The organism is Streptococcus henryi DSM 19005 (genome assembly GCF_000376985.1).
Taxonomy (GTDB): Bacteria; Bacillota; Bacilli; order Lactobacillales; family Streptococcaceae; genus Streptococcus; species Streptococcus henryi.
The window spans coordinates 1-115,343 of the sequence record NZ_AQYA01000036.1 but is presented as its reverse complement, the minus strand read 5'-3'; the positions used below and the strand labels follow the sequence as shown (position 1 = coordinate 115,343).

Here is a 115,343-nt window from a genome sequence, read left to right as displayed (position 1 = left end):
TTTTACCATGAGATTGATTTCATGCACCGCAAGTGGCCTGAGGTTAAGAAATACCTAGTCTATTTCCAAAACTTTACTAATACACACGATAAGGTTGAAGTGCTTCGTGAGCGCTATGAACAGGCCATCAATGAACCTGGTGTGGTGGGGATTAATATTGGGACAAGACCAGACTGTCTGCCTGATGAAACCATCCTTTACCTAGCGGAGCTTAGTGAACGCATGCATGTCACCTTGGAGTTAGGTCTTCAGACCACTTATGAGGAAACGTCAGCCCTTATCAATAGAGCCCACAGCTATGAACTCTATGTGGAGACGGTTAAACGTGTGAGAGAGCTGGCGCCTAAGGTGGAAATTGTCTCTCACCTCATCAATGGTTTGCCAGGTGAGACCCATGAGATGATGCTGGAAAATGTGCGTCGTTGCGTGACTGACAATGATATTGATGGCATCAAGCTTCATCTCTTGCATCTCATGACCAATACGCGCATGCAACGCGACTACCACGAAGGAAGACTCCAGTTGCTTAGTCAGGAAGAATACGTCTCAATCATTTGCGACCAGCTGGAAATCATCCCTAAACACATGGTCATCCACCGTATCACAGGAGATGCCCCACGTGACATGCTGATTGGTCCCATGTGGAGCCTAAATAAATGGGAAGTCCTCAATGCCATCGATAAAGAGATGGAGAGAAGAGGGAGCACACAAGGGTGTAAGGTGGAGGTGACAGCATGATCAAACGTCCCATTCACCTTTCTCATGATTTTTTGGCGGAGGTTTTAGATGACAATAGCATAGCGGTTGATGCCACTATGGGAAATGGTAATGATACAGCCTTTCTAGCTGGGTTGGCTCAGAAAGTCTACGCTTTTGATGTGCAGGAACAGGCAATTAAAAAGACTTCTGAGCGTTTAGCTCAGCTTGGTCTGGACAATGCTCAACTTATTTTAGATGGGCACCAAAACCTTGATAAGTATGTTGAAGAATCAATACGCGCAGCTATTTTCAACCTAGGTTATTTACCATCAGCTGATAAAACGGTTATCACCAAGCCAGATACAACACTGCAAGCCATTGAGAAGATTCTTGAGCGTTTGGAAAGCGGTGGTCGTCTTTCTATCATGATTTACTACGGTCATGCGGGCGGCGATATGGAAAAAGATGCGGTCTTAGATTTTATCAAGGACCTGCCACAGGAAAACTTTGCCACCATGCTTTACCAGCCCCTAAATCAAATTAATACACCACCATTTTTAGTAATGGTTGAAAAGTTGAAAGAAAACTAAGAATACAAAAGAAACCACTGCCTAAGTTGTACTCACTTCAAATGAATACCGACAGTGGTTTTTATATTGTAATTCTTCTTATTCTATTTCAGGCTTTATAAAGAAGCGATCGTCATCAATTGGAATTATACTAACTTTATTATCAAAAAAATCTGCCAGTGTTTTTTCAGAAATAATATCTTGTTTCTCACCTTGTGCAACAATCTCTCCTTTTTTGAGGAGGATGATGTATTTCATGCTCGCTGTGATTTCTTCGGCATGGTGAGTGACGTAAAGAACAGTAGGTGCATTTTCAAGATCTGATATTCTGTCAATTTGTCTAAGTAGTTTTTCTCGGGCAAAAAGATCGAGTCCAACTGTTGCCTCATCCAAAATAAGGATTTCTGGATTCTCCATGAGGCTACGGGCAATTAGGACCAATTGTTTTTCCCCTTGAGAGAGGTCATAGAGACGGCGTCCCAGCAAGTGTTGACCATCTAAGGAAATCAACATTTGACGAGCTTCTTCCAATTCCTTTTCTCCGTATTCCTTGTAGAGGATACTAGATTTGTATTTTCCAGTGAGAACTGCATGTTCCGCTCCCATTTGTAGAGATAAGCGGTCAGTGATAAAACCAGAAACAATACCAATTTTTTGACGAATTTCAGTAATATCTGTTGCTCCAAATTCTTGTCCCAAAACACTGATTTTTCCGCTTGTTGGGAAAAATTCAGCCATAATGAGTTTGAGTAAGGTCGTCTTTCCAGAACCATTTAGGCCTAGGATAGCCCAAGTTTGCCCCTTTTCAACTTTCCAATTAATATCTTTTAGCAAATCTTTACCGTGTTTGCGTAAACCAACATTTGTCATTGAAATAACTGTCATTGTTTCTCCGTTCTATATTGATAATGAAACCATTATAACATTTATTCAGAATGTTTAGAAAATAAAATCACTTGATAGCCACTAGTAACTAAGATTTTGGATTAAAAGTAGCAGTTTTCTCTAGAAATATTTCTTACTGCAAATTATAAAAAGTATGCTATAATAAAGCTATTATCTTTTTTTAGGAGTTATTAAAAAATGGAAGACCCCGGTAGTCAGAATCTACTGTTACAATTTGCTTTATTATTTATTTTAACCTTACTTAATGCTTTTTTCTCAGCATCTGAGATGGCTTTGGTGTCTCTCAATCGTTCGCGTGTGGAGCAAAAGGCTGAAGAAGGTGAGAAAAAATTTATCAGACTATTATCTGTTTTAGAAAATCCCAATAATTTCTTATCTACTATCCAAGTTGGTATCACCTTTATTAGTCTCTTGCAGGGGGCAAGTTTGTCAGCTTCACTTGGTGCAGTTATCGCTTCTTGGTTTGGCGGCTTTGCTTGGGCTCAGACTGCAGGTAGCGTTATTTCTCTTATTTTTTTGACTTATATTTCCATCGTTTTAGGTGAGCTTTACCCTAAACGTATTGCAATGAATTTAAAGGAAAACCTAGCAGTTGTTTCTGCCCCCATTATCATTGTTATTGGTAAGATTGTTAGTCCCTTTGTTTGGTTGCTGTCTGCCTCAACAAATCTTTTGTCGCGTATCACCCCTATGAAATTTGACGATGCCGATGAAAAGATGACGCGTGATGAGATTGAGTACATGCTGACTAATAGTGAAGAAACTTTGGACGCTGAAGAAATTGAGATGCTTCAAGGAATTTTCTCCCTTGATGAAATGTTGGCGCGTGAGGTCATGGTACCTCGTACAGATGCTTTCATGATTGATATCAACGATGACATTCTTGAGAGTATAGAAGAAATTCTTAAGCAAAATTTTTCTCGTATTCCTGTTTATGATGATGACAGAGATAAAATTGTTGGTATTCTTCACACTAAGCGTCTTTTAGATGCAGGTTTTCGTGATGGATTTGATAATATTGTCCTTCGTAAAATTTTACAAGAACCCTTGTTTGTTCCAGAGACTATTTTTGTGGATGACCTCCTACGTCAATTGCGTAATACCCAAAATCAAATGGCTATCCTCTTGGACGAGTATGGTGGTGTAGCAGGGCTTGTAACTCTTGAAGACCTTTTGGAAGAAATTGTCGGTGAAATTGACGATGAGACTGATAAGGCAGAACAATTTGTTCGTGAAATAGCAGAGCAGACTTACATTGTTTTAGGAACCATGACCCTAAACGAATTCAATGATTATTTTGAAACTGAACTCGAGAGTGATGACGTTGACACTATTGCTGGCTTCTACTTAACAGGAGTCGGCAGTATACCTAGCCAAGATGTCAAGGAAAGCTTTGCTATTGACACCAAAGATAAGCATATTGAGTTAATCAATGATAAGGTCAAGGATGGCCGAGTCACTAAACTAAAAGTTATTTTTTCTGATATAGAACAGAGTATTGAAGAAGACTAGTCAAAACCTAGTCTTTTTCTTTTTAAAAATGGTATAATGAAAACAAGAAAAACGGTTACAAAGGGATGGAAGAAATGACAGAAATTGATTATAAAAAAGTAACAGGTATGGTGCATTCAACAGAAAGCTTCGGTTCAGTCGATGGGCCAGGTATTCGTTTTGTCATTTTTATGCAAGGCTGTAAGTTACGCTGTCAGTATTGCCATAATCCTGACACTTGGGAAATGGAGAGTAATAAGTCGACAGAACGAACAGTTGAAGATGTTCTAAATGAAGCTTTGCGCTATAAACATTTCTGGGGAAAAAATGGTGGTATTACTGTTTCAGGTGGAGAGGCAATGTTGCAGATTGATTTTGTAACTGCGCTTTTTACAGAAGCTAAAAAATTAGGTATCCATACGACACTTGATACTTGTGGTTTTGCTTATCGTCCAACCCCAGAGTACCATGAAATCGTTGATAAACTTCTGGCTGTGACTGACTTAGTCTTACTTGATCTTAAGGAAATCAATCCTGAGCAACACAAGATTGTGACTCGTCAGCCAAATACAAATATTTTGCTTTTTGCTAAGTATCTATCTGATAAGCAGGTTCCAGTTTGGATTCGTCATGTCCTAGTACCTGGATTGACTGATATTGACGACCACTTGATTGAACTTGGTAAATTTGTTTCTGAATTGAAGAACGTTGATAAATTTGAAATCTTGCCTTACCATACACTAGGTGAGTTTAAGTGGCGTGAACTTGGTATTCCATATCCATTGGAAGGAGTTAAACCACCAACAAAGGCGCGTGTTCAAAATGCAAAATCTCTCATGAAAACAGAATCCTATACCAAATATTTAGAACGTATCCATGGATAATTATCTTTAAAACTAGCTATGCTAGTTTTTTTCTTTCACTTCCTTTAGCTAAGATGATTGTCAGAAAATATAGTTGATTTTTGTTAAAAGACTTGACTTAGACCCAGTCTAAGGTGTTAGGATAGGGAGGAGGAGGGTGATTTATGACAACCATAAAACAAGTTTCAAATGATTTGGATTTATCGGCACATGCCATACGCTTTTATGAAAAAGAAGGAATGGTTTCTATTCCGAGAAATGAACATGGGGTACGAATTTTTGATGAACAAAGTATTGATCGTTTGAAAGCTATTGCCCACTATCGTCGTGTTGGCATGTCTCTTCAGGATATTAAATCTATCCTAGCAGAATTTCATAATCATGTTTTGTCTACTCAATTACTAGAAAAAACAAAATGTGATTTAGAAGAACAGATTGCTAATTTGCAAGAAACACATGCCTACCTAGTTGAAAAAATTAAAATTCATAGGAAATTAGCTGAGCTTGAAAATCAAGGTTTAGATGAACAAGAGCGTACAGAGGCCTATTATGATATTAGAAGACAAGAGAATAAGCAGTAAGGCATTAGATTTTTAGATCAAAACAATTACAAAACCTACTTAATCATTTTTTAGGCACTTTCATAATGATTTAGAGAGACTAAATGGCATGACCTTAATTTTGAATAATGGAGTTTAAAAAGCATGATATAGCAGGGAATGCTTAAAAACAAAGCTATCTTGTTCAGGAGCTTTGCTATCTTCCTTAAAATTTGCTAAAATAGAGTGAAAATAACTTAAGAGGTAATGAACATGTCTAAATTTTTAGTTTTTGGTCACCAAAATCCTGATACAGATGCTATCGCATCATCATACGGTTGGGCTTATCTTGAGCGTACTGCTTGGGGTCGCGATGCTGAAGCTGTAGCTCTTGGAACACCAAACGAAGAAACAGCTTTTGTTTTGGACTATTTTGGAGTTGAAGCACCACGTGTTGTTGAATCAGCTAAAGCAGAAGGTGTTAGCCAAGTTATCTTGACTGACCACAATGAATTCCAACAATCTATCTCAGATATCCGCGATGTTGAAGTAGTAGCTGTTATTGACCACCACCGTGTGGCTAACTTTGAAACAGCTAATCCACTTTACATGCGTTTGGAACCGGTTGGCTCAGCATCTTCAATCGTTTACCGTGCATCAAAAGAAGCTGGTGTTGAACTTCCAAAAGAAGTTGCAGGACTGCTCTTGTCAGGTTTGATTTCAGATACACTTTTGCTTAAATCACCAACAACTGCAGCATCTGATCCACAAGTTGCCAAAGAACTGGCTGAAATCGCTGGTGTTAGCTTGGAAGAATACGGTCTTGAAATACTTAAAGCAGGAACAAATCTTGCAAGCAAATCAGCTGAAGAGTTGATCGACATCGATGCTAAAACATTTGAATTGAACGGAAACAAGGTTCGCGTTGCTCAAGTTAACACAGTTGATATCAACGAAGTATTGGCTCGTCAAGCAGATATCGAAGCAGCAATGACAGCTTCAAATGCAGCAAATGGCTACTCAGACTTCGTGCTTATGATTACTGACATCCTTAACTCTAACTCAGAAATCTTGGCGCTTGGTAACAATATGGATAAAGTTGAATCAGCCTTCAACTTCAAACTTGAAAACAACCACGCCTTCCTTGAAGGAGCTGTTTCACGTAAGAAACAAGTTGTCCCACAATTGACTGACAGCTTTAACGCATAAAAAACTATTAATATGGGAGTGGGACAGAACTCGACAAACCTAAAAAGAGTTCGTAGTCCCACCCCCGCAAGGACTAGTAGGATAATTCGAGCTTTGAAAAAGCGAAGTATTATCCACTAGGCTACTGCGTCTTAGTCATATTCCGAACTTTATTACAGAGGCTTGGGCTTTTTGCCCAGCTCCTTTTTTTATAAGGAAATACTATCAAGAATCTGCACTTATTCTCAAAAAATCAGAAAAGACGAGCTGACAAAGGTAAATCTGGAGCATCAACAATTTATCATTTTGACTTTTAAAGAGTAGTCATAAAACCGGCATGAGTACCTACCATAGAATGGGGTATACTTTTAGGAATGTAAAATATATGGAATTTACTGAATACTAAGTTATGTCTCAAATATTTCCTGAAATTTTTTCATTTAAAAACATTTATTTTAGGAAAATGTAAGCGTTTTTATGATATAATAGTTTCATGGTAAAGATAAAACGAAAAGTACTTAGTAGATTTCCTTTTTTAAGGATCTAAAGAAAATGCCAAATGGTGGAGATCAAATTATACAATATCAGGTGGTAAGAAGAATGAGAAAACTGGAATGCTTAATAGGAGGTCTTGGGTTTGGGTAGCCCTAGTAAAAATACCTATACTCGTTTAAAATCAAAATGCTAAATGATGATATGGAAATGCCTTAATTTAGTTTAGCTTGTATCTTTTCATCTGCTTCATTCTTGATTTTTTTGGGTATTTAATTCCAGATTTTTAGTAAAAAGTACTTTCTGTTCTATATATTAATTGAGTAAATCAATAAGGGGGAACTTTATGGTAACACGCCAACATTTTTCAGTAGAAGCATTGCGCAAAGATACAAGTTATTTTTCGCCTTTAAAAACAACAGTTGAATCAGCCTTTTATGAGAATCATGTCCAGTTAGTCAAAAATATGGAAGAAGCCTATCATTTGGCTTACAATGCTCCAAATACAATTGTTCTTGATATGGCAGTTGCTCATGCTAATGACTTAGGATTGCCAGAAGATGCCCGTGTTTTACTTTCGAATTCTGGTGCAATCGTTGGACGTACAGCCAAAGCTCGTCGTATCTATGGTAAAGACAAGGCCGAGGATGCAAAACTGTTGCCTATTGTGCGCGATGCTATTTTTAAGTCTCGTCACCGCCAATTTCTAAAGGCAGATGCCGTTGTTGGTCTTGATGAAGACTTTATGCTTAGGGCGCACTTAATGTTACCAGAAGACGATGTCAATAATCTCTATTCTTGGTTGATGAATTTCCAAATTTTGGATGAGACATTTAAGGGTCGTTTGAGTCAATCAAAACGTTATGAAGCAACAGATATCTATATTTTCTCAGATCCAACATGGACTCACCCAGATTATCCAGATGGACTAGCTTATTTTGATACCAATCATAATTGTGCTGTTATCTTAGGAATGTATTATTTTGGAGAGCTGAAAAAATCAACCTTAACTCTTGCTTGGGGAACTGCAGCACGTAATGGCTATGTTTCATGTCACGGTGGTTTGAAAATTTTCCGTAAAGATGGTCAAGAACCACACGTTGCCAGCTTCTTTGGCTTGTCTGGATCAGGAAAATCCACTCTGACTCATGCTAAACATGATGGTAAATATGAAATCAATGTTCTTCATGATGATGCCTTTATCATCTCAGCAACCGATGGCTCTTCAATCGCACTTGAACCAGCCTACTTTGATAAAACCAGTGATTATCCTGCAGGACATCCTGAGCAAGATTACTTTGTCACAGTTCAAAACTGCGGTGTAGCACTAGATACCGAAGATAAGCTCCGTCTTGTTACTGAAGACGTCCGAAATGGTAATGGCCGTACTGTTAAATCACGTTATGCTACACCAAACCGTGTTGATAAAATTGAAGATCCTATTCATTCTATTTTCTGGATTATGAAAGATGATTCTCTGCCACCATTGGTGAAAATTGATACACCAGCTATGGCAGCTACAATGGGATGTACATTGATGACTATGCGTTCAAGTGCTGAAAACACTTCTGACAGTCTAAACAGCCTAATCATCGAACCATATGCAAACCCATTCCGAGTTTATCCGCTTGATGAAGATTATAGAAAATTTGAAAATCTTTTTGAATCTGGCGTAGATTGCTATATTATCAATACAGGATCATACCTAGGTAAGAAAATTCCAAAAGAATTGACTCTTTCCCTTGTTGAACACGTTGTTGATAATAAAGGTGATTTCAAACAATTTGGACCACTTACTGGTTTCAGCTATGTTGAATGTGAAGGATATGAAGTACCTGAATTTGATACTGACTATCGTAAAATGATTAAAGAGCGTATGCAAATTCGACTTAACTTCCTACTCAACCATAACCATGACAATCAAGAAAATGCCCTTCCTGCAGAAGCAATCACTCGAATGGAAGAACTCTTCAATGACTTAGGATAGTACTCCAATAGATAGTAAAAGCTCAGTTTTCCCAATGAGAATTCTGAGTTTTTACTGCTTTTTGAAGTTACTTTTTATTTTGTGCTATAATAGCATCATGATTAAAATATTCAATCCAAATAAACTAACGCGCCAGCCATTTTTTCAAGAGCTGATTAACTATTTATATAGTCATGATGATGTTACTCTTCGCCAGATAAAGCGTGACTTTCCCCACGTGACTAAGATAGACCGTGACATTGAAGATTACGTTCAAGCGGGTTATATTGTTCGGCAAGATAAACGCTATAGCCTTGACTTGCCACTTTTGGAAATAGCAGAGCCTGTAAATCTAGATGATATGATTTTTGTTGATACAGAAAGTCAAGCCTATGAAGATTTGCTAGCGCTGGAATTCCAAACGGAGCTGGCTAACGCTACTAATCAGGCAAGACTTATTGAGAAGACTGACTTCAGCCGAAATAAGCTGACACTATCTAACTATTTCTATAAGTTAAAAACAGCGCAGCCATTATCCCAAGAACAAGAAAAACTCTATGAGATATTAGGTGATGTTAATCCAGAGTATGCACTAAAATATATGACGACAACACTTTTGAAATTTTGTCGCAAGGATAGCATTAAACAAAAGCGTAAAGATATTTTTGTTGATAGTTTACTGATACTTGGCTATTTAAAAGAAACGGACCAACAGACTTATAAACTTAAATTAAGTCTAGATCCTGAAACCTTTGTTTTTGTAGCGGAGCTATAGTCAATTAACTTAGCTTTGATAGGTAGTTACTATTGGTTTGCTATACTTAAGTACTTGTTCTTAGTCTGAAAACTCTTCGTTGGCCGATATATTGACAGGAACATCAAAGATTGATTTCATAGAATATATGGTTAGAAGTAGCAGTCACTAACTATCATAAAGCCGCAGGGCGTTATGACTAGAAGGAGAGTGTTTTTATGATAGACAAACTAGAGTTTACTTGCCCTGGTTTTTTTGAAGGCGGTGAATTTCCAGTGAAACATACTGGGAGAGGAGAAGATTTGTCACCAGAATTTTATCTTCACAATCTGTCCCCTAATGCAAAAACTGTGACGATTATCATGGAAGATATCTCTCATCCTTTAACCAAACACTTTACACATTGGTTGATTTGGAACATACCAGCTTCAACTCATATTGAGGGGGCACTCTCAAAAGGATATGTGGTACCGCAAGTTAAAGATGCTCGGCAGGGAATTGCTTACGGCTGGCATGGATATGCTGGGCCAAATCCTCCCTTCGGTCAAAATCATTCTTACCGTTTTACCATCTATGTTTTAGATACTTCATTGGAACTTGGAAAATGGACACGCAGACCGCAATTGCTTGGAGAAATGGCAAATCATATCCTACAAAAAGGTCAACTAACTGCAACTTTTGGTAGTCCCAAAATCTGGCAGCCTCTTTTAGATCCCTCTCTAGGATAATGCATGTCCCAAGAAAAATTAAAAAACCTGTGTCTCATAGAGCCTGATTAAGATAATCAGTAAATGAGATACAGGTTTAAGCATATATAATTATTTTTTACTTGAGAGAAGAGCTTTAAAGCTCCTATTTTTAACAATAAATAGGAATTTTGTCATTAGCGGTTGCTTGTAAACTCTTCCCTTTTTGATATACTGTGGATATATATAAAGAGTGAGGTTTTTATGATTGATAGAAATATTAAGTTATTAAGAAGGAGATATGAACTTTCTCAAGAAAAGTTAGCGGAAAAAATTGGAGTATCTAGGCAAACCGTCGCAAAATGGGAGTCTGGTAGCAGTCTGCCTGATGTCCTGGCATGTGCTAAATTGGCGGAATTATTTGATCTTAGTATCGAGGACTTATTAAACTTAGATGCCGAACTTTTAGCTTTCCCTCAAGAAAAAGGGAAATACATCTTTGGCAGTATACAAGTTCAAGAAGGCGGGCGCATAGATCTACCTTATAGGGCTAGGAAACTATTTTCTATCGAAGTTGGAGATGAATTACTGTTGGTCGGCGATGTAGACAGAGGGCTAGCCTTACTAGATCTTAATTTCTTCTTGGAGGGTTATCAGGCTCTTGAAAAAAATAAAAAGGATATAAAGAACAAATGAAAAAGAAGGGAATAAAGAAAAGAGTGTTTATTATTTTAAGCCTTATTTTACTCAGCCTAGGCTTAGGTCTGGCTCTTTATGCCCATCGAAATATGACCTATGACCAAAAAGAGGCCAAACTGATCGAAAAAGCCCAATTCCAAGAAAAACAAGTGACTTTGCCAGACCATTCTATTTTAAATTACGGTGAGGGGCCAGATAATGGAGAGGTTTTAGTCTTGCTGCATGGACAGCAAGTATCTTGGGAAGACTATGCAAAGGTGCTAGGAGAACTATCACAGCGTTACCATATTTATGCTGTTGATTATTATGGTCACGGAGGATCCAGCAAGTCCCCTGAAAAATACTCAGCAAAGGCAATCGGACAGGATTTAATCTGTTTATCCAAAACGTCATTGGAGAAGCCGTTCTTATTTCCGGACATTCATCGGGAGGACTCTTGGCCACTTGGATTGCAGCCAATGCCCCTGAAGAGGTTAAAGGCCTCCTGATTGAGGATGCTCCCTTCTTTGCCACAGAACCAGGAAGGGCAGAATTTACATTTGCCTGGTTAGGCTTTAAAGACATGGCTGATTTTTTAGCTAGTGGCCAAAGCAACTTTACTCGATATTCTTTAGAACATACCTATCTGGCAGAACTCTTTGGCAGCCAGACCAATTTTGATAAAATTGTTAAAAATCCAGCTCTTAAGTTTATGGAAAAACATCCTCAGCAAATCCCTAGGATCTGGCTTTACCCACCTGAATTAAAAGTGAATCAAATTTATGATTTAACAGCCAATCTGCAAGATGGGACTGGTGACTATGATTTACGATTTGGACTGGCCTTTTATGATTTTTCATGGTTTAGGGATTTTCCCCAAGAAGAAACCCTAAAGCAAGTTCAATGCCCTTCCATCCTGTTACATGTTGCTAAACCAGCTAATTTTCAAGACTATTATGACGAGAAAGGCATTCTTCTCAGTGCTATGGATGCCGAGGATGCCAAACGTGTTGACACCTTATTGAGCGACAACACTTTGATTGACAATGTAGATAGTGGTCATGATATTCATGTCGAGCAACCCTATATTTTTATTAAAGCAGTAGATGACCTAGCTAAAAAAGCAAAATAAAGAAAACGATCCACTGCACCATGATTCGCTTTCTTATTTTCAAGCTCATGAAAAAAGGTCCCTCGGACTTTTACTCTTTCCTAATTTCTAGAGAGCAAGAGCCGTTTTTAGTTTCAAAAGTCAGTACAAGTCTATTGATACTCAAATAATTTCAAAATCAGACGAAGAAGTGAGACGAAGGCAGTACTAGGGTCGGGCTAGTCGAAACTGATGATGTATCATTTTGATTTTCAAAAAGTAAGACTTCCATTTTTAGTCATTCAACTATATTAGGATAAAATAACTAATCAATAGTGGTCATCAGATAGAGGAAATATGGTGCGCCAATCATAGAGACTATGATACCAGTTGGAATACCTGTTCCAACAAGTAAAATTCGTCCAATAGTATCGGCAAGTAGTAGAATAATCATACCAACCAACATAGAGGCAGGTAGACTGATGCGATGGTCATTTCCTAAAAATCTTCTGGTAATGTGACCAGAAACAAGTCCCACAAAGGTGATATTTCCAACTAAGACTACACTGAGTGAAGCAAGTGCAGTTGACAGAATCAGCGTATACAGTCGCTCTCTTTGCAGATTGAGTCCCAAAGCAAGTGCAGTTTGTTCATTGAGATTCATGATGTTTAGAGAATGACTTCGACTATAAGTGAGTATCCAAATAAGAAGAAGTAGTGGGCTAAAGATGGCTAAAGTTGTCCAATCACCACCATTAACTTTACCGCTCAGCCATTCTACAATATAAGACATTTTAAAATCGTTTATTTTACTGATTAGGGACACCATTACGCCTGATAGCATGCTGGACATCCCAACACCAGTGATAATGAGACGAGTGGGACTGATATTATTATTTTTTTTACGTGACATGAAGTAGACGATAAATATGGTTAGAATACCGCCAATCATAGCAAAGAGTGGCATGAGGGCAATTGTCATTGGATTGGTCATATCTAAGAATCCTACCATGATAGTGATGACAAGACCTGCACCGGTATTAATCCCAAGAATCCCTGAATCTGCTAAAGGATTTTTGGTCAGTGTCTGCAACAACATTCCTGATAGAGCTAGCGAAGCTCCTCCAAGCATGCAGGCAATAATCCGAGGCAGACGAATTTTCGTAATTATGAAAATCATGGAAGAACTTGATTTTCCAACTAAGACTTCAATAACATCAATTAAGGAATATTTAGCATAGCCCATTGAGAGGGACAAGATAAAAACTAGAAGTAAGAGGATAATCAAAATTATAATACTAAAGCTCTGTTTATTCTTTTTCATTATAGATTTTTCCCCCTTCTAATCAACCAAAGGAAGCAAGGTAAACCGATAATACTAATAATAGCATTGATTGGTGTTTCTGTCGGAGGATTAATGATTCGGCTAAATAGGTCAACCCAAAGCATAAAAGTTGCACCAGCGAATGCAGCAAGTGGTAATAGTTTTCTGTAATCTTTACCAACAAATAGGGCGATAAAATGTGGAATGATTAATCCGATGAAGGAAACTGTACCGACAATAGCAACCGATGCAGCAGATAGAAGGAGAACAATTGCTAATAAGCTTATGGTCATAGCCAGAGTTCGCTGTCCTAGAGCTTTTGAAATGGTTTCATCTAAACTTAGGATAGTTAGTTGATGGGCAAATAGCTGAGCTAAAAGGAGACCTAATAATATAAAAGGCGTGACAATGCTTAACATTCGCCAATTAATTTGTGATAATCCACCCGCTTGCCAGCCAATGACTTGTGTTGAAAGATTAAAATAAAGAGTGACAGCCTGACCGATAGCAGAGAAAAGTGTAGCAATCATAGCTCCGGCTAAAATAAGTCGCAGTTGATTATAACCTTTTCGTGGGCGGTAGGATAGTGTAAAAATAAGCAGGGCAGCAACTGTTGATCCCAACAGACAGACTAGAATAATTAGGCTGTAGTGCATGCTTCCGATAAAAGCTTGAGCAAGGATTAGTGCTAAGCCAGCACCAGCATTTATTCCCAGCAAACCCGGATCAGCTATGGGATTTCGTGTCACACCCTGCATGATAGCACCAGCCTGTGCCATACCAGCTCCTACAAGAATAGCTGCAATAGTTCTTGGAAATCTCAAGTCGAAAATAACATCTTGAAGTTTTGAATTTCTTAATGGATGCCTAAGGACTTCAATCAAGTCTTGGTGACTGTAAGAAATCGCTCCAAATCGCAATCCCAAATACCAGCCAATTAGAAATAAAAATAAAATAGTGAAAAAAACAAGCCAAATGTGGTTTGGCTTATTTTTTTGACTAGGAAGTTTAGCTTCTCTATACATGCTTAACACTTTCTGTCATTAATTATTGGCTTCCTTTACGGCTTTGACAAAGGCCTCAAGTTGCATATCAAGTGACATTGGATCTGAGAAGTAAAAGAGGTTATAGTCAACTTCTAGAACATGGCCTGCTTGAACTGCAGGAATATTTTTCCAGACATCACTTTCTTTTAGAGATGAAGCTGCTTCTTTAGTTCCACTATTAACATTAACAACAGCGTAGTCACCGATGTAGTCGCCGATAACTTCTTGAGAAATACCGAACCAGCCGTCTTTATTAATAACATCTTCTTGAACTTTTTGAGGTGCGGCATATCCGAGGGATTGATAAATCAATTCACCCCCGCGTCCCCAATTATCACCATAAAGATAAATGTTCTTTTCATAGAAATCCATGACAGTGAAGCTAGTGTCATTTGTCAGCACATTGCTCAAATCTTTTTTGGCTTCAGCCACCTTTTCATCCCATTGGTTTAACCAGGCAGTAGCTTGTTCTTCCTTATTGAAGACTTGACCAAGATTGGTCAACATTTGCAAATAGTCACTAGAAGCATATTCAATAACAAGGGTTGGTGCGATTTCTTTAAGCTGATCAATGTTTTCATCTGTTGAAAAAACAATAATAAGATCTGGTTCCTGAGCCACAATAGCTTCAGTATCACTTGACGTTAACTGTGTAGCATTCTCAAGATCTTGCCCAAAAGCTGGGCTATCTTTTTCTAAATCAAGTGAGTAAGTGGCAGGAACGATTCCTAGTTCTAAAAGGTATCCAGTATAAGAATAGGCAAAGTTGACAACTTTTTTAGGATTTTGAGGAATATCACCATAGTAGGTGAATCCTTGAATTTCTGGCATTTTGGAAATAGCAGAGCTAGATTTTTTTTCGCTATTTTGTGACGAAGAGTTACCGCAAGCAACAAGGGCAAAAACGGCAAAAAGTGCAAGTAATGTCGTTAAAGTCTTTTTCATGTGTATTACTCCATAATCTATGTAGACTTAACCAACTGATAGGTTAAGAGAATTGGTCGTTTGTGGATAGGATCTTCAATGATTTGAGCATCGATATTAAATATATCTCGTAAAACTTCTGCAGTCATTACATTTTCAACAGATCCTTTATATTTGATAACACCTTGTTTCATAGCAATCAGGTCATCTGAAAAACGTGCAGATAAGTTCAAATCATGAAGAACCATGACAATAGTTTTGTTTGTCTCACGATTTAAAGTTTGTAAGAGCTCCAAAACTTCGAGTTGGTGATTCATATCTAAGTAAGTAGTGGGTTCATCTAAGAAGATTGTATCGGTATCTTGCGCCAAGGCCATGGCAATCCAGACACGCTGACGTTGTCCACCAGATAAAGAATCGACTTCCATATTCGCATATTCAGTAACTTTGGTTACTTCCATAGCCCAATGGATTTTATTACGGTCTTCAGCTGTTAAGCTTCCCAAATATTTTTGATGGGGAAATCGTCCGTAAGAAACCAACTCGTAGACTGAAATACCTTCAACAGCATCTAAAACTTGCGGAAGTAAAGCGATTTTTTTAGCCACTTCTTTGGTTGGAAGACTGGCAATTGCTTGACCATCAATGTAGATTTGCCCCGATTTAAGTGCCTGTATTCGTGTCAAAGCTTTCAAGAGTGTTGATTTTCCACATCCATTTGCCCCAATGATAGTTGTTATTTTTCCATCGAGTATGGTTGATGACAAGTTTTCAATCACTGTCTTCTTATCGTATGCTACTGAGATATTTTCAGCTATAATTTCTGACATTTTTAACCTCCTTTCCGAAAAAAGTCATTACATTATAGCATATAAAAAAGGCTATAGAAAGCCTTTTTTATAATATTTTTAGAAAATTTTGAATTGCTTGGCACTTAATTAGAATGGTTCAAAAGAGTAGCTAAAATCATTCTAATTAAGCCAAATTTTGGATGTTTAGAGGTATTTTTTAGCAACTTCTAAATCACCATCATAGTCAGCTCGATTTCCTTCAATAATTTGATAAGCATCGGCACCTTTACCTGCGATGACGACTGCATCATTTTTGTTTTTGGTCAATTGCAGAGCAGCTTTTATAGCTTCTTCTCGGTCGATGATGATTGGAACAGGGCGCGTGATATGACTAGCAATCTCCTCAGAAATGACTTGAGGGTCTTCGAAGTTAGGATCATCAGCTGTCAAAATAACTTCCAAATCAGGATGAGCATTTATAACAGCACCAAAATCAGCTCGGCGACTTTCACCTTTATTGCCTGGAGCCCCTAGGATAAGAATGATTTTACCTCTTTGATGTTCTTCAACAACTGATAGGAGCTTCTCAAGGCTGTCACCATTGTGGGCATAATCGACAAAGACTTTAGCGCCATTTGCTTGAGTCAAAACTTCCATACGACCAGGAACCGATGTTTCAGCGATACCTTTCTCAATATCAGCAGGACTAGTTCCTAAACGGAGGCAGGCAAGGCCAGCAGCGACAGCATTTTCCTGATTGAAAGAGCCAATAAGTTGGATATCATAATGACCTGATAGTTTTCCAGTCACATCAAAGTCGAAAGCTCTGCTATTTTCAATAGTATTTGCGGACTTGGGTCCGTAAAAATCATGTGGAAGGTCAGCAACTTGTTCAGCTAGCACATTAAAATAATCCATGCCAGCATTGATGACGACAGCCTTGCTGTTGGCCATGAGCAGGCGCTTGTGGTAGAAGTAATCCTCGAATGTCGGATGCTCGATTGGGCCGATATGGTCAGGGCTGATGTTGAGGAAGATGCCCACATCAAAGGTCAAACCATAAACGCGATCAACCAAATAAGCCTGACTGGATACTTCCATAATCAGATGGGTCATACCATTGTCAACTGCCTGAGCCATCATGGCAAAGAGGTCTAAACTTTCAGGTGTTGTCAGCTGAGATTTAAAGAAAGTTTTGCCATCTAAGGTTGTATTCATAGTAGAAAACATAGCTGGTCTGGCACTTTGCTTGAGAATATTATAGGCAAAGTAGGCAGCTGTTGTTTTCCCTTTGGTTCCTGTAAAGGCTATCAGTTTGAGTTTTTTTTCAGGATGGCCATAGAATTCCATAGCAACAAGACTCATAGCCTTCTTGATGTCAGTTACAAGGATAGCAGGGATGCCCACTTCATAGTCAACTTGACTAACATAGAAGGCTAATCCTTGTGCGACGGCAGCTTCTAGGTATTCTTTCTTAAAACTAGCACCTTTGGCAAAGAAAAGTGTTTGGTCATCCACATGACGGCTATCAAAACTGATTTTGCTGAAAAGTGGATTATCTTGCCATCTTAAGCTATATCTATTGTCTGAGATAATCTCACGAAAATTATTATCTTTTTTTAAAATATCAAGAGTTTGTTCAAGTGTAATCATACCTCTTATTTTAGACTTAATGCTAGCGTTTTACAAGTCTCAAGCAAAAGTTTATAATAAAAAGTATCAAACCTTTGGAAAGATTATTATGACAGAAGAAAAATCGCAATTAACTCAGCAACAGCAGATGGTCCGCGGGACAGCTTGGTTGACCGCATCAAATTTTATTAGCCGTTTGTTGGGTGCTTTTTATATTATTCCTTGGTATGCTTGGATGGGAAGCCATGCAGAACAGGCAAATGCTCTTTTTGGGATGGGCTACAATGTCTACGCTATTTTCCTTCTCATTTCAACAGCAGGAATTCCAGTAGCCATTGCTAAACAAGTCTCTAAATATAACACTATCGGTCAGGGTGAAACAAGTTTCTATCTTCTTCGTAAGGTCCTCAGTGTCATGCTGGGGTTAGGTTTCGTTTTTGCCTTAATCATGTATGCTGGCTCTCCTGCCTTAGCTGCTTGGAGTGGCGGTGGGCAAGACTTAGTTAGAGTTATGAAGAGTCTATCATGGGCAGTCTTGATTTTCCCAGCTATGTCAGTTTTACGAGGTTTTTTCCAAGGTTTCAATAACCTGAAACCTTATGCTATGAGTCAAATAGCAGAGCAGGTCATTCGTGTTATCTGGATGCTTTTGACAGCCTTTTTCATTATGAAGATGGGTTCAGGTGACTATATCACTGCCGTTATTCAATCTACCTTCGCAGCCTTTATCGGAATGATTGCCAGTGTGGGTGTGCTTGTTTTTTATCTGTGGCGAGAAGGCAAACTAATGGCTATCTTTGCCAAGAAACCTGAAACGGTGGATTTGAATACTACAAATCTCTTAATTGAAACATTTAAGGAAGCTATTCCATTTATCATTACTGGGTCAGCTATCCAGCTCTTCCAGTTGGTGGATCAGTGGTCTTTCATTAATACCATGACAATGTTTACGGATTACAGCAACACACAGCTTCAAGTACTCTACGCTTACTTCTCAAGTAATCCAAATAAAATCACCATGATTTTAATTTCCATTGCTACAGCAATAGCAGGTGCGGGTATTCCGCTTTTAACAGAAAACTTTGTCAACAGTGATAAGAAAGCAGCGGCGCATTTGATCATTCATAATATTCAAATGTTGCTTATGGTATTGACCCCAGCACTCTTAGGATCAATTATTCTGGCTAAACCGCTCTATACACTGTTTTATGGCACACCTAGCACGACAGCCTTGGGTCTCTTTATCGCTTCATTGATTCAGGTGATTTTCCTTTCGTTATATAGCCTATTGGGTCCAATGCTTCAGGCACTTTTTGAAAATCGCAAAGCCATTCTCTATTTTGTCTATGGTATGGTGATTAAGATTGTACTTCAAATTCCAAGTATTTATCTTTTCCATGCCTACGGTCCATTAGTATCAACTACAATCGGATTAACTGTGCCAATTTACCTCATGTATAAACAAATTCATGCGGTCACACGATTTAATCGCAGAGCAGTTCTTAAAGGAAGTCTCCTTATTGCTATCTTATCAGTAATTATGGGGTTAGTTGTTACCCTTGGTTATTACGGGCTAAACTTTGTTATTAGTCCAGATACGCGTTTATCAAGTGTTCTTTATCTCCTTATTTTGGGAGCTTTGGGAATCGCAGTCTATGGATTCCTTGCTTTAGTAACTAAACTTTTAGATAAATTGATTGGTCAAAGAGCAGAGACACTTAGACAAAAGCTTCACTTGCAATAAATCATAAAATTCTCCAGATATTCTGGAGTTTTTTTGTAAAATAGCAGAGCGATTAAGCATTATAGTTATTTTTTATAGCTGATTATCAGGAAATGAAATAACCAAAAATGTCAATAATCACAAAAATCCATGTTAGAATAGTAATATCCTACTAGAAGAGAGAACGTATATGACAAAAAAACTAGGACTTGAGACTATCCTCGCTCATGCGGGTATTAAATCAGATAAAACTACAGGTGCCTTAGCTGCGCCCATTCATTTTTCAACAACTTACCAGCATCCAGAATTTGGACAATCAACTGGTTTTGATTATACACGTACTAAAAATCCAACTCGAGCAACGCTGGAAAAAACTTTGGCAGCCATTGAAAAAGCAGATTATGCTATTGCAACATCATCAGGGATGTCAGCGATTGTTTTAGCTTTAGAAATTTTCCCTATTGGAGCCAAAGTAGTAGCTGCGCGTGATTTATATGGCGGGTCTTTCCGTTGGTTTAATGATAAGGAAAAAGAAGGACGATTCAGTTTCACTTATGCAAATTCAGAGGAAGAAATGATTGCAGCAATTTCAGATGATACTGATATTGTCTATATTGAGACACCAACAAATCCTCTTATGATTGAGTTTGATATTGAAAAAATTGCGATTGTAGCTCATGAGTATGGCGCTAAAGTTGTTGTGGATAATACTTTTTATAGTCCTATTTATCAAAATCCTATCCCACTTGGAGCAGATATTGTTGTTCATTCAGCAACCAAATACCTCTCTGGACATAATGATGTTTTGGCGGGTGTGGTTGTTACCAATGACCAAGCTACGTATGATAAACTCTTCTACAATCTAAATACAACTGGCCCAACTCTATCACCATTTGATTCCTACCTTCTAATGAGAGGGTTGAAAACTCTCAAGTTGCGCATGGACAAGTCTACACAAAATGCTCAAGCTGTGGTTGAATTCTTACAATCATCACCACAAGTTAAAGAAGTCTTGTATACTGGGAAAGGTGGCATGATTTCCTTCAAAGTAGCTAACCAGGAAAAGATTCCCACTATCATAAATAGCCTGGAGCTTATTACTTTTGCAGAAAGTCTAGGTGGGGTTGAAAGTTTGATTACATATCCAACAACACAAACCCACGCTGATATTCCAGCTGATGTTAGGGCTTCTTATGGTTTAACAGACGACTTGCTCCGCTTGTCAATTGGTATCGAGGATGTTGAGGATTTAATTGCTGACTTAAAGACTGCCTTGGAGGCTTAATATGGGGAAATATGATTTTACGACAAGGCCTAATCGCCTAGAACAATTCACTTACAAATGGCAGACTTCTGAACAGGATCCAGACTTGTTGCAAATGTGGGTGGCTGATATGGACTTCGAGCCTATCCCTGAAATCAAAGAGGCTATCCTAGCCTATGCTCAAGAACATGTTTTTGGTTATAATTACTTCAGTGATAGCCTTTATCAGTCTGTTATTGACTGGGAAAAGAATGAACATGGCTATGAGATTAAGAAAGAAGACATCTCCTTCATCGATGGTGTGGTCCCTGCTATTTCAGTGGCTATCCAGTCCTTTACTGAAAAAGGCGATGCCGTCCTTATTAATTCTCCCGTCTATTATCCCTTTGCGCGAACAATCAAGCTTAATGATAGAAAACTCGTTGAGAATTCTCTCCAGATTGTTAATGGACGTTTTGAGATTGACTTTAAGCAGCTAGAAAAGGATATCATTGACAATGAAGTCAAACTTTATCTTCTTTGCAGCCCCCACAATCCAGGTGGTCGTGTTTGGTCTCCCGATGATTTGGTGGCAATAGCAGAGCTTTGTCAAAAGTATGGTGTGATTCTGGTTTCAGATGAAATTCATCAAGATTTAGCACTTTTTGGCAATAAACATCACTCTCTAAATACCTTAAATGAGGCTTATAAAGACTTTACCATTATCCTTGGTTCAGCCACAAAAACCTTTAATATTGCAGGTACAAAGAACAGCTTTGCTATTATCCAAAATGAAAAACTTCGTAGAAAATTCAAACGAACACAATTGGCAAATAATCAACACGAAGTGCCAACTATCGGGATGATTACGACAGAAGCTGCATTTACTTATGGTAAACCTTGGCTAGAAGAGTTGAAAGCTGTCATTGAAGCAAATATCAATTACGTGGTTGACTATTTAACAGAAAACACAAAAATCAAGGTTATGAAGCCAGAAGGGACCTATTTGGTTTGGTTAGATTTCTCAGCCTATAATATCAAACAGCCTGAGCTTGACGAAAAACTTCAAAAAGAGGGAAAAGTCGTGCTTAACGATGGTGCTCATTTTGGAAAAGAGGGTAAGAACTTTGCCCGCCTCAATGTAGCCACACCCTTTGAAACCGTTAAAGAAGCTTGTCAGCGCATTGCTAGCGTATTTGGTAAATAAAAAAATGCAGTTTAGTCTTGAGCAAAGTCTCAAAATTGATTAAACTGCATTTTTAGTATTTACGATTATTTTTTAAAGTCATAGATTGATAAATCTAACTTATTTGAACTATCAGGGTCATCGGTGAATACTTTAAAGTCTTGTTTGCCAGAAGTATTGAATCTTGCGATCGTATAAGTGGAACCGTTTGGAAAAAAGAATTCGACGCTTCGATTATCTGTAACAACAGTAATAGAAATATGTTTTTGGTTCAAATAACCACTGTTTGCTGTAAAGCCTTCTTGTTTACCAAAGAGTCCGTTATTATAGATATTCGTTTCAGATTTTTCTTTATCTAAACCGTTTAAAAGTTCACTTGCATATGACTTAACCAGATATTGTCCGGTATTTGGATTATAGGAGAAAAGAATACTGTCCGAACCCTGCCAAATAGCGATGGCAATATCACCAGAATAGTTATCACTTGTACTTGAAAATTCTAAACGGTAAAGGGCTGAGCTACTCTGATTTGGAATATCATAAAGTCCAAAAAGATTTTTATCAACTATCTTATCTTCCCATAAAATACGGTCTTTGCTTACAGGATTATTTTTAGTGATATTTAGATGCTCTTGTCTTAGTTTAAGTTGACTCTCATCGTAATGTAACTTTTGTTCAAGCGACAAATCTTGATTCAATGTAAGGATTCGCGGACTAGAATAAAAACCGATACGCTCCATATGCGAACTCTCAGCTTGTTGATCAGAATGTATACCATTTGTGAAATAGTTCCAATTGCCAACCCATCCAAGAGTTAATAAATTACCATTGCTATCTTCAATTTGTGAGCTTCCTGAAAAATTAGCACCATAATAGTCTGACCCCTGATCCAGTCGTTTAACATCTGTTTCATCAATAAAGAGTCCCTTATCGTCAAGGTGTCCAACAATGTAGTAAGTTCCCGTTGTTTCGCCTTTTTCAGAATCTTTTGCTCCGAAGAATAACACTTGCTTTTCTTGGTTATCAGGTGTGGTCATTGTTTTAATGACTGGACACTCAACAGGCGCATTTCCTGACCAATTTCGTCCTTTGAAGAATGTTTCGCTTAGGATTTTGGAACCACTAGTATCCGAGGGAGACCAGGATAAGCCATCTTCGGATTGGTAGACACCAATTACATCACCCTCAGCTACGTACATAAATAGTTTATGATTATATTCAAAAACATAAGGATCTCTGAAATCAGACTTATTGTAGGAGTTATTGGTGGTCAAGATAGGTTTTCCGTCGTTTAATGGGTGCTTGAAGGTCTTTCCATTGTCATCTGAATAGGCAAGATAAATATTTTGGCTGCTGTCAGATTTATTAAGTCCAGTAAAATAGGCTAAAGGCGCCTCTTCAGGGATATCAGAAATCCATCCGGTATTTTTAATAATACTACCTGTCCAAGCTGATTTCCATCCCTCTTTTTTGTCACCTCCATTGGCAGCAATAGCAGAGCTCTGTTTACTATAAGTGATAAAGTCCTTGGTACTCGTATGTACCCAGTCTTGTCCACTTTCTCCAAAAGGATTAGTAGCACCATCAGCAGAATGTAAGAAATAAATATCATATGACTTATCTGCTTCATTCCAAATGATGGTCTGTAAGTCATTGGACCAACCATCCTCAGTAGATAAATGGGTACTTTGAATATTATTATTAATAGAAAAATTAAGAAATGATTTAGAAATAAACAAAGAACAAAACACGAATATAAGTGCTGTAATAATTAAAAAATATAAGAGTTTTTTTCTCAAAAACGGCCACCTCCTGACTTTTATTTTAACAGAAAAGCAACTAAAAACGAACTATAAAAAAATTAAAACGTATTCATTTATAAAATATCATATAAAATCAAACATTTTTCTGAAAAAAGTGTTATGCTAATATCGAAAAAATTAAGGAAATATTAAGAGGGATGTTGTAATGGAAACAAAATCGACTTATTCACGAGTAGCTCGTGCCAAAGCACAAGAAAAAAGACAGCTACGTTATAGTATTCGTAAGGTATCAACAATTGGTGCTACCTCGGCACTAATTGGAGCAGTGTCATTTTTAGGTGGAGGTCTTGTAAGTGCCGATACAACTCAGACAAGTGATGTTGCGCCATCAGCTCAAGTTACTGAAGTAAACACGAGTGATGCAACTTCCGTAGAATCATCGACTGAAGCAATCGCACAATCTGAAGAGGACACTGTCGCTACAGACTCAGCTTCTGTTGAAGACAATACTAGTGAAGTAAATGCAGATTCTAGTTCTGAAATTCAAGAAAATGCAACTGAAGTAACTAATGACGTAAGTACCCCTGAGGAAACAGCTGACACAGCAACAACAGCTATAAGCTCAGCAGATGTTTCAAATGAAACTGCCGCTCCACAAGTTACTGATAATAAAGATTATTCAAGTTTTTCAACAACTAACTATGTTGCTGACACTGGTTTAACTGAACTTGCTAATGAACTAGCAAAAGATGCAGGCATTAATGTAGCTGAATTGACTAGTGAGCAAGTTGCTGCACTTAACAAGCTTTATGTAAAAGAAGCTGAAACTGGTTCTCAAATGACCTATAAGGATTTTGCAAATATTGCAGATACCTTAATTTCACAAGATCCCCAATACGCTATTCCTTATTTTAAAGCGTCTGTTATTGAAAATATGAATGCTGCCACAACAAAAGATGCTCAAACTGGAGAAGTTGCAGATCTTGATGTTTGGGATTCATGGCCTGTTCAAGATATTGACACTGGTTATGTTAGCAATTGGAATGGTTACCAATTGGTTGTTGCCATGATGGGTGTTCCAAATACAAACGATAATCACCTTTACCTCCTTTATAATAACTATGGAGATAATGAACTTCAAAATTGGAAAAATGCAGGTTCAATCTTTGGTTATGATTTGGATACAGTAACACAGCAATGGTCAGGATCAGCCATTGTGAATAGTGATGGAACTGTTCAACTTTTCTATACAAATGTTGATACTTCAGATGACAATTCGAACAACCAGATGTTAGCTAGCGCTACCCTAAATTTAGCTATTGAAGATGGAAAAGTTGTGTTAAAATCCGTTGATAATCAGAAAGTTTTAACACCTACTGGTGGTGATGGCTACTATTATCAATCATATGCACAATGGCGTTCAACATTTACAGGTGCTGACAATATTGCTATGCGAGATCCCCATGTTGTTCAAGATGAGGACGGTGTTCGTTACCTAGTCTTTGAAGCAAGTACGGGGACTCAAAATTATCAAGATGAAAATCAAATTTATAATGTCAAAAATTACGGTGGAGATGCTAAGTTTATTTTATCAAGCTTGTTTGACATAATTGATAATGAAGATATGTACACACGTGCAACTTTTTCAAATGCTGCCATTGGTATCGTCCAATTAGGGGGCGATGAAAAGACACCTACAATTGAAAAATACATGACTCCATTGGTATCTTCAACAATGGTTAGTGACGAAATTGAACGTCCAGATGTAGTAAAATTAGGTGATAAATATTACCTCTTTGCTGCTTCAAGACTAAACCATGGAAGTAACAACTACGCTTGGCAAGAAGCTAATAAAGTTGTTGGTGATAATGTTGTTATGTTAGGATGGGTCTCAGATTCACTAACAGAAGGTTATAAACCTCTTAATGACTCGAGTGTGGTTTTGACAGCCTCAGTACCTGCTGACTGGAGAACGGCTACCTATTCATATTATGCAGTTCCTTTTGAAGGTTCAGGTGATACTCTCCTCATCACATCATACATGACAAACCGTAATTCAGTTGCTGGAGTGGGTAATAACTCAACTTGGGGACCTAGTTTCTTGATTCAAATTTTGCCAGATGGTACAACAAGAGTTCTTGATAAAATGACAAATCAAGGTGACTGGATTTGGGATGAGTCTAGTGAAACGGATTATACGAAAGGTAATCGTGAAACAGCTCATTTACCTGGAGAAGATGATGGTATCGTAGAAGGTAATCCTGGTGGTTACAATTTGGTTCCACATACACCTGTAACCCCAGAAACACCGGAAACTCCAGAGACTCCTGAAACTCCAGAGACTCCAACAACACCGGAGAAACCAACAACACCTGGCAATGATGTTCCAATAACTCCAACTTCAAGAACACGAGTTCCTAATGGAGGTAAAGGCAAAACTGATTCGCCTAGTTTACCTTCAACTGGTGAAACAAGTGACAGTGCTGTTGTAGCTTTAGGATTTGCAATTATGGCGACAATGACTTCATATGTAGCTTACTCTGGCTATAAACGTAAAAAATCATAATAAAAAGAAACGTTTGTCAAATTTGGCAAGCGTTTTTATCTTTTTTTTGGTATAATAACTGAGGACTTGTGTGGATTCTTAGAATGTTTAAAATAGAAAGTGGATTAATTGTTATCCTTTCATTTTGCACAAGATAAAACATATGGTACTTACTTATCATAATGGCCACACTAACAAAAATTATTAAAGGAAAATGAACCATGGGAAAATTTCAAGTTATTTCACATCCGCTTATTCAGCACAAATTGTCAATTTTGCGTCGTACAACAACATCGACTAAAGACTTTCGCGAATTAGTAAATGAAATTGCAATGTTGATGGGTTACGAGGTGTCTCGCGACCTACCACTAGAAGATGTTGAAATCGAAACACCAATCACAAAAACTGTCCAAAAACAATTGGCAGGTAAAAAATTAGCTATTGTTCCAATTCTTCGAGCAGGTATTGGTATGGTTGATGGACTTCTCAGCTTAGTACCGGCAGCAAAAGTTGGTCATATCGGTATGTACCGTGATGAAGAAACATTACAGCCAGTTGAATATTTGGTGAAATTACCTGAAGATATTGACCACCGCCAAATTTTCCTAGTAGATCCGATGCTTGCTACAGGAGGTTCTGCAGTTTTGGCTGTTGATTCGTTGAAAAAACGCGGTGCAGCTAATATTAAATTTGTCTGCCTCGTTGCAGCTCCAGAAGGGGTTAAAGCTCTCCAAGATGCTCACCCTGATATTGATATTTACACCGCAGCTCTTGATGAAAAATTAAACGAAAATGGCTATATCGTCCCAGGACTCGGTGACGCAGGTGACCGCTTGTTTGGTACTAAATAAAGATGAAAAGGGAAAATTTCGGTTTTCCCCTTTTTAGCACTCAATAGTTTTAAGTGCTAAAATTTGAAGTTTTTTATTTGACCTTTTCTGACTAAAAGCATATAATAGCTTCAAGAAAACATTAGAAAGAGGAAAAAATATGATTCCTGTAGTTATCGAACAAACGAGTCGTGGCGAACGCTCATACGATATTTATTCTCGCCTTTTGAAAGACCGTATTATCATGTTGACTGGACCAGTTGAAGATAATATGGCTAACTCTATCATTGCTCAGCTATTATTCTTGGATGCCCAAGACAATACAAAAGATATCTATCTTTATGTCAATACACCTGGAGGATCTGTATCAGCAGGTTTGGCTATCGTTGATACCATGAACTTCATTAAATCAGATGTTCAAACTATCGTCATGGGTATGGCTGCATCAATGGGGACAATTATTGCATCATCAGGTGCTAAAGGTAAACGTTTCATGCTGCCACATGCTGAATACATGATTCACCAGCCAATGGGTGGTACTGGCGGCGGTACTCAACAAACTGACATGGCAATTGCTGCAGAACATTTGCTAAAAACACGTAAAACTTTGGAGCAAATCTTGGCAGACAATTCTGGTAAAACTGTTCGCCAAATCCATAAGGATGCTGAACGTGATTACTGGATGAGTGCACAAGAAACACTTGATTATGGTTTCATTGATGAAATCATGACTAACAATGATTTGAAATAAAAGTTAGGCAAGAAGATCTTCGGATCTTCTTTTTTCATAGATTAAAGTATGTTATAATAATGGTATGTTATCTATCAATCAAGAATTAGTTGCTATTGATGAAGCAATTGATGAGGTTGCTCAAAGCTTCTTGAATCTATCACTAGTAGCTGAGTATAAGGAGAAGAAATCAGATTTTCTATCTGATTTAGAGCTCCAAGAGCGTATTAATGAATTTCAAGTGCTAAAAGAGGACTATGATTCGATTAAAGCATTTGCCCCTTACAGATCTGACATTTCGCAACTTAGGCGTCAGCTTTTCTCTCGAAAAAGAGAGATAGATTTGAATCCAAAAGTTATTGCTTATAGACAGGCAGAAGTAGCTCTTCAAGAAGTTTTAGCGAAACTCACAAGTAGCCTGACAGAGGTGATTTCGACGTCGATATTTGTAGATACAGGTCTTCCTTTAGCTTCTCATAAGCCTATACATGGAAAAGGTCGGGGTGGAAATATAAGAGAGAAGGAATCCGATGTTTGAGAGAACTAGCCGACAAGGTCTTGTCGTTTATCTATACTACAACCGTGATGCGCGTAAGGTTTCCAAATATGGGGACGTGCATTACCATTCTCGTCGATTAAGATATCTATTGCTTTATCTAAATCAGGAAGAAGTTGAGGAAACAATGGCAGAGCTATCGCAACAAAAATTTGTAAAAGAAGTCAAACCATCTTACTTTGACGAAATTGACACAGATTTTGTTGGAAGCCTTTACCGCGAAGAAAGTTTAGAAAAAGTCAATTAAATACCTTGACAATTTTCAGATAATTCAGTATTCTTATTAACATATCATTAAAGAAAGCTTAAGGAGAAACAATATGAAGAAAAAATTTGCTTTGACAGCAGTGGCTTTTCTAAGCGCAGCTGTGCTTGCAGCATGTGGAGCGGCACCAAGTTCAACAACAGATGCTACAGGTAATGAAATTGGTGAAACACTTAAAATTGGCTACAACTTGGAATTGTCAGGAGCAGTAGCTGCCTACGGTAACCAAGAGAAAAACGGAGCTGACCTTGCTGTTGAAGAAATCAATGCAGCAGGTGGCGTTGATGGAAAAAAAATTGAAGTTGTCTCAAAAGATAACAAATCTGATAACTCTGAAGCTGCAACACTTTCAACAAGTCTTGCTACTGAAGATAAAGTTAGTTTGATTCTTGGTCCTGCAACTTCAGGTGCGGTAGCCTCTGCATCACCAAATGCAACAAAGGCTGGTGTTCCGCTTTTGACACCTTCAGGTACTCAGGATGACTTGACATCAAAAGATGGAAAAGTTGAAGACTTTGTCTTCCGTACAACTTTCCAAGATAGCTATCAAGGTCAAGTTATTGCCCAATACGCAACTGAGAACTTGTCATCTAAAAAGGCATTTGTCTATTATGACGCATCAAGTGATTATGCAAAAGGTCTTTACAAAGCCTTCAAGGAAGCCTACAAAGGTGAAGTAATTGAAGAAACTTACCAATCTGGTGATAAAGACTTCCAGGCTGCTTTGACAAAGGTTAAATCTAAAGATTTTGATACAGTAGTCCTTCTTGGTTATTACACTGAAACTGGTTTGATTACAAAACAAGCTCGTGAAATTGGTATTGAAAATCCAATCTTGGGTCCTGATGGTTTCTCAGATTCTAAATTCGTTGAAGCTGCTGGTGCTGGTAATGCAACAAATGTCTTCTACGTAGCAGGTTATTCAACAAGTGTAAAACTTTCTGAAGCTAAATCTGAAAACTTTATTAAAGCATACACAGATAAATTTGGTGAAGAGCCAAATATGTTTGCAGCCCTTGCTTATGATTCAATCTATATGGCTGCGGAAGCTGCAAAAGGTGCCAAAGATTCTAAAGAGTTGGCTGCTAACTTAGCATCACTTAAAGATTTTGATGGTGTCACTGGTCAAATGACTATTGATGAGGACCATAACCCAGTTAAATCAGCAATCATGGTTGAATTGGAAAATGGTGTACAAAAATCAGCAACAGCTGTTGAAGTAAAATAGAATTAAAAAGGTCTGGGGAGCATTCCACTTCCCAGTTCTTATTGTGTTTAGAAAGTTTGGTGAAATTATGCTCCAACAACTTGTTAACGGCTTGATTTTGGGAAGCGTCTATGCACTGCTTGCCCTTGGATATACTATGGTTTATGGTATTATCAAGTTAATTAACTTCGCTCATGGTGATATTTACATGATGGGTGCTTTTATTGGTTATTATTTAATCAATACCTTCCATATGAATTTCTTTATTGCCCTCATTTTAACGATGGTGTTAACAGCAATTCTAGGTATGGTGATTGAATTCTTAGCCTATCGTCCGCTTCGTAACTCAACTCGTATTGCTGCTTTGATTACAGCAATCGGAGTTTCATTCTTCTTGGAATACGGTATGGTTTACCTTGTTGGTGCCGATATTCGTGCCTTTCCTCAAGCCCTACAGACTGTCAAATATAACTTAGGTCCAATTAGTGTCACAAACGTTCAGTTGACAATTCTTGGTGTCTCTATTTTCTTGATGATGGCTCTGCAATTTATTGTCCAAAAAACAAAAATGGGTAAAGCCATGCGTGCTGTTTCGGTTGATAGTGATGCTGCACAACTCATGGGAATTAATGTCAATTCAACAATCAGTTTCACATTTGCTTTAGGGTCAGCTTTGGCTGGTGCAGCTGGTGTGTTAATTGGATTGTACTACAACTCTATTGATCCACTTATGGGTATGACTCCTGGTATTAAAGCCTTCGTTGCTGCGGTACTGGGTGGTATTGGAATTATTCCTGGAGCTGCACTTGGTGGGTTCATTATTGGTCTTTTGGAAACATTCTCAGTTTCTATTGGTCTATCAAGTTACAAAGATGCCGTCGTTTATGCTATTTTGATAGTTATTCTTTTGGTACGACCTGCAGGTATTCTTGGAAAAAATGTGAAAGAGAAGGTGTAAGCATGAAAAAGAATCTAAAATCAATTTTATCTTGGCTTGCTTTGATTGCAATTGTTTACCTTTCTCTCACAGTCTTGGTTAGTGCGGGTGTTATCCGTCTTTACCATTTACAAATTTTAATGGGTATTGGTATTTCAATGATTATGGCAATGGGAACTAATCTAGTTTTAGGTTTCTCAGGGCAATTTCCATTGGGTCAAGCAGGTTTCATGGCCATTGGCGCCTATGCAACGGCTATTCTAACTAAATCTAATCCTACCTATGCAGGCTTCTACTTGTCAATGCTTGTTGGTATGCTGGTAGCAGGTCTTGTAGCGGTTATCGTTGGTTTTCCTACTCTTCGTTTGAAGGGGGATTACCTTGCAATTGCTACTCTTGGGGTAGCTGAAATTATTCGTATTGCCATCGTCAATGGCGGTGATTTTACAAATGGTGCGGCTGGTTTAACAGGTATCCTTCCTTATACAAGCTGGCAATTAGTATTCGCCTTTGTGGTCATCATTGCTATTTTAATGCTCAATTTCTTACGTTCATCTGTCGGACGTCAAGTCATCTCGGTTCGTGAAGATGAAATTGCAGCTGAATCAATGGGAGTTAACACTACTAAAATTAAAGTAATGACTTTTGCATTTGCTGCAATGACAGCAAGTATTGCTGGTTCACTTTATGTTGGTTATATCGGAACAGTTGTTCCTAAAGATTTCACAATCATGCGTTCAATTGATTACTTAATTATCGCTGTACTTGGTGGTTTGGGATCAATGACTGGAACAATCGTAGCTGCAATCGTTCTTGGTATTTTGAACATGTATTTGCAAAGTGTTTCTGAGCTTCGCATGATTATTTACTCATTAGCTCTTATTCTTGTGATGGTTTTCCGTCCAGGCGGATTACTAGGTACAAAAGAGTTGATGCTTTCAAAATTATTTTCAAAAAAAGCTAAGGAGGGCAAATAATGGCACTTCTTGATGTGAAAAATTTGACAAAGAACTTCGGTGGTTTGACTGCCGTTGGTGATGTCACTTTAGAGTTAAATGAGGGAGAATTGGTGGGGCTAATCGGTCCGAATGGTGCCGGAAAAACAACACTTTTCAACCTTTTAACTGGTGTGTATGTTCCAAGTGAAGGTACTGTAACTTTAGATGGTATTGTTTTAAACGGGAAAAAGCCAGATAAAATTGCTTCACTAGGTCTATCACGTACTTTCCAAAATATTCGCTTGTTCAAAAACATGACTGTTTTGGATAATGTTTTAGTTGGAATGGGCAATCAGCACAAACCACATATTTTCTCAAGTTTGCTACGTCTTCCAAAGTATTATCAAAGTGAAGATGCGCTACGCAAGAAAGCAATGGAATTGTTGGCAATTTTCAATTTAGAAGGTGAAGCTGACACATTGGCTAAAAATCTTCCATATGGACAACAACGCCGTTTGGAAATTGTTCGTGCCTTAGCAACAGAGCCTAAAATTCTTTTCCTTGATGAACCTGCTGCAGGCATGAATCCACAGGAAACAGCTGAATTAACAGCTTTGATTCGTCAAATTAAAGAGGAATTTGGCATCACAATCATTCTAATTGAACACGATATGAGTCTAGTTATGGAAGTAACAGAACGTATCTACGTTTTGGAATATGGCCGTTTAATTGCGCACGGAACGCCTGACGAAATTAAGACAAACCAACGCGTTATTGAAGCTTATCTAGGGGGTGATGCATAATGGCAATGTTAGAAGTCAAAAATCTCTCAGTTAGCTATGGTGCGATTGAAGCAGTAAAAGATGTTAGTTTTGAAGTTAATGAAGGGGAGGTTGTTACCTTAATCGGAGCCAACGGTGCTGGTAAAACTTCTATTCTTCGAACTATTTCAGGTTTAGTACGTCCAAGTAGTGGAAGCATTTCTTATTTAGGAAATAAAATTCAAAAAGTACCCGCACGTAAAATTGTGGCAGATGGTCTTGCCCAAGTACCAGAAGGGCGCCATGTCTTCCCGGGATTAACTGTTATGGAAAACCTTGAAATGGGAGCTTTCTTGAATAAAAACAAGGAAGAAAATAAGGCTAACTTGAAAAAAATCTTTGCTCGCTTTCCTCGTTTAGAAGAGCGTAAAAATCAAGATGCAGCCACACTCTCTGGTGGTGAACAACAGATGCTTGCTATGGGACGTGCTCTAATGAGTAAGCCTAAGTTACTTTTACTTGATGAACCATCAATGGGATTGGCACCGATTTTCATTCAAGAAATCTTTGATATTGTTCAGGATATTCAAAAACAAGGGACAACTGTTCTTTTGATTGAGCAAAATGCAAATAAAGCTCTTTCAATTGCTGACAGAGGTTATGTACTTGAAACTGGTAAGATTGTCTTATCAGGTACTGGTCAGGAGTTGTTGGCTTCAGAAGAAGTTCGTAAAGCTTATCTTGGTGGTTAATTAATTTGAATTCGAACAACTAATTTCATAAAGTTTAAAAACCGGCATTTTGTCGGTTTTTTTGTCGGATTAAAATGAAATTCTTATGCTTCTTCAATTGGGTGTAGATTTTTTAATGAAAGATCTAGTATATCAGCAGAGTGAGTCAGTGCTCCACTAGAGATGTATTGAACGTCAAGGTTCTGATATAAGTGGATGTTTTCTTTTCTAATATTGCCTGAAATTTCAATTTCTGCCTTTTTATCGATGATTGAAATAGCTTCTTTAATGAGATCGATATTCATATTATCAAGCATAATAATATCTGCCTGAGCTTCTAGAGCTTCTTTTACCATTTGAATGTTTTCCACTTCAACTTCAATTTTTTTAAGATGGCCAATATAGGAACGGCTGGATTGAACTGCTTTTTTAATACTCCCAGCTGCACCGATATGATTATCTTTGAGTAAAATACCGTCGGAAAGATTGTAACGATGGTTCTGTGCCCCACCGATTTTGACAGCGTATTTCTCAAAAATACGATTATTTGGAGTGGTTTTGCGTGAATCTAGTAGAGTTATGCCACTGTCTTTTAAAATGCTCACGAATTCATTTGTGTATGTCGCAATTCCACTCATGTGCTGAAGATAATTTAGTGCAGTTCGTTCACCAGAAAGGAGTACTCTGATATCGCCTGTGATACTGCCCAGCTTTTGTCCAGCTTGAACCCAATCACCATCCTGAACATCAAAACGGAACTTAATGGTATCATCTAGTAATTGAAAGACTCTTTGAAAAATAGTCAGTCCACAAATAATGCCATTTTCTTTACTAATTAAATCAACTGTTCCAAGTGTAGTTTTTTTAATAACACTATGGGTGCTGATATCTTCATTTGAGATGTCTTCGGCGAGTGCACTTAAAATAAGTGGATCTGCATTTAGTTTTAATGTGGTCGAATCAAACATTATTGCCTCTTTCAAATACTAGTTTTAAGGTGATTTTTTGATTTAATGCTAATGTTAATAGGGGTTCTTTCTTTTCGTAATTTATCTTCTTCGATTTTTGATAAGACAAGGTCTCTGTAATATTTTTCAAGCTCACTTTTATTGGAATAGAAATTAATATCATTGTCGTCAAAGCATCTTGGAAACTCATTTGTTTTAGAGAAGCTTTTCTTAATATGCTGTGCAGCTCTTTTAGCAAAAACTAAGCTTTCTAATAAAGAATTACTAGCCAGACGATTTTTTCCATGAACACCATTGCATGCTGTTTCACCGACGGCATAAAGATTGGACATGGATGTTTGGCTGTTGAGGTTAACTTTTATACCTCCCATAAAATAATGCTGTGCAGGAACGACAGGGATACATTCTTCATAAGGATTATAGCCCATTTTTAGACAATGGTTAACTATAGTTGGGAAATGTTCTTGGAGCTCCTTCTTAGGAATAGGACGGAGATCTTCCCAAACAAATTCAGTTTGATCAATAGCCATTTGTTTTAAGATAGCTTGTGTGACGATATCCCGTGGAAGTAATTCATTTACAAATGGCTGCATGTTTTTATCATAAAGTTTAGCACCTTCACCACGAACGGATTCTGAAATAAGGAAGCAGGAATCGTCGCCATCCTTGTGATAAAAAGTTGTTGGATGAATTTGAATATAAGACAAATCCTTAAGTTCTATTTTGTGTTTTATGGCAATAGCAATAGCATCACCGGTTAGATGTCTGACATTTGTACTTTTTTCATAGAGCCCACCAATTCCGCCAGTTGCTAGAATAGTTTTTTCCGCAAGAATCTTCACTATTTTATCCTCGTTTAGACGGACAATCGCTCCAAAACAAGACTTATCTTTGGTTAACAGGTCTAATAGGCAAGTGTCTTCAAAAAAATGGATGTTGCTTTGCTCTTTTGCTTGTTTAAGGAGATGACTGGTAATTTCTTTACCTGTAATATCCTTGTGAAAGAGAATTCGGTTGGTTGAATGAGCCCCCTCCTTTGTATAAAGAAGTTCACCTTGTTTATTTTTTTGGAAGCTGACACCAAAATTTACCAAATCGTTAATAATTTCTGGAGAGGATTTTATCATAATATCGACCGCTTGAGGATTATTTTCATAGTGACCGGCTTTTAAAGTATCTTCAAAAAATGAATGATAATCATCAGGCATTTTTAGCCTGCAAATTCCTCCTTGTGCAAGAAAAGAATTACTTTTTTCAAGTTTATCTTTAGAAATAATTGTAATATTCAGATCCTTGGGGAGGTTTAAGGCAGCAAATAAACCAGAACACCCACTTCCAACAATTAAGATATCAGTTATTAAAGTAGGATTAGTAAATAAAGTCATGACTGATACAAATTCCTTTCCATAATTCGGCTTAAACGATAGTCTTCATTATCAAAATTAAACTTTAAAGATAAATAGAAATCCTTATTAATTAATCATTAATTAAGCAACATTCTATCACAAAACAAAACAGGTGACAAGACACCTGACAAAAAACCTTGACACTTATTCATCTCGTCATTATAATGGTATCAATAAATTAATGAGGAGAACACAATGAATACTAGGGAATTACAAGATAAGATAATAGCTTTAAAGAAAGAAAAAGGTGTGTGCATTTTAGCTCATGCCTACCAAAGTCATGATATCTGGGAGGTCGCTGATTTTGTTGGTGATTCGTTTGCTCTTAGTCAATATGCTGCCAGCGTCCCTCAGGATACTGTAATAATGTGCGGAGTACGTTTCATGGCAGAAACAGTAAAAGTTCTCTCTCCTCAAAAACGCTCTATTTTGGCTAATCCTTTAGCTGGCTGTCCTATGGCTGAGCAGATTGATCAGAAAATGATTACCTGGTTAAAAGATAAGTATCCTAAACATACTATAGTTGCTTACATCAATACAACGTCATCTTTGAAAACTGCAGTAGATGTTTGTGTAACCTCATCTTCAGCAGTTCGAATCATTAACAATATTCAAAATGACAAAATATTATTTGTTCCTGATAAAAATCTAGGTGAATGGGTTGCTCAACAATGTCCTGATAAAGAGTTTGTATTCTTTAGAGGAGGCTGTCCAACACATATGCGAATTCGTAAGCGTGATGTTGAGGCAGCTAGAAAGGACCACCCAAACGCTAAACTTTTAGTCCATCCTGAGTGTCTCGGAGAGGTAACAGACTTAGCTGATTTTGCTGGAAGTACAACAGAAATTATGGCTTATGCTAAGGATAGTTCTGAAAAAGAATTTATCATTGGAACCGAGAGCAGTATTGTGCAACATTTACAATTTGAATGTCCTGATAAACAATTTTATCTTCTTTCACGGGAGTGTGTCTGTCATAATATGAAAATGACCACTCTGGCAGATGTCTATCAATGTCTTTTGGGACGTTCTGGAGAGGAAATTAACTTAACAGATGATGTTATTAAGGGGGCTAAGAAATCTATTGAAAGGATGATTGAGTTAGGGAGATAGAAGACTATCATCTGCTCTGCTATTTCTAAAAAAAGTTGATGTAGAGATTGTTTGAATTTAATTGTCAGAGACCTAGGCTTGCTATTTTTAGATTAAACTTTTTGAAAATTAGAACTTTCATTAGATTTTCAATTTATCAGCGAAATCGTTTCCAAATTGTGGTATAATTACCTTAGAAAACATTTGGAGGAGTTTGCGATGCCAGTAAAAGATTTTATGACTAAAAAGGTAGTCTACGTTTCCCCTGATACAACAGTTGCCCATGCAGCAGATATGATGCGTGACCAAGGCTTGCGACGTTTGCCAGTTATTGAAAATGACAAACTTGTTGGTCTTGTAACTGAAGGGACTATGGCTGAAGCTAGTCCATCAAAAGCCACAAGTCTCTCAATTTATGAAATGAATTACTTGCTTAATAAAACAAAAATTCGTGATGTCATGATTAAAAACGTTGTCACAGTTTCACAGTACGCTCGTTTGGAAGATGCAATTTATCTTATGATGAAACATCACGTTGGTGTTCTTCCGGTTGTGGATAATGAACAGGTTTATGGAATTATCACGGATAAAGATGTTTTTAAAGCCTTTTTAGAGGTTGCAGGATATGGTGAAGAAGGTGTTCGTGTTGAAATCTTAACAGATGATACTGTAGGAATTTTGGCTAAAGTAGTTGATACTATTTCTGAAGAAAACTTAAATATCAAACGTACAGTAATCGCAACACGAAAAACAGGAAAAGTAGCTATCGAGGTACAAATCGATGGGCATGCTGATATTGACATGTTGAAGACAAAACTTGTTGAACAAGGTATTAATGTCAAAGCGATTGAAAAAACTTTTGCTAAATCTTTAGATTAAAATAAGAAATTAAGGATATAATTTTACACCGTCTCCTGTTTTTGACGGTGTCTTTTTTGCATAAAATTTGATAAAATAGAAGTATTAAATTAAAAAGGATTGAACATGAAAAAAGGACTTATCATCTCATTCGAAGGACCAGATGGTGCTGGGAAAACAACTGTCTTAGAACATTTGTTACCTCTCTTGAGAGAAAAAACAGATAGAAATATCATCACAACTCGTGAACCAGGCGGTGTTGAAATTGCTGAGAAGATTCGTGACGTTATTCTTGATGTTAATCACACGAGTATGGATGATAAAACCGAACTCTTACTCTATATGGCAGCGAGACGCCAACATTATGTTGAGAAAGTATTGCCTGCTTTATCGGAAGGGAAAGTTGTCCTAATTGATCGTTTTATAGATAGTTCGGTTGCATATCAAGGAGCTGGACGTGGACTGGATACAGAGGTTATTTCTTGGTTGAATGATTTCGCTACTGATAGTCGGAAACCAGACCTAACTCTCTACTTTGACGTAGACTCAGAGACTGGTCTTGCCCGTATCGCAAAAAATGCAGAGCGAGAAATCAATCGCCTTGATCTAGAGAAACTAGATATGCACCAGCGAGTCCGTCAAGGTTATCTTGAATTGGCTGAGCAGGAAACTGATCGAATTGTGACTATTGATGCTTCTCAAAATTTAGATGCAGTGGTCGCAAGTGCCGCTGTCGAAATATTGAAATCTTTAGAGGCTGAAGCTTAACAATGACAGCATTAGATCAATTACAGCCAAAACTATTTGAAGAATTCAAAGCAGTTCTCCAAGCTGACCGCCTTAATCATGCTTATCTTTTTTCAGGTGATTTTGCCAGCTTAGATATGGCTCTTTATCTTGCACAAAGTCGTTTTTGTGAAAATCTGAAAGATAAGCTGCCATGTGGTAACTGTCGAGCATGTCATTTAATCCAAAACAATGAGTTTTCAGATGTTAAACTCTTGGAACCAAGCGGACAAGTTATCAAGACAGATACAGTCAAAGAGATGATGCGTGACTTTTCGAGTTCGGGTTTTGAAGGCAAAGCCCAAGTTTTCATTATTCGCGATTGTGAAAAAATGCATGTGAATGCTGCAAATAGTCTTTTGAAGTTTATAGAAGAGCCACAAAGTGATTCTTACATGTTTCTTCTGACTAGTGATGAGAATAAGGTTTTACCAACGATTAAAAGTCGTACGCAGATTTTTCGTTTTCCCAAAAATCTTGACTATTTGACAGGTGTTGCAGAGAAAGCAGGTTTTCTAAAAACTAATGCACAAATCTATGCTCAGGTAGCAAAAGATGAAAAGCATCTGCAGGAACTTTTACTTAATAAAAAAGTGCTTGAGCTTTTGCAGTCTTGTCAAATTTTTATCAAGGCATTAATGACTAATCAAGTTCAGGTTTATCTAGAGGTCGCACGACTAAGTCAGATTGCAGTAGATAAGAGTGAACAAGAGCTGGCCTTCCATTTTCTAACTCTTCTTTTGAACAAAGAGAGTGATGCTAAAAGTAAAGTAAATTATTTGAAGAAATTATTTGAAGCTCGCCGGATGTGGTCTAGCAATGTGAGCTTTCAAAATGCACTAGAATATATGGTGATCTCATGACAGAAGTAATCGGTGTAAAGTATGAAGAATTAGGGCAGTTAACATACGTGCTGGCTGATAAAAAATACAAAAAAGATGATTTACTTGTCATCAAAAATAAAAAAGGAAGCCATATGGCTCAAGTTGTTATTGAAAATGATGAGGTCGAAGATAAGAAATTGCCAGCGGAGCTAGACAACGTTTTTCGTAAAGCAACCGCAATGGATATAAAGGCATATCACCAAAATATTCATTTGGCTGAAGACTCAATTTCAGAAGTTGAAAAGCTAATCGAGCAGAATCAACTGAAGATGAAACTTGTAGACATTGTTTTTCCGCTAGAACGCAGTTATGTCTTAATTACATTCGTATCAGAAGAACGAGTGGATTTCCGTCAGCTTCTAAAAGATCTGGCCGCTTACTTTAAAACACGAATTGAATTGCGACAAATTAATTCTCGTGAAGAAAGTAAAATATATGGTGGTTTAGGTCCTTGCGGCAGGGCTCTTTGCTGTTCTAGTTTTTTGGGAGAATTCCCGCCTGTTTCAATAAAAATGCTTAAAAACCAAAGTCTATCTTTAAATTCAGGTAAGTCTACGGGTGTCTGTGGTCGCCTTATGTGCTGTTTAAGTTTTGAAGATGACTTTTATCGCGAAACAAAAGCAAAATTTCCAGATCTAGGAACACCTGTTTTAACGCAAAATGGTCCTGGAATTGTCGATGGAATTGATGTCTTTACTGAGACGGTTAAAGTTCGTGTTGAAGATAACCACACTTTATTAACCTATGCTATAGAGGAGGTCAGTGTCAATGGATAAAAAAGATTTGTTCGATGCCTTTGATGGCTTTTCACAAAACCTAATGGTGACTCTGGCTGACATTGAAGCCATGAAAAAACAAGCCCAGAACTTGTTGGAAGAAAATACCAGTTTGAGGATTGAAAATACTAAACTAAGAGAACGTCTTAGTCAATTGGAACACGAAACAGTATCTAAATCGCTTAATCAAGGGAAAGAGCACTTGGAAAACATCTATCTAGATGGATTCCATGTCTGCAACTCATTTTATGGACAGCGCCGTGAAAATGATGAGGAATGCGTGTTCTGTATGGGATTATTGTATAGAGAGTAGGAGTCATGCAAGTTCAAAAAAGTTTTAAAGGTCAAACAGATTTTGGAACGCTGTATTTGGTACCGACACCAATTGGTAATTTGCAGGATATGACTTTCCGAGCTGTACAAGTTCTTAAAGATGTTGATTTTATCTGTGCTGAAGACACCCGAAACACAGGTCTATTACTCAAACATTTTGATATTTCAACCAAGCAGATCGCCTTCCATGAGCATAATGCTTATGAAAAAATACCAGATTTATTAAGCCTTTTGACTTCTGGAAAATCGCTAGCGCAGGTATCAGATGCTGGGATGCCATCAATTTCTGATCCAGGACATGATTTAGTCAAAGCAGCTATCGCAGAAAACATTCCTGTCGTTGCTATCCCAGGAGCTTCTGCAGGAATTACCGGCTTAATAGCCAGCGGACTTGCACCACAACCTCATATATTTTATGGCTTTTTGCCACGTAAGTCTGGCCAACAGAAGGATTTCTTCGAAAATAAGAAGAACTATCCTGAAACACAGATTTTCTATGAATCACCATACCGTGTGACAGATACACTTGAAAACATGCAAGATGTCTATGGCGACCGTCAAGTCGTCCTTGTCAGAGAATTAACCAAATTGTATGAAGAATATCAACGTGGTAGCATATCTGATCTTTTATCCTACTTGGCTGAGAATCCTTTAAAAGGTGAATGTTTAATCATCGTTTCTGGTTTTGATGGTCAAGAACAAGTGCAAGATTTAGATGAATTAGACCTTGCAAGTTTAGTCAAAAAATTAGTTGAACAAGGCAATAAACCAAATCAAGCCATTAAAAAAATAGCTAAAACTTATGGTTTAAACCGCCAAGAAGTTTACAATGCTTATCATCAACTTTAAAGATTATTAATCAGTTGAGACAACCACCGATGATTATGGAATTATCATTGGTGTTTTTTTGTCTTCAAAGCTTTTTTACTTAGATTTACAATTTATGTAAGAAAACATAACGTTAATAGTTATATTGAAAACAGCGACTTAGTTAACATTTCTATGTTAAGTTATATAATTGATAAAATCAGTATTATCAACGGAAGAGAAGTGTTTTTAAATGACGAAAATGGCTAACGTTTTATGTAATAAATACAGAAAATTTAGAAAAATTACCAAAAAACACTTTACTTCACCAAAAAATAATGTTACATTATCTAACATAAAATCTTACAACGCTTGTTGTAGTATTTTAGAAAATTGACTTTAAGGTTTAAAGTCTTAAAATATAAAAGGAGTTTTTGATATGGATGCAGGAAGTATAGCTTTTATGATTATCTGTGCTAGCCTAGTCTTTTTGATGACACCAGGTTTAGCATTCTTCTATGGTGGTTTAGGGAGACGCAAAAATGTCATTAATACAATGATGATGTGTGTGATTCCGATTGCTGTTGCTTCAGTAATGTGGATGATTTGTGGGTATTCCCTTTCATTTGGTGGTGATGGAAGCCTAATTGGTAATTTCTCGCATCTCTTTTTCAATGGTGTTAGCGAAACGGCTAGCACACGTGGTTTAGAAATTCCTGATGCGTTATTCGCAGCATTCCAAATGATGTTTCCAATCATTACAGTTGCCATTTTAACAGGAGCGGCAGCAGGACGTATGCGTTTTACACCTTTGATTATTTTCATCATTTTCTGGCTTCTCTTGGTTTATTTCCCATTTGCTCATATGGTCTGGGATGAAGGACTTTTGGCTCAATGGGGAACAATTGACTTTGCTGGTGGTGATGTCGTTCATATTACATCTGGGGTTTCAGGTTTGGTTTTGGCATTGGTACTTGGAAAACGTCGAGATTATAACCGTTTAGAATACCGTCCGCATAACGTACCATTTGTTTTCCTTGGTGCAGGTCTTCTCTGGTTTGGTTGGTTTGGATTCAATGCTGGTTCTGCCCTTGCAGCAGACGGGCTTGCAGTCCATGCCTTTGTTACAACACACATTTCAGCAGCAGCAGCAATGTTGTCTTGGTTGATTGTTGAAAAAGTGTTAACTGGAAAATTCTCACTTGTTGGTGCTTCAACAGGATTGGTAGCAGGGCTTGTCGCTATCACGCCAGGAGCAGGTTTTGTTTCAACTTGGAGCTCTCTTCTCATCGGTCTTTGCGTTAGCCCAGTTTGTTATTTTGCGATTTCAGTTCTTAAGAGTAAATTCGGTTATGATGATGCTTTAGATGCCTTTGGTTGTCATGGTATCGGAGGGATCTTTGGTGGTTTGATAACAGGACTTTTCACTACACCAGAACTCGCTCTTGACGGAAATAATATCGGCTTAATCTATGGTAATGCGCATTTATTCCTAGTAACTATAGCAGCTATCATTTTTACAATTGTTTGGTCAGCGGTAGCAACTTTTGTTATTATTAAAGTGATTTCAATCTTCACAAGTATTCGTGTTGAGGATCGTGCGGAAGCTATTGGTCTTGATGATAGTGAGCATGAAGAAACAGCTTACCCAGCATTTATGGGGCTTGATTCATAATAAAAGGATAGTTAGAAATCTGAGCTAAATAGAAACGTTTAGAAAGAGAGTGTATTATGAAAAAAATAGAGGCGATTATCCGTTCAGACCGTTTGGAAGATCTCAAAGATGCCTTGTCTAAAGCAGGATTTACCAAGGGAATGACAGTCAGTCAAGTGCTTGGTTATGGAAACCAACGCGGTTTTGCAGAATATGTTCGTGGTCAAAAGATTGTGCCAACTTTGCTTGCGAAAGTAAAAGTTGAAATTGTGACACATGATGTGGCGGTTGATGAAATTGTGGATATCATCTGCAAAGCTGTTCGTACAGGTGAAGTTGGAGATGGTAAAATTTTTATTCTTCCGATTGAAGAAGTTGTTCGTATTCGGACAGGAGAACGAGGTGGTGATGCCGTTTAAGTTTTAAAATCTCCGAAGTTTAGTCAAATAATTAGTTGAACAAGGCAATAAACCAAATCAAGCCATCAAAAAAGTAGCTAAAGAATACGGACTTAATCGTCAGGATGTTTATAATAGCTATCATGGCTTGTGATTTTTAAATAATTTTTCTTAGAATACTTTCGGGCACCCTTTTGTGAGCTATCAACTCAGGAAAGGGTGCTTTTTTCCATTGCTTAGCTTGTATGATACCTTTCAATGAGTATCATAGTCAGATTGATTTTAAATTGTTGGTTTCATGCCTAGTCAAAATAAGAGAAAGGATAAAATTTGTAAAGTTAATCTTATTTTTCCAAATCGATATCAAGCCTGGAGGTGAAGCGATAATAATGTTAATGAGTATGTAAATACAAATTTATTTAGTGTATAGTAACTATTATGCTTTACAAACTAGCTTAGTTGTATTATAATCTTAATAACAAAGGTAGTTTGTAATGCAAACTAGTGATCGGAAGTTTTTATTATTTCCCAGATTTGGCGTTAGACTTGTGGTTATATTGCCTTGTGAATGTTTTTGACTACTTTCGTGTAGATTGCAATGAAAAAAAGGAGTTAGTTATGAGAGAGACGCAATTATTAAAAGGGGTACTGGATGGCTGTGTCTTACACATTATTGCTCGGGAGGAAATTTACGGTTATGAATTAGTTCAGCGATTGAAAGAGACTGGTTTTACCAATATTGTTGCAGGAACTGTATATCCGCTTTTGCAAAAATTGGAGCGCAAGGGTTTGATTACTTCGCGCACGAAACCATCACCAGATGGACCACCCCGTAAGTATTTTCAAATCACGCAAGAAGGACTGGATTTTCTAACAGATTTTTGGTCAGAATGGCATGGATTAGTCAGTAAAGTTTCAAATTTAGAGGAGGATAGAGCAGATGCAAAATACTCTTAATAATTACTATCGTCAAACAGAGGACGTTATTGTTAGTCTAAAGCCTGAGAATAGAGATTTTTTTGAAAAAATTCAAGAATACATGATATTTTCAAGTTTCTTTAGAGATGAAATAGCTATTCGTCAGCTTATTCTTCAACTAGCTTTGGATCTGAAAGCAGCTGAAGCCGATGGCATTTCTGCTGTTGATTATTTTGGGGATGAGCCTAAGCAAATGGTGGACGACTTGATTAAAGAATCTAATGTTGCTACAAAATTAAGCCTTACGAAACTTTTAGGAATAATTGTTGGTATTTTATGTTATTTTCGTTTTTGGAGTGATTTTGCCTCGCATGGACTGGTTACTTTGAACTTAGTTGGTTATTTGAGCGATATCCTCTTCGGTGTGCTTGGTGTTTGCTTTATTTTTTTCATTTTTAAAAGAAGTGTCTATTCCTTTAGCTTTTTGAAAAATAAAGTAATTAAATACGGATCTGTTTTTGCTTTAATCCTAGTTTTTATTGCGCTTATTACTCTAAAAATTAAACTTGAAACATGGGTAACTGGTCCGAGACTAATAATACCTACGATTATTAGTCTAGTTCTTGCTGTGTTTCTCCTCGGATTGGGTGTTATGTTTTGTAGAAAAGACCAAGTTACAGGGACATTAATTGCACCGCTGATTGCTTTCTTTCTATGCGGTATAATCAGATTTTCAGCGAATGCTTTTCAATTAAGTAATGTCTTCGTTGTGACCATTCTGCCATTGTTGGTCATTTTCCTTGGTCTTGTTACTTTTTATCGTCAGTCATACCTACTGATGAAGAAAGGTAATTAATCAAGAACCAAACGAGCTCTAGGGCTCGTTTTTTGATATACTAGAGTTATTAAAAACAAGGAGAAAAATCATGACATTTGAAGAAATTTTGCCTGGACTCAAGGCTAAGAAAAAATACGTCCGCACAGGTTGGGGAGGTGCTGAAAACTACGTTCAGCTCTTTGATACTATCGAAGTTGATGGCGTCAAATTGGAAGCCACACCATATTTCCTTATCAATGTGACTGGCGAGGGTGAAGGCTTTTCCATGTGGGCACCAACCCCCTGCGATGTCCTAGCTGAAGACTGGGTTCAAGTCTATGACTAAAAAAGTCCTCATCACAGGCGTATCAAGCGGTATCGGACTGGCCCAGGCTCGTCTTTTTCTGGAAAAAGGCTACGCTGTCTACGGAGTTGATAAGTCTGCCAAGCCAGACTTATCCGGTGACTTCCATTTCTTGCAAGTCGATTTGACCAGTGACTTAGCTGCGCTCTACGACTTTATTGCTGAAGTGGATATCCTATGCAACACCGCTGGAATACTAGACGATTATAAGCCTCTCTTAGAGACAAGTGACCAAGAATTTGAAGAGTTATTCGCTGTCAATTTTTTCGCGACAGCCAAGATCACCCGCCGTTACCTAGCTCAAATGGTGAAAAGACAATCTGGCATTATTATTAACATGTGCTCTATCGCTAGCTTTATTGCTGGCGGGGGCGGAGTAGCCTATACAAGCTCCAAGCATGCCCTAGCTGGCTTTACGCGCCAGCTGGCATTGGACTATGCCAAAGACGGTATCCAAGTCTTCGGTATCGCACCAGGTGCAGTTAAGACAGCTATGACGGCGGCTGACTTTGAGCCGGGAGGTCTAGCAGACTGGGTTGCCAGTGAGACACCAATTGGACGCTGGTCTGAGCCGGCAGAAATTGCAGAATTGACAGGATTTTTAGCCTCAGGTAAGGCCCAATCCATGCAGGGGGAAATCGTCAAAATTGACGGTGGATGGAGTTTGAAATGAACATTTTAGAAGAATTTGACCGATATAAATATGAAATTGAATTAAATATTAAACAGAATAATAGTATAGAGGTAGATTTGTATCAGCCGATTGGGCAAGTTTTAAAAAATAGAAAAAACTATTTTAACCGATTGTCTATTAGAGATGTTTCTTCTAGAAGGAGAACTCTGAAAGGAAATGCAGGCTATGATTCTTTTTTTGGCGCAGGCGGATTTCCAGATTTTTTAGTTTTAAAACCAGATTTTTTACTGCCTGAAACAAATAAAGATTCGGAATATATCGAAAAAAATATACTTGGTGCTGTTGAAATTAAATTTATAAATAAATTTGAGAAAGAAAAAGAAATTGATAGTCAAATTCGAGGTCACATAAAATCATTCCATAAAGTAATTTACACAGATGGCTTGGTTTGGAGATTTTATGATGAAATTGAGGAACCAAAGTGGGAAATATGCATAGGGAAAGTTGGTAAATCAGGTATTTCATGGGATAAAAATCGCTGGGAGCAGCTGATGGAAAAACTAGAAGAAATTGCTTGGGAAACTAAAGAACTCGTCTGAACAAGGAGAAAACATGAAATTAGCACTTTTAGGAACTGGTATGATTGTCAAGGAAGTTTTACCAGTTTTAAAGGAAATTGATGGCATTGATTTGGTTGCCATTTTATCAACACAAAGAAGTATTGAGACCGCGCGTGAACTGGCCGAGATTTACGATTTAAATCAGGCCACAAGCAACTATCAAGAGATTTTAGACAATCCAAATGTGGACACAATCTATGTTGGTCTGCCTAATCATCTTCATTATGATTACGCCAAGCAGGCACTCTTAGCTGGCAAGCATGTGATCTGTGAAAAGCCCTTTACCTTGAAGGCAAGCGAGTTTGAAGATTTGGTGGCAATAGCAGAGCAGCGCAAGCTATTTCTCCTAGAAGCCATTACCAACCAATACCTTGGAAATTTTGCCTATATCAAGGATAATGTGGATAAGCTAGGCGATATTAAGATTGTAGAATGTAATTATTCTCAATATTCTTCACGCTATGATGCCTTCAAACATGGAGAAATTGCGCCAGCCTTTAACCCAGAAATGGGAGGAGGAGCTCTTCGAGATCTTAATATCTATAATATTCACCTTATTGTCGGGCTTTTTGGCAAGCCAAAGACGGTCCAATATCTGGCTAATGTAGAACGCAATGTTGATACTTCAGGTATTTTAATCATGGACTATGGAAACTTTAAAGCGGTCGCTATCGGTGCCAAGGATTGCGGTGCTGAGATTAAGTCAACTATCCAGGGGAACAAAGGCTCGATTGCTGTACTTGGTCCAACCAATGCCATGCCTGAGGTCAGCATGACGCTCAATGGTCAAGAAACAGAAGTCGTCAATCAAAACACCCTCAACCACCGCATGCACGATGAATTTGTTGCTTTTCAAGATATCATCTCAAGCAAAGATTGGAATCGCCAAGCCCAAGCTCTTGAACATAGCAGAGCTGTTATGGAAGTCTTGGATATGGCGGTGGAGTCTATCTGATATATAATAATTCTCAGGTGACGAAATGGTGTAATTAGTGTTTCAAATAAAGAATGATAAGATAGAAATAGGCAATTTTCTACTATTGTTTGCTATTTAATAGTGATTCAATTTTGAGCGCGGTGCACATGATACATTATATCTGATACGAAACGTTTGTGAGATTGAAATAAAGAAGTTTATAGCTTTTGCTGGACAGAAATGATGTTTTCTGTCATATGCTTAATATGTGCGATAACTGTAACTGCAATTATTTTCATGATTTCCTTATTTCACCGTTCAAATTAAAAAGTATGATATAATGGTTATGTTTGTCAGCAAAGTCACATTTCAGTGATTTATGCTGTAATCATATTTTAAGGAATAAAACTTATGTCAAATTATGCAATTATTTTAGCAGCAGGTAAGGGAACTCGTATGAAGTCTGACCTACCAAAGGTTCTTCACAAAGTTTCTGGTATTACTATGCTTGAGCATGTCTTTCGCAGTGTCGGAGCGATTGAACCAGCTAAGAATGTTACTGTCATTGGACACAAGGCTGAGTTAGTTCGAGATGTTCTTGATGGGCAATCAGAATTTGTCATGCAAACTGAGCAACTCGGTACAGGCCATGCTGTTATGATGGCTGAAGGACAGTTAGCAGGACTTGAAGGGCAAACTCTTGTCATCGCTGGAGATACACCTCTTATTACTGGCGACAGCCTTAGGAATCTTGTTGATTTTCACGTTAATCACAAAAATGTTGCCACTATCTTAACAGCGACAGCTGATGATCCATTTGGTTACGGCCGAATTATTCGTAACCAAAATGGAGAAGTGGTAAAAATTATTGAGCAAAAAGATGCTTCAGAGTTTGAACAACAGGTTAAAGAAATTAACACAGGGACTTATGTCTTTGACAACAAACGTCTTTTTGAAGCACTTAAAAACATTAACACTAACAATGCTCAAGGTGAGTATTATTTAACAGACGTTATTTCGATTTTCCGTCAAGCTGGTGAAAAAGTTGGTGCCTTTGTCCTTCGTGATTTTGATGAAAGTCTTGGCGTTAATGATCGTGTAGCTCTTGCTACAGCTGAAAACGTCATGCGTCGTCGCATCAACAAAGCACACATGGTTAATGGGGTGACTTTCCAAAATCCAGAAGCTACTTACATTGATATTGACGTTGAACTTGCTCCTGAAGTTGTTGTGGAAGCTAATGTTACCCTAAAGGGACAGACCAAAGTTGGTGCTGAATCTGTTCTTACTAATGGAAGCTATATTGTAGATTCTATTATTGGTGAAGGTGTGGTTGTGACAAATTCGATGATTGAGCAGTCTACCGTTAAAGATGGGGTTACCATCGGTCCTTATGCCCATATCCGACCGGATTCTACTCTTGAAAAAGATGTTCACATTGGTAATTATGTTGAGGTTAAATCGTCTACGGTTGGGGAAAATAGCAAAGCCGGTCACTTGACTTATATCGGTAACGCTCGTGTTGGTTCAAATGTCAATTTTGGAGCAGGAACAATCATCGCTAATTACGATGGTCAGAATAAGTACACTACAACTATCGGAAACAATGTTTTTGTTGGAAGTAACTCAACAATTATTGCACCAGTTACGCTTGGGGATAATTCTTTAACTGCGGCAGGTTCAACCATTTCAAAAGATGTTGAAAAAGATGCAATCGCCATTGGACGCAGCCGTCAGGTCAATAAAGATGGTTATGCGACAAGAATGCCACATCACCCAAAACAAAAATAAATCATACTTAGACAAGGCTTAAATGAGTCTTGTTTTTTTACATTTTCAACACCTAATATAGAGTATTTAATAGTGAATTATTTGGTATAATAGACTCAAAGATTATTGGCAATATTTCCCCCTTTTTAGGTTTGGATTTTACCTATTTTGAGCTAGAAGAGAGGCTTAGTTCATGACAAAAAAAGTAATTGAAATCAAAAATTTAAAGAAATACTATGGCAAACATATGGGTATTGAAGAGGTATCTTTGACCGTTGAAAAAGGTGAAATTTTTGGTTTCCTTGGTGGAAATGGTTCTGGTAAGTCAACGACTATTCGCTGTCTTTTGGGACTAATCAAGGCGACTGCTGGTCAGATGACGCTCTTTGATGGTCATTATGCAAATCTGACTGAAGCCCTCAATCATATCGGTTACATGCCTTCAGAAGCCATGTTTTACCCACAGATGAAGGTTAAAGATATTATTGCCTTTGCGGCTAAATCACGAAAAATAGACTGCAGTCAAGAAGCAGAGCGACTGTGTAAACTTTTAGAAGTTCCTCTTAATAAAAAGATTCAAGACTTATCGTTGGGAAATCGTAAGAAAGTTTCCATTGTCTGTGCCCTTCAACATAAGCCTGAATTACTGATTTTAGATGAACCGACTTCAGGCTTGGATCCTCTTATCAAGGAGCGTTTCTTCGGCCTAATCAAAGAAGCCTGTGCCAATGGGGCTGCTTGTTTCCTATCTTCTCATGTGCTCTCTGAGATTAAAGAGAATTGCGACCGCGCAGCCATTATCAAGGATGGAAAAATCCTAACAATTGATACCATTGAAAATCTGACTCGCAGTCAGACCAAGCGCGTGACGGTTTGGCGGGCTGGTCATCAGGAATCATTTAATCACACAGGTTCAAGTACCGACCTTCTTGCTCAGCTTTCTGACTTAAATCCTGACGAGTTTTTGGTGGAAGAACCATCGCTTGAAGAACTCTTTATGCACTATTATGAGGAGGAAGCCAAATGATTTTACTAAGACATGAATTGAAGCAGGGGTTGAAAAATTTGCTCATTTGGTCACTATCGGTGGGGTTGATTTGTTGGGCCTGTACCTTGCTTTATATGAGCGTTAAGGATAGTTTGGCTAATGTAGCTGACATGTATGCTAATATGGGGAAAATGTCTGAAGCAGTCGGTCTTGACAAGGTTAGTCTGGCCACTCTTGATGGTTATTTTGCCACAGAAATTGCCCTCATGTTTGGTCTTGGAGCAGGTATGTTTGCTTCCATGATTGGAGCGACAAGTTTGTCCAAGGAAGAGGAAGGACATACCAGTGAATTTCTCTACACCCTACCTTATGGACGTTTGACTGTTGTCTTTTGGAAATACCTTAGCCTTGTAGTCAATTTGCTTATCTTTAATGTCATCTGTATTGGTTTTGAAGTCCTAGCAGTTTGGCAGGTTGATCTTGATTTTTCATATGACTTACTCATGAACTACCATCTTCTAGCCTTCTTGATGCAAGTGGAGTTGATGACTCTCTGTTTTTTCATCTCAAGTTTCAATTCACGCAAACAAACGGGTGCCGCATTAGGGATAACACTCTTGTTTTATGCTATGGACATGATGTGCCGAGTGGCACCTGATCTTGAGAAGCTTAAATATATCACACCTTATTATTTTGCTAGCGGTGCAGATGTCTTTAGCCAAAGCAAGCTGGAGGCTGCTCATCTCATCATTGCTGCTATTGTCATTGTTCTCTCTCTTGTAGGAGCTATTCTGATAATGCAAAAACGTGATTTGAAAGATTAATAGTTATCAAACAAAAAATCTCACAAAAGGTGGGATTTTTTCGTCTCTAAGTTTAAGTAAAAATAGGGAAACATTGGCATTTCTGAGCTAATTATAGTAAAATAAATAAGAAATTTTCGCTCGCTTATCTTGAAATGATAGCTATTGAGCAGAAAGATAAATGAGGTCTAGTTATGGATTTTGAAGAAAAAACGATAAAACGAACTGAGATTTTTGATGGTCATATCTTTAAAGTGGCTGTAGACGATGTGGAATTACCTAATGGTCTCGGACAAGCTAAGCGTGAATTAATTTTTCATCGCGGAGCAGTCTCCATTTTGACGGTCACTCCAAACAATAAAATTGTTCTGGTTAAGCAATACCGCAAAGCTATCGAGAAGATTTCTTATGAGATTCCTGCCGGCAAACTTGAAGTTGGGGAAAATGGCTCTGAAAAAGAAGCTGCCCTGCGTGAATTGGAAGAAGAAACTGGCTATACTGGCGATTTAGAATTGCTTTATGAATTTTACACAGCTATTGGCTTTTGTAACGAAAAAATCAAGCTCTATCTGGCTAAAAACTTAGAAAAAGTTCCAAATCCACGTCCGCAAGATGATGATGAAGTTCTCGAACTCTTTGAGTTGACCCTTGAAGAGTGTATGGATTTGGTTAAGTCGGGGGATATTGAAGATGCCAAAACAATCATCGCCCTTCAATACTATGCCCTACATTTTGGAGGAAAGAACTAAATGGGAAAACCACTTTTAACAGACGAGATAATCGAACGTGCTAACCGTGGTGACATCATCTACGATAGTGAACCTTTGCTGGACGCTGAAGAGACAAAAATTATTAATACTGACAATGCTACTTACAGTGGTGATGAATTTCAAAAACAATCTGAAGGGGCATTTAGGAAAGAGGATAAAGCCTCACGGAAAAAAACACAGCAAGTTTATAAAAGCCGCCGCATAGAAAATGCCAAACGCAGTGAATTCCAACAAAAATTAAATAAAATCTTGATTATTGTTATTATTCTGGTTATTTTGCTTTTCTGGGCTGTTTTTAATCTCTAAAAGATATTTCAACACACTTATTATTAGAAAGTAACTAAATTTGAAAGGAAAAGGGACTGTCAAATTTCTGCAGTCCTAGATTTATGATAATGAAAATTGGTATAATAGCAGCTATGGAGCAGGAGTTAAAGCTACTTGTAGATAACTTGAAAAATAAGGAAGAACATCAAGTTCTGACAAATACTTACTACACTGGCCAGCTTGGAAAACATGATGTTGTACTGGTTCAATCAGGTGTCGGTAAGGTTATGTCAGCAATGTCTGTAGCTGTTCTTTTGGATCATTTTGCTGTAGATGCCCTTATTAATACAGGTTCTGCTGGTGCCGTGTCAGAAGGGCTAAATATTGGAGATGTTGTTGTTGCTGATAAGTTGGCTTACCATGATGTAGATTTAACTGCCTTTGGTTACGAGTACGGTCAAATGTCCATGCAGCCACTTTATTTTGAATCTGATTCTCGTTTTGTTAAGACTTTTGAAAAAGTGCTAGCGCAAGCCAAGGTAGCAAGTAAGATTGGTCTTATTACAACAAGTGATTCATTCATCGCTGGTCAGGATAAAATTGATGCTATCAAGGGACATTTCCCTCAGACGCTAGCTGTTGAGATGGAAGGCGCAGCTATTGCTCAAGCAGCACACAGCGTGGGAAAACCTTTTGTTGTAGTACGTGCTATGAGTGATACAGCGGCACATGATGCTAATATTACTTTTGATGAATTTATTATTGAAGCCGGGAAAAAATCGGCTCAAATTCTCATGGCATTCTTAGAAGAATTGTCTTAATTAACATTGAAAAATAAAAAGGGCTAATCAGATGTTCTTGTTGAACCTCTGATTAGTCCTTTCTTTGTGGGTTGTTATTTATCTGAGAAGTCGTAGTCTTTGACAATATCAATTCCTGTAATACTAATTGTTGTTAATGGTTTATCAGAGCTATCTACTTCTTCAGAAGCAATACTGTCAACAACATCCATTCCATCAATAACTTGTCCAAAAACAGTATATCCACCGTCTAGGCTGGGATTTCCACCATTTTTGTAGGCATTAATAATGGATTGAGGTGTTGTGTCTTTAGATAATGAGGCTGATTGGTCGCTAGTGTTCTGGTTAATATAGAATTGACTACCATTAGTATCAGCACCTGCATTTGCCATTGCTAGAGAACCTCTGATGTTATACAAGTAGGGTGAGATTTCATTTTTGAATCCAAGACCAGAATCAATGCTAGAATCCTTTTCATACCAAATTGAATTACCACCAGTACCATCACCATTTGGATCTCCAGATTGGATCATAAATTCTGAAATCACTCGATGGAAAGTGACATTATCATAATATCCCTCTTTTGCATGAGTTAAAAAGTTTTCAACAGCTAATGGTGCTAATTCAGGGAAAAGTTTAATAGTGATGTCACCCTTGGTAGTATGCATGACAACTTGTGCCTCATCTTCAGCAACACTTGTGCTTAATTGAGGGAATTGAGAAGCATCAGCTTTTAGGGCCGCTTTGACTTCCTTTTGATAGGCTTCTGATGCAGCTTGGCTTTGACTAGCAGCCTGACTAGATGCTACATAATCGTCCCCTTTGATGGCACGATCGATACTCTCGCAACCAGCTAGTGTCATGAGACTCAAACTTGCTAAACCAATGTAAAAAAATTTTTTCATGAGATGAGAACTCCTTAATCAATATTCACTTCATTTTACCATAAAAGTGTTCAAGTGGTATTGATGAACTGTATTTTAAGAGTTCCACTCAATTCCTATTGAATCAATCATATTGAGCGATGTATTAGGGAGAATAATTTCATACAAAACCAAAAGCTGTAAACATTTCCGCAATATTGAAAAAATGCTATAATGTTCTTATGGCAAAATCTAAGAAAACAAAAAAAGGACGAACAACGAGACGTCCAACAAAAGCAGAAATTGAAAAACAAAAGGCATTGCGTCGATTGATTCTAGCAGTCATAACAGCAGTGGTCTTCTTTTTCGCAATTATTCGATTGGGAATTTTTGGAGTAACTGCCTACAATGTTATCCGATTTGCAGTGGGGAGTCTGGCATATTTCCTTATGTTTGCAGTATTTATTTACATTTTTGGATTTAAATGGCTGCATAAACAAGAAGGGCTAGTGGGTGGATTTGTTATTACGCTTATTGGCTTAATGATTGGATGGCATGCTTACCTATTCTCTATGTCAGCTTATCGAGAAAAGGAAGTCTTTACCACAACAGCAAGACTTGTTTTTGATGATCTAGTAGCTTTCAAAGTAAAAAATTTCGTTGGTGGCGGAATGATTGGTGCACTGCTTTATAAACCAATCGCCTTTCTCTTCTCAAATCCTGGATCATTCATGATTGGTGGTCTTTTTCTAGTACTTGGTCTCTTTTTGATGAGTTCGTGGGATGTTTATGATGTTACAGGATTTTTTAAGAGCCTTAGTGCGAAAATGGCAGAGCATCATGAAATTAAAAAGCAACAGAGATTCCTTAAGCGAGAAGAAAAGAAAGCAGCGGCAGAAAAAGCTCGACTTGAATTGGAAGCTAAGGAAGAAGAAGAGCGTCTTGCATCAATGACATTTGATCCAGAAACAGGTGAAATTTTTGATGAAATAGCTGAGCTACCTGAAGAAACCATTATTCAAACAAGTGAACTGCCTGAAGAACCAGAAATTATTTCTTATCATTCAGGCGAAAGTGATGATGAAGATTTTCTCAATAATTTAGATGAAGCAACCTTATTTGAGGATAATCAGTCCACAGATAATCATTTTGAAGAAGAATATGATTTAGACGATGAAGATGATACGGTTACGGTTGACTTCACACCAAAAGCTAATCTCCTTTACAAATTACCATCCATAGATTTATTTGCGCCAGATAAGCCAAAAAATCAGTCTAAAGAAAAAAATCTTGTTCGTAGAAATATCAAGGTTTTGGAAGATACCTTTAAGAGTTTTGGTATTGATGTTAAGGTAGAGAGGGCAGAAATAGGACCATCTGTGACCAAGTATGAGATTAAGCCAGCTGTCGGTGTTAGGGTTAATCGTATTTCTAATCTTGCGGATGATTTGGCCCTTGCTCTAGCTGCAAAGGATGTTCGAATTGAAGCACCGATTCCAGGAAAATCTTTGGTTGGTATTGAAGTACCTAATTCAGAGATTGCAACAGTTTCTTTCCGTGAACTTTGGGAGCAGTCCAATACAGATTCAGAAAAACTTCTCGAAGTTCCTTTGGGTAAAGCAGTTAATGGCAGTGCACGAAGCTTTGACCTTGCCCGCATGCCACACTTATTAGTTGCTGGTTCAACTGGTTCCGGTAAGTCAGTTGCTGTCAATGGTATTATCTCAAGTATTCTAATGAAGGCACGTCCAGATCAGGTCAAATTTATGATGATTGACCCTAAAATGGTTGAACTTTCAGTTTATAATGATATACCACATTTGCTGATTCCAGTTGTGACTAATCCACGTAAGGCCGCAAAAGCACTGCAAAAAGTGGTTGATGAGATGGAAAATCGTTACGAGCTCTTTAGTAAAGTTGGTGTTCGAAACATTGCTGGGTATAATGCAAAAGTTGAAGAATGGAATACCACTTCGCAAGAGAAACAAATTCCACTGCCTCTTATCGTTGTTATTGTTGATGAATTGGCTGACCTTATGATGGTTGCTAGCAAGGAAGTGGAAGATGCCATTATTCGTCTCGGACAAAAAGCGCGTGCAGCAGGAATTCATATGATCCTTGCAACACAGCGCCCATCAGTTGATGTTATCAGTGGACTTATCAAGGCAAATGTCCCATCCCGAGTAGCTTTTGCTGTCTCATCAGGTACCGATAGTCGAACAATTTTGGATGAAAACGGAGCTGAAAAACTCCTTGGTCGAGGGGACATGCTGTTCAAGCCCATTGATGAAAATCACCCTGTCCGCCTTCAAGGTTCATTCATTTCTGATGATGATGTCGAACGCATTGTAAGCTTTATCAAAGACCAAGCTGAATCAGATTACGATGAAAGCTTTGATCCTGGTGAGGTGTCAGAGGCAGACTTCTCAAGCTCGGGCGGAAATGGCGGAGCTTCTGAGGGAGATCCGTTATTTGAGGAAGCTAAAGCTTTGGTACTTGAAACGCAAAAAGCAAGTGCCTCAATGTTACAACGACGTCTGTCAGTTGGTTTCAATAGGGCCACCCGCCTCATGGAAGAATTAGAAGAAGCTGGTGTGATTGGACCAGCAGAAGGAACAAAACCTAGAAAAGTGTTGATGACAAATCAAGCATAAAAAATAACCTGAGATTTCCAATAAAATATCTCAGGTTATTTATTTTTATATAGAGATCAAAAACAACTTTTAAGCTATCATCACGAGAGCAAGAAGGATTAAGTAGAAAACAAAGGTTAAGATAAAGCCAGACCGCCAGAACAATTTACCAAATCTCTTATAAGAAAAGCGGCTGTTTTTTCGTAATAAAAATGAAGTAATTACGATAGAGAGTGTGGACATCGCAATGAGGTAGTATGGTAAAAAATTATGAGTGAAAAATTTACCTGAAACAATTACAATCTCAATAGCAAATAAGGGAAGAGCCAAGTCAGGAAATTTCCATCCAAAACGCCATAATTTAAAAGTATTAATAAGAATATATGCAAAAACGGGAGTGAGCACTACAAAAGCTGCAGCAATAAATTTATACATTTCCATAGCACTATTTTATACTGAAATAGCGCTGTTGGCAACTTTTTATCAAAAAAGATATAAAATACTTGCTTTCTCTCTGAAATAAGGTATAATATTCAAGTATGCTATTAAGCATGCCTGTGGGAGGTAAAAATCTCTAATTACCGCAAAAACCACAACAGGAGGATTTTATATCATGGCTAAAAAAGTCGAAAAAGTCGTTAAACTTCAAATTCCTGCCGGTAAAGCTACTCCAGCTCCACCAGTCGGACCAGCTCTTGGTCAAGCAGGAATCAACATCATGGGATTCACTAAAGAATTTAACGCTCGTACAGCTGACCAAGCTGGTATGATCATCCCAGTTGTTATCTCTGTGTATGAAGACAAATCATTTGATTTCGTTACTAAAACACCACCAGCTGCTGTTCTTTTGAAAAAAGCTGCAGGTGTTGAAAAAGGATCAGGCACACCTAACACTGCTAAAGTTGCAACAGTTACACGTGCGCAAGTACAAGAAATTGCTGAAACTAAAATGCCAGATTTGAACGCTGCAAACGTTGAGTCTGCAATGCGTATGATCGAAGGTACTGCTCGTTCTATGGGATTCACTGTTGTTGACTAATCAATAACAACCCAAGACCCGCATGACCTCATCTTTGATGAGTGACGTGGGAGATTTTAAATCAAATCGATATGACCACACTACAAGGAGAAAAATAACATGGCTAAAAAAAGCAAACAAATGCGTGCTGCGCTTGAAAAAATCGACCGCACAAAAGCATACAGTGTTGAAGAAGCTGTAGCGCTTGCAAAAGAAACTAACTTCGCAAAATTCGATGCATCTGTAGAAGTTGCATACAACTTGAACATTGACGTTCGTAAAGCTGACCAACAAATCCGTGGTGCAATGGTATTGCCAAACGGAACAGGTAAAACTCAACGCGTTCTTGTTTTCGCACGTGGTGCTAAAGCTGAAGAAGCTAAAGCAGCTGGTGCAGACTTCGTTGGTGAAGATGACCTCGTTGCTAAAATCAACGGTGGATGGCTTGACTTTGATGTTGTTATCGCAACACCAGACATGATGGCTATCGTTGGACGTCTTGGACGTGTCCTTGGACCTCGTAACCTTATGCCAAACCCTAAAACTGGTACAGTAACTATGGATGTTGCTAAAGCAGTTGAAGAGTCTAAAGGTGGTAAAATCACTTACCGTGCTGACAAAGCTGGTAACGTTCAAGCTCTTATCGGTAAAGTATCATTTGACGCTGACAAACTCGTTGAAAACTTCAAAGCTTTCCACGATGTAATGGCTAAAGCTAAACCTGCTACAGCAAAAGGTACTTACATGACTAACGTATCTATCACTACTACACAAGGTGTTGGTATCAAAGTTGATCCAAGCTCACTTTAATAAGTAGATGAAATCCGTTTCCTTTTTGGGAGCGGATTTTTCTGTGTATTCCACTAGGTAAATGTACCGTTTTATGGTAAAATAGTAAGGACTAAAAAAGGAGTAATTCATCGTGAAACCTAAATATCAACGTATTTTAATTAAACTATCTGGTGAAGCTTTGGCTGGTGATAAAGGTGTAGGTATTGACCTTCCAACAGTTCAAAAAATTGCTAAGGAGATTGCTGAAGTGCATGCTTCAGGTGTTCAAATCGCACTTGTTATCGGTGGTGGTAACTTATGGCGTGGTGAACCTGCTGCAGAAGCTGGTATGGATCGCGTACAAGCTGACTATACAGGAATGCTTGGAACAGTCATGAATGCTCTTGTAATGGCTGATAGCTTACAACAATACGGTGTTGATACACGTGTTCAAACAGCTATTCCAATGCAAAATGTTGCAGAACCTTACATTCGTGGTCGTGCTCTTCGTCACTTAGAGAAAGAGCGTATCGTTATTTTTGGTGCAGGTATCGGTTCACCATACTTCTCAACAGATACAACTGCAGCCCTTCGTGCAGCTGAAATTGAAGCTGATGCGATTTTGATGGCTAAAAATGGAGTTGACGGTGTTTATAATGCTGATCCTAAAAAGGATGCCAACGCTGTCAAATTTGATGAATTGACACACGTAGAAGTTATCAAGCGTGGTCTTAAAATCATGGATGCCACTGCATCTACGATTTCAATGGATAATGATATTGATCTTGTAGTCTTCAACATGAATGAACAAGGTAATATTAAACGTGTTGTTTTCGGTGAAAATATCGGAACAACTGTATCTAATAAAGCAGATCAAGCATAGAGCTATATTTAGCTCTGCTATTTCTAATAAAACTTAAGAAAGATAGAGGAGAATCTAACACCTATGGCTAACGCTATTATTGAAAAAGCAAATGAACGTTTTGACCAATCGCACCACTCATTGGCGCGTGAATACGCATCAATCCGTGCAGGTCGTGCCAATGCTAGTCTTTTGGACCGCATCCAAGTAGAATATTACGGAGCCCCAACACCACTTAATCAATTGGCATCAATCACTGTACCAGAGGCTCGTGTTCTTTTGGTTTCACCTTTTGATAAATCATCAATCAAAGATATCGAGCGTGCTATCAACGAATCAGATCTTGGTATCAACCCTGCCAATGACGGTTCTGTTATCCGTTTGGTTATCCCAGCACTAACTGAGGAAACTCGTAAAGAGTTGGCTAAAGAAGTGAAAAAAGTTGGGGAAAATGCTAAAATCGCTATCCGTAACATTCGTCGTGATGCTATGGATGAAGCTAAAAAGCAAGAAAAAGCAAAAGAAATCACTGAAGATGAATTGAAAACTCTTGAAAAAGATATTCAAAAAGCAACAGACGATGCTGTTAAGAAAATCGACAGCATGACAGCTGAAAAAGAAAAAGAACTATTGACAGTATAATTAGAATACTGGTTAAACAAGCTTGAAGACGATATAGATATATGAAAAGATTCTATAATGGGTGATTGCAAATCGCCTGCTCCAGGACTTTCCGTCGTGGTGCAAAGCAGAAAACTTTATTTTTCTGCTTGGGAATTAACATAATCTTAGGCTCGGTAATTAGCCATGAAGCCGAAGGTTTGCTGGCGTTCCTCACCACCTAAGGATAAGTTCTAAAAATAAATCTATTCTAAATCTAATTCAAGCAAAAAAACAAAGGGGGTGGAGGTCCACTCCCTTTTTATAAGAAAAGAGAAAATATGAATAATTTACTTGCAACAGTCATTACCGCCTTAGTGACTGATGAAAATGACAAAGCTTATTTTGTCCAAAAAGATGGCATTACTTTTACACTAGATAAAGCCGAAGGGCAACATAAGGTTGGTGATATGGTTAAGGGCTTTGCCTATACTGACTTGCGTCAAAAAGCTCGCCTGACCACTAAAGAGATTACTGCCAGTCGAACAAGCTATGGTTGGGGGACAGTTACAGAAGTTCGTCGCGATCTAGGTGTTTTTGTTGATACTGGTTTGCCTGATAAGGAAGTGGTTGTTTCCCTAGATGTACTTCCAGAAATGAAGGAATTGTGGCCTAAAAAAGGTGACAAGCTGTACGTCAAACTTGATGTTGATAAGAAAGATCGTATTTGGGCGCTTCCAGCTGAACCAGAAGTTTTTCAAAAAATGGCAGGTCCCGCTTACGATAATATGCATAACCAAACTTGGCCAGCAATTGTCTACCGCCTCAAATTGACTGGAACATTTGTTTATCTACCAGAAAATAATATGCTTGGTTTCATTCACCCAAGCGAACGCTATGCGGAGCCTCGTCTAGGCGAAGTAGTTAATGCTCGTGTTATTGGCTTCCGAGAAATTGACCGTACCCTCAATCTATCACTCAAACCACGTTCATTTGAAATGTTAGAAAACGATGCTCAGATGATTCTGACTTATCTAGAGTCAAATGGTGGTTTCATAACCCTCAACGATAAATCATCACCAGAAGATATCAAGGCAACCTTTGGTATTTCTAAGGGGCAATTCAAGAAAGCACTTGGCGGACTCATGAAAGCTAAGAAAATCAAGCAAGATCAGTTTGGAACAGAGTTGATTAATAACTAAATAGAAATCAAAAATCTCAGACTTTCTGGGATTTTTCTGTTAGAATAAAAGCATTATGATTTAAGAGGTGATTTATGGAACGTGCAATATTTGCAGGTGGTTGTTTCTGGTGTATGGTACAACCTTTTGAAGAAATGGATGGCATTTTGTCTGTGCGCTCTGGCTATACAGCAGGACACGTGCCAAACCCAAGCTATGAGCAGGTCTGCTCAAAAACGACAGGTCATACAGAGGCTGTGGAAATCATTTTTGATCCCGATAAGATTTCCTTCTCTGATTTGGTAGAGATTTACTGGGCACAGACTGACCCAACAGATGCTTTTGGTCAATTTGAGGACCGTGGCGACAATTATCGTCCCGTTATTTTCTATTTTGATGACCGCCAAAAGGAAATAGCAGAGCAATCTAAGGCTAACTTGCAAGCCTCTGGACGTTTTGACCAACCTATTGTAACTAGTATTGAAGCAGCTCAGCCATTTTACCAAGCAGAAGACTACCATCAAGGCTTCTATAAAACGAATCCAGAACGTTATGCGCAGAGCAGTGCCATTAGACATGCATTTTTAGAGGAGAATTGGACATGAGAAAATCATTTTATTCTTGGTTGATGACACAACGAAATCCCAAATCCAACGAACCAGTTGCCATACTTGCAGATTTGGCTTTTGAAGACTCAACATTTCCAAAGCACACAGATGATTTTGAAGTGGTTAGTCGCTATCTTGAAGATCAGGCAACTTTCACCTTTAATCTGGGAGACTTTGATCGAATTTGGGAAGATTATCTAGGACATTAAGAAGAGGGATGAACTTATCATCAATAACCAGTTCTCCTTACATCTTGATATTGTTAAAGCTGTAATTCTCAGCTTTTTTTGCTTGATTGAACTGTAAAAATCATTTTTTTTCAATGTGACACAATATTGTGAAAATATAACAAAAGAAATGTTAAGTTACAGAAAAATTATTTTCTTTAAATTAACTTAAATCAGGTCTATTTTCATTTTTTTATGATAAGATAGTATTTACTAAGGTGAAAAAGGATCTCTATTATATGTCGAAAAAATTAACGAAAAATACATTGCTTTTGTCCACAGTTGCACTGTCGGCCTTTGCTGCTAGCCAAGTGCAAGCTGATGAATACACTGAATGGACTCCACGTTCTGTTGAAGATGTCAAAGCATCAATTATCGTTGAAGATAATAAAACAACCTATAGCGTACAATACGGTGATACTCTAGGCACAATTGCACAAGCTATGGGAATTGATGTCAATGTTCTTGCGAATATCAACAAAATTACAAATCTTGATATGATTTTCCCTGAAACAGTACTGACTACCACTTATAATGAAGCGAATGAAGTGACTTCAGTAGCAGTTGAAACACCTGTAGTTTCAAATTCAAATGAAACTATTACCGCAACTGCTGATTTGGAAAATAACCAAGTCCGTGTTGATGATCAGGTTATTGACGTTGCTGATTTGACTCAAAATATTGTTGATACAGTTGCACCAGAATACAGCTATGCAGAATCATCACATCCGGTTGAAGATGCTATTGCTCAAGCAAAAGATGGCCAAGCTTCTGAAGTAGTTGCTGAAACTGAGTCAGCTAATAGTAAAGCTGTTGCAACAGAAGAAGTTGCAGAATCTACAACTGATGCAGCAGCTGAAGAAACAGTTTCCCAAAACGAAGTTGCTCCAGAAGTAGCAGAAACACAAATTCCAGTTGCTGAATCTGCTCAAGAGACTTCAACAGCTGAAGAGGTACAAGTGGAGTCAACGCCAGTTGCTGAACCAACAGTTGAATCAGTGACACAAACTCTTGTTTCTGCTCCAAAAGTAGCTTACGCAGCTACAGAAGCTCCAGTAGCCGTTGCTGTTAACCAAGTTGTTGAAACTAAGCCTCAAGCAGAGGTTGCTTCTGCAACAGTTACTCCAGCTCAAGATGCTCAACCTGTTCAAGAGACTCAAAATGTCGTCGAAACACAAGCTGAGGCTGCTCCAGTTGCTGAACCAGCTCAAGCAAGTTCAGTAGAATATGATAATACAGGTTTGCAACCGCAAACAGCCGCCTTCAAAGAAGAAGTAGCTGATGCCTATGGTATCACTGAGTTTAGTGGTTACCGTCCAGGTGATCCTCAAGATCATGGTAAAGGATTGGCAGTTGACTTTATGGTTTATGAAGACCAAGCTTTAGGTGATCAAATAGCACAATATGCTGTCGATAATATGTCAGAAAGTGGTATTTCTTATATCATTTGGAAGCAACAGTTTTATTCACAATGGAAAAGCGTGTATGGACCAGGTAATACTTGGAATGACATGCCTGACCGTGGAAGTGTAACAGAAAATCACTATGATCACGTTCACGTATCATTTAATGAATAATTTTTAGATTTTAAATAAAGATAGTCAAGAAATCACGCAAGTCGTGATTTTTTGTTATAATGAGAATATAAAAATGAAAGAATGAGGGACTCTATTTGCAAGAGTATGCGATTGAGATTGCACTGAAACACCCTGATGATGTGATTTCTCTATTTGGTTCAAACGAACGTCATCTAAAGCTAATTGAGGATAACCTTGATGTTATTATTCACGCGAGAACTGAACGCGTTCAAATTTTGGGAGATGATCCTAAGTCTGTTGAAAAGGCTCGTAAGACGATTCAAGCTCTTCAAGTTTTGATTGATCGAGGTATGTTGATTAATACTTCAGACGTCGTGACAGCTCTTTCTATGGTTGAAAATGGGACTATTGACAAATTTGTTGCACTGTATGAAGAAGAAATTATCAAGGATAATTATGGTAAGCCAATTCGTGTTAAAACACTTGGTCAAAAAATCTATGTTGACAGTGTTAAAGATCATGATGTTGTCTTTGGAATTGGTCCGGCCGGTACTGGTAAAACTTTCTTAGCAGTAACTTTAGCGGTAACAGCTCTTAAACGTGGACAGGTTAAAAAGATTGTCTTGACACGCCCTGCTGTAGAAGCTGGAGAAAGCCTAGGTTTTTTGCCAGGTGACCTTAAGGAAAAGGTTGATCCATACCTTCGTCCTGTCTATGATGCACTCTATCAAATTCTCGGTAAGGAGCAAACAGCACGACTCATGGAACGTGAGATTATTGAAATTGCTCCGCTTGCCTATATGCGTGGCCGTACATTAGAAGACGCCTTTGTAATTCTTGACGAAGCACAGAATACAACTATCATGCAAATGAAGATGTTCTTAACGCGTCTTGGTTTCAATTCTAAAATGATTGTCAATGGTGACATTAGTCAGATTGACTTGCCGCGCAATGTCAAATCTGGTCTTATTGATGCGATTGATAAATTGAAGAAGATTAAGCAAATTGATTTTGTGTATTTTTCTGCCAAGGATGTTGTCCGACATCCAGTTGTAGCTGAAATTATTAATGCATATGAAAGCAAATCAGAAAAAGAGCTCAGCCATTCTCCGAAAGAGGAAAAATCAGGCTTAACTAGTTATGAGGTCATCGGCGAGCCGTCAAAAGAATTAGATGATGAGTCATAAGCAAATGAGTTAGAAATTTTTGGTAGCTGATACAAAAAATTAACAATTTTTAAACGGTATGCTTATTATCATGCTGATAAAATTATCATGTCCTTAAGAATGGGGTGTGGAGAGAACTCTCTTACAATTAATTGAGCTCTTTCTGCCCCTTTTTCTTTAGCCATGCTTTTGAGAATGTGGTATAATATTAACGATTGTAATTAGAATGGAGTATTGCGCCATGCAACATGTATTCATCATTGGGAGCCGAGGTTTGCCTGCTCAATATGGAGGTTTTGAGACCTTTGTTGAGGAGTTGGTTAAGCATCAAATGAGCTCAGATATAACTTATCATGTTGCTTGTTTAAGCGATCAAGAACATGAGACGCATTTCGACTATGCAGGAGCGGACTGTTTCAACATAAAAGCACCAAAGTTAGGGCCAGCACGTGTCATTGCCTATGATATGATGGCCATTTCTTATGGATTAAAAATGGTTCAAAAACAAGATATAAAAGAGCCAATTTTCTACATTTTAGGTAATACGATTGGAGCTTTTATCAATCATTTTGCTAATAAAATACATGCTGTCGGAGGCAAACTATTTGTTAATCCTGATGGTTTAGAGTGGAAGAGATCAAAGTGGTCTAAGCCTGTTCAAGCTTATCTTAAATATGCAGAAAAGTGTATGGCAAATCAAGCTGATTTAGTTATTTCGGATAATGTTGGGATTGAGAACTATATTAAAGAAACTTATCCTTCTTCTAAAACAAGCTTCATCGCTTATGGAACGGACTTAGAACCATCGACTTTAACATCTAAAGATGATAAGGCCAGACAGTGGTTTGATACTTGGCAAACAGCTGAGAATGATTATTATTTAGTTGTCGGACGTTTTGTTCCTGAAAACAATTATGAAACAGCCATTCGTGAATTTATGGCATCAGAGACAAAACGTGATTTAATCATCATCTGTAACCACCAAGGTAATGCCTATTTTGAAACCTTAAAAAACAAAACGCACTTTGATTCAGATAAGCGTATTAAATTTGTAGGGACTGTTTACGATCGTGACTTGCTTAACTACATTCGTGAGAATGCTTTTGCTTACATTCACGGTCATGAAGTCGGAGGGACAAATCCCGGGCTTCTCGAAGCGCTAGCACACACCAATTTAAATTTGGTGCTTGGTGTTGACTTTAATAAATCAGTTGCTAAGAATAGTGCTTTTTATTGGACAAAGGCCTCAGGTAGTCTAACAAGTCTCATTAACGATGCTGATACTGGTTATCAGTTTAGAGATTATGGTGAACGGGCGCGAGCTATTATCCAAGAAGATTATACTTGGGAAAAAATTGTAGGAGAGTACGAGGATTTATTTTTAAATGGTCATTAACATTCTCATGTCCACCTACAATGGTGAGAGATTTTTAGCGGAACAAATTGACAGTATCCGCAGGCAGACTGTGACTGATTGGAACTTACTTATTCGGGATGATGGTTCCAGCGATGCAACTCCGGCTATTATCCAGAAGTATGTAGAGATGGACAGTCGTATTCATTTCATTAATGCTCAAGAGCGCGTGAATTTTGGAGTCATTAAGAATTTTTACACGCTTTTGATACATAGCAGAGCTGATTTTTATTTTTTCAGTGATCAAGATGACATCTGGTTGGATAATAAATTGGAAGTGACCCTGAAAGAAGCTCAGCGTTATGATCAGACGAAGCCATTACTGGTTTATACAGATTTAAAAATTGTTGACCAAGAGCTAAATGTTTTGCATGAAAGTATGATAAAAACTCAGTCAGACCATGCCAATACTGAATTAGTTCAAGAGTTGACAGAGAACACTGTTACAGGCGGGACCGCTATGATTAACAGTGCCTTGGCAGACTTGTGGACAAGCTATGAAGATTTACTCATGCATGACTGGTACTTAGCTTTAGTAGCTGCTGCAATGGGCAATCTAGTTTATATTAATCAGCCTACAGAACTTTATCGCCAGCATGAATCCAACGTTCTTGGTGCTAGAACTTGGTCAAAACGCATGAAGAATTGGCTCAGTCCACATAAATTGGTTGAGAAATACTGGTGGTTGATTGAGTCTAGCCAAACTCAAGCTAGATTCCTTTTGGATTTAGATTTGACTGATGAGAAGAGAAAGCTTGTTGAGGCCTTTGTTTCTGTTCTAGACAAGCCGCTGCTTGAGAGAATTGCGACTTTGAAAAACTTTAAACTTAGAAAAAATCGTGCCTTTCATACCCTTGTTTTTCGCAGTCTGATTATTACCAAATTTGGTTATAGGAGTAAATAAATGAATTATTTTAGTAAAGAAAACCGTATCTTATTACGAGAAATGGTAAAAACTGACTTTAAACTACGATATCAAGGTAGTTTTATAGGTCATCTTTGGTCAATTTTGAAACCGATGATGCTATTTACCATTATGTATCTGGTCTTTGTACGATTCCTACGTTTTGATGATGGGACACCACACTATGCTATCGGTCTTTTGATGGGTATGGTGACTTGGAACTTCTTTTCTGAAGCAACTAATATGGGGATGATGTCTATTGTTGCACGTGGTGACTTACTTCGCAAATTGAATTTTTCTAAAGAAATCATTGTCATTTCATCAGTTGTTGGTGCAGCTATTAACTATGCCATCAATCTTCTTGTTGTGTTTATTTTTGCGATTGTGAATGGTGTAGGTGTATCACTTGGTTGGTTAACAATTGTGCCTCTTTTCTTGGAATTATTCCTTTTCACGACTGGAATTGCATTTATTTTATCAACACTCTTTGTTAGATATCGTGATATTGGACCAATTTGGGAAGTAGTTATGCAAGCCGGCTTATACGCAACACCTATTATCTACTCTTTGACTTTCATTTTACAAAGAGGTCAGGTGACTATTGCTAAAATGATGATGTTAAACCCATTAGCTCAGATTATTCAAGACTTACGTCATTTCATCGTATTCTCAGGAAGTATGCGTGGTTGGGATTTGATTGGTCATAAAGCTATTGCTTTGATTCCATATGTCCTTCCAGTTTTAGTGTTTGGATTGGGTTACTATATTTTCCATAAAAATGCTAAGAAATTTGCGGAGATTTTATAATGTCAGATAAAAAAATTGCAGTAAAAGTTGACCATGTCAGCAAATCTTTTAAATTACCTACAGAAGCTTCTCAAAGCCTACGTACAAACCTCGTCAATTATTTTAAAGGAATCAAAGGTTACCGTGAACAAGAAGTTTTGAAAGATATCAGCTTTGAAGTTGAAGAGGGAGACTTCTTTGGTATTGTAGGTAGAAATGGATCAGGTAAATCAACTCTACTTAAAATCATTTCTCAAATTTATGTACCTGAAAAAGGTCAGGTCACAGTCAATGGTAAAATGGTGTCTTTCATTGAACTAGGAGTTGGTTTCAATCCTGAATTGACTGGTCGTGAAAATGTCTATATGAACGGTGCCATGCTTGGTTTTACAACTGAAGAAGTTGATGCCATGTATGATGAAATTGTAGAATTCGCTGAACTTGGTGACTTCATGAACCAAAAACTCAAGAATTATTCAAGTGGTATGCAGGTTCGATTGGCTTTTTCAGTTGCCATTAAAGCTCAAGGTGACGTTCTCATTCTTGATGAAGTTCTCGCAGTAGGCGACGAAGCTTTCCAACGTAAATGTAATGATTACTTCATGGAACGTAAGGCGAGTGGTAAGACGACTATTTTAGTTACACATGATATGGGTGCAGTTAAGAAGTATTGTAATAAGGCTATTTTGATTGAAAAAGGTTTGGTTAAAGCCCAAGGAGAACCTGATGAAGTTGCTAACCAATACTCGTTCGACAATGCCAATACTGAAAAAAATGATCAAGGGAAGAATGTTGAAAAAATAACTGTAAATAATCTTAAAGTTGAGCTAAAATCACCAGGTCAGACTACACCTGAAGAGGCTGTAGAATTTCAGGTTACTTATGATGTTTTAGAAGATTTAGAAACCTACGTTGCATTTTCAATGACAGATATTGATCGGAATATTTGGATTTATAACGATAATTCTATGGATGAAAAAACAAAGGGTAAGGGTCGCAAGCAGTTAACTTACAGATGTCATTTAAATGGAGTCAACTCTTTAAAATTGAAACTAGAAGTGTCTGTTCGTGATGAAAAAGGCAAGATGTTGGCATATGCTAATGCTTCAAATACTCATATTATTTTAGTAAATCGAAATGACCTAGCTCTTGATGATAAATCTGGTCGAGATTCAGCAACAGGTCTGCTTAGACGTAACGGTATGTGGGAAATTACAAATGAATGATCTTGTAAGTGTTGTAGTCTGCTGTTATAATCATGAAGATTATATTGAGGAATGCTTGGAAAGTATTTTTAATCAAAGTTATCAAAATATTGAATTACTGGTTTTTAATGATGGATCAACGGATGATTCAGGTTCACTTATTGAAAATGCATTAAAAAAATCTCCTTTTTCAAGTCAGTATTTTTATCATGAAAATCAAGGTGTGGTCAAAACAAGAAACCTAGCTCTTGGTAGAATCAATGGAAAGTTTTTAGTTTTTGTTGATAGTGATGATATTATTGAGAGAGAATATATCAAAAACTTAGTGGATGTTGCAGTAGAGAGTTCTGCAGATATTGTTTATTCTTCAATGATAGACATGAAAACTGGAGAAGTTGTATTAAGTGCTAAAGAATTTGATTTGAAGGAGCTTTTAATTGGTAATTACATTCATGCTTCATCATTAGTACGGACATCCATCATTAAAGATAAGAAGTTTGATGATGCATTAAATCGTGAAAAATTAGAAGACTATGATTTTTTCTTAAATCTGATTGTAAGAGGTGGAGCAAAAGCTGTTCCATGTTATACTACGGGATTAACATATAGAGTAAGCGAAAACTCAAGAAGTAATCATCAAAATCTAAAATCTTACTATCATACATACGCATATATTCTAAGTAAATATTTACCTTATTTTTCTAATGATAATGCTATTGTTGAAATTTTGCGTTTTCATTTTGATGACTTGACTAATTTAGATATTGAACATTCTATTAAGGAAGAACAAATAAGTGTTTATCTATATAGGGATGGAGCTTATAATGAAAAGGCAGACTATTTGATTCCAGTAAAATTTCTGGATAGTTTTGTAATACCAGTTGAAAAAGGTGTCACTAAATTAAAAATTCACCCATCAAATATTCCAAGTTTTTATGAGGAATTTTCTGTTGTTTCAAAAAAATACAAGACTGAGATACTTCCGTCGCTTTCAAACGCAATAATTGATGGAAACTCTTTTGTATTTGAACATTTTTATCCGTTTATTGAGTATACATTTGACTTTGAAGAAGACGATAATCTTCTTGTTTCCTATAAACGCTATAATATTAATGATATTACCTCAGACAACTACATTGGAAAAATCTTAGCGATGAAGAGTTATCAATATTTTCATCAGCTAGAAGAAGTGGAAAGGCAAAATATCCTGCTTAAAAAAGCTTTTTCTAAAATTGAAAATGATTATAATGAATTGAATCAACAGTATCATACAATTATTGGTTCACGTCGATGGACTATTCCAACTAAGATTATTAATTTCTTTAGGAGAAAATAATGAAACGATTATTATTGTATGTTCATTTTAATAAGTATGATAAGATTAGCAATCACGTTTATTATCAACTTGAACATATGCACCCACTTTTTTCAAAAGTGGTATTTATTTCAAATAGTCAACTTTCTCAAAGTGAAGTTGATAAACTACATGAAAAAGGCTTGATTGATGCCTTTATTCAACGTGAAAATATCGGTTATGACTTTGCGGCTTGGCATGATGGTATGGCACAAGTTGGATTCGAGTCCCTTAAGAATTATGATTCAATCACCTGTATGAATGATACTTGTTTTGGACCTCTATGGGATATGGCTCCGCTTTATCAAAAGTATGAATTAAATGATAATGTGGATTTCTGGGGAATGACAAATCATAGAGCAATAGATGCGGGACATATTTATATTGATGAGCACTTGCAATCATATTTCATGTCCTTTAAAAATTCTCTTATTGTTTCTGATGTATTCCAAAATTTTTGGCAATCAGTAGAATCCTTTGAAGATGTTCAAAAAGTAATTGATAATTACGAAACTAAATACACAAAACACTTTGTGGATGCAGGATTTAACTATGAATCGGTTTTAAATACTGTACCAATTGCTGATAACTTTTTCCATTCCAACTTTACCATTCATTACCCACATGTCTTGTTAGATAACAAGGTTCCTTTTATCAAAATTAAAACTTTTGATTTGACACAACACTTGTCACCTTATCTATTACAAGCTATTGAGAGAGTTTCTTCTTATCCTACTCAATTAATCCTAGATCACATGTCTGATGTCAGCCTACCGACTCCACCATACTTATTGGATCGAAAAGTCATTAAGACAGCAGCACACAAGTACTCAAATACTAAAAAAGTTGCTGTTCATCTTCATACATTCTATGTTGATTTATTGGAAGAATTTTTAGGTCAATTTGAACATTTCCATTTTGATTATGATTTATTCTTAACAACTGATACAGAAACTAAGAAAGCTGAGATTGAAGCTGTTTTAGAGAAAACTGGTAAAACGGCTCGTATTTTTCTAACTGGAAATCGTGGTCGAGATATTATTCCGATGTTAAAATTGAAAGAAGAATTATCTTCTTATGATTACATTGGACATTTTCATACAAAAAAATCACCAGAATATCCCTATTGGGTAGGTGATTCTTGGCGAAATGAGTTATTCCAAATGTTGATTCAGCCAGCAGACAATATTTTGGCAAATCTTGAGCAAAATGATAACCTAGGACTTATCATTGCAGATATTCCAACTTTCTTCCGTTATACAAAAATTGTTGACCCTTGGAATGAAAATAGGTTTGCTGAGGGAATGAACGAACTCTGGGAACGTATGAATTTAAGTCGAGAAATCGATTTTGATCAAATCAACACTTTTATTATGTCATATGGTACTTTCATCTGGTTTAAACGTGATACTTTACAACCATTGTTTGATTTGGAATTTACAGATGAAGAGATACCAGCAGAACCAATTCCACAGCATACCATTCTTCACTCGATTGAACGTATTCTAGTTTATCTTGCTTGGGCGAACGACTATGACTATGGAATCTCAAAAAATGATACATATATTACTCCTTTTGTTGATAATACAGTCTTCAATATTCGTCCTGATACAATGCCAAATACCTATGTTGATTTTGATCACATTGGTGGTATCTCAGGTGCCCTCAAGTATATCTATCGTGGACCTGGAAGTGCCATCAAATATATTATTAAAAGGATGGTTTTAAAATTTAAATCATGAAAAATAAAATATCAACTTTATTTTTGTCAAAAATAAATTGGTTAAAATTTCTTAAAATAACTTCTCTCTTTTTGATTGCTTTTTTTCTAAATTATTATCTTCTTAATAAGAATATTTTAGCAAATCAAACTGAATCTTTTGGAACAATACTAAATGCAACTAATCTAATTAGTTTAGTTTTGTATTTGTTTTCTGTTGCTGGTCTTAGTTTTTATGTTTCAAATTATATAAATAAATTTTTCGTCTTAAAAATATTACTGAGTTATTTAGGCTATTTAGTAATTTCCTATTTTCTACTTGTAACTAGGAATCTAAATAATAAAGAATTTGATATTTTTGATTTTCAACAAAATGCAATTTATCAAAAAAACTTTTTATTAACTCTACTAATCGTACTTATAATAAGTATAGGTATAAGTTTTTTGCGGAAATCTATTAAGTCAAGACATAACAACAGGAGGAGGAAGCCTCAGAAGAAAGACAAAGATATAGAGAGAGTAACACTATCGACTATTGTTGCAAGTTTTGCTATTACAGATTATCGCTCAGTTGAAATTATAAAATCATTAGTAGCATCTCAACTAGAAAATGCTAATTATTTTGGATATATAAGAACGCTAATACTCAGCTTATTTTTGAGCGTAGTAGCTATGGCTGGCGTATCATATATTTTATTAAAAAGCTATAAGGCTCTTAGGACAAATACCCCTTCTGGATCATTGGCTGTTAGTACAAGTTTACTATTTGCAGTAATTTTCAATTATACAATTCAATCAGGGGTTGTGGTTGGGGAACCTCTCTTAAATAGATATGTCTTTCCTGGAGCTACAGTTTTTCAGATTTTTATCTTTACTTGCTTGTTTTTATTAATCTATCTTTTAATTAATAGATTTTTGATTTCGACTTTTGTTATTGTAATTTTAGGGACAGTTATTTCTATTGCTAATAGCATAAAACAGGGTTTAAGAAACGAACCACTATTAGTTACTGACTTTGTTTGGCTCAAAGAAATTTCTCTGCTAGCTAGTTTTGTGGAAAAAAGTATTATTATTAAATCTGCAATTGCGATTACGTTAATTATTCTAATATACATTTTACTGAGAAAATATATTTTACCAGGAAGGGTTGTTCAATCAAAGCGTAAGCGTGGCGTAGCTTTGGCTGTACTTCTGAGTTTGGGGATTTTTACTTTTACAGTTTTTAGAAATGAAGAAGATGCTAGGATTGTTGATGGAATTCCAGTAGTGTCAAGGCTTAATAATTGGGTTGATATTAATTGGATGGGGTTTTCAAAAAATGCTAGTTACAAATCATTAATGTATGTTTGGACGAAACAAATGACTAAGTCTATTATGGATGTGCCTGAAGGGTACAGTCATGAAAAAATTCTTGAGATAGAGAAGAAATATAAAGATAGAGCTGCTCAAATCAATAAAGAGCGGGAAAATCAAATTCAAGATCAGACAGTAGTTTTTGTTTTAAGTGAGAGCTTTTCAGATCCTACTCGTCTCAATGGTGTTTCATTATCAGAGAATGTTATACCAAATATTTCTCAAATTAGAGAAGAGTATACAAGTGGTATTATGATTTCTGACTTTTATGGGGGCGGTACTGCTAATATGGAAACACAATCTTTAACTGGTTTGCCATATATTAATCTTTCATCTAGTGTTTCAGTTATGAATACCGAAGTCCTTCCAAAAATGTCTTTCATTCCTTCTATAAGTGATACTTATGAAGATCAAAATAAAATTGCAGTTCATCTTCACAATGGAGCTAATTATTCTCGTAATATTGTTTATAAGGACTTAGGATTTGATACTTTCATTGCTTTAGATGGCACTGATGATAAACCGACACAACTTGAGTTTAATAGTTCTGGAGCTAGTGATAAATCCACTTATTACGCTGTAACAAGCAACCTATCATCAGATACAGGTCAATTCTTTTCTGTGATTACAATGCAGAATCATATACCATGGAATAAAGATGAGCCGGCTTCTATAACGGGTTATGGTCAAGGAATGACTGATGATGAAAACGATACTTTATCTAGTTATGCAAGATTGCTTAGTGATACAGACAGCTTTACTCAAGATTTTTTAAATGAGTTATCAAATTATGAAAAGAAAATAACAGTAGTCTTTTATGGCGATCACTTACCTGGATTGTATCCTGCAAGTATGTTCACTTCAAATCCAGAAAGCCAATTTGAAACAGATTATTTCATTTGGTCTAACTATGAAACATCGAAATTGGATTTTACAAATATTAGTTCAAGTGATTTCCCAGCGTTATTATTAAAACAAACCAATTCTAAAGTATCAGCGTATTACTCATTATTAACAGACTTATTAGAATCAAAGCAAACCCCTGAACTAGAAAACGAATTTGAACTAACATCAGAGGAATTGAAACTAGTACAGTATGATATCACCTTGGGGAAAGGCTATATTCTGGAAACAGGAGATTTCTTTACTATTCAGTAGTTTGATACCCAGGAGGTTTTATGAAAAATAAATTATTAAATTTTATTGATCTGAATAAACAAAAGTTAACTGTTGTCTTTATCATGTATGCTATCTCGACAATTTCAATCGGAGTAGTTAATTATCCTTATATTGATGACATTGCTAGACGTATAGAAGGAGTAGCCAATTTTGCTGCCCACTATTCAAGATATCTCAGCGAATTTGCTTCTTATTTAGTTCAAGGTAGTAGGCATCTGACCGATACTGGTCTCACTACCTTTATTCTCAGCGCTTTTATTTTAACTGTAACCAGTGCTTCTCTACTTTTTATTCTTTTTGATGGAAAAAAAGTTTCATGGATTTCTGCGATTGGCTCAGTTTTTATTGGTATCAATCCATGGTTTTTGGAGCCAATTAGTTTTCGTTTTGATGGACCATACATTGCACTCTCAGTATTAGTTTCAACTTTACCTTTCTTTTTCTATTATTCGAAAAAGACAACCTATTTCTTTCTTTCTGCCTTAGGTGTATTCTTAATGTGTAATTCTTATCAGGGTTCATCCGGCATTTATATTGTGATGCTTTTAACCCTGATTTATAAAGATTTTTTAAATGCATCAAAGGTTAAGGAAATATTTCAAAAAATAGTAATTAGTTTTTTTGCCTATTCAAGTGGAATTGGGGCGTATTATTTAGAAACAAAATTTAATCCTGAACTAGCGTTAAGAGGAGATACAACAAGTATTGCTTCTTTAAATAATATGCCAATGGCAGTTATTCAAAATTTACAAGTGTATTTTAAGACAATTAGATATCAAAGTACACGTACTTGGTTTATTTTAGCATTATTGGCAATTGTTCTCACAATTATTTATATGTCATTTAATAGTAAAATAAATAAAACAATATCTTTCATATTAGGACTTGTTTATGTTGTAACTGCAGCTATTTTTAGCTTCGGTGTGTATATGTTTTTCTCAACTCCACTGGCAGATGATCGACCAAGATACGCCTATGGTTTTGCATTTTTCTTAGGGATTTTACTAATTCTTTTAGGTGGTTATATTGAGAAACGTGTGTTCTCTTATTTAAAGGGAGCAGTTGTTCTACTTTTGATGTATTATGCTATGTCTTTTTCATTTATCTATTCAAGTGCTTTACAACATCAAAAAGATGCATTTGAAGATTCTAGTGTATTGTTAGCTGAAGATTTAAATGATTATATTACTCAAGAAAATCAAGTAGTATATATTAGTTCTCTCTTTAAAGATTCCCAAGTATTTACCAATACTGCATCATCATACCCGATTTTAAAAGAATTAATACCAAGCAATGCTAATTTGTATTGGCCTAATCTCCTCTGGTTTAATACCTTAACAAATTTAAATATTAATCTCGTTGGATTTGACTTTAATACAATCGATATATCTACTCTGGAATTGTTAGAATCAAATAAATTATGGGATATATATCAATTAGATGGAGATATTTATGTCTATACTAAATAAATCTGCAGAAAAAAAAGAGTTTCTAAACAATTTTTTCTTTAATTTTTATTGCCTACTAATGAGTGCATTATTTATTTTTAGAGCCTTACCGTACTTTGATCATCCAGGCGATCAAACATGGTTTGCAGAGGAAGCTATAAGGACTAATTATGACTATTTAGGGTTTGCCATTGATAGATACTTTACGTGGAGCAGTAGATTATTAATCGAATCGGCAACTATGTATTTTTCTGTTCATCAAGTTCGATTTGGAATAGCTGTATTTCTTGCTTTATTTGTTTTTTGGAAATGTCTTGTTTCTCTTTTTTTAGAAGATGGCGACAAGCATAATAAAATTAGATTTTTAGTCCCTTTAATATTTATACTTATTTTTACAGGTAATTTTTATTCTGGTGCTGGCTTGATTCCAAATATGGTTAATTACTTTTTTCCAATGGTATGCTTTACTTTTGGGTGGACTTTGATGAAAAAAAATAGTAAGTTTTACAATGTTTTATCCATTTTCTTTATTATTTTTTCTTGTATGCAAGAACAGTTCACGATATTAACTTTCCTGATATTCTTATATTTATTAATTAATCATTTCCTTAAAAAGAAAAAAATTAATTTGAAATATGTATGCTTTGTAATCATTTCCTTACTTGGTATTATATCAGCGATGATCTCTCCGGGTAATAAAGATAGAGTAATTACAGAGATAGAAGTTTACTATCCAACTTTTGATTCTATAAGTGTTTTCAACAAAGTGTATAATGGATTTATGGAAGCTAACAGAGTATTATTTTTAAATAATACCGAGCTAAACTTTTTATTTCTGCTTTTGATTCTTTTATTAATTATTTCAATTATTAGAAAGAAATATGGAATATCAATTTTAGTTTCAGTGGTTATTTTCTGCACTTTGTTTAATAAAATTGGTATTGACACACCGATGAATACTATCCAGAAAATAATTAATGATTATCCTGATTTACAATTATTTAGTAAGGACTATTACCTAGCTCTATATCCTGTAATTCTCTATGCTTTATTTCTTTTGATTATTGGATTTTCTCTGCTTACGATCTTCGATGATGTGGAGACTGGCCTTTTTTCACTAATTCTAGTTATGTCTGGCTACCTTGCAAGAATGGCGGTTTCATTTTCTCCAGGTGTTTTTGTGTCAGGAATTAGAACATTTGAACCTTTGATTTTTACTTCATTTATTGTTATTATTTTGATGGTAAATGAGTTGTCTGCCCTTTATGTGAAGAGCTTGGAAGGAAACGAGTAATGAAAAAATTATCTATTATTATCCCTTGCTACAATGAGCAGGATACTATCCGCCCTTTCTTGGCTGAAACAAAACTTGTTGAAGTGAGGATGGCATCTGAACTGGAATTTGATTATATCTTTGTCAATGATGGATCAAAAGATTCAACTTTAAAAGTTCTTAGACAAGTATCTCAAGAAATACACAATGTTCATTACATTTCTTTTTCACGAAATTTTGGTAAAGAAGCAGGGCTATTAGCAGGTCTTGAGGCGGCAGATGGTGACTTCATCACTGTAATGGATGCTGACTTGCAGGATCCTCCAGAATTACTTATTGAAATGTATGATAAAATTCAAGAAGGTTATGATGTTGTTGGTACACGTCGAGCAGATCGAAAAGGTGAGCCAGTCATTCGCTCTTTCTTTTCTAAAATGTTTTATAGAATTATTAATGCAGTTTCTGACACAGAGATGGTCGATGGTGCACGAGATTTTCGCCTCATGACTAGACAAGTTGTTGATAGCATCTTAGAGTTAGAGGAAGTAAATCGATTTTCGAAAGGTCTCTTTTCTTGGGTTGGCTATGACGTAACTTATATCAGCTTTGAAAATCGTGAGCGTGTCGCAGGAGAGACTTCATGGAATTTTTGGAGTCTACTGAACTACTCTATGGATGGTTTCATCAATTTTTCCGAAGCCCCTTTAAATTTGTCAATGTGGGCTGGAACACTTTCTTTTCTTGTTTCCATTTTAGGTATAATTTTTATCATTGTCCGTAAGCTAACCTTTGGAGATCCTGTTTCCGGTTGGGCAAGTATGGTTTGTATCATGCTGTTTATTGGTGGAATTCAGTTGCTTGCACTTGGAATAATTGGCAAGTATATTGCAAAAATCTTCTTAGAGACCAAGAAACGTCCCGTTTATATTATCAAGGAAAAAAGTGAATAATTGATTTAGAAAATATAAATCATATTATTAAAAGCTTTCGAAATATTTTTTTCAAATATTAAAATAAAACCAGTAGCCTCTGCATTTTGGTGAATGTTCAAATGTGTGGGCTATGGTTTTTTTTGTTCTCAAATTTGCTAATTATTTTCCATTTTTCAATTCTTTTTCCGAATAGGTATAGTGTACCAAAACTATATCTGAGGAGGATTACTTTTGAAAAAATTGAAACCATATCTATTTGTCAGCTGTCTTTTAGGTCTCGTTACATTAGCGAAACCTGTGGCAGCCAATGATCAAGGATACGCAACTTTCTCTAAAACAGCTTATAACACGACAACAAAAACATTTGATGTTATCGCAAAAAAATCCCCCAATGGGAAAAATATCAAACAAGTTGATGTTGCAATCTGGTCAGAAGAAAATGGTCAGGATGATATTAAATGGTATTCTACGAGTAATGTTGTAGATGGTCAAGCAAAAGTTCAATTTAATCTAGCTAATCATGGATCTAGAGCAGGTGATTATAATATCCATGTTTATGTCACCTACAGTGACGGTGTTAGAAAAGGATCGGTACTTGCAAGGACCAAGGTCAATGTCAAAGCACCGCAAATTTCTCTCAATAATGCGGACATTCATTTGTATTCAGACGTTAATGCACCATCAAATGGTGTCATTTACTACGCTGTTTGGTCAGAAGAAAATGGTCAAGATGATATCAAATGGTATCCTGCAAGTCAAACAGGTTTGACTTTGGCTAATTTAAAAAATCATAAGAGTTACGGAAGTTATCAAATTCATACCTATTTACAACAAAACGGGAAGATGACTGGGATTAGTACACAATCAATCTCTGTGAATAATCCCAGTATTTCCCATCAAATTATAGCAACATCAGATAAGACCTACGATATTATCGTCAATAATGTGCCTGATTATTTTTCATCAATCAAGATTCCAATTTGGTCAGATGTGAATGGCCAAGATGATATCAGATGGTATCAAGCATCAAAAATCTCTCCTAACACCTACAAGGTAAATCTTCAATTAACCAATCATGGATTTGATTTTGGGAAATATAATGTTCATATCTATGGGCAGAATGATGTCTTAAGTAAATTTGAAGGTTTAGCTGTTACTGCTGGGTTTAATGTGTCTAGTATTTCTGGCTTAGAAAATCCCCTGGTTACACTTGATAAACAAAATATTGAGGAAGGGACATTTACTGTTTCTGCTTTAGAAACTGCCATGTCTAAAAAAATTACCAAAATGAATGTTAGTGTCAAGTCGAAAAGTAATCCAAATCTTTCAAAGACTTATGAGGCAAAGACAAGCTCTTACGGAAAAATTTACCAATCGGTTGACTTAAAGCAGCTTGTTAAAACAGCCGATACGTTCGTTGTGGATGCTACAGTAACCTATTCAGATAACACAAGTATCCAGTTTATACTTCCAGAAGCAAGTTATAGACCAAAGACTCAAACTCAAGCTACCGCTTCGGCACAGACTTCACAGACAGCTGGAACACCTAAAATAACAACTTATATCAATGAGCAGAATACTTATCCTGTTGGTCAATGTACGTGGGCTGTTAAATCCTTAGCTCCTTGGATACCTAATTTTTTAGGAAATGCAAATAGTTGGGCAACAGGAGCTAAATCTAAAGGATTCAGAGTTGGAACTAGTCCAAGAGTTGGCTCAATTATCGTTTGGCCAAATGATGGAGGAGGGTATGGTCATGTCGCCTATGTAACTCATGTTGAAAGCAGCACAAAAATTCAGGTAAAAGAATCCAATTATGCGGGAAATAAATACATTTCGAACTTTAGAGGCTGGTTTAATCCTTTAGACTCGTCATGGGGTGGTAATGTGAGTTATATTTACCCAGATTAATCGATTTAAAGTGAGGCAAGTTGAACTTTTCAGCTTGCTTTTTTCTTTAGGTGGGAGATAAGCATCTTGTTACGATTTCCATCGTATTAAATCAAAAAGAATAATTTAAAGATTATTGTTAGCTTGAATGTTAAGTAGAACTGGGGAAAATATCAATCTCACTCTATTGTGTAACTTTTTAAGAAATGTTATAATAATCACAAAATTGTGAAAAAGGAATACCTATTTTGAAGAAAAAGATGTATAAATCAAAAAAACATTGGGTAGTTGCAAGTGCAACAGTTTTGGCGATTTTAGGAAGTGCGAGTGCAGTGTCAGCTGATGAAACAGGTCAATCTGTTACGTCATCAATTGAAACTGAAGCTGTATTAGCAGTAGCGGATAATGAATCAGAGCAAGACGGTACCAAGGAATTAGAGGTAAATAAAGAAGCTCTAGATACTAATGATGTTACTGAAGAAGAGAAAGTAGCAGAGAAAGAGGCAGAAGTCGTTTCAGAAACTGAAGTGCAGGCGTCAGAAATGAATACAGATCAAGCTACTGCAGAGAAAACTGATACTGAACTGGTTTCTGAACAGCAGGAGGCTAAGCTAAGTAATGCTACTCCAGCAGATGCAGGCATTAAGTTGCGTAGAGTTGTTGATAATAGTAGTACTAGTAATGCAAATCAGACGACAGATACTTCTACAGGAACGTCTGCTGTTAAGGAAGAACCTTTAGTTTCTGCATCTGTAGAACGTAAGTCACTTACAATAAAATACAATGGTATCATCAAAAACCAAGAAAAGATTAAGTTCGCCGTTTGGTCAGATAACAAAGGTCAAGATGACATCGTTTGGTATGATGCAAATAATTTGGGTGCTGCTTATGTTGATTTATCAAAGCACAAAGACTATGGACTTTATCATGTTCATACCTATTCCTTTGTTCCGAATACGGCAGCTAAAGGTTTAAATGCATTAACAATAACCGTTGCTAAACCAGAAATACAGACAAATATCAACAAAACAAGTGCAGGCAATTTTGAAATTCTGATTAATAATGTCCCAGATACTATTACAAGTGTGCTTGTTCCAGTTTGGTCAGCTAAAAATGGTCAAGATGATATTAAATGGTACCAAGCTACAAAAACAACAGCAAGTAATTATAAAGTAAATGTATCTGTTCGTGACCATAAGAATGATACTGGGTTGTACAATGTCCATATCTATGGCCAAAGCCTCATAACTGGAGGGCTAGTTGGATTGACTGCTACTTCAGGCTTCACAAATGCTGATAGCAGAGCTAATGCAACCGTCTCAATGGTAAATTATGCTGAGAACAAAACAAGTTTTGATATCGTGGTCGCTGGAAATTCAAATACTAAGACAGTAAAAGCTGTATCTATTGCTGTTTGGTCTCAAGATAAAGGTCAGGATGATTTGAAGTGGTACACGCCAACTGTTTCAGGAAACAAGGCGACAGCAACTGTTAATATTGCTAATCATTCGAATACATCTGACTATTATATAGTACATACCTACGTTGATTACACTGATGGAACACGTTCAGGTACTAATCTTGGATCTTATAAAATAACAAAACCCGTTTCTAAAACAGTAGTTAATGCTGAACTGACATCAGCTGGGATTTCTCTTCAGGTAACATCTACTTCAGTTAATGATTACAGCAAGGTAAAATTTGCTGTTTGGTCAGATGAAAATGGTCAGGATGATATTAAGTGGTATAACGCAGATAAGACTGGTAAAGCAGTTGCTTCCTACGAAAATCATAAAGGATTTGGAAATTATAATATTCATACCTATTCATTTGAAACTGGTAAGGCAGTTGGATTGAATGGGCGAACAATCACTATTGCAAAACCAAAGGTATCAACAAAAATTGATCAAAAAGATGAGAATACTTACACTGTTCAAGTGTCAAATGTACCTCTTTATATCAGTTCTGTAACTGTACCAGTTTGGACTAGTAAGAATGGTCAAGATGATATTAAATGGCACAAAACCACTCAAGAAAATACTTCAACTTACACAGCAACCATTTCAGTTAAAGACCATAACCACGAAACTGGCCAATATAATGTTCATATTTATGGCTATAGTAAAATTGGTGGCAGTCATTTAATGGGATTGGCTGGAACAGATGGATTTGTGGTGAAAAATGTTAAAACTGAAGAAGTAAAACTATCAGTTTCAAATTATAATGCTAATGCTGGGACACTTGATATTGTTCTTAGTGAAACAACTAATTCTAAGTCAATTAAGTCAATCAGTGTAGCAGCATGGTCAGAGGAAAATCAAAAGAATATTTATTGGTATACTTCATCTGAAAAGACAAATGGTCAAGTCAAAGTAACGGTTAATGAAAGAAACCATGGCTATATCAAGAGTGATTATACTGTTCATGCTTATGTAGATTACAGTGATGGTACTCGTACAGGACATGTTGCCGGAACTTATGCTTTGAATGCTGATAAAAAAGGTTCAGCGTCACAGGGAGACTATGAAGTTATTAACAAAGTTGTCTATCTTGATGCAGGGCATGGAGGTTCAGACTCGGGAGCATATTACTACAATACAGCTGAGAAAACACTGAATTTAAGTATGCAAAAACTGATTAAGGCAAAACTTGAGGCAGCCGGTTATACCGTCGTAACAACACGTACAGATGACACCTATGTTGGTTTGACGGAACGCTCTCAAAAAGTTAACGCCAGTGCGTCAGATATCTTCCTAAGTATCCATTTCAACGCTTCCACAAGTGCAGCAGCAAGCGGTATTGAAACATACTATTATCAATATTATCCAGAATACCCTGCTAAGATTAATACCAAGTATCACAATACAAGTGAGCGCATAAATCGAAGTGCGACACTTGCCAATGCTATTCAAAGTGCAACAGTGTCAAGCGCTGGTGCTAAAAATAATGGTGTACAGCGCAATACCTTTGCTGTCCTTCGTGAAACAACAGCTCCAGCTGTTCTTCTAGAGTTGGGCTATATGTCGAATGCGGCTGAATCTCAAAAAATCAAAACATCAGCTTATCAGGAAAAATTAGCAAACGGAATCGTTTCAGGAATCCTTTCATATTATAAAAAGTATGATATTTGATTAACTATAGTCATTCGACTATAATATAGCTTTCCTCATTACTAGAGTTTGAGAGTCACACTATGGTTTCTCAGCTCTAGTTTTTGCTTTTCGAGTAGTTTGCTAGATTTTCTTGTTTCTTCATCGCATATTATGCTATAATCAAGCTATGAAAAATTTAAAACAAATTATCAGAACTGAGGTATTTAAATACCTATTTTTTGGCGTTTTAACTACACTTGTCTATATGATTGCAAGGTTGTTTTTATTCGAGGTGTTTAAACAAGCGGATTTATCAGCTGTTTTGGCCAATGCCATTTCTATCATCTTTGCATTTTGGACAAATGATCTTTATGTCTTTAATCAGGAAAGAGAAGGATGGGCAAAACGATTTCTTAAGTTTACTGGAGCGAGGCTCTTTACCCTAGTTCTAGACTTGATGTTAGCTATTATTTTAGTTGATAAATATCCTCAAATTATCGGTAATTTTGTTGGTGGTAATCTAAGTCTTGTCAATGCTATTGAAACGCTCTTTGCTCAAGTCCTGATTATCGTATTAAACTACGTTATTAGTAAATTATTTGTATTCACAGGTAAAAAATAGAAATTTCTATTTTGTGGACAATCAAAAAATGGAGCTGGACAGATGTCTAAGCTCCATTTTCGGTATATATCAGGTTTATTAGTTATGAATTAGTTTCGGAATAATTTATCTTGTTCATAAACGGGGTCAAATGTAACATTGATTCCAAGTTTACGGAATACGTTTTTATCTTCTTCAGGAAGTGTTACAGTTGAGTGAACTTCACTTCCAGTAAGGTTTGGCAGTTGGCTCATTGCTAATCTTGCTTCTTCACTGTCTTTTGCTGTAATAGCAAGAGCAATCAGAATTTCACTTGAGTGGAGACGGGGATTTTTGCTACCAAGATGGTTAATTTTCAAGTCCTGAATTGGAGTAACATACTCTGGTTCAATCAAATGTGTTTCTTTAGCTATGCTTGCAAGATGTTTGATAGCGTTGATGATAACAGCGGCAGAAGGACCAAAGAGTTCAGATGTTTTACCAGTTACAATATCTCCATTAGGTAACTCTAAAGCTAAAGCAGCACTTCCTGTAGCTTCTTCTTTAGCACGCGCAGCAAGAACAACTTGGCGATCTTCCGGTGTGATGCCAGTATCATTCATTAAAAGTTCAATTTTCTTAATTGCAGATTCAGGTACACGTTCTGCTCGGAATTCGACTAAAGTCTGATAGTAACGGCGGATAATTTCTTGTTTAGAGGCTTCAATAGCAGCTTCCTCATCGACAATTGAGAATCCAACCATATTGACTCCCATATCAGTTGGAGAGGCATAAGGCGATTTTCCGAGGATACGTTCCAGCATGCGTTTAACAACTGGGAAAATCTCAATATCACGATTATAGTTAACAGTTGTTTTGCCATATGTTTCAAGATGGAAAGGATCAATCATGTTAACATCATCAAGGTCAGCAGTAGCAGCTTCATAGGCCAAGTTTACTGGATGGTGTAATGGCAAATTCCAAACAGGGAATGTTTCAAATTTTGCATATCCTGATGTAATACCATTTACTTGGTCATGATAGAGGTTTGACATACATGTTGCTAGTTTACCAGAACCTGGACCAGGCGCAGTGACAACGACTAGATTACGACTTGTCTTGATATAGTCGTTTTTCCCCATCCCTTCCGGTGAAATGATGTGGTTGATGTCTGTTGGATAGCCTTTGATTGGATAATGCAGGTATGAAGCAATTCCATTTTTTTCAAGTTGCTTACGGAAAGTATCAGCAGCAGGTTGACCAGTATATTGAGTAATAACAACAGAGCCAACATAAATATCAAGATCTTTAAATTTATCAATTAAACGGAAAACTTCTTGATCGTAAGAGATACCTAAATCTCCACGCGCTTTTGAGTGTTCGATATTATTAGCGTTGATGGCGATAACAATCTCAACATTTTCTTTCATCTCCTGAAGAAGTTTGATTTTATTATCAGGCTCATAACCTGGCAGTACGCGAGCAGCATGGAAATCTTCAAGCATTTTTCCACCAAATTCGAGATAAAGTTTACCATCAAATTGGTTAATGCGTTCCAAAATATGGTCACGTTGCAAATTCAGATATTTTTCAGAATCAAAGGCAATTTTTTTCATGGTAGCAGTTACGGGCAGGTGCCCATTGGTTCCTTTCTAAAATTCAATAATCTATTATAACAAATTCTATCCATCATGGGGAATATAATCATTATTTTTTTAAACTTACTTTTGAAAGGTGATTTTATTTGCTAAACGTGCTAAGATAAAGGTATTCAGCACATTTCTCAAAGGAGCAGAATATGTCTAAATGTCTCGTTATTGGATCAACAGTTTGTGACGTTATGATTTATGTCGATGAACTTCCGAATCGACAGGGTGATGCCCATATTAAGAAACAATTTTTTTCATTGGGAGGCTGCGCTTTTAATGTCGTTAATATCTTGCATCACCTAGGGGTTCCCTACGATTTTATTTCGCCAGTTGGAACTGGACTTTACGGCCAATTTGTTTCAAAGAGACTATTAGAGTTAGGGATTGATAGTCCTATCCAATTACCTGGTGAAAATGGGTGTTGCTACTGTTTTATTGAATCAGATGGAGAGCGAACTTTTTTATCTGAACATGGCGTTGAGTACCAATTTGATAGTGGCTGGTTAAGCGGATTGGATTTGTCAGGCTATGATTATGTGTATGTCTGTGGTCTCGAAGTAGAAGAAGAAACAGGTCCTGAATTATTAGAAAGTCTTAAAACTATTCCTAGTCAATTGATTTTTGCACCTGGACCAAGGGGACATCTTATACCAAAACAACGCTTGGATGATTTGTTAAAAATGAAACCTATCTTGCATCTTAACGAGGAAGAATCTCTTAGATTGTCAGGTGAAGATAAAGTTGACAATGCAGTAATGCGACTGTATCAGATAACTCATCAAACAGTTATTGTAACACGTGGGATTGCAGGTGTAGTAGCATTTGATGGCAAGTGGCATATATTACCAACCTATCCCAATAAAGTCGTTGATACCATTGGAGCAGGTGACAGTCATGTTGGTGCAATGATGGCCGCTCTCTCTCAAAAGAAAAGTTTAGATGCCAGTCTTGATTTTGCTAATCAAGTTTCTAGCCGTATTATTGGAACATCCGGTGTTCATCTTAGTGAGGAAGAATTTAAAGAACTTCAAGCTGAGTTAGATGCAAAATTATAGAGCTATTTTAAATACCCGTAGACCATCACGACTTTATTGCCGATTTGGTTTATGGGTATTTTTGAGTAATAATATTATGAACAAAGACAAGGCAATTAATAGTTGAGAAATTGTACTCAAAGAAAATCCAAATCTGACAAGGCAGGTTGATAGTCACACCTGGAGTTAGGGAGGAGATTTAACGATGTTTCATTTTGAATTTCGAAGTGTATTAGTTCACTTTAGCTAAAAAGCGGTCTATATCTACTTTAACTCTAGTATGTTTAGCAGTTCCGATTAATTTGTTATCATCATAGGCTTCTATGGTGAATAAGAATTGTCTGCCATTGTTACTTATTTCTTTGACGACTACTTTTATGGTATTTCCAATTTTACTAGCAGCTAGATGATTGATTTCCATTCTGGTTCCAACGCTTGTTTCTTGATTTGAAATCTTATCTTCGATTGCTGACAAGGCAGCATTTTCCAAAAAAGCTACAAGTGAAGGAGTTGACAGAACTTGCAGTGTACCAGAACCCATAGCTTGAGCAGAGTGTTCTAAGTTGGTATGATAGTGTTTAATAAAGATAGGCATATTTTTAAGCTCCTCGTATGTAGTAATCTACTAGATATTATATCAAATTTTAAAGAGTTCTTTAGATTTCCTAAGCTATTGAAATTTGTTATAATACCAGTATGGAAGTATTAAATCAAATGGTGACCATGTTAAGTCACTTTATATTTATAGCAATTTCTTATCAATTATTAGCAACAGTCATTGACTGGTCTAAATTTGTAAAATTAACGGATGAGAATATACCAAAACTTCGTATGCTAGTCCTATTTATGAGTATTGGACTTGGTTTCTTAGTCAGTCATATGGTCTTAGAGTTGATTCAAATTAGTCAAAGTCTCTTTTTCATGTTCCAATGAGGGTCTATTCCTTTATTGTATGGTATAATCAAATAATGAGAATCGTAAAGAACGGAGTATTACATTGGATAAAATTATAATTGAAGGCGGAAAGACGCGTTTAGAAGGAGAAGTTGTTATTGAAGGAGCTAAGAATGCTGTATTGCCATTGCTAGCTGCAACTATCTTGCCAAAAGAGGGCCAAACTCTTTTAAGAAATGTGCCTATCTTATCAGATGTGTTTACCATGAATAATGTGGTACGTGGACTAGACATTTCAGTAGATTTTGATGAGTCAAAGAATGAGGTTGTCGTTGATGCCACAGGACACATCTTGGATATCGCCCCGTATGAATATGTCAGTCAAATGCGTGCTTCTATTGTTGTTCTTGGACCAATTTTGGCACGATGTGGACATGCTAAGGTTTCTATGCCAGGAGGATGTACAATTGGGAGCCGCCCAATTGATCTTCACTTGAAAGGCTTAGAAGCTATGGGAGCCGAAATCAGCCAGCTTGGCGGTGATATTACTGCAAAAGCAGAACGCCTTCATGGAGCCCATATTTACATGGATTTCCCTTCAGTTGGTGCAACACAGAACTTGATGATGGCAGCTACTTTGGCAGATGGTGTTACTACTATTGAAAATGCTGCGCGTGAACCTGAAATCGTTGATTTGGCTATCTTACTTAATAAAATGGGAGCAAAAGTCAGAGGTGCTGGTACTGAAACCCTAGTCATTACTGGTGTTGATAAGCTACATGGTGCAGAACACGATGTGGTTCAAGACCGTATTGAAGCAGGTACATTTATGGTTGCTGCAGCTATGACATCAGGTAATGTCTTAATCAAAGATGCTGTTTGGGAACACAATCGCCCATTAATTTCCAAATTAATGGAGATGGGTGTTCAGGTCACTGAAGAAGAAGATGGAATCCGTGTTCAATCTGAACTTGAAAAACTTCGACCAGTAACAGTTAAAACATTACCCCACCCAGGATTTCCGACTGATATGCAAGCACAATTTACAGCTTTGATGGCAGTTGTTAATGGCGAATCTACTATGATTGAAACTGTGTTTGAAAATCGTTTCCAACACTTAGAAGAAATGCGTCGTATGGGATTGCAGGCTGAAATTCTTCGTGATACTGCCATGATTCATGGAGGAAAAGATTTGCAAGGTGCTCCTGTTATGTCAACTGACTTACGTGCCAGTGCAGCACTCATTCTGACAGGGTTAGTTGCTAACGGAACAACTACTGTAGGTAAATTAACTCACTTAGACCGCGGGTACTATCAATTCCATGAAAAATTGGCAAAACTTGGTGCTAATATTCGAAGAGTAGGTGAGGCATAATAATGAATAATGGCTGGAAATATGTCTTGAAACAGATATCACTCGTTCTAGTCATCTCCTTGCTATGTTGCCTCTTTTTGGCAATTGGTTTGATGATTGGATATAGTTTTATGGGAAATGGAAAAAATCCACTCTCTATCCTTTCTCCAGATAAATGGGAAAGTATTATTGGAAAATTCACCGGAAAGTAGGTTAAAAGCCTACTTTTTACTTGTGGAAAACCTTAATCTCTAACCCAAAGTATTTAGTAATATGTTCGTAAAATTTGAAAGAATAATATGAAGAAAAAACAGAAAAAATCATTACTATCAGGTCTAATGGTCTTAGTAACCATTATTGCTTTAATTTTTGCTAACAGTGATGCAATTTCAACTGATCATCCAATAAAACAGATTGCTCAGTTAATTGTTGGAAGTGATGGCTCTCAACCTCAAAGTAATCAATCATCATCTGACGACGAAACTCCTACTCAATCATTAGCTGAGTCTGTTCTAACAGCAAGTGTCAAAGAACAATTGGGAAAATCAATTGAGTGGAATGGTGCGGGAGCTTTCATCATTAATGGTAATAAAACAAAATTGAATGCTAAGGTGGCCAGTGCACCCTATGCTACAAATAAGACAAAGACAGTTCAAGGACAGCAGGTCCCTACTGTGGGTAATGCCTTATTGGCCAAGTCAACACGACAATATCAAAACCGAGAGCAAACAGGGAATGGAGGAACGAGCTGGCGACCAGCAGGTTGGAATCAGTTAACCAACCTATCTGGTAGATATGACCATGCCGTTGATCGTGGGCATTTACTGGGCTATGCTTTAGTTGGTGGTCTTAAAAATTTTGACGCCTCTATGAGTAATTCTGAAAATATCGCGACACAAACTGCCTGGGCAAATCAAGCAAACTCTAGCGATTCAACTGGTCAGAATTATTATGAATCTCTAGTTCGGAAAGCTCTAGATAATAATAAGCGTGTGCGTTATCGTGTAACCTTAATCTATGATGGAAACAATATTCTAGCCAGCGGTACCCAGATAGAAGCTAAGTCCTCAGACGGAAGTCTGGAATTTAACGTCTTCGTACCAAATGTCCAAAGTGGGCTGACTATTAATTATAGAACAGGAACTATTTCAATAAAATGAATTTTAGGTAAAATAATCAAGTATAGCTGAAGCATTATTCAGCTATTTTTATTATCTTTTTTTCTCTTTAAAAGGTATAAATGCAAAAAAATACAAAGAATAACGAATTTTTATAAAAAATAGGATTGACAAAAGAATAATTATAAAGTATTATGTATATATATCAAATAAGAAAAGAGAAAAACAATGAAAATGAATAAAGTATTTAGTGGATTAACCCTTGCAGCGTCAGTTTTAATGCTGGCAGCTTGTGGATCAGATAAAGGCGAAGATACTTCTGTATCAGCTATTCAAGATAAAGGCTCAATTACTGTAGCTATGAACCCTGAGTTTGCTCCATTTGAGTTTAAAACATTGGTTGATGGTAAAGATACGATTGTAGGAGCTGACGTTGAAATTGCAAAAGCAATCGGTGAAGAACTAGGAGTAGAAGTAAAATTCTCAGCTATGTCATTTAACAACGTGTTGGCAAGTCTTCAATCTGGTAAAGCAGACATTGCTATCTCTGGTATCTCAGCAACTGAAGAACGTAAACAGGTTTATGATTTTTCAGAAACTTACTACGAATCTGTTAACGTTGTGATTGTTAAAAAATCTGAATTGGATAAGTATACAGATACTGCTTCATTTAATGGTTTGTCAGTGGCAACACAAAAAGGCTCAATTCAAGAGGCAGTTGCTAAAGATCAATTAGAAGGTTCAAAAAATGTTTCACTTGTCCAAAATGGTGAAATGATTAATGAATTGAAGACTGGTAAAGTTAATGCAGTAGTCCTTGAAAAACCTATCGCAGAGGGTTATGTTGCTAAAAATGATGATTTGGCCATTGCAGAAATCACTTTAGAGTCTGGTGATTCTGATGCCTATGCTGTAGCCCTTCCAAAAGGAAGTACAGCCTTGAAAGAAGTTGTTGATAAGGTTATCAAAGACTTGAATGATTCAGGTAAAATCGATCAATTTGTTCAAGAAGCTTATGATCTTTCAGTAGCTGAAGGTGAATAGTCAATTTATTTATAGGTGACTATTCTAGTTAAATGAGGTCTTAATTAAGGTAATGTTTTTCATTGCTTAGTGTAGTCGAATGAATTAACTTTTAGACAAGGAACTGAGGCGCAGGTACCTCCAAGAGTCTGGGGATAGACTCTTGGAGGTTGTAAATTAAAGAAACTATGTTTCTCTCAACTGCCGTACGGCAAGATGAAAGTGACGATGTATCAAAGTCAATTCAAATGTCTATAATAATCCTCTTATCATGTTAGAATCAATTATGTGAGGCCGGATTTTTTCCAGCCTCACTTTTTGTTATGATATAGGAAATTCAATTGACATAATTACGAGGATTCAGTATGCTAGAGATGGACCGATAGACAGTTTAATACTAATCTAATCACTCTCATTGAGAAGGGTGTTTTGTTCAAAATATTGTCTCTTATTCTTAACGGAGTGATGTATTAAATTTGTGATAGTTTGTATGAAAGGTTAAAAATATGTATTTACCACGCTTTGGTGTTGAGGAATGGCTAAATGCCCATGAAAATGATGCTCTTTATGATATTGCTGGTGTCTCTATTTCTTCTCTAACGTTAGGAGAATTGTTGAAGCTAGCAGGGAAAGCACCGGATGATTTTTATAATGAATTAGCTGAAAAAACATTAGATTATGGCTGGATTGAAGGATCACCTGATTTTAAACGTGCTGTCAGCGAACTTTATCGAGACATTCCAGAACAGCAAATCTTACAAACAAATGGTGCAACAGGAGCCAACCTGCTCGTGATGTATGCTTTGATTTCCTCAGGAGATCATGTTATCTCACATTATCCAAGCTATCAACAGCTTTATGATATTCCAAAATCTCTTGGTGCAGAAGTTGACTTGTGGGAGATTAGCGAGGAAGAGGACTGGTTGCCAAATTTAGATAAGCTACGTCAGTTGGTTGGCCCAACAACCAAGATGATTTGTATCAATAATGCTAATAATCCAACAGGTGCAGTCATGGATGAAGCCTATCTTCGTGAACTGGTTGAGATTGCAAAAAGCTGTGATGCTTATATTTTAGCAGATGAAATCTATCATACTTTTGATGGCCGTACGATTCCTGCGATAGCAGATCTTTATGAGAAAGGAATTTCAGTAAACAGTCTGTCAAAAACCTATTCCCTTCCCGGTATACGTGTTGGCTGGGTTGCCAGCAATCCTCAAGTGACACAGTTACTCAAAGATTATCGAGATTACACACTGATTTGTGCAGGTGTTTTTGATGATATGGTTGCTACCTTGGCACTGCAGCATCGTGAACAAATTTTAGCTCGTAATTCAGAGATTGTGACCAACAACTTAGGTATTTTGGATACTTGGATAGCAAATGAACCAAAGGCTAGCTTCGTGAAACCTGCCTTTGTTTCAACTTCTTTTGTTAAATTGGACATAGCGGAGCCTATTGAAGACTTTTGTCTTGATTTGTTGAAGGATTATGGTGTCCTTGTTGTTCCAGGTAATCGTTTCGACTTTGAAGGGTACGTTCGTATTGGCTATTGCTGTCAAGAAGAAGTATTGAGAGAAGGCTTGGAACGATTGTCACAAAAATTGCATGAATCATCATAGATTTATAAATTAGTATTTGCAAACAAATGATTTTTAGTATTTGCAAACAAATGATATGAAATCTTTGACATTGATACTAGAATTATTGAATTTTTATTCAAATATACATTGACCAAAGTAATCAAGTTCGCTATACTAAAATTAAGTTTAAAGAAAAGAGATTAGAGATGAAAAAAATGATTTCAGGGTTATTATCCCTTATTGCTGTTCTATTACTTACTGCCTGCGGTTCCTCATCAAATGAGAATCTTCAGAGTGAGATTATCGAGAGAGGTAAATTAGTTGTAGCCGTTAGTCCAGACTATGCACCTTTTGAATTTAAGGCATTGATTGACGGAAAAGATACAATCGTTGGTGCTGATATTGAATTGGCACAAGCTATTGCTGATGAACTCGGTGTAGAGTTAGAACTTTCCTCGATGAACTTTGATAATGTCTTATCTAGCCTTCAAACAGGAAAAGCAGATATGGCCATTTCCGGTTTGTCATACACAGAAGAACGTGCCAAAATTTATGATTTCTCAGATGCTTATTATAAAACTGAAAATGCAGTTTTAATCAAAGCTAGTGATGCTGAAACATTCACATCAATTGAGAGCTTGGCTGGTAAGAAAATCGCTGTTCAAAAAGGAACAATTGAAGAAACACTTTCTAAAGAACAATTTAAAGATGCTAATGTTATCCCTTTAACTGCTATGGGTGAAGCTATCAGTGAATTGAAAACTGATAAAGTACAAGCTGTTGACTTGGAAAAACCAGTTGCTGAAGGTTACCTATCTCAAAATTCTGATTTAGCATTAGCTAATTTCGCCCTTGAAACGGGAGAAGGCGATTCAAAAGCAATTGCTATGCCAAAAGGCAGTGGTGAGTTGCTTACAACAGTAAATAAAGTTATTGCGAAATTAGAAAAAGAAGGTAAGTATAAAGACTTCATCTCAGAAGCAGCAGAATTAACAGGTTCCGCAATTGAATAAAAAAAACATGAGTCTGGGACAGTATGTGATGAGCCTAGGCTCATGTTTTTGTGAGTACTCATTAATCAAAATTAAACCGCTGACTTCTGATTTCTAAGAAACTGAATATACGACTTTTAGAGCATTAGATGTCTTGATGGGGCTTTGATAACAAATTGATATCTAAGCGCTTTTTTGGTAGACAAATTCCTGAAATACCGTCTCTTTATGTTATAATATATAAGGTCGCTGATTAATAGATAGTTATAGTCATTCGACTATACATTATCAATCAGAACGAAGTTTAGAAAATAATCTAAAGGTTTGGACTAAGAATAAAATGATGCGGTCTGCTTACTTGAAGAAGAAGCAGACTGCTTTACTGATGTTGTAGAAAAGAGGTGAGTGTATGATTGAAACACAAGAAAAGCAGGAAAGAGCTATCCTTTTAGGGGTAGAATTGCAGGAAACAGAGAATTTTGATATGTCTATGGAAGAGTTGGCTTCGCTTGCTAAAACTGCTGGTGCAGAGGTGGTAGCTAGTTACTCTCAAAAAAGAGATAAGTTTGACAGCAAGTCTTTTATTGGTTCTGGGAAATTGGCAGAGCTTAAAGACCTTGTAGAAGCTGATGAGATTGATACCGTTATTGTTAACAACCGTCTGACACCACGACAAAATTCAAATCTAGAAGCTGAACTTGGTGTTAAGGTTATTGACCGCATGCAGCTCATCTTAGATATCTTTGCCATGCGTGCACGAAGTCATGAAGGTAAGCTTCAAGTTCATCTAGCTCAGCTAAAATACTTGTTACCTCGCCTTGTTGGTCAAGGAATTATGCTAAGCCGACAGGCTGGTGGAATCGGTAGTCGAGGTCCTGGTGAAAGTCAACTGGAACTCAACCGACGTGCCATTCGCAACCAGATTACAGATATTGAACGCCAGTTGAAGGTTGTAGAGAAAAATCGCCAAACCATTCGTGAAAAACGTGTGGACTCAGACACTTTTAAGATTGGTTTGATAGGCTATACCAATGCAGGTAAATCGACTATCATGAATGTCTTGACGGATGACAAACAGTATGAAGCCAACGAACTTTTCGCAACTCTAGATGCAACGACAAAACAAATCTATCTGCAAAATCAATTTCAGGCTACACTGACAGATACGGTTGGTTTTATCCAGGATTTGCCCACAGAATTGGTCGCAGCCTTTAAATCAACCTTGGAAGAAAGCCGACATGTGGATCTTTTGCTTCATGTCATTGATGCCAGCGATCCTAATCATGCTGAGCATGAAAAGGTTGTTTTAGATATCTTGAAAGACTTGGATATGCTGGACATTCCACGCTTGGCAGTCTACAACAAAATGGATTTGGCTGAAAACCTAACAGCGACAGCTTTTCCTAATGTCCGTATCTCGGCCAAGGATAAAGATAGTCGTCAGCTTTTGAGACGTCTCATTATCGGTGAGATTCGAGATATTTTTGAACCTTTTTCGATTAAGGTTCATCAAGATAAGGCCTATAAACTCTATGAATTAAATAAAATTGCTCTTTTAGATAGCTACAGTTTTGAGCAAGAAGTTGAAGAGATCACGGGCTATATCGCAGCTAAAAACAAATGGAAATTGGAAGAATTTTATGACTGATTATGTGGCTCTTGCCTTAAAATATGGCGGTTATACTAGCCTGGATAAGGTTTATTTGGAAAATAAGCTGGCGCGCTTATCTAACCAAGACAAGTTAAACTTCATCACGCCACCACCAAGTGTTATCAATGCCTATTTTGCTGAAATTTATCAGAAGCAGTCACCCCAAGCAGCGACGGACTATTATTTTGACTTGTCAAAGGCTTTGAATTTATTTGAAACAGAACCGTCTTTTGCTGAAAATAAGCCCTTTGTCAGATTAAATTTATCTGGGAAGGCCTATGGTTTTGCTTATGAAAATGATAATGAAATTGCCCATGTTTTTGCTGAGGTCCAAGAGCCAGTTAGGACTGGTCTCTTATTTGAACTGGCCCAAGTCTTCCCCCACTACAAGATTTATGTAGAGGGCACAGCCATTAAAATGGCAAAAATCAGCTTTGATGAAGAAGTTTTAGAAGATTTAACGCCAGAAGCAAGTCTGCTCAGCCATGTTTCAAAACTAAAAGGCGATGTGATTAAAGTGACGAGCTTTAATGAGGAAGAGTTGCTAGACTTGGTGGCTGGTTTTCAGGGGAAAGCTTATTATAGTTTTGGACAAAGAGAATTTCAAGTTTATATTCAAGCCTAAGGTGAGTATTAGAATCGAAAAGAAAGTATGAGAAAATAAGATGGAATTACATTTTTTGGGAACGGGGGCTGGTCAGCCTTCAAAGTCACGTAATGTATCAAGTTTGGTACTTAAACTACTTGATGAAATTAATGAAGTATGGATGTTTGATTGTGGTGAGGGGACTCAACGTCAGGTTTTAGAAACAACCATAAAGCCTAGAAAAGTCAAAAAGATTTTTATTACGCATCTTCATGGAGACCATATTTTTGGTTTGCCTGGTTTTTTGTCTAGTCGCGCCTTTCAAGCAAATGAAGAACAGACTGACTTAGATATTTATGGTCCGGTTGGGATAAGATCCTATGTCTTATCTGCCTTGAGGGCTTCTGGTTCACGTCTGCCATATCGCATCAATTTTTATGAATTTGATGAAAGCAGTCTTGGCAAAATTATGGAGACTGATAAATTTACGGTTTATGCTGAGAAACTTGATCATAGCATTTTCTGTGTTGGCTACCGTATTATGCAGAAAGATTTAGAAGGTACCTTGGATGCTGATGCACTTCGAGCAGCAGGAGTACCATTTGGTCCTCTTTTTGGGAAAATCAAAAATGGTCAGGATGTCGTTTTAGAAGATGGAACTAAGATTGTCGCTAAAGACTATATTTCTGAACCTAAAAAAGGAAAAATAATTACAATCCTTGGAGATACCCGTTATACCCCTGCCAGTGTTCGTCTTGCTTTAGGAGCAGATGTTCTAGTGCACGAGTCAACTTACGGCAAAGGTGACGAAAAAATTGCCAAAGCTCATGGGCATTCAACCAATATGCAGGCTGCTAAGGTTGCCAAAGAAGCTTCAGCTAAACGCCTCTTGCTTAACCACATTAGTGCTCGCTTTCTTGGACGTGATTGCAGAATGTTAGAAAAGGACGCTCAAGCTATTTTTGCTGATACTAAAGTGGTTTGGGACTTAGAGGAGGTTGAAATATGAGAGTAATTGCTATTACTGGTGCCACAGGCGGCATCGCTCAGGAAATTGTAAAGGGCTTGGATGCTGATGATAAACTTATTGTTCTTGGACGTAGCAAGGAGAGACTTGAGGCAATATACAAGCATCGTCCTCAGACGACTTGTCTATCTGTTGATTTAACAGATGATGCTTCAATGACAACTGCAGTCGAGACCATTTATCAGGAATTCGGACAGATTGATATTTTCATCAACAATGCCGGCTATGGTGATTTTTCGACCTTCGATTCATATACCAGCGATCAAATTCGTGCCATGTTTGAAGTCAATACCTTTGCAACCATGACCTTTGCTCGTTTAGTTGGTCAGAAAATGGCAAAGCGTGGACAAGGTCATATCATCAATATTGCAAGCATGGCTGGACTTATCGCCTCTGCCAAGTCATCAGTCTACTCAGCAACCAAGTTTGCAGTTATTGGTTTTTCCAATGCTCTTCGCCTTGAGTTGGCTGGGAAAAATGTCTATGTGACGACAGTTAACTCAGGCCCAATCGCAACAAAATTCTTTGATCTTGCTGACCCATCAGGCGACTACCTTAAGAGTGTTGACAAGTTCACTTTGCAACCAGACTACGTGGCTAAGAAAATTCTAGCTATTTTTGGTAAGCCAAAACGTGAACTCAATATGCCTTTTGCACTTGCAGCAACTCATAAACTATACACCCTCTTTCCAAACATTTCTGATTTCTTAGCCAGAAAGGTATTTAATTATAAATGATTACATCCAAATATTCTTGGAATCCTATTGAAAAAGAGCCAGATGATGGCTTTTTTAAACTTGCAAAAAAAGAAAATCTAACACTGACGGCAAGTAAAATCCTCTTCAGCCGTGGTATCAATACAGAAGAAAAATTGACAGATTTCTTATCAGCCGATTTGTCTCATTTACATGACCCTTATCTGCTTCATGACATGGATAAGGCAGTCGCTCGCATTCGTCAAGCCATTGAAAACTATGAGCAGATTCTTATTTATGGGGACTACGATGCTGACGGTATGACTTCAGCATCAATCGTTAAGGAAACTCTGGAGATGATGGGAGCAGAAGCTCAAGTTTATCTCCCAAACCGCTTTACAGACGGTTATGGCCCTAATCAGTCAGTCTACAAATACTTTATCGAGCAACAAGATGTCTCTCTGATTATTACTGTGGATAATGGCGTAGCTGGACACGAAGCTATTGCCTATGCTCAGAGTCAAGGTGTTGATGTTATTGTGACTGACCACCACAGCATGCCAGCAGAGCTGCCACAAGCTTTTGCCATTGTGCATCCCGAACATCCTGAAAGTTCCTATCCCTTCAAGCACTTAGCAGGTTGCGGGGTAGCCTTTAAACTTGCCTCTGCCCTCCTTGAATCCATTCCAACAGAGATGCTGGACTTGGTAGCCATTGGGACCATCGCTGATATGGTGTCCTTGACAGATGAAAACCGCATCATGGTCAAAGTTGGTCTTCAAGTCCTCAAAACCACTGAACGCATTGGCCTTGTTGAACTGATGAAGATTTCAGAGGTTGAAGCTCAGGACCTGAATGAAGAGACTATTGGCTTTAAAATAGCTCCGCAACTTAACGCTCTTGGACGTCTAGATGACCCAAATCCTGCCATCGAACTCTTAACAGGCTTTGATGATGAAGAAGCGCAAGCTATTGCCCTCATGATAAATGCCAAAAACGAGGAACGCAAGGATGTGGTTCAGAAAATTTTTGATCAAGCCATTGCTATGATTGATAGGAGCAAGCCAGTGCAGGTTCTTGCCAAGCAAGGTTGGCACCCTGGTGTTCTAGGTATTGTTGCTGGTCGCATCCTTGAGCAAATTAGCCAGCCTGTCATTGTCCTTAACATTGAAGATGGTTTGGCTAAAGGCTCTGCCCGTAGTATTGAGGCAGTCGATATTTTTAAGGCTCTTGATGACCATCGTGACCTCTTTCTAGCCTTTGGAGGCCATAGCGGAGCTGCTGGTATGACCTTGGAAGCAGACAAACTAGACCAGCTTTCTGACATCATGTGTGCTTATGTCCAAGACCATGACATTGACATGTCACAGAAGAATAGCTTGACCATTGATGAGACTATTTCTCTCTCTGAATTGAGTTTAGAGACCATAAAGAGTTTAGAAAAGCTGGCACCATTTGGAATGGACAATAAAAAGCCTATTTTCATGCTTAAAGACTTTGAAGTTAAGCAGGCTAGAACTATGGGACAAAATGGTGCTCACCTCAAATTAAAACTGGCTCAGGGAGCTGACAGTTTTGACTTAGTAGCCTTTAACCAAGGTCACTTAGCACAAGAATTCCAACAGGCACAAGGTTTAGAACTAGCTGTTTCCCTTTCGATTAACAAATGGAATGGCCAGACGACACTCCAGCTCATGCTGGAAGATGCCCGTGTTCAGGGAGTCCAGCTTTTTGATATTCGTTCTAAAAATGCCAGTCTGCCTGATAATGTTCCCATTTTGTCGGAAAATAGCAGTGCTGAGGCAGTTGTTCTTCTTGACATTCCAGAGAATCAAGAAGAACTCAAATCTCTCTTTGCAGATCAGGATTTTTCTGCCATCTATTTTAAAAATCAGATTAAACAATCCTATTATCTGACAGGTTACGGAACGCGCGAGCAGTTTGCCAAACTTTACAAGACGATCTATCAATTTCCAGAATTTGATGTCCGCTATAAACTGCAAGAGCTCAGCCATTTCCTAAAAATACCAGACATCCTACTGGTCAAGATGATTCAGATTTTTGACGAATTAGATTTTGTCAGCATCACTGACGGCGTCATGACAGTTAATAAGGATGCTCAAAAACGCGACATCTCAGAAAGTCAAATCTATCAGGACTTGAAAAACTTGGTCAAATTCCAAGAACTCATGGCACTAGGAACCCCACAAGAAATCTATGATTGGCTGAAAAATGGAGATTGAGGGATTCATAGATTGTATTAAATTAAAGGCTAAAAAGAGTATTATTAAGCAGATATTGTGATGTCTGAAAGTATGAAAATTCTAATGAAATCATTTTGAAAAAGATTTTAAAGCGTGTTAGTATAGTATTTACGCAGAAAAAGCCCATGAGGGCTTTTCTTGTCTAAGCAGGAACATTTAAGTATTTTAAAAAAGAATATTTAAGTATTTTGGACAAAGTAATACGAAAGAAATATTGATGCGAAAGGAATTAGAATGTCGTTTAATAACTCTAGAAATTCAGAAACCAAGCAACGTTTCACAATTAAAAAGTTTAAAATTGGTACTGCATCTGTCTTGATAGGTACTGTTTTTGCAGTTAATGGTGCTGTTACAGTCGTGTCCGCAGACGAAACAACTACACCAGCAGTTGCCGAACAAACTGATATTAAACAAGTTGAGGAATCAGCTGCAAATGTTTCAAATAGTGATGATCAAGCATTAGGCAGTGATTCTCTTACATCTACTGAAGATACAGCAAAGGAAGCAAGTGAGCTAACTGCTGCTTCAGAAACTGATAATAAAGAAGAAAATGTTCAATTGACTGAGTCTGATACTGAAAAAGAAAATACTTCTAATCTAGACAATCAGACAACTGATTTAGCTGATGATGAAAATGCTGTTGAGGTACAAGATTCAAAAGAGCAAACTGACGAAGAAGCTAATTCTAATGATACTGTTTTGGGGACAGAAACTCTTGATGGTTCAGATGATAGTCTTGGGGATGAGGATTCTACAGAGACTAGAGAGGTAAAAACTTACCCTAAAGCATCAGAATTGCCTACTTTGACTCGTGCAGAAGCTGAAAGTTTAAATAAAGAAATCATTTGGTTGGACTTTAGTGACTCCAAGGCAGAGATTACTGGTATAGAAAATGTAGCAAATGGTAGCACTGTACGTCCTGCGATTCGTGCTGGTGCAACTTATAAACGTGAGATTGCTCCAGGATATATTATCTATGTTGAATTTTTGAATACTTTAAATATCAATGGCGTAGAAAGCAGTCAGGATGTTATCTTTGATATTCAATCTGAAAGATGGTCACATCTATCTCAAGCTGGAATGAAGACAGGGAATAAATACACCAATATTACTACGTTTAATAATAATGCTAATATTGGTATAACCCTGCGTGTTACAGCGACATATAATGATAAACCTGTATCTCCAACTGTAATTGTTGCAGATGGGGAAGAAGCTGGGGCCACTGAGTATATAATGTTTAAGACCGATGGAACGCCATGGGATCTCTTAGCAAATGTAAAAAATAACTTATCAGCTCCAAACTATACTGTAAACAATTCATCTACAAACCCTCTCTTTATTAACGAGAATACGGAAAATGGTGGTTTAGGAACACAGGTATTTGGCCCTATTACAAATAAACTTAGTATTTCAAGTACACCAATTGTATCAACAGCAGCAATTGATCCCATTTCAGGGGTGACTTTATCAGTTTATATGGACACAACAGGGAAGCAGTCCTTCCAGATCGGATTTGTTACTCGTGATACAGGAGATGCTCCTGAGTCATATGGTGGTGCCTCACATAAAATGGCTGATGCAGATAACCCATATCTTGGAACGGTTCCACCTGATATGGATGAAGGAACATTAACACCTTGGACAGGTGACGATAATACTCTTGATGCAGATGAGGGAATCACACAATTAACTGGTTTAAGTGAAAACGATTCTAAACTTAAAGTTAGCGCTGAAGGTGAAACTTTTGTTTTACCAGTTATAACAAATCTTAGTGGTACAAGTGCAGCATATGTACACGCATGGATTGATTTTAACAATAACGGAAAATTTGATAATGGTGAGCTTATTGATGGAGAGAGCGGACCTGAAGAAGGAAGTGCAATTGTTAATGCGATTGATGGAACGATTGAACTTGTTTTCCCAACTACAGCAGCATTAGAGAGCTATAAGGGAATCGATAAACTTGGTGTACGTGTTCGTATTGCAAAAAACCAATCACAGATAGAATCACCTACAGGCGCGGCTGAGTCAGGTGAGGTTGAAGATTTCCAATTAAATATCAAAAAAGGTAATGTTAAAGTTAACTTCTATCTTGTAGGTACAACTACAGAAGTGTCCCCATCAGTTTACGCTGTGGAGGAAGGCTTGGTTGGTAAAAGATATTCAACGCTAGAAGCCAGACAAAATGTTGAAGATTCAGCTAAAGACCATGCTGCAGAAAAATTCGTAATTTATGATGCTGATGGAAAAGTATATGAGCGTGTAAATGTCGTTGGAGCTGAAGAAGGTAAGATTACGAACAGCCTTACAGAGGTGACATATTATTATAAATTAGCGCAAAAAGATGTTATTGCACGTTTTGTAACAGAAAATGAAGATGGTAGTTACACAACTATTGAAGATTCTGTTCTAGTTAAGGAAAATGAAGAGGTTGGTGTTGATTATGATGCTTCATCACGTGCAAAAAATGAGATTGTAACATCAGATGGCAAAACCTATACTCTCAGAGAGGATCGCCCAGAAAACGAAAAAGGCAAAGTAAAGGTCGAAAATGTAGTTGTAACATATATCTACGATGAAGTCAAAGCCAATGTCACAGTAAATTATGTGGATGACAATGGCGAAGTCATTAAAAACCCTGTTCTTGATCTTGACCAAGCTTCAACAGGAACAGCTTACGATACAACAGATAAAGCAGAAGCAGAAATTGTGACATCTGATGGCAAGACCTATGCTCTAGTCGGAACTGAAGATTCAGAGACCGGAAGAGTTTCTAAAGGTGGTAATACAGTAACTTATACCTATCGTGAAGTCAAAGCTGATGTTACAGTAAACTATGTGGATGAGTCTGGAAATGAGATCAAGTCACCAGTTACAGTAAAAGAGAATGTTTCAACAGGAACAGCTTATGACACAACAGATAAAGCAGAAGCAGAAATTGTGACATCTGATGGCAAGACCTATGCCCTAGTTGGAACTAAAGATTCAGAAACGGGCACAGTTTCTAAAGATGGTAACACAGTAACTTATAACTACCGTGAAGTCAAAGCCAATGTCACAGTAAATTATGTGGATGACAATGGCGAAGTCATTAAAAACCCTGTTCTTGATCTTGACCAAGCTTCAACAGGAACAGCTTATGATACAACAGATAAGGCAGATGCAGAAATTGTGACATCTGATGGCAAGACCTATGCCCTAGTCGGAACTGAAGATCCAGAGACGGGCACAGTCTCTAAGGGCGGTAACACAGTAATTTATACCTACCGTGAAGTCAAAGCCGATGTCACAGTAAACTATGTGGATGAGTCTGGAAATGAGATCAAGTCACCAGTTACAGTAAAAGAGAATGTTTCAACAGGAACAGCTTATGACACAACAGATAAGGCAGATCAAGAGATTGTGACATCTGATGGCAAGACCTATGCCCTAGTCGGAACTGAAGATCCAGAGACGGGCACAGTTTCTAACGGCGGTAACACAGTAACTTATACCTACCGTGAAGTGACATCAGGTATCACAGTTAACTTCCTTGACCAAGATGGTAATCCAATAGCACCAAGTCAAATACCATACGACCATGTTTCAACGGGCCTTGCTTATGATACAAGTGATTTGGCAACACCGGTAATCATAGCAGCTGATGGCAAGACTTATCGCTTGGTAACTGTTCCTAACAATGCTAAAGGAACAACTTCTAAAGAAGATGTAGAAGTAACCTATGTCTATGAAGAAGTCAAAGCGTCAGTCACAGTTAACTATGTGGATGAGTCTGGTAATGAAATTAAGTCACCAATTACAGTAAAAGAGAATGTTTCAACAGGAACAGCTTATGATACAACAGATGAGGCAGATGCTGAAATTGTGACAACTGATGGTAAAACTTATCAACTTGATGGTGTTGAAAGTACAGAAGATAGTGAAAAACCTGAAACAGGTAGAGTTGATGCCGATGGTGTAATGGTAACTTATACCTACAGTGAAGTTAAACCCGATGTGACCGTTAACTATGTGGATGAGTCTGGTAATGAAGTCAAGTCACCAGTTACAGTAAAAGAGAATGTCTCAACAGGAACAGCTTATGGCACAACAGATAAAGCAGATCCTGAGATTATTACTGCCGATGGCAAGACCTATGCTTTAGTCGGAACTGAGGATCTAGAAACTGGTACAGTCTCTAAAGACGGTAACACAGTAACTTATACTTACCGTGAAGTGACATCAGGTATCACAGTTAACTTCCTTGACCAAGATGGTAATCCAATAGCATCAAGTCAAACACCATACGACCATGTTTCAACAGGCCTTGCTTATGATACAAATAATTTGGCAACACCGGTAATCACAACAGCTGATGGCAAGACTTATCGCTTGGTAACTGTTCCTGATAATGCAAAAGGAACAACTTCTAAAGAAGATGTAGAGGTTACTTTTATCTATGAGGATGTGACACCACAAATCTCATCTTTGCGTATAAATTTTGTTGACGAATCAGGTAAACCATTATTATTCTCTAACCTTACTGAAGTTAATGTTGGTGACAATTATGATACGTCGAATGATCGTCAAGAACGTATTGTGCTAAGTAATGGTAAAGTCTTTGAGTTGATTGAAGTCCAAGGAAGTGAAGAAGGTAATGTAAGTGCTAATGGTGCTACTGTTACTTATGTCTATCGTGAAGTTAAAGCTAATCTTACTGTTAATTTTGTAACGACAGATGGAAGCACACTCAGGGGAACTGAAGTGACAGATCACTCAATTGGTGAGCAATATGACTTGTCATCGATTTACCCAGAAGTCATCACCATCGATGGTAAAGAATACAGATTGATACGTGTAGATGGAAATCAGACTGGTAATATTCAAGAAGGCGATAATATCATTACTTATATCTATGAAGAAGTTGCTAAAGAAGAACCAGTTGTGGTAACACCAGAAAATCCAACTCCAGCTAAACAACCAGTAGCTCCAAGTGAGAAAACTAATGAACTCCCTCAAACAGGTGAAAAAGACTCAACTCTAGTAACCTTGGCAGGACTAGGTATGCTAGTTGGTGGGTTCAGTTTACTAGGTAAAAAACGTAAAGAGGAAGAATAATGCTTTAGTTTTTACTAGAGGTAAATAAAAATCAAAGAGATTCCCGTTTTGGGTTTCTCTTTTTTTGGGGGTGTGCGCTTTCAAAAGTAGTATCACGTTTTACCAAAATGAAAAAGTATGATACAATAGATTGTAAAAATTATTTTTTGGCAAATGCCGATAGGAAGAAAAAATGGATTTAGAAAATTATATTGCTTCAATTGAAAACTACCCACAAGAAGGTGTGACGTTCCGTGATATCTCACCACTTATGGCTGATGGAAATGCTTATAGCTATGCTGTACGTGAAATCGTACAATATGCTACTGACAAAAAAATTGACATGATTGTTGGTCCAGAAGCTCGTGGTTTCATCGTTGGCTGTCCAGTTGCTTTTGAACTTGGTGTTGGTTTTGCGCCAGTGCGTAAACCAGGTAAATTGCCACGTGAAGTTATTTCTGCTGACTACGAAAAAGAATATGGTATTGATACGCTATGCATGCATGCTGATGCCATCAAACCAGGACAACGTGTCCTTATCGTTGATGATCTTTTGGCAACAGGTGGTACTGTTAAAGCGACAATCGAAATGATTGAACGCCTTGGCGGAGTCGTTGCTGGATGTGCCTTCCTTATTGAATTGGACGGCCTTAATGGACGTAAAGCCATCGAAGGCTACGACACAAAAGTCTTGATGAATTTCCCTGGCTAAAAAATAGCTATTTTTGACTGGCATCTTATCTTAGGATTATCAGAAATGCTTATTATTGGCTATAGTTCTTAACTATAGCTAACTAAAGAATTTATATAATTGAAAACTATATCTCCATGGTCTATAATATTAAGAAAGATATTGTATGAAATGGAGATATTTTTATGCCAATTAAACTTGATAAAGCCTTGCCGGCACTCGATATACTACGTTCTGAAAATGTCTTCATTATGGATGATAGCAGAGCGAGACATCAAGATATTCGTCCTATGGAGGTTTTAATCTTGAATCTAATGCCGACCAAAGAAGCAACCGAAACGCAGTTGCTTCGACTTTTGGCAAACACACCTCTCCAGATTAATGTCGATTTTCTTTACATGGAAAGTCATGAGTCCAAGAATACTGCGGCTGAGCATCTTGAAGCATTTTATAAGACATTTTCTGATATTAAACATAAATATTATGATGGTTTAATTATTACAGGTGCTCCTGTTGAAACCCTGGCATTTGAAGAGGTTGATTATTGGGAAGAGTTATGTGAGATTTTTGATTGGTCAAAGACCCACGTTTACTCAACCTTACATCTTTGTTGGGGAGCACAAGCTGGATTGTATTATAAATATGGTGTAGACAAGGTTTTGATGTCCCGTAAATTATCTGGTATTTTTTCACAAGATGTGAAAGATAATGGCAACCCGCTTATGCATGGCTTTGATGATAGTTTTATGGCACCGCATTCTCGTTATACAGAGGTTTTGGTTTCTGATGTTGAGAAATTAGAGAGTCTTGATATTATTGCGGCAAGTGAAGAAGTTGGGCTGTCGATTTTGGCGACAAAAGATTTGCGTGAGGTCTTTAGTTTTGGGCACCTGGAGTATGACCGTGATACCTTAGACAAGGAATATCAGCGAGATGTTTTGGCTGGTAAAAATCCAGATGTCCCAGAGAATTATTATCAAGATGATAACCCAGCAGAAAATATCAAGATGCGTTGGAATCTAGCTGCTACTACATTCTTTAGCAATTGGCTAAACTACGGTGTTTATCAAGAAACCCCATATCAATTGGAAGAACTGGAAACGGATTATTCATTTTTCGGTTATCTATAGAGGAAATCAATGAGTTTTTTAGAAAATTATCAATCTGGCAATCTGGTCTTACCGGCTGCCTTACTGTTTCACTATAAAGATATTTTTAAATCTTCGGATGAATTTTTAGTCTGGCAATTCTTTTATTTACAAAATACAACGCGATTGGATGATTTGGCACCAAGTCAAATTGCAACTGCTATGGACAAAACAGTTGCAGAGGTCAATCGTCTAATTTCAAATTTAACTGCTCAAGGGCTTTTAGATATGAAGACTATCGAACTTGGTGGCGAGATTGAGGTCATTTTTGACGCTAGTCCTGTATTGGCGAAGTTGGATGCTCTTCTCGAGGAGGATTCTGATACGCTTGCGCCAGCTGAGGAAGGTAATAGCTTAAAAGATCTTGTAGAAGATTTTGAACGTGAACTTGGTAGGATGCTCAGCCCATTTGAACTAGAGGATCTTCAAAAAACGCTCAAGGACGATAAGGCGGAGCCAGATTTGGTGCGAGCAGCTTTACGTGAAGCGGTCTTTAATGGTAAGACAAATTGGAATTATATTAATGCGATTTTGCGCAATTGGCGTCGTGAGGGGATTACGACTTTGCGTCAGGTTGAGGAGCGTCGTCAGGAGCGTGAGGAAGCTAAGAGTCCAAAAGTTTCTGTTTCGGACGATTTCTTGTCTGCCATGAATTTGTGGAGTGATCAATGAGAATCGGTAGAGAGCGTTTAAAAAAGGTTTTAGCTATTATTGGCGAGATGTTTCCAGATGCTCATGGTGAGTTGGAGTGGGATAGGGAAAAACCATTTCAATTGCTAGTTGCAGTTATTTTGTCGGCTCAGACAACGGATAAGGCTGTTAATAAAGTGACACCTGGTCTCTGGGCCAAGTATCCTGAGATTGAGGACTTGGCTCATGCGAATCTTCTTGATGTTGAAAATAGCTTGCGCACTATTGGGTTATATAAGAACAAGGCAAAGAATATTATTAAGACAGCGCGTGCTGTTTTACGAGATTTTGATGGTCGGGTTCCTAAGACTCATAAAGAATTGGAGACTCTTCCTGGTGTTGGACGGAAAACGGCTAATGTTGTCTTGGGAGAGGTTTACGGTATTCCGTCAATTGCTGTTGATACCCATGTTTCAAGGATTGCAAAACGATTAAATATTTCAGCACCTGATGCTGATGTTTCCGAAATTGAGCAAGATTTGATGAAGAAGATTCCTAAAAGAGATTGGATTGTCACGCATCATCGCTTAATTTTCTTTGGACGTTATCACTGCTTGGCTAAGAATCCTAAGTGTGAGACTTGTCCTCTTCAAAGTTATTGCAAGTATTATAAAGAAATAAGTCGATAAAACGTGTCTCTTAAGATGGATGAGTACAAAATCTATCTTAAGGGATTTTTGTCATTTTTAAACGTTAGATTTGCTTTCTTTTTGGTTTTATTCTCTTTTAAAATTAAAAGGATACAGCGTTCAGTTTCCTCGCCTACCTCCAGCTAGACCTTAGCCAGCTTGCCTCGTCTGATTTTGTTTTTCTTTGAATATAATATGCCTATGATGAAAAAAGGTACTATGTTATAATGGATTGGTTGGCAATTTTTGTTGTCATGCGGTTTGAAGTGTGATGCAAATATTTTCAATCATTTTAAACTTGCTATGGACAGTGACCATTAAACCTATTCATGATGTCACATTTGAAATTTGGAAAAGAAAAGGAATTTACATACCAGTATGGACCTTGAAAAGTATCGTCAGCTTGCTCTACAAAAACAAGGAGAGCATCGTAAATTTTTAGCAACACTTAAAAAGAAGGCGCCTAAGAATTTAGATAAAATTGTGCAAGAAGTTCACCAAGAAGTTTTTGCAGAAATAGATTGTACAGAGTGTGCAAATTGCTGTAAAACGCTTGGCCCACTTTTTACAGAAGCAGATATCACACGAATTGCAAAAGTTTTTCGCATGAAACTCCCTGTTTTTGAGGACATGTACCTACGTGTTGATGAGGATGGAGATAAGGTTTTTCAATCGATGCCCTGTCCATTCTTAGGTGGAGATAATCTTTGCTCGATTTATGATGTACGCCCCAAAGCTTGTCGTGAATTCCCACACACCGATCGAAAGAAAATCTATCAAATTAACCACTTGACTATCAAAAACACACTTACCTGCCCAGCTGCCTATCTCTTTGTGGAAAAGCTGAAAGATAGGGTTTGATTGTGAATGGGCTCATAGGAGATATGAGTCATTTTTTAAAAAAATTAGTAGTGACTGGCCCTATTGAAACATGTATCTTTCTCACTCTTATGCTATAATATCCCCAGACCCCCACGAAAGGACCCCTACCTTGTCTTACAAATTTTTACTTTTCGACCTTGACCACACTCTTCTTGATTTTGATGCTGCTGAGGATGTTGCTTTGACTGAGCTTTTGTTGGAAGCGAGTGTTTCTGATGTGCAGGATTATAAGGATTTTTATATTCCCATGAACAAGGCCCTTTGGGATGATTTGACTTTGAAGAAAATCACCAAAGATGAGCTTATTAATACCCGTTTTTCTCGTCTCTTTGCTCATTTTGGCCATGATGTTGACGGCAAAGCTTTTGCTCTTCGTTATCAGGAATTTCTCAGCCAGCAAGGTCAGACCTTTACTGGTGCGCGTGAGCTCTTGACAGATTTAAATGGAGAAGGATACCGCCTCTTAGCTGCAACCAATGGTATTCAGTTTATTCAGGAAGGACGTCTTCTGGCTTCAGATATCGACGGTCTCTTTGAGCAAGTCTTCATTTCTGGTGCGACAGGTCTTCAAAAGCCCGACAAAGCTTTTTTTGACTGGATTGCTTCTGATGTTGACTCTTTTAATCATAGCAAAGCGCTGATGATTGGCGATAGTCTTTTAGCCGACATTCAAGGCGGAAACAATGCCGGTATTGACACCGTCTGGTACAATCCTGAGAAAAAAGGCAACAGTAGCTCTGCCATTCCCACCTATACCGTCAAGGATTACGAGGAACTTCAAAAATTGTTGGACAACTAAAACGGATTTTACAAACTCAGCCAACAGGTCTATAATAGGAGGGCAAAGGAGTTTTATATGTCAACAATTAAGAAAAAAATCCCTGGCGTCTTCCTGGCTTTGCTCATTGCCTTGCCAGCATGGATTCTTGGTCAATATCTTCCTTTGGTGGGAGCGCCAGTTTTCGCCATCTTACTTGGTATGGTAATCGGTTATTTTCATACAAACCGCAACAAAACAAGTGTGGGAATTGCCTTCACTTCTAAATATATCCTGCAAACGGCTGTTGTTTTGCTTGGTTTTGGTCTCAATCTGTCTCAAGTCATGTCAGTTGGGCTGACTTCCTTACCCATTATTATCAGCACTATTTTGACCTCGCTCATTTTGGCTTACATCCTGCAAAAAGCATTTCACATTGATTTAAACATTGCGACTTTGATTGGGGTTGGCTCTTCCATTTGTGGAGGATCTGCCATAGCAGCGACAGCTCCTGTTATCAAGGCAAAAGATGATGAAGTGGCAACAGCTATTTCGGTCATTTTCCTCTTCAACATTCTAGCAGCGCTCATTTTCCCAACCCTTGGAGATTGGCTTGGGCTTTCAAATCAAGGCTTTGCCATCTTTGCGGGAACGGCGGTCAACGATACCTCCTCGGTCACAGCGACAGCCACGGCTTGGGATGCCATCCACAATTCCAACACCCTTGACACGGCTACCATTGTCAAGTTGACCAGAACCTTGGCTATCATCCCCATTACGCTAGGCTTATCCTTTTATCAAGCCTTTAAGGCTTCGGGAAATAGCAGAGCAGGTCAGGGAACCTTCAGTTTTAAGAAGGCATTTCCTATGTTTGTCCTCTATTTTCTCTTAGCATCGGTTGTCACAACAGTAGTGACAAGTTCAGGTATGGATACAGCCATCTTTGCTAATTTGAAAGTACTGTCAAAATTCTTCATCGTTATGGCCATGGCAGCAATTGGACTCAACACCAATCCCATTAAACTCATCAAGACTGGCGGACCAGCTCTCGGACTGGGAGCAGCCTGCTGGCTTGCTATCTCCATAGTTAGTTTAACCATGCAAACTTTAATTGGTACATGGTAGGCTTGGAAGCTCTTTGAGAATACTCACAAACGTCTGAAAGATTCAGGCGTTTTTTCTTACAAAACTGTAAGTGGAGAAGTGTCTAAAATAAGATACAATTAGGGTGTGAGAGAGTATAGCTCTAAACGAAAAAGAATCGGTCTAAGGACTGAATTTCTAAGCTCTGATGGATTATTTCTTGACAAAGAGATATAAAGTCTTTATACTTGTCTTATAATAACAGTACAATAGTTGGAGGAGATTATGTCTAGAAAAAACAAAAAGAAAATGTCTAATAAGACAAAAGGGATTATTGCAGGAGTTGCCTCTGTCTGTATTCTTGCTACAGCGGGAATTCTCTGGATGCAACAGAAAAATACAAGTGAAGAAGTTAAGGTTTCATATAGTTCAGCTAATGTAACTGAAGGTACAATTGCCTCGTCCACTCTGCTTTCAGGAACTGTCAAAGCTTTGAATGAGCAATATGTTTATTTTGATGCAGCCAAAGGATCAAGTGCCAAAGCTACAGTGTCTGTTGGAGATCAAATCACCGCGGGTCAGCAATTAGTTCAATATGACACTGCAACAGCACAATCTGCCTATGATACGGCAGTACGTAATCTGAACAAGGTTGGAAGACAGATTAATTACCTTAAAACTTATGGAAATCTTCCAACTACAACAACATCTGTTGATGAGGAAACCGGGGAAGAAACAACTATTACACAACAGCCATCTGAAGAGCAAAATGCCCAATATTTGCAACAATTACAAGATCTAAACGACTCTTATGCAGATGCTCAAGCAGAGGTTGATAAAGCTCAAGAAGCAATAAACCAAACTATTTTCTTGAGTGATGTTTCAGGAACTGTCGTTGAAGTAAATAATGATATTGATCCAAATTCAAAGAACAGTCAGGTTCTGGTTCACGTTGCCACTGAAGGACAACTTCAGATTAAAGGAACTGTAACCGAGTATGATTTAGCAAACCTAAAAAAGGATCAAGCTGTTAAAATCAAATCTAAAGTTTATCCTGATCAAGAGTGGACAGGAAAAATTTCCTATATTTCAAACTATCCTACTCAGAATGATGATCAAGGCTCAGCCTCAGCTTCTAATTCAGGTGCGGCTTATGAATACAAAGTTGATATCACAAGTGAATTGGGAGCTCTTAAACAAGGGTTCAGTGTCTCAGTAGAAGTTGTCAATGAAAACAAACGCAAGCTAGTACCTGTTACAGCTCTTGTCACAGATAACGAAAAGAATTATGTCTGGGTTTATGATGAGAATACCGGTAAGATTCAGAAAGTAGAAGTTACTTTGGGAAATGCTGACGCTAAACAACAAGAAATTTTAACAGGACTTGAAGTTGGCCAAGTTGTCATTACTAATCCAGACGACTCTTTAAAAGAAGGTCAAACAATTGAAAATCTTATTTCTGATGATACTGTGACTGAAGAAAGCAGTAAAGAATCCGAGGTGAAAGAATAGTGACAGATGGAAAAAAAGTCTTAATTCAACTCGATAATATTGTTAAAAGCTACCGCAATGGTGACCAAGAGTTACAAGTTTTGAAAGGTATTGATTTGACGGTTGAAGAAGGAGAATTTCTAGCCATCATGGGACCATCAGGTTCTGGGAAATCAACCTTAATGAATATCATTGGTCTGCTAGATCGTCCAACTTCAGGAGATTATTATCTGAACGGAACCCACGTTTCAGAATTAAATGACAAAGAATTGGCAAAAGTTAGAAATCAGGAAATTGGCTTTGTCTTTCAACAATTCTTTCTCCTTTCAAAATTATCAGCTTGGCAAAATGTTGAGATTCCCTTAATTTATGCTGGATTAGGTGTCAGCAAACGTCGACAACTAGCGCAGCAATTTTTAGAAAAAGTGGAATTAAGCGAGCGCATGAATCATTTGCCATCAGAATTATCAGGCGGGCAGAAGCAACGTGTAGCAATTGCTAGGGCCTTGGTTAATAATCCCTTTATTATCCTTGCGGATGAGCCAACTGGTGCTTTGGATACCAAGACTGGTGAGCAAATCATGGAGCTTTTAACGGAACTTAATCGGGAAGGAAAAACCATTATCATGGTTACACACGAACCAGAAATTGCCGATTACGCCAGACGTAAAATCGTTATCCGTGACGGTGAAATCACCAAAGATACCACTGAAAGTGTTAGAATAGAGTAAGGAGGACGGTGATGGAAAATTGGAAATTTGCCCTTTCTTCTGTACTTGGGCACAAGATGCGGTCCTTCCTAACTATGCTTGGAATTATCATAGGTGTAGCTTCAGTTGTTGTCATTATGGCTTTGGGTCAGGGAATGGCAGCGCAGGTTACCAGCATGTTCTCAGCAGACCGACAAGATATTCAAATCTATTATGTTTCAAAAGATTCAGAAGACGACCAAGGAGCAAGTTTATTTGGTCTTCTTTCTTCAAGTGATACAGGTCCTAAAATACAAGAAGAGTGGCTTAAAGAAATTGTAAAGACCGTTCCTGGCACAGAGAGTTATTATATTACTAATTCAACAACATCCACTGTTTCTCTAGATAAGAAAAAAGCAGATAATGTTAACATAACAGGAGTTAACAGTACCTATTTTGATGTCAAGAAATTCAAAATATTAGCTGGAAGAAGTTTTAGAGCTACCGATTATACTCAATTTGCACGTATCATCATGTTAGATACCAAGTTAGCTCAAAAACTTTTCGGTGATAATGACTCTGCTCTGAATCGTCAAGTTTCTGTAGGGTCGAAATCTTATTTAGTTGTTGGAGTTTATGAAGATCCAAATGCTGGCTCTGCCTTTTACGGTATGGGCTCTGAAGGTAATGCCATTATGACAAATACACAATTGGCAGCTGAATTTGGAACAGATGAAGCAGGAGCTGTCTATATCCACGTTGAAGATGTTAAAGATTCAACAGCCATTTCAGACCAAGCTGCAAGTGAGATGACACGATTGTCAGGAGTTAAGACTGGAGAATATACGACTTACGACATGTCCAAAGATATTGAAGAAATCAATTCGGCCTATAGCATTATGACAACTGTTATTGGAGCTATTGCAGGTATTTCTCTACTAGTTGGTGGTATAGGTGTCATGAATATTATGTTGGTATCTGTTACCGAACGAACTAGAGAAATTGGATTGCGTAAAGCTCTAGGGGCAACCAGAAGAAATATCTTGACACAGTTCCTAATTGAGTCAATGGTCTTGACTTTACTTGGGGGCTTGATTGGTTTGGGCTTGGCCTTTGCAGTGACAGCAGCTCTAGATGGTAGTATTGAAAGTATTAAGCCAGCTATTTCTATAAAAGTTGCACTTGGAAGTTTAGCCTTCTCTGCTCTAATTGGTATGATTTTTGGTATTCTTCCGGCTAGCAAAGCAAGTAAATTAGACCCAATCGAAGCACTTCGTTACGAGTAACAACTGCTGCAGGTGATTATAAAGGCAACCGTCACCATATCTAAACTAAATGATTTTTACTATCAAGCAATAATGTTATATTGTGACGTGAGAAACTAAAATCGACATTATTTTTGTTTCGAGCTAATGAGGTGCTTAGGCAATTCGCAAAATAGCGATTGCCGTAGAATGATTACTTGCTTTAGCAACAATCATTCTTAGCACGTTGAACACGGCTACGACACTGTGCAAATAGATACGCGCCTGTTTCAACTTTAGTTGATTACAGTCGTGGATACCTTTAGGTATAAAGACTTCCTAGACGTTAGAACAGTCTGGGGATAGACTGTTCTAAGTTGGGAATGAAGAAATCGAAGATTTCGCCCAAAGCGTCTTCGTCAGCTTTCTTGTCGTAGACGTCTGAACTTTCTACGCCTATAGGCTATGAAAGTCCTAGTCGTCCTGACGGGGGTGTGTCAACGAAATCACAGATTTTTGACTTACCGCCTAATTTGCTTTGTGTCGGTAACGTGAGATTTTCAAAACGATAATTTTTGAAAATCGAGCTAATGCTGGATGTAGAAACTGCTTATAGGCAGTTTCGTTTGGTGACGAGGTGTAATGCGCCCGTCACCAATCATCAGGCATACGACTTTGTATCTTGTGTAATTGAACACGGCTACGACACTGTGCAAATAGATAAAGACTTCCTAGACGCAAAAGCGTCTTCGTCAGCTTTCCTAATTTGCTTTGTGTTGCATACGCCTTTGTATCTTGTTTAAAGGAGGTGGTCAGGTGTATGTTTTTTGGAAGAAGTTCTTTAAGGGACTTAGTATCTTCTCAATTCTACTGACCATTACTTTTTTGGTATATTTGGTTAGAGGATTGGATATCCTTAAGAATCCAGAGGCGTTGAGTCAGCTTCTGACAAATCGTATGTTACTTGGTGCTTTTGCCTTCTTACTTTTACAAATTATTCAGGTTGTTATTCCTATTATTCCTGGTGGTGTGACGACTGTAGTTGGTTTCATGGCTTTTGGACCAGTTCTTGGATTTATTTTAAATTATGTAGGCATTGTACTTGGAAGTATCATCTTATTTGCTCTTACAAGACATTATGGTAAGATGTTTATCTTGCTCTTTATCGATGACAAGACTTATTATCATTACGAGAGAAGATTATTCAGCCCAACCTATGAACGTTTTTTTATTCTAAATATGATTTCACCACTGGCACCGGCAGATGTTATGGTCATGATAACAGGCTTGAGTGAGATGTCTTATCGAAAATTTCTTACTATAATTCTTATTTGTAAGCCCATTTCAATCTTGGCCTATGGTTATTTTTGGATATATGGTGGGAAATTTCTTTTTAAATAGAGCCAAAAAAGTCAGTTATCTGGCTTTTTTCTTTACCCAAAATATGGAATAATACTCAAATAATATCAAAATCAGACAAGGAAGTGAGACGAAGGCAGTGCTAAGGGGAGGTAAGTCGAAACTGACGTCTATCATTTTGATATTAAAAGAGTATAAGGTATGAGTTGTTAGTGTAAAATAATACTCGGAAAAACGTTTACATGTTTTCAAAATAAAAAAAGTCCTATATCCTAGGAAATGACGAAATAACCCAAAAGGATATAGAACCTATGACTATTGTAACAAAGATTGGAAAAATTTTAAAGACTAGTAAACATTTATCTGAGTTAGAAACAGAAATAATGAGTTTGATGAGTAAGGTCTTTACAGAGAGTTTGGCTCATTGCTTAGAACGCTTAGATAAGGAACTT

106 protein-coding genes and 2 pseudogenes (1 of these 108 running past the window's edge) are annotated in these 115,343 nt (G+C 37.4%); 95 read left to right on the top strand and 13 right to left on the bottom strand.

Annotated features, from left to right (window positions below; genetic code table 11):
* On the top strand, positions 1–738 hold the 3' portion of the coding sequence (gene mnmL / locus F601_RS0109355) for a tRNA modification radical SAM protein MnmL/YtqA (protein ID WP_018165422.1). 195 nt of this gene lie to the left of the window's left edge; only the last 738 of its 933 coding nucleotides appear in the window; its start codon lies beyond the left edge, outside the window; the stop codon is at positions 736–738.
* Positions 735–1,289 carry a tRNA 5-(aminomethyl)-2-thiouridylate-methyltransferase MnmM gene (gene mnmM, locus F601_RS0109350; protein WP_018165421.1) on the top strand — a complete coding sequence of 185 codons (555 nt, stop codon included), beginning with the start codon at positions 735–737 and terminating at the stop codon, positions 1,287–1,289. Before mnmL ends, mnmM begins: the two co-directional genes overlap by 4 nt.
* 78 nt (positions 1,290–1,367) lie before the next feature.
* Here the strand turns inward: mnmM and F601_RS0109345 are convergent, their stop codons facing one another.
* Positions 1,368–2,153, bottom strand: coding sequence for an ABC transporter ATP-binding protein (locus F601_RS0109345; protein WP_018165420.1), 786 nt, complete (start codon positions 2,151–2,153; stop codon positions 1,368–1,370).
* A gap of 198 nt (positions 2,154–2,351) precedes the next feature.
* Between F601_RS0109345 and F601_RS0109340 the strand changes: the two genes are divergently transcribed.
* The 10 genes from F601_RS0109340 to F601_RS13540 all read left to right on the top strand — a co-directional run bounded on the left by F601_RS0109340 (position 2,352) and on the right by F601_RS13540 (position 11,963).
* Positions 2,352–3,686 (top strand): hemolysin family protein, encoded by a 1,335-nt coding sequence (locus F601_RS0109340; protein ID WP_018165419.1) that lies wholly within the window; start codon positions 2,352–2,354, stop codon positions 3,684–3,686.
* 74 nt (positions 3,687–3,760) lie between these two features.
* Complete coding sequence (gene pflA / locus F601_RS0109335) at positions 3,761–4,549, top strand: pyruvate formate-lyase-activating protein (protein ID WP_026183174.1); 789 nt, start codon at positions 3,761–3,763, stop codon at positions 4,547–4,549.
* A 143-nt stretch (positions 4,550–4,692) separates the two neighbouring features.
* Positions 4,693–5,109, top strand: coding sequence for a MerR family transcriptional regulator (locus F601_RS0109330; RefSeq protein ID WP_018165417.1), 417 nt, complete (start codon positions 4,693–4,695; stop codon positions 5,107–5,109).
* A 231-nt stretch (positions 5,110–5,340) separates the two neighbouring features.
* Positions 5,341–6,276: a manganese-dependent inorganic pyrophosphatase gene (locus F601_RS0109325; RefSeq protein WP_018165416.1), complete on the top strand. Its 936-nt coding sequence runs from the start codon at positions 5,341–5,343 to the stop codon at positions 6,274–6,276.
* An 817-nt stretch (positions 6,277–7,093) separates the two neighbouring features.
* Complete coding sequence (locus tag F601_RS0109320) at positions 7,094–8,734, top strand: phosphoenolpyruvate carboxykinase (ATP) (RefSeq protein WP_018165415.1); 1,641 nt, start codon at positions 7,094–7,096, stop codon at positions 8,732–8,734.
* A gap of 97 nt (positions 8,735–8,831) precedes the next feature.
* Complete coding sequence (locus F601_RS0109315; protein ID WP_018165414.1) at positions 8,832–9,488, top strand: DUF1803 domain-containing protein; 657 nt, start codon at positions 8,832–8,834, stop codon at positions 9,486–9,488.
* Between the two features lie 197 nt (positions 9,489–9,685).
* Positions 9,686–10,195: a YbhB/YbcL family Raf kinase inhibitor-like protein gene (locus F601_RS0109310; RefSeq protein ID WP_018165413.1), complete on the top strand. Its 510-nt coding sequence runs from the start codon at positions 9,686–9,688 to the stop codon at positions 10,193–10,195.
* A gap of 222 nt (positions 10,196–10,417) precedes the next feature.
* Entirely contained in the window at positions 10,418–10,849 is a 432-nt protein-coding gene (locus tag F601_RS0109305; protein WP_018165412.1) for a helix-turn-helix transcriptional regulator, read from the top strand.
* On the top strand, positions 10,846–11,340 hold the full coding sequence (locus F601_RS13545; protein WP_248678621.1) for an alpha/beta fold hydrolase: 495 nt from the start codon (positions 10,846–10,848) through the stop codon (positions 11,338–11,340). Before F601_RS0109305 ends, F601_RS13545 begins: the two co-directional genes overlap by 4 nt.
* On the top strand, positions 11,289–11,963 hold the full coding sequence (locus tag F601_RS13540; RefSeq protein ID WP_248678619.1) for an alpha/beta fold hydrolase: 675 nt from the start codon (positions 11,289–11,291) through the stop codon (positions 11,961–11,963). The genes F601_RS13545 and F601_RS13540 overlap by 52 nt, the downstream gene beginning before the upstream one ends.
* Positions 11,964–12,246: 283 nt before the next feature.
* Here the strand turns inward: F601_RS13540 and F601_RS0109295 are convergent, their stop codons facing one another.
* The 5 genes from F601_RS0109295 to F601_RS0109275 form a co-directional block, all read right to left on the bottom strand.
* Positions 12,247–13,248, bottom strand: a complete 1,002-nt coding sequence (locus tag F601_RS0109295; RefSeq protein WP_026183173.1) for a FecCD family ABC transporter permease — start codon at positions 13,246–13,248, stop codon at positions 12,247–12,249.
* A complete protein-coding gene (locus F601_RS0109290) occupies positions 13,245–14,270 on the bottom strand; it encodes a FecCD family ABC transporter permease (protein WP_018165410.1) in 1,026 nt (341 codons plus the stop codon). The genes F601_RS0109295 and F601_RS0109290 overlap by 4 nt, the downstream gene beginning before the upstream one ends.
* A gap of 18 nt (positions 14,271–14,288) precedes the next feature.
* Positions 14,289–15,236, bottom strand: a complete 948-nt coding sequence (locus tag F601_RS0109285; RefSeq protein WP_018165409.1) for an ABC transporter substrate-binding protein — start codon at positions 15,234–15,236, stop codon at positions 14,289–14,291.
* A gap of 17 nt (positions 15,237–15,253) precedes the next feature.
* Positions 15,254–16,045, bottom strand: a complete 792-nt coding sequence (locus tag F601_RS0109280; RefSeq protein WP_018165408.1) for an ABC transporter ATP-binding protein — start codon at positions 16,043–16,045, stop codon at positions 15,254–15,256.
* A gap of 165 nt (positions 16,046–16,210) precedes the next feature.
* A complete protein-coding gene (locus tag F601_RS0109275; RefSeq protein WP_018165407.1) occupies positions 16,211–17,659 on the bottom strand; it encodes a UDP-N-acetylmuramoyl-L-alanyl-D-glutamate--L-lysine ligase in 1,449 nt (482 codons plus the stop codon).
* 88 nt (positions 17,660–17,747) lie between these two features.
* On the opposite strand from F601_RS0109275, the gene F601_RS0109270 reads away from it, so the two are divergent.
* The 3 genes from F601_RS0109270 to F601_RS0109260 all read left to right on the top strand — a co-directional run bounded on the left by F601_RS0109270 (position 17,748) and on the right by F601_RS0109260 (position 21,811).
* Positions 17,748–19,382, top strand: a complete 1,635-nt coding sequence (locus F601_RS0109270; RefSeq protein ID WP_026183172.1) for a putative polysaccharide biosynthesis protein — start codon at positions 17,748–17,750, stop codon at positions 19,380–19,382.
* Between the two features lie 169 nt (positions 19,383–19,551).
* The gene (locus F601_RS0109265; RefSeq protein ID WP_018165405.1) at positions 19,552–20,646 is read left to right on the top strand and encodes a cystathionine gamma-synthase; all 1,095 of its coding nucleotides are present in this window, start codon (positions 19,552–19,554) and stop codon (positions 20,644–20,646) included.
* A 1-nt stretch (position 20,647) separates the two neighbouring features.
* Positions 20,648–21,811, top strand: a complete 1,164-nt coding sequence (locus F601_RS0109260) for a MalY/PatB family protein (protein ID WP_018165404.1) — start codon at positions 20,648–20,650, stop codon at positions 21,809–21,811.
* Positions 21,812–21,876: 65 nt separating this feature from the next.
* On the opposite strand, the gene F601_RS0109255 is transcribed toward F601_RS0109260, so the two are convergent.
* On the bottom strand, positions 21,877–23,529 hold the full coding sequence (locus F601_RS0109255) for a glycoside hydrolase family protein (RefSeq protein ID WP_245686255.1): 1,653 nt from the start codon (positions 23,527–23,529) through the stop codon (positions 21,877–21,879).
* A 229-nt stretch (positions 23,530–23,758) separates the two neighbouring features.
* Between F601_RS0109255 and F601_RS0109250 the strand changes: the two genes are divergently transcribed.
* From F601_RS0109250 to F601_RS0109205, 10 genes and pseudogenes are all read left to right on the top strand, one after another.
* Positions 23,759–26,119: a glycoside hydrolase family 68 protein gene (locus F601_RS0109250; RefSeq protein ID WP_018165402.1), complete on the top strand. Its 2,361-nt coding sequence runs from the start codon at positions 23,759–23,761 to the stop codon at positions 26,117–26,119.
* A 200-nt stretch (positions 26,120–26,319) separates the two neighbouring features.
* On the top strand, positions 26,320–26,949 hold the full coding sequence (upp, locus tag F601_RS0109245; RefSeq protein WP_018165401.1) for a uracil phosphoribosyltransferase: 630 nt from the start codon (positions 26,320–26,322) through the stop codon (positions 26,947–26,949).
* A 136-nt stretch (positions 26,950–27,085) separates the two neighbouring features.
* A pseudogene (locus F601_RS0109240) lies at positions 27,086–27,679 on the top strand (ATP-dependent Clp protease proteolytic subunit); the annotation flags it as partial.
* 64 nt (positions 27,680–27,743) lie between these two features.
* Positions 27,744–28,196 carry a YlbF/YmcA family competence regulator gene (locus F601_RS0109235; RefSeq protein WP_018165399.1) on the top strand — a complete coding sequence of 151 codons (453 nt, stop codon included), beginning with the start codon at positions 27,744–27,746 and terminating at the stop codon, positions 28,194–28,196.
* Complete coding sequence (locus tag F601_RS0109230; RefSeq protein ID WP_018165398.1) at positions 28,189–28,461, top strand: DUF2129 domain-containing protein; 273 nt, start codon at positions 28,189–28,191, stop codon at positions 28,459–28,461. The genes F601_RS0109235 and F601_RS0109230 overlap by 8 nt, the downstream gene beginning before the upstream one ends.
* A 73-nt stretch (positions 28,462–28,534) precedes the next feature.
* Positions 28,535–29,707, top strand: coding sequence for an ABC transporter substrate-binding protein (locus F601_RS0109225; RefSeq protein WP_018165397.1), 1,173 nt, complete (start codon positions 28,535–28,537; stop codon positions 29,705–29,707).
* A 67-nt stretch (positions 29,708–29,774) separates the two neighbouring features.
* Positions 29,775–30,644: a branched-chain amino acid ABC transporter permease gene (locus tag F601_RS0109220; protein ID WP_018165396.1), complete on the top strand. Its 870-nt coding sequence runs from the start codon at positions 29,775–29,777 to the stop codon at positions 30,642–30,644.
* A 2-nt stretch (positions 30,645–30,646) separates the two neighbouring features.
* Positions 30,647–31,600 (top strand): branched-chain amino acid ABC transporter permease, encoded by a 954-nt coding sequence (locus F601_RS0109215; protein WP_018165395.1) that lies wholly within the window; start codon positions 30,647–30,649, stop codon positions 31,598–31,600.
* The gene (locus tag F601_RS0109210) at positions 31,600–32,364 is read left to right on the top strand and encodes an ABC transporter ATP-binding protein (protein ID WP_018165394.1); all 765 of its coding nucleotides are present in this window, start codon (positions 31,600–31,602) and stop codon (positions 32,362–32,364) included. The genes F601_RS0109215 and F601_RS0109210 overlap by 1 nt, the downstream gene beginning before the upstream one ends.
* A complete protein-coding gene (locus F601_RS0109205; RefSeq protein WP_018165393.1) occupies positions 32,364–33,074 on the top strand; it encodes an ABC transporter ATP-binding protein in 711 nt (236 codons plus the stop codon). The genes F601_RS0109210 and F601_RS0109205 overlap by 1 nt, the downstream gene beginning before the upstream one ends.
* 83 nt (positions 33,075–33,157) lie before the next feature.
* Here the strand turns inward: F601_RS0109205 and nadC are convergent, their stop codons facing one another.
* Both nadC and F601_RS0109195 read right to left on the bottom strand, forming a co-directional pair.
* Complete coding sequence (gene nadC, locus F601_RS0109200; protein ID WP_018165392.1) at positions 33,158–34,021, bottom strand: carboxylating nicotinate-nucleotide diphosphorylase; 864 nt, start codon at positions 34,019–34,021, stop codon at positions 33,158–33,160.
* Positions 34,022–34,032: 11 nt separating this feature from the next.
* Positions 34,033–35,406 carry an L-aspartate oxidase gene (locus tag F601_RS0109195; protein WP_018165391.1) on the bottom strand — a complete coding sequence of 458 codons (1,374 nt, stop codon included), beginning with the start codon at positions 35,404–35,406 and terminating at the stop codon, positions 34,033–34,035.
* 216 nt (positions 35,407–35,622) lie between these two features.
* On the opposite strand from F601_RS0109195, the gene nadA reads away from it, so the two are divergent.
* From nadA to F601_RS0109085, 22 genes and pseudogenes are all read left to right on the top strand, one after another.
* Positions 35,623–36,540, top strand: coding sequence for a quinolinate synthase NadA (nadA, locus tag F601_RS0109190; protein ID WP_018165390.1), 918 nt, complete (start codon positions 35,623–35,625; stop codon positions 36,538–36,540).
* 198 nt (positions 36,541–36,738) lie between these two features.
* The gene (locus F601_RS0109185) at positions 36,739–37,398 is read left to right on the top strand and encodes a CBS domain-containing protein (RefSeq protein ID WP_018165389.1); all 660 of its coding nucleotides are present in this window, start codon (positions 36,739–36,741) and stop codon (positions 37,396–37,398) included.
* A 105-nt stretch (positions 37,399–37,503) separates the two neighbouring features.
* A complete protein-coding gene (tmk, locus tag F601_RS0109180; RefSeq protein ID WP_018165388.1) occupies positions 37,504–38,145 on the top strand; it encodes a dTMP kinase in 642 nt (213 codons plus the stop codon).
* A gap of 2 nt (positions 38,146–38,147) precedes the next feature.
* Entirely contained in the window at positions 38,148–39,026 is an 879-nt protein-coding gene (locus tag F601_RS0109175; RefSeq protein WP_018165387.1) for a DNA polymerase III subunit delta', read from the top strand.
* Positions 39,023–39,823, top strand: coding sequence for a regulatory iron-sulfur-containing complex subunit RicT (gene ricT / locus F601_RS0109170; protein ID WP_018165386.1), 801 nt, complete (start codon positions 39,023–39,025; stop codon positions 39,821–39,823). The genes F601_RS0109175 and ricT overlap by 4 nt, the downstream gene beginning before the upstream one ends.
* The gene (gene yabA, locus F601_RS0109165; RefSeq protein ID WP_018165385.1) at positions 39,816–40,136 is read left to right on the top strand and encodes a DNA replication initiation control protein YabA; all 321 of its coding nucleotides are present in this window, start codon (positions 39,816–39,818) and stop codon (positions 40,134–40,136) included. The genes ricT and yabA overlap by 8 nt, the downstream gene beginning before the upstream one ends.
* Before the next feature lie 5 nt (positions 40,137–40,141).
* A complete protein-coding gene (gene rsmI, locus F601_RS0109160) occupies positions 40,142–41,005 on the top strand; it encodes a 16S rRNA (cytidine(1402)-2'-O)-methyltransferase (RefSeq protein ID WP_018165384.1) in 864 nt (287 codons plus the stop codon).
* Between the two features lie 397 nt (positions 41,006–41,402).
* Positions 41,403–42,638 carry an ammonium transporter gene (locus F601_RS0109155; protein ID WP_018165383.1) on the top strand — a complete coding sequence of 412 codons (1,236 nt, stop codon included), beginning with the start codon at positions 41,403–41,405 and terminating at the stop codon, positions 42,636–42,638.
* 56 nt (positions 42,639–42,694) lie between these two features.
* Positions 42,695–43,036 (top strand): P-II family nitrogen regulator, encoded by a 342-nt coding sequence (locus F601_RS0109150; RefSeq protein ID WP_018165382.1) that lies wholly within the window; start codon positions 42,695–42,697, stop codon positions 43,034–43,036.
* 31 nt (positions 43,037–43,067) lie between these two features.
* Positions 43,068–43,169, top strand: a pseudogene (locus tag F601_RS13535) (16S rRNA (cytidine(1402)-2'-O)-methyltransferase); the annotation flags it as partial.
* 464 nt (positions 43,170–43,633) lie between these two features.
* Positions 43,634–43,972, top strand: coding sequence for a PadR family transcriptional regulator (locus F601_RS0109140; protein WP_018165380.1), 339 nt, complete (start codon positions 43,634–43,636; stop codon positions 43,970–43,972).
* Complete coding sequence (locus F601_RS0109135) at positions 43,956–44,789, top strand: hypothetical protein (protein WP_018165379.1); 834 nt, start codon at positions 43,956–43,958, stop codon at positions 44,787–44,789. The genes F601_RS0109140 and F601_RS0109135 overlap by 17 nt, the downstream gene beginning before the upstream one ends.
* A 70-nt stretch (positions 44,790–44,859) precedes the next feature.
* The gene (locus tag F601_RS0109130) at positions 44,860–45,096 is read left to right on the top strand and encodes a DUF2829 domain-containing protein (protein ID WP_018165378.1); all 237 of its coding nucleotides are present in this window, start codon (positions 44,860–44,862) and stop codon (positions 45,094–45,096) included.
* Positions 45,089–45,787, top strand: a complete 699-nt coding sequence (locus F601_RS0109125) for a 3-oxoacyl-ACP reductase (protein WP_018165377.1) — start codon at positions 45,089–45,091, stop codon at positions 45,785–45,787. Before F601_RS0109130 ends, F601_RS0109125 begins: the two co-directional genes overlap by 8 nt.
* Entirely contained in the window at positions 45,784–46,347 is a 564-nt protein-coding gene (locus tag F601_RS0109120; protein ID WP_018165376.1) for a hypothetical protein, read from the top strand. The genes F601_RS0109125 and F601_RS0109120 overlap by 4 nt, the downstream gene beginning before the upstream one ends.
* 13 nt (positions 46,348–46,360) lie before the next feature.
* Positions 46,361–47,323, top strand: coding sequence for a Gfo/Idh/MocA family protein (locus F601_RS0109115; RefSeq protein ID WP_018165375.1), 963 nt, complete (start codon positions 46,361–46,363; stop codon positions 47,321–47,323).
* A 372-nt stretch (positions 47,324–47,695) separates the two neighbouring features.
* A complete protein-coding gene (gene glmU, locus F601_RS0109110) occupies positions 47,696–49,075 on the top strand; it encodes a bifunctional UDP-N-acetylglucosamine diphosphorylase/glucosamine-1-phosphate N-acetyltransferase GlmU (RefSeq protein WP_018165374.1) in 1,380 nt (459 codons plus the stop codon).
* A 172-nt stretch (positions 49,076–49,247) separates the two neighbouring features.
* Positions 49,248–50,081 (top strand): ABC transporter ATP-binding protein, encoded by an 834-nt coding sequence (locus F601_RS0109105; protein WP_018165373.1) that lies wholly within the window; start codon positions 49,248–49,250, stop codon positions 50,079–50,081.
* Positions 50,078–50,866 carry an ABC transporter permease subunit gene (locus F601_RS0109100; RefSeq protein ID WP_018165372.1) on the top strand — a complete coding sequence of 263 codons (789 nt, stop codon included), beginning with the start codon at positions 50,078–50,080 and terminating at the stop codon, positions 50,864–50,866. Before F601_RS0109105 ends, F601_RS0109100 begins: the two co-directional genes overlap by 4 nt.
* Positions 50,867–51,039: 173 nt before the next feature.
* Positions 51,040–51,594: an NUDIX domain-containing protein gene (locus tag F601_RS0109095; RefSeq protein ID WP_018165371.1), complete on the top strand. Its 555-nt coding sequence runs from the start codon at positions 51,040–51,042 to the stop codon at positions 51,592–51,594.
* Positions 51,595–51,921, top strand: a complete 327-nt coding sequence (gene macP, locus F601_RS0109090; RefSeq protein WP_018165370.1) for a cell wall synthase accessory phosphoprotein MacP — start codon at positions 51,595–51,597, stop codon at positions 51,919–51,921.
* 89 nt (positions 51,922–52,010) lie between these two features.
* On the top strand, positions 52,011–52,703 hold the full coding sequence (locus F601_RS0109085) for a 5'-methylthioadenosine/adenosylhomocysteine nucleosidase (RefSeq protein ID WP_026183171.1): 693 nt from the start codon (positions 52,011–52,013) through the stop codon (positions 52,701–52,703).
* A gap of 74 nt (positions 52,704–52,777) precedes the next feature.
* Here F601_RS0109085 and F601_RS0109080 read toward each other — a convergent pair whose 3' ends face one another.
* Positions 52,778–53,587 carry a peptidylprolyl isomerase gene (locus F601_RS0109080; protein WP_018165368.1) on the bottom strand — a complete coding sequence of 270 codons (810 nt, stop codon included), beginning with the start codon at positions 53,585–53,587 and terminating at the stop codon, positions 52,778–52,780.
* A 200-nt stretch (positions 53,588–53,787) separates the two neighbouring features.
* On the opposite strand from F601_RS0109080, the gene F601_RS0109075 reads away from it, so the two are divergent.
* The gene (locus F601_RS0109075; protein WP_018165367.1) at positions 53,788–56,199 is read left to right on the top strand and encodes a DNA translocase FtsK; all 2,412 of its coding nucleotides are present in this window, start codon (positions 53,788–53,790) and stop codon (positions 56,197–56,199) included.
* A 69-nt stretch (positions 56,200–56,268) separates the two neighbouring features.
* On the opposite strand, the gene F601_RS0109070 is transcribed toward F601_RS0109075, so the two are convergent.
* On the bottom strand, positions 56,269–56,619 hold the full coding sequence (locus F601_RS0109070) for a DUF3397 domain-containing protein (protein WP_018165366.1): 351 nt from the start codon (positions 56,617–56,619) through the stop codon (positions 56,269–56,271).
* Positions 56,620–56,791: 172 nt separating this feature from the next.
* On the opposite strand from F601_RS0109070, the gene rplK reads away from it, so the two are divergent.
* The 22 genes from rplK (at position 56,792) to F601_RS0108960 (ending at position 83,321) form a co-directional block, all read left to right on the top strand.
* Positions 56,792–57,217, top strand: coding sequence for a 50S ribosomal protein L11 (gene rplK / locus F601_RS0109065; protein WP_018165365.1), 426 nt, complete (start codon positions 56,792–56,794; stop codon positions 57,215–57,217).
* A 99-nt stretch (positions 57,218–57,316) separates the two neighbouring features.
* A complete protein-coding gene (gene rplA, locus F601_RS0109060; protein WP_018165364.1) occupies positions 57,317–58,006 on the top strand; it encodes a 50S ribosomal protein L1 in 690 nt (229 codons plus the stop codon).
* A gap of 112 nt (positions 58,007–58,118) precedes the next feature.
* On the top strand, positions 58,119–58,850 hold the full coding sequence (gene pyrH / locus F601_RS0109055; RefSeq protein ID WP_018165363.1) for a UMP kinase: 732 nt from the start codon (positions 58,119–58,121) through the stop codon (positions 58,848–58,850).
* Between the two features lie 63 nt (positions 58,851–58,913).
* Positions 58,914–59,471, top strand: coding sequence for a ribosome recycling factor (frr, locus tag F601_RS0109050; protein ID WP_018165362.1), 558 nt, complete (start codon positions 58,914–58,916; stop codon positions 59,469–59,471).
* A gap of 299 nt (positions 59,472–59,770) precedes the next feature.
* On the top strand, positions 59,771–60,631 hold the full coding sequence (gene cvfB / locus F601_RS0109045; protein ID WP_018165361.1) for an RNA-binding virulence regulatory protein CvfB: 861 nt from the start codon (positions 59,771–59,773) through the stop codon (positions 60,629–60,631).
* 74 nt (positions 60,632–60,705) lie between these two features.
* Entirely contained in the window at positions 60,706–61,215 is a 510-nt protein-coding gene (gene msrA, locus F601_RS0109040; RefSeq protein ID WP_018165360.1) for a peptide-methionine (S)-S-oxide reductase MsrA, read from the top strand.
* Positions 61,212–61,427: a YozE family protein gene (locus F601_RS0109035; RefSeq protein ID WP_018165359.1), complete on the top strand. Its 216-nt coding sequence runs from the start codon at positions 61,212–61,214 to the stop codon at positions 61,425–61,427. Before msrA ends, F601_RS0109035 begins: the two co-directional genes overlap by 4 nt.
* A gap of 257 nt (positions 61,428–61,684) precedes the next feature.
* Positions 61,685–63,022, top strand: a complete 1,338-nt coding sequence (locus F601_RS0109030) for a LysM peptidoglycan-binding domain-containing protein (protein WP_018165358.1) — start codon at positions 61,685–61,687, stop codon at positions 63,020–63,022.
* Positions 63,023–63,117: 95 nt separating this feature from the next.
* Positions 63,118–64,170, top strand: a complete 1,053-nt coding sequence (locus F601_RS0109025; protein ID WP_018165357.1) for a PhoH family protein — start codon at positions 63,118–63,120, stop codon at positions 64,168–64,170.
* 220 nt (positions 64,171–64,390) lie between these two features.
* Entirely contained in the window at positions 64,391–65,545 is a 1,155-nt protein-coding gene (cps2T, locus tag F601_RS0109020; protein WP_018165356.1) for a beta 1-4 rhamnosyltransferase Cps2T, read from the top strand.
* On the top strand, positions 65,535–66,467 hold the full coding sequence (locus tag F601_RS0109015) for a glycosyltransferase family 2 protein (RefSeq protein WP_018165355.1): 933 nt from the start codon (positions 65,535–65,537) through the stop codon (positions 66,465–66,467). Before cps2T ends, F601_RS0109015 begins: the two co-directional genes overlap by 11 nt.
* A complete protein-coding gene (locus tag F601_RS0109010) occupies positions 66,468–67,274 on the top strand; it encodes an ABC transporter permease (RefSeq protein ID WP_018165354.1) in 807 nt (268 codons plus the stop codon).
* Complete coding sequence (locus tag F601_RS0109005) at positions 67,274–68,479, top strand: ABC transporter ATP-binding protein (protein ID WP_018165353.1); 1,206 nt, start codon at positions 67,274–67,276, stop codon at positions 68,477–68,479. The genes F601_RS0109010 and F601_RS0109005 overlap by 1 nt, the downstream gene beginning before the upstream one ends.
* Positions 68,472–69,794, top strand: coding sequence for a glycosyltransferase family 2 protein (locus F601_RS0109000; RefSeq protein WP_018165352.1), 1,323 nt, complete (start codon positions 68,472–68,474; stop codon positions 69,792–69,794). Before F601_RS0109005 ends, F601_RS0109000 begins: the two co-directional genes overlap by 8 nt.
* Positions 69,794–71,554, top strand: a complete 1,761-nt coding sequence (locus tag F601_RS0108995) for a rhamnan synthesis F family protein (RefSeq protein ID WP_018165351.1) — start codon at positions 69,794–69,796, stop codon at positions 71,552–71,554. The genes F601_RS0109000 and F601_RS0108995 overlap by 1 nt, the downstream gene beginning before the upstream one ends.
* Positions 71,551–74,043, top strand: coding sequence for an LTA synthase family protein (locus F601_RS0108990; RefSeq protein ID WP_040833536.1), 2,493 nt, complete (start codon positions 71,551–71,553; stop codon positions 74,041–74,043). The genes F601_RS0108995 and F601_RS0108990 overlap by 4 nt, the downstream gene beginning before the upstream one ends.
* 20 nt (positions 74,044–74,063) lie before the next feature.
* Positions 74,064–75,533, top strand: a complete 1,470-nt coding sequence (locus F601_RS0108985; protein ID WP_018165349.1) for a glucosyltransferase domain-containing protein — start codon at positions 74,064–74,066, stop codon at positions 75,531–75,533.
* Positions 75,517–76,806, top strand: a complete 1,290-nt coding sequence (locus F601_RS0108980; RefSeq protein ID WP_018165348.1) for a DUF6056 family protein — start codon at positions 75,517–75,519, stop codon at positions 76,804–76,806. Before F601_RS0108985 ends, F601_RS0108980 begins: the two co-directional genes overlap by 17 nt.
* Complete coding sequence (locus F601_RS0108975) at positions 76,806–77,735, top strand: glycosyltransferase family 2 protein (RefSeq protein WP_018165347.1); 930 nt, start codon at positions 76,806–76,808, stop codon at positions 77,733–77,735. Before F601_RS0108980 ends, F601_RS0108975 begins: the two co-directional genes overlap by 1 nt.
* A 213-nt stretch (positions 77,736–77,948) precedes the next feature.
* Complete coding sequence (locus F601_RS0108970) at positions 77,949–79,628, top strand: GBS Bsp-like repeat-containing protein (protein WP_018165346.1); 1,680 nt, start codon at positions 77,949–77,951, stop codon at positions 79,626–79,628.
* Between the two features lie 227 nt (positions 79,629–79,855).
* Entirely contained in the window at positions 79,856–82,738 is a 2,883-nt protein-coding gene (locus F601_RS0108965; RefSeq protein WP_282705032.1) for a GBS Bsp-like repeat-containing protein, read from the top strand.
* Between the two features lie 148 nt (positions 82,739–82,886).
* Positions 82,887–83,321, top strand: coding sequence for a GtrA family protein (locus F601_RS0108960; protein ID WP_018165344.1), 435 nt, complete (start codon positions 82,887–82,889; stop codon positions 83,319–83,321).
* 89 nt (positions 83,322–83,410) lie between these two features.
* On the opposite strand, the gene F601_RS0108955 is transcribed toward F601_RS0108960, so the two are convergent.
* On the bottom strand, positions 83,411–84,895 hold the full coding sequence (locus F601_RS0108955) for a DUF1846 domain-containing protein (RefSeq protein WP_018165343.1): 1,485 nt from the start codon (positions 84,893–84,895) through the stop codon (positions 83,411–83,413).
* A gap of 182 nt (positions 84,896–85,077) precedes the next feature.
* On the opposite strand from F601_RS0108955, the gene F601_RS0108950 reads away from it, so the two are divergent.
* Positions 85,078–85,983, top strand: coding sequence for a PfkB family carbohydrate kinase (locus tag F601_RS0108950; protein WP_018165342.1), 906 nt, complete (start codon positions 85,078–85,080; stop codon positions 85,981–85,983).
* Between the two features lie 211 nt (positions 85,984–86,194).
* Here the strand turns inward: F601_RS0108950 and F601_RS0108945 are convergent, their stop codons facing one another.
* Positions 86,195–86,557, bottom strand: coding sequence for a thioesterase family protein (locus tag F601_RS0108945; protein ID WP_018165341.1), 363 nt, complete (start codon positions 86,555–86,557; stop codon positions 86,195–86,197).
* Between the two features lie 101 nt (positions 86,558–86,658).
* Between F601_RS0108945 and F601_RS0108940 the strand changes: the two genes are divergently transcribed.
* From F601_RS0108940 to F601_RS0108825, 24 genes are all read left to right on the top strand, one after another.
* Positions 86,659–86,895 (top strand): DUF1146 family protein, encoded by a 237-nt coding sequence (locus F601_RS0108940; protein ID WP_026183168.1) that lies wholly within the window; start codon positions 86,659–86,661, stop codon positions 86,893–86,895.
* A 64-nt stretch (positions 86,896–86,959) separates the two neighbouring features.
* A complete protein-coding gene (gene murA / locus F601_RS0108935) occupies positions 86,960–88,231 on the top strand; it encodes a UDP-N-acetylglucosamine 1-carboxyvinyltransferase (protein WP_018165339.1) in 1,272 nt (423 codons plus the stop codon).
* A 2-nt stretch (positions 88,232–88,233) separates the two neighbouring features.
* Positions 88,234–88,422 (top strand): DNA-directed RNA polymerase subunit beta, encoded by a 189-nt coding sequence (locus F601_RS0108930; protein ID WP_018165338.1) that lies wholly within the window; start codon positions 88,234–88,236, stop codon positions 88,420–88,422.
* A gap of 87 nt (positions 88,423–88,509) precedes the next feature.
* Positions 88,510–89,370, top strand: a complete 861-nt coding sequence (locus F601_RS0108925) for a DNA/RNA non-specific endonuclease (RefSeq protein WP_018165337.1) — start codon at positions 88,510–88,512, stop codon at positions 89,368–89,370.
* 186 nt (positions 89,371–89,556) lie between these two features.
* Positions 89,557–90,372 carry a transporter substrate-binding domain-containing protein gene (locus F601_RS0108920; RefSeq protein ID WP_018165336.1) on the top strand — a complete coding sequence of 272 codons (816 nt, stop codon included), beginning with the start codon at positions 89,557–89,559 and terminating at the stop codon, positions 90,370–90,372.
* 485 nt (positions 90,373–90,857) lie between these two features.
* Positions 90,858–91,973 (top strand): aminotransferase, encoded by a 1,116-nt coding sequence (locus F601_RS0108915; RefSeq protein ID WP_018165335.1) that lies wholly within the window; start codon positions 90,858–90,860, stop codon positions 91,971–91,973.
* 167 nt (positions 91,974–92,140) lie between these two features.
* Entirely contained in the window at positions 92,141–92,947 is an 807-nt protein-coding gene (locus F601_RS0108910; RefSeq protein WP_018165334.1) for a transporter substrate-binding domain-containing protein, read from the top strand.
* Between the two features lie 388 nt (positions 92,948–93,335).
* Positions 93,336–94,574, top strand: coding sequence for a GTPase HflX (gene hflX, locus F601_RS0108905; protein ID WP_018165333.1), 1,239 nt, complete (start codon positions 93,336–93,338; stop codon positions 94,572–94,574).
* Entirely contained in the window at positions 94,567–95,202 is a 636-nt protein-coding gene (locus F601_RS0108900; protein WP_018165332.1) for a hypothetical protein, read from the top strand. The genes hflX and F601_RS0108900 overlap by 8 nt, the downstream gene beginning before the upstream one ends.
* Before the next feature lie 40 nt (positions 95,203–95,242).
* Positions 95,243–96,172: a ribonuclease Z gene (rnz, locus tag F601_RS0108895; protein ID WP_018165331.1), complete on the top strand. Its 930-nt coding sequence runs from the start codon at positions 95,243–95,245 to the stop codon at positions 96,170–96,172.
* Positions 96,169–96,927 carry an SDR family NAD(P)-dependent oxidoreductase gene (locus F601_RS0108890; protein WP_018165330.1) on the top strand — a complete coding sequence of 253 codons (759 nt, stop codon included), beginning with the start codon at positions 96,169–96,171 and terminating at the stop codon, positions 96,925–96,927. Before rnz ends, F601_RS0108890 begins: the two co-directional genes overlap by 4 nt.
* Positions 96,924–99,128 (top strand): single-stranded-DNA-specific exonuclease RecJ, encoded by a 2,205-nt coding sequence (gene recJ, locus F601_RS0108885; protein ID WP_018165329.1) that lies wholly within the window; start codon positions 96,924–96,926, stop codon positions 99,126–99,128. The genes F601_RS0108890 and recJ overlap by 4 nt, the downstream gene beginning before the upstream one ends.
* 255 nt (positions 99,129–99,383) lie before the next feature.
* Complete coding sequence (locus F601_RS0108880) at positions 99,384–104,249, top strand: MucBP domain-containing protein (protein ID WP_018165328.1); 4,866 nt, start codon at positions 99,384–99,386, stop codon at positions 104,247–104,249.
* Between the two features lie 172 nt (positions 104,250–104,421).
* Positions 104,422–104,940 carry an adenine phosphoribosyltransferase gene (locus F601_RS0108875; RefSeq protein ID WP_018165327.1) on the top strand — a complete coding sequence of 173 codons (519 nt, stop codon included), beginning with the start codon at positions 104,422–104,424 and terminating at the stop codon, positions 104,938–104,940.
* 164 nt (positions 104,941–105,104) lie between these two features.
* Positions 105,105–106,049 carry a homoserine O-acetyltransferase MetA gene (gene metA / locus F601_RS0108870; protein ID WP_018165326.1) on the top strand — a complete coding sequence of 315 codons (945 nt, stop codon included), beginning with the start codon at positions 105,105–105,107 and terminating at the stop codon, positions 106,047–106,049.
* Positions 106,050–106,058: 9 nt separating this feature from the next.
* Entirely contained in the window at positions 106,059–106,739 is a 681-nt protein-coding gene (locus tag F601_RS0108865; protein ID WP_018165325.1) for a DnaD domain-containing protein, read from the top strand.
* On the top strand, positions 106,736–107,386 hold the full coding sequence (gene nth / locus F601_RS0108860; RefSeq protein ID WP_018165324.1) for an endonuclease III: 651 nt from the start codon (positions 106,736–106,738) through the stop codon (positions 107,384–107,386). The genes F601_RS0108865 and nth overlap by 4 nt, the downstream gene beginning before the upstream one ends.
* A 378-nt stretch (positions 107,387–107,764) precedes the next feature.
* Positions 107,765–108,247 (top strand): YkgJ family cysteine cluster protein, encoded by a 483-nt coding sequence (locus F601_RS0108855; protein ID WP_018165323.1) that lies wholly within the window; start codon positions 107,765–107,767, stop codon positions 108,245–108,247.
* A gap of 130 nt (positions 108,248–108,377) precedes the next feature.
* A complete protein-coding gene (pynA, locus tag F601_RS0108850; RefSeq protein ID WP_018165322.1) occupies positions 108,378–109,067 on the top strand; it encodes a pyrimidine 5'-nucleotidase PynA in 690 nt (229 codons plus the stop codon).
* Positions 109,068–109,124: 57 nt separating this feature from the next.
* The gene (locus tag F601_RS0108845) at positions 109,125–110,150 is read left to right on the top strand and encodes a YeiH family protein (RefSeq protein WP_018165321.1); all 1,026 of its coding nucleotides are present in this window, start codon (positions 109,125–109,127) and stop codon (positions 110,148–110,150) included.
* Between the two features lie 243 nt (positions 110,151–110,393).
* Positions 110,394–111,620 carry an efflux RND transporter periplasmic adaptor subunit gene (locus F601_RS0108840; protein ID WP_018165320.1) on the top strand — a complete coding sequence of 409 codons (1,227 nt, stop codon included), beginning with the start codon at positions 110,394–110,396 and terminating at the stop codon, positions 111,618–111,620.
* Positions 111,620–112,330 carry an ABC transporter ATP-binding protein gene (locus F601_RS0108835; RefSeq protein WP_018165319.1) on the top strand — a complete coding sequence of 237 codons (711 nt, stop codon included), beginning with the start codon at positions 111,620–111,622 and terminating at the stop codon, positions 112,328–112,330. The genes F601_RS0108840 and F601_RS0108835 overlap by 1 nt, the downstream gene beginning before the upstream one ends.
* A gap of 11 nt (positions 112,331–112,341) precedes the next feature.
* Positions 112,342–113,574: an ABC transporter permease gene (locus F601_RS0108830; RefSeq protein WP_018165318.1), complete on the top strand. Its 1,233-nt coding sequence runs from the start codon at positions 112,342–112,344 to the stop codon at positions 113,572–113,574.
* Between the two features lie 774 nt (positions 113,575–114,348).
* Positions 114,349–114,933, top strand: coding sequence for a VTT domain-containing protein (locus F601_RS0108825; protein ID WP_018165317.1), 585 nt, complete (start codon positions 114,349–114,351; stop codon positions 114,931–114,933).
* Positions 114,934–115,343: the final 410 nt, after the last annotated feature.

Bases quoted from the DNA above. Each gene is read 5' to 3' on its own strand.
- mnmM (WP_018165421.1), top strand. From the start codon at position 735: ATGATCAAACGTCCCATTCACCTTTCTCATGATTTTTTGGCGGAGGTT.
- F601_RS0109345 (WP_018165420.1), bottom strand. From the start codon at position 2,153: ATGACAGTTATTTCAATGACAAATGTTGGTTTACGCAAACACGGTAAA.
- F601_RS0109340 (WP_018165419.1), top strand. From the start codon at position 2,352: ATGGAAGACCCCGGTAGTCAGAATCTACTGTTACAATTTGCTTTATTA.
- pflA (WP_026183174.1), top strand. From the start codon at position 3,761: ATGACAGAAATTGATTATAAAAAAGTAACAGGTATGGTGCATTCAACA.
- F601_RS0109330 (WP_018165417.1), top strand. From the start codon at position 4,693: ATGACAACCATAAAACAAGTTTCAAATGATTTGGATTTATCGGCACAT.
- F601_RS0109325 (WP_018165416.1), top strand. From the start codon at position 5,341: ATGTCTAAATTTTTAGTTTTTGGTCACCAAAATCCTGATACAGATGCT.
- F601_RS0109320 (WP_018165415.1), top strand. From the start codon at position 7,094: ATGGTAACACGCCAACATTTTTCAGTAGAAGCATTGCGCAAAGATACA.
- F601_RS0109315 (WP_018165414.1), top strand. From the start codon at position 8,832: ATGATTAAAATATTCAATCCAAATAAACTAACGCGCCAGCCATTTTTT.
- F601_RS0109310 (WP_018165413.1), top strand. From the start codon at position 9,686: ATGATAGACAAACTAGAGTTTACTTGCCCTGGTTTTTTTGAAGGCGGT.
- F601_RS0109305 (WP_018165412.1), top strand. From the start codon at position 10,418: ATGATTGATAGAAATATTAAGTTATTAAGAAGGAGATATGAACTTTCT.
- F601_RS13545 (WP_248678621.1), top strand. From the start codon at position 10,846: ATGAAAAAGAAGGGAATAAAGAAAAGAGTGTTTATTATTTTAAGCCTT.
- F601_RS0109290 (WP_018165410.1), bottom strand. From the start codon at position 14,270: ATGTATAGAGAAGCTAAACTTCCTAGTCAAAAAAATAAGCCAAACCAC.
- F601_RS0109285 (WP_018165409.1), bottom strand. From the start codon at position 15,236: ATGAAAAAGACTTTAACGACATTACTTGCACTTTTTGCCGTTTTTGCC.
- F601_RS0109280 (WP_018165408.1), bottom strand. From the start codon at position 16,045: ATGTCAGAAATTATAGCTGAAAATATCTCAGTAGCATACGATAAGAAG.
- F601_RS0109275 (WP_018165407.1), bottom strand. From the start codon at position 17,659: ATGATTACACTTGAACAAACTCTTGATATTTTAAAAAAAGATAATAAT.
- F601_RS0109270 (WP_026183172.1), top strand. From the start codon at position 17,748: ATGACAGAAGAAAAATCGCAATTAACTCAGCAACAGCAGATGGTCCGC.
- F601_RS0109265 (WP_018165405.1), top strand. From the start codon at position 19,552: ATGACAAAAAAACTAGGACTTGAGACTATCCTCGCTCATGCGGGTATT.
- F601_RS0109260 (WP_018165404.1), top strand. From the start codon at position 20,648: ATGGGGAAATATGATTTTACGACAAGGCCTAATCGCCTAGAACAATTC.
- F601_RS0109250 (WP_018165402.1), top strand. From the start codon at position 23,759: ATGGAAACAAAATCGACTTATTCACGAGTAGCTCGTGCCAAAGCACAA.
- upp (WP_018165401.1), top strand. From the start codon at position 26,320: ATGGGAAAATTTCAAGTTATTTCACATCCGCTTATTCAGCACAAATTG.
- F601_RS0109235 (WP_018165399.1), top strand. From the start codon at position 27,744: ATGTTATCTATCAATCAAGAATTAGTTGCTATTGATGAAGCAATTGAT.
- F601_RS0109230 (WP_018165398.1), top strand. From the start codon at position 28,189: ATGTTTGAGAGAACTAGCCGACAAGGTCTTGTCGTTTATCTATACTAC.
- F601_RS0109225 (WP_018165397.1), top strand. From the start codon at position 28,535: ATGAAGAAAAAATTTGCTTTGACAGCAGTGGCTTTTCTAAGCGCAGCT.
- F601_RS0109220 (WP_018165396.1), top strand. From the start codon at position 29,775: ATGCTCCAACAACTTGTTAACGGCTTGATTTTGGGAAGCGTCTATGCA.
- F601_RS0109215 (WP_018165395.1), top strand. From the start codon at position 30,647: ATGAAAAAGAATCTAAAATCAATTTTATCTTGGCTTGCTTTGATTGCA.
- F601_RS0109210 (WP_018165394.1), top strand. From the start codon at position 31,600: ATGGCACTTCTTGATGTGAAAAATTTGACAAAGAACTTCGGTGGTTTG.
- F601_RS0109205 (WP_018165393.1), top strand. From the start codon at position 32,364: ATGGCAATGTTAGAAGTCAAAAATCTCTCAGTTAGCTATGGTGCGATT.
- nadC (WP_018165392.1), bottom strand. From the start codon at position 34,021: ATGTTTGATTCGACCACATTAAAACTAAATGCAGATCCACTTATTTTA.
- F601_RS0109195 (WP_018165391.1), bottom strand. From the start codon at position 35,406: ATGACTTTATTTACTAATCCTACTTTAATAACTGATATCTTAATTGTT.
- nadA (WP_018165390.1), top strand. From the start codon at position 35,623: ATGAATACTAGGGAATTACAAGATAAGATAATAGCTTTAAAGAAAGAA.
- F601_RS0109185 (WP_018165389.1), top strand. From the start codon at position 36,739: ATGCCAGTAAAAGATTTTATGACTAAAAAGGTAGTCTACGTTTCCCCT.
- tmk (WP_018165388.1), top strand. From the start codon at position 37,504: ATGAAAAAAGGACTTATCATCTCATTCGAAGGACCAGATGGTGCTGGG.
- F601_RS0109175 (WP_018165387.1), top strand. From the start codon at position 38,148: ATGACAGCATTAGATCAATTACAGCCAAAACTATTTGAAGAATTCAAA.
- ricT (WP_018165386.1), top strand. From the start codon at position 39,023: ATGACAGAAGTAATCGGTGTAAAGTATGAAGAATTAGGGCAGTTAACA.
- yabA (WP_018165385.1), top strand. From the start codon at position 39,816: ATGGATAAAAAAGATTTGTTCGATGCCTTTGATGGCTTTTCACAAAAC.
- rsmI (WP_018165384.1), top strand. From the start codon at position 40,142: ATGCAAGTTCAAAAAAGTTTTAAAGGTCAAACAGATTTTGGAACGCTG.
- F601_RS0109155 (WP_018165383.1), top strand. From the start codon at position 41,403: ATGGATGCAGGAAGTATAGCTTTTATGATTATCTGTGCTAGCCTAGTC.
- F601_RS0109150 (WP_018165382.1), top strand. From the start codon at position 42,695: ATGAAAAAAATAGAGGCGATTATCCGTTCAGACCGTTTGGAAGATCTC.
- F601_RS0109140 (WP_018165380.1), top strand. From the start codon at position 43,634: ATGAGAGAGACGCAATTATTAAAAGGGGTACTGGATGGCTGTGTCTTA.
- F601_RS0109135 (WP_018165379.1), top strand. From the start codon at position 43,956: ATGCAAAATACTCTTAATAATTACTATCGTCAAACAGAGGACGTTATT.
- F601_RS0109130 (WP_018165378.1), top strand. From the start codon at position 44,860: ATGACATTTGAAGAAATTTTGCCTGGACTCAAGGCTAAGAAAAAATAC.
- F601_RS0109125 (WP_018165377.1), top strand. From the start codon at position 45,089: ATGACTAAAAAAGTCCTCATCACAGGCGTATCAAGCGGTATCGGACTG.
- F601_RS0109120 (WP_018165376.1), top strand. From the start codon at position 45,784: ATGAACATTTTAGAAGAATTTGACCGATATAAATATGAAATTGAATTA.
- F601_RS0109115 (WP_018165375.1), top strand. From the start codon at position 46,361: ATGAAATTAGCACTTTTAGGAACTGGTATGATTGTCAAGGAAGTTTTA.
- glmU (WP_018165374.1), top strand. From the start codon at position 47,696: ATGTCAAATTATGCAATTATTTTAGCAGCAGGTAAGGGAACTCGTATG.
- F601_RS0109105 (WP_018165373.1), top strand. From the start codon at position 49,248: ATGACAAAAAAAGTAATTGAAATCAAAAATTTAAAGAAATACTATGGC.
- F601_RS0109100 (WP_018165372.1), top strand. From the start codon at position 50,078: ATGATTTTACTAAGACATGAATTGAAGCAGGGGTTGAAAAATTTGCTC.
- F601_RS0109095 (WP_018165371.1), top strand. From the start codon at position 51,040: ATGGATTTTGAAGAAAAAACGATAAAACGAACTGAGATTTTTGATGGT.
- macP (WP_018165370.1), top strand. From the start codon at position 51,595: ATGGGAAAACCACTTTTAACAGACGAGATAATCGAACGTGCTAACCGT.
- F601_RS0109085 (WP_026183171.1), top strand. From the start codon at position 52,011: ATGAAAATTGGTATAATAGCAGCTATGGAGCAGGAGTTAAAGCTACTT.
- F601_RS0109080 (WP_018165368.1), bottom strand. From the start codon at position 53,587: ATGAAAAAATTTTTTTACATTGGTTTAGCAAGTTTGAGTCTCATGACA.
- F601_RS0109075 (WP_018165367.1), top strand. From the start codon at position 53,788: ATGGCAAAATCTAAGAAAACAAAAAAAGGACGAACAACGAGACGTCCA.
- F601_RS0109070 (WP_018165366.1), bottom strand. From the start codon at position 56,619: ATGGAAATGTATAAATTTATTGCTGCAGCTTTTGTAGTGCTCACTCCC.
- rplK (WP_018165365.1), top strand. From the start codon at position 56,792: ATGGCTAAAAAAGTCGAAAAAGTCGTTAAACTTCAAATTCCTGCCGGT.
- rplA (WP_018165364.1), top strand. From the start codon at position 57,317: ATGGCTAAAAAAAGCAAACAAATGCGTGCTGCGCTTGAAAAAATCGAC.
- frr (WP_018165362.1), top strand. From the start codon at position 58,914: ATGGCTAACGCTATTATTGAAAAAGCAAATGAACGTTTTGACCAATCG.
- cvfB (WP_018165361.1), top strand. From the start codon at position 59,771: ATGAATAATTTACTTGCAACAGTCATTACCGCCTTAGTGACTGATGAA.
- msrA (WP_018165360.1), top strand. From the start codon at position 60,706: ATGGAACGTGCAATATTTGCAGGTGGTTGTTTCTGGTGTATGGTACAA.
- F601_RS0109035 (WP_018165359.1), top strand. From the start codon at position 61,212: ATGAGAAAATCATTTTATTCTTGGTTGATGACACAACGAAATCCCAAA.
- F601_RS0109030 (WP_018165358.1), top strand. From the start codon at position 61,685: ATGTCGAAAAAATTAACGAAAAATACATTGCTTTTGTCCACAGTTGCA.
- cps2T (WP_018165356.1), top strand. From the start codon at position 64,391: ATGCAACATGTATTCATCATTGGGAGCCGAGGTTTGCCTGCTCAATAT.
- F601_RS0109015 (WP_018165355.1), top strand. From the start codon at position 65,535: ATGGTCATTAACATTCTCATGTCCACCTACAATGGTGAGAGATTTTTA.
- F601_RS0109010 (WP_018165354.1), top strand. From the start codon at position 66,468: ATGAATTATTTTAGTAAAGAAAACCGTATCTTATTACGAGAAATGGTA.
- F601_RS0109005 (WP_018165353.1), top strand. From the start codon at position 67,274: ATGTCAGATAAAAAAATTGCAGTAAAAGTTGACCATGTCAGCAAATCT.
- F601_RS0109000 (WP_018165352.1), top strand. From the start codon at position 68,472: ATGAATGATCTTGTAAGTGTTGTAGTCTGCTGTTATAATCATGAAGAT.
- F601_RS0108995 (WP_018165351.1), top strand. From the start codon at position 69,794: ATGAAACGATTATTATTGTATGTTCATTTTAATAAGTATGATAAGATT.
- F601_RS0108990 (WP_040833536.1), top strand. From the start codon at position 71,551: ATGAAAAATAAAATATCAACTTTATTTTTGTCAAAAATAAATTGGTTA.
- F601_RS0108985 (WP_018165349.1), top strand. From the start codon at position 74,064: ATGAAAAATAAATTATTAAATTTTATTGATCTGAATAAACAAAAGTTA.
- F601_RS0108980 (WP_018165348.1), top strand. From the start codon at position 75,517: ATGTCTATACTAAATAAATCTGCAGAAAAAAAAGAGTTTCTAAACAAT.
- F601_RS0108975 (WP_018165347.1), top strand. From the start codon at position 76,806: ATGAAAAAATTATCTATTATTATCCCTTGCTACAATGAGCAGGATACT.
- F601_RS0108960 (WP_018165344.1), top strand. From the start codon at position 82,887: ATGAAAAATTTAAAACAAATTATCAGAACTGAGGTATTTAAATACCTA.
- F601_RS0108955 (WP_018165343.1), bottom strand. From the start codon at position 84,895: ATGAAAAAAATTGCCTTTGATTCTGAAAAATATCTGAATTTGCAACGT.
- F601_RS0108950 (WP_018165342.1), top strand. From the start codon at position 85,078: ATGTCTAAATGTCTCGTTATTGGATCAACAGTTTGTGACGTTATGATT.
- F601_RS0108945 (WP_018165341.1), bottom strand. From the start codon at position 86,557: ATGCCTATCTTTATTAAACACTATCATACCAACTTAGAACACTCTGCT.
- F601_RS0108940 (WP_026183168.1), top strand. From the start codon at position 86,659: ATGGAAGTATTAAATCAAATGGTGACCATGTTAAGTCACTTTATATTT.
- F601_RS0108930 (WP_018165338.1), top strand. From the start codon at position 88,234: ATGAATAATGGCTGGAAATATGTCTTGAAACAGATATCACTCGTTCTA.
- F601_RS0108925 (WP_018165337.1), top strand. From the start codon at position 88,510: ATGAAGAAAAAACAGAAAAAATCATTACTATCAGGTCTAATGGTCTTA.
- F601_RS0108920 (WP_018165336.1), top strand. From the start codon at position 89,557: ATGAAAATGAATAAAGTATTTAGTGGATTAACCCTTGCAGCGTCAGTT.
- F601_RS0108915 (WP_018165335.1), top strand. From the start codon at position 90,858: ATGTATTTACCACGCTTTGGTGTTGAGGAATGGCTAAATGCCCATGAA.
- F601_RS0108910 (WP_018165334.1), top strand. From the start codon at position 92,141: ATGAAAAAAATGATTTCAGGGTTATTATCCCTTATTGCTGTTCTATTA.
- hflX (WP_018165333.1), top strand. From the start codon at position 93,336: ATGATTGAAACACAAGAAAAGCAGGAAAGAGCTATCCTTTTAGGGGTA.
- F601_RS0108900 (WP_018165332.1), top strand. From the start codon at position 94,567: ATGACTGATTATGTGGCTCTTGCCTTAAAATATGGCGGTTATACTAGC.
- rnz (WP_018165331.1), top strand. From the start codon at position 95,243: ATGGAATTACATTTTTTGGGAACGGGGGCTGGTCAGCCTTCAAAGTCA.
- F601_RS0108890 (WP_018165330.1), top strand. From the start codon at position 96,169: ATGAGAGTAATTGCTATTACTGGTGCCACAGGCGGCATCGCTCAGGAA.
- recJ (WP_018165329.1), top strand. From the start codon at position 96,924: ATGATTACATCCAAATATTCTTGGAATCCTATTGAAAAAGAGCCAGAT.
- F601_RS0108880 (WP_018165328.1), top strand. From the start codon at position 99,384: ATGTCGTTTAATAACTCTAGAAATTCAGAAACCAAGCAACGTTTCACA.
- F601_RS0108875 (WP_018165327.1), top strand. From the start codon at position 104,422: ATGGATTTAGAAAATTATATTGCTTCAATTGAAAACTACCCACAAGAA.
- metA (WP_018165326.1), top strand. From the start codon at position 105,105: ATGCCAATTAAACTTGATAAAGCCTTGCCGGCACTCGATATACTACGT.
- F601_RS0108865 (WP_018165325.1), top strand. From the start codon at position 106,059: ATGAGTTTTTTAGAAAATTATCAATCTGGCAATCTGGTCTTACCGGCT.
- nth (WP_018165324.1), top strand. From the start codon at position 106,736: ATGAGAATCGGTAGAGAGCGTTTAAAAAAGGTTTTAGCTATTATTGGC.
- F601_RS0108855 (WP_018165323.1), top strand. From the start codon at position 107,765: ATGGACCTTGAAAAGTATCGTCAGCTTGCTCTACAAAAACAAGGAGAG.
- F601_RS0108845 (WP_018165321.1), top strand. From the start codon at position 109,125: ATGTCAACAATTAAGAAAAAAATCCCTGGCGTCTTCCTGGCTTTGCTC.
- F601_RS0108840 (WP_018165320.1), top strand. From the start codon at position 110,394: ATGTCTAGAAAAAACAAAAAGAAAATGTCTAATAAGACAAAAGGGATT.
- F601_RS0108830 (WP_018165318.1), top strand. From the start codon at position 112,342: ATGGAAAATTGGAAATTTGCCCTTTCTTCTGTACTTGGGCACAAGATG.